General features: G+C 43.0%; 98 protein-coding genes and 2 pseudogenes (1 of these 100 running past the window's edge). 18 read left to right on the top strand and 82 right to left on the bottom strand.

Translation table 11 applies throughout. The features are described from left to right. Positions 1–60: 60 nt before the first annotated feature. The 12 genes from ADH27_RS06150 to ADH27_RS06095 form a co-directional block, all read right to left on the bottom strand. Positions 61–507 (bottom strand): hypothetical protein, encoded by a 447-nt coding sequence (locus ADH27_RS06150; RefSeq protein ID WP_048716587.1) that lies wholly within the window; start codon positions 505–507, stop codon positions 61–63. Between the two features lie 6 nt (positions 508–513). Beyond that, on the bottom strand, positions 514–1,824 hold the full coding sequence (der, locus tag ADH27_RS06145; protein WP_048716584.1) for a ribosome biogenesis GTPase Der: 1,311 nt from the start codon (positions 1,822–1,824) through the stop codon (positions 514–516). Between the two features lie 16 nt (positions 1,825–1,840). Next, the gene (locus ADH27_RS06140; protein ID WP_048716582.1) at positions 1,841–2,557 is read right to left on the bottom strand and encodes an NADPH-dependent oxidoreductase; all 717 of its coding nucleotides are present in this window, start codon (positions 2,555–2,557) and stop codon (positions 1,841–1,843) included. After that, the gene (gene dnaI / locus ADH27_RS06135; RefSeq protein ID WP_048716579.1) at positions 2,554–3,453 is read right to left on the bottom strand and encodes a primosomal protein DnaI; all 900 of its coding nucleotides are present in this window, start codon (positions 3,451–3,453) and stop codon (positions 2,554–2,556) included. The genes ADH27_RS06140 and dnaI overlap by 4 nt, the downstream gene beginning before the upstream one ends. Beyond that, a complete protein-coding gene (locus tag ADH27_RS06130) occupies positions 3,454–4,626 on the bottom strand; it encodes a DnaD domain protein (RefSeq protein ID WP_048716577.1) in 1,173 nt (390 codons plus the stop codon). Continuing rightward, positions 4,627–5,100, bottom strand: a complete 474-nt coding sequence (gene nrdR, locus ADH27_RS06125; protein WP_006595763.1) for a transcriptional regulator NrdR — start codon at positions 5,098–5,100, stop codon at positions 4,627–4,629. 113 nt (positions 5,101–5,213) lie between these two features. Further along, positions 5,214–6,029 (bottom strand): endonuclease/exonuclease/phosphatase family protein, encoded by an 816-nt coding sequence (locus ADH27_RS06120; RefSeq protein WP_048716574.1) that lies wholly within the window; start codon positions 6,027–6,029, stop codon positions 5,214–5,216. Between the two features lie 63 nt (positions 6,030–6,092). After that, a complete protein-coding gene (locus tag ADH27_RS06115) occupies positions 6,093–8,282 on the bottom strand; it encodes a PTS transporter subunit IIBC (protein WP_048716571.1) in 2,190 nt (729 codons plus the stop codon). A gap of 276 nt (positions 8,283–8,558) precedes the next feature. Continuing rightward, complete coding sequence (locus ADH27_RS06110; protein ID WP_048716568.1) at positions 8,559–9,248, bottom strand: response regulator transcription factor; 690 nt, start codon at positions 9,246–9,248, stop codon at positions 8,559–8,561. 9 nt (positions 9,249–9,257) lie between these two features. Then, on the bottom strand, positions 9,258–10,682 hold the full coding sequence (gndA, locus tag ADH27_RS06105; RefSeq protein ID WP_048716565.1) for an NADP-dependent phosphogluconate dehydrogenase: 1,425 nt from the start codon (positions 10,680–10,682) through the stop codon (positions 9,258–9,260). A gap of 169 nt (positions 10,683–10,851) precedes the next feature. Next, positions 10,852–12,330, bottom strand: coding sequence for a flotillin family protein (locus ADH27_RS06100; protein ID WP_003005145.1), 1,479 nt, complete (start codon positions 12,328–12,330; stop codon positions 10,852–10,854). Positions 12,331–12,453: 123 nt separating this feature from the next. After that, complete coding sequence (locus ADH27_RS06095) at positions 12,454–12,993, bottom strand: DUF177 domain-containing protein (RefSeq protein WP_048716562.1); 540 nt, start codon at positions 12,991–12,993, stop codon at positions 12,454–12,456. Between the two features lie 206 nt (positions 12,994–13,199). Here ADH27_RS06095 and ADH27_RS06090 point away from each other — a divergent pair, with 206 nt between their 5' ends. Both ADH27_RS06090 and ADH27_RS06080 read left to right on the top strand, forming a co-directional pair. Next, on the top strand, positions 13,200–14,060 hold the full coding sequence (locus tag ADH27_RS06090; protein WP_048716560.1) for a helix-turn-helix domain-containing protein: 861 nt from the start codon (positions 13,200–13,202) through the stop codon (positions 14,058–14,060). 437 nt (positions 14,061–14,497) lie between these two features. Beyond that, a complete protein-coding gene (locus ADH27_RS06080; protein ID WP_048716554.1) occupies positions 14,498–15,715 on the top strand; it encodes a transporter in 1,218 nt (405 codons plus the stop codon). Positions 15,716–15,988: 273 nt separating this feature from the next. On the opposite strand, the gene htpX is transcribed toward ADH27_RS06080, so the two are convergent. Both htpX and ADH27_RS06070 read right to left on the bottom strand, forming a co-directional pair. After that, the gene (htpX, locus tag ADH27_RS06075; protein WP_048716550.1) at positions 15,989–16,885 is read right to left on the bottom strand and encodes a zinc metalloprotease HtpX; all 897 of its coding nucleotides are present in this window, start codon (positions 16,883–16,885) and stop codon (positions 15,989–15,991) included. Between the two features lies 1 nt (position 16,886). Next, the gene (locus ADH27_RS06070; RefSeq protein WP_003013312.1) at positions 16,887–17,447 is read right to left on the bottom strand and encodes a LemA family protein; all 561 of its coding nucleotides are present in this window, start codon (positions 17,445–17,447) and stop codon (positions 16,887–16,889) included. Positions 17,448–17,518: 71 nt separating this feature from the next. Here ADH27_RS06070 and rsmG point away from each other — a divergent pair, with 71 nt between their 5' ends. Continuing rightward, positions 17,519–18,232 carry a 16S rRNA (guanine(527)-N(7))-methyltransferase RsmG gene (gene rsmG / locus ADH27_RS06065; RefSeq protein WP_048716547.1) on the top strand — a complete coding sequence of 238 codons (714 nt, stop codon included), beginning with the start codon at positions 17,519–17,521 and terminating at the stop codon, positions 18,230–18,232. Between the two features lie 29 nt (positions 18,233–18,261). Here rsmG and ADH27_RS06060 read toward each other — a convergent pair whose 3' ends face one another. The 6 genes and pseudogenes from ADH27_RS06060 to ADH27_RS06040 form a co-directional block, all read right to left on the bottom strand. Next, positions 18,262–19,182, bottom strand: a complete 921-nt coding sequence (locus ADH27_RS06060; protein WP_048716544.1) for a carbohydrate kinase family protein — start codon at positions 19,180–19,182, stop codon at positions 18,262–18,264. A gap of 70 nt (positions 19,183–19,252) precedes the next feature. Further along, positions 19,253–20,008 carry an SDR family oxidoreductase gene (locus ADH27_RS06055; protein WP_048716541.1) on the bottom strand — a complete coding sequence of 252 codons (756 nt, stop codon included), beginning with the start codon at positions 20,006–20,008 and terminating at the stop codon, positions 19,253–19,255. A 4-nt stretch (positions 20,009–20,012) separates the two neighbouring features. Beyond that, positions 20,013–20,843: an energy-coupling factor transporter transmembrane component T family protein gene (locus ADH27_RS06050; protein ID WP_048716539.1), complete on the bottom strand. Its 831-nt coding sequence runs from the start codon at positions 20,841–20,843 to the stop codon at positions 20,013–20,015. After that, positions 20,836–21,639, bottom strand: a pseudogene (locus ADH27_RS10550) (energy-coupling factor ABC transporter ATP-binding protein); the annotation flags it as partial. The gene ADH27_RS06050 and the pseudogene ADH27_RS10550, both read right to left, overlap by 8 nt. 27 nt (positions 21,640–21,666) lie before the next feature. Further along, positions 21,667–22,518 (bottom strand): annotated as a pseudogene (locus ADH27_RS10545) (DUF3744 domain-containing protein); the annotation flags it as partial. After that, positions 22,519–23,292: a nucleoside phosphorylase gene (locus ADH27_RS06040; protein WP_048716533.1), complete on the bottom strand. Its 774-nt coding sequence runs from the start codon at positions 23,290–23,292 to the stop codon at positions 22,519–22,521. Between the two features lie 449 nt (positions 23,293–23,741). Between ADH27_RS06040 and ADH27_RS06035 the strand changes: the two genes are divergently transcribed. Next, on the top strand, positions 23,742–25,022 hold the full coding sequence (locus ADH27_RS06035) for a uracil-xanthine permease family protein (RefSeq protein ID WP_048716531.1): 1,281 nt from the start codon (positions 23,742–23,744) through the stop codon (positions 25,020–25,022). Positions 25,023–25,056: 34 nt separating this feature from the next. On the opposite strand, the gene ADH27_RS06030 is transcribed toward ADH27_RS06035, so the two are convergent. The 27 genes from ADH27_RS06030 to ADH27_RS05900 form a co-directional block, all read right to left on the bottom strand. Next, positions 25,057–25,953, bottom strand: a complete 897-nt coding sequence (locus ADH27_RS06030) for a DUF4299 family protein (RefSeq protein WP_048716528.1) — start codon at positions 25,951–25,953, stop codon at positions 25,057–25,059. 360 nt (positions 25,954–26,313) lie between these two features. Continuing rightward, a complete protein-coding gene (locus ADH27_RS06025; protein ID WP_048716527.1) occupies positions 26,314–27,297 on the bottom strand; it encodes a rhodanese-related sulfurtransferase in 984 nt (327 codons plus the stop codon). A gap of 150 nt (positions 27,298–27,447) precedes the next feature. Then, a complete protein-coding gene (locus ADH27_RS06020; RefSeq protein WP_048716525.1) occupies positions 27,448–27,939 on the bottom strand; it encodes a DUF6773 family protein in 492 nt (163 codons plus the stop codon). Further along, entirely contained in the window at positions 27,940–28,419 is a 480-nt protein-coding gene (locus ADH27_RS06015; protein ID WP_048716523.1) for a DUF6773 family protein, read from the bottom strand. It lies immediately after the preceding gene. 28 nt (positions 28,420–28,447) lie between these two features. Beyond that, a complete protein-coding gene (locus ADH27_RS06010) occupies positions 28,448–28,642 on the bottom strand; it encodes a helix-turn-helix transcriptional regulator (protein WP_048716521.1) in 195 nt (64 codons plus the stop codon). A 139-nt stretch (positions 28,643–28,781) separates the two neighbouring features. Beyond that, positions 28,782–29,333: an ECF-type riboflavin transporter substrate-binding protein gene (locus ADH27_RS06005; protein WP_048691672.1), complete on the bottom strand. Its 552-nt coding sequence runs from the start codon at positions 29,331–29,333 to the stop codon at positions 28,782–28,784. Between the two features lie 13 nt (positions 29,334–29,346). Then, the gene (locus ADH27_RS06000) at positions 29,347–30,195 is read right to left on the bottom strand and encodes an SAM hydrolase/SAM-dependent halogenase family protein (RefSeq protein WP_006595737.1); all 849 of its coding nucleotides are present in this window, start codon (positions 30,193–30,195) and stop codon (positions 29,347–29,349) included. A 17-nt stretch (positions 30,196–30,212) separates the two neighbouring features. Next, positions 30,213–30,791 carry an MptD family putative ECF transporter S component gene (locus tag ADH27_RS05995; RefSeq protein WP_048716519.1) on the bottom strand — a complete coding sequence of 193 codons (579 nt, stop codon included), beginning with the start codon at positions 30,789–30,791 and terminating at the stop codon, positions 30,213–30,215. A 15-nt stretch (positions 30,792–30,806) separates the two neighbouring features. Then, on the bottom strand, positions 30,807–31,499 hold the full coding sequence (locus tag ADH27_RS05990) for a methionine ABC transporter permease (RefSeq protein ID WP_006595735.1): 693 nt from the start codon (positions 31,497–31,499) through the stop codon (positions 30,807–30,809). Beyond that, the gene (locus tag ADH27_RS05985; RefSeq protein WP_048716517.1) at positions 31,496–32,563 is read right to left on the bottom strand and encodes a methionine ABC transporter ATP-binding protein; all 1,068 of its coding nucleotides are present in this window, start codon (positions 32,561–32,563) and stop codon (positions 31,496–31,498) included. The genes ADH27_RS05990 and ADH27_RS05985 overlap by 4 nt, the downstream gene beginning before the upstream one ends. Continuing rightward, positions 32,556–33,929 carry a M20/M25/M40 family metallo-hydrolase gene (locus ADH27_RS05980; RefSeq protein ID WP_048716514.1) on the bottom strand — a complete coding sequence of 458 codons (1,374 nt, stop codon included), beginning with the start codon at positions 33,927–33,929 and terminating at the stop codon, positions 32,556–32,558. The genes ADH27_RS05985 and ADH27_RS05980 overlap by 8 nt, the downstream gene beginning before the upstream one ends. A 68-nt stretch (positions 33,930–33,997) precedes the next feature. Then, positions 33,998–34,870: a MetQ/NlpA family ABC transporter substrate-binding protein gene (locus tag ADH27_RS05975; RefSeq protein ID WP_023024186.1), complete on the bottom strand. Its 873-nt coding sequence runs from the start codon at positions 34,868–34,870 to the stop codon at positions 33,998–34,000. Between the two features lie 32 nt (positions 34,871–34,902). After that, complete coding sequence (locus ADH27_RS05970) at positions 34,903–35,730, bottom strand: amino acid ABC transporter substrate-binding protein (RefSeq protein ID WP_048716597.1); 828 nt, start codon at positions 35,728–35,730, stop codon at positions 34,903–34,905. 127 nt (positions 35,731–35,857) lie between these two features. Further along, positions 35,858–37,000: an amidohydrolase gene (locus ADH27_RS05965; RefSeq protein ID WP_048716511.1), complete on the bottom strand. Its 1,143-nt coding sequence runs from the start codon at positions 36,998–37,000 to the stop codon at positions 35,858–35,860. Between the two features lie 188 nt (positions 37,001–37,188). After that, a complete protein-coding gene (locus tag ADH27_RS05960) occupies positions 37,189–37,905 on the bottom strand; it encodes a YebC/PmpR family DNA-binding transcriptional regulator (RefSeq protein ID WP_006146163.1) in 717 nt (238 codons plus the stop codon). A 173-nt stretch (positions 37,906–38,078) separates the two neighbouring features. Beyond that, positions 38,079–38,333 carry a Txe/YoeB family addiction module toxin gene (locus ADH27_RS05955; RefSeq protein ID WP_048716507.1) on the bottom strand — a complete coding sequence of 85 codons (255 nt, stop codon included), beginning with the start codon at positions 38,331–38,333 and terminating at the stop codon, positions 38,079–38,081. A gap of 3 nt (positions 38,334–38,336) precedes the next feature. Beyond that, positions 38,337–38,591 (bottom strand): type II toxin-antitoxin system Phd/YefM family antitoxin, encoded by a 255-nt coding sequence (locus ADH27_RS05950; RefSeq protein ID WP_173018610.1) that lies wholly within the window; start codon positions 38,589–38,591, stop codon positions 38,337–38,339. 239 nt (positions 38,592–38,830) lie between these two features. Continuing rightward, entirely contained in the window at positions 38,831–39,925 is a 1,095-nt protein-coding gene (locus ADH27_RS05945; RefSeq protein WP_048716501.1) for a nucleotidyltransferase, read from the bottom strand. A gap of 21 nt (positions 39,926–39,946) precedes the next feature. Then, positions 39,947–41,710, bottom strand: coding sequence for an ATP-dependent nuclease (locus tag ADH27_RS05940; protein WP_048716498.1), 1,764 nt, complete (start codon positions 41,708–41,710; stop codon positions 39,947–39,949). A gap of 33 nt (positions 41,711–41,743) precedes the next feature. Further along, positions 41,744–42,484 (bottom strand): class I SAM-dependent methyltransferase, encoded by a 741-nt coding sequence (locus tag ADH27_RS05935; RefSeq protein WP_342622109.1) that lies wholly within the window; start codon positions 42,482–42,484, stop codon positions 41,744–41,746. A 284-nt stretch (positions 42,485–42,768) separates the two neighbouring features. Next, positions 42,769–43,122 (bottom strand): ribosome silencing factor, encoded by a 354-nt coding sequence (gene rsfS / locus ADH27_RS05930; RefSeq protein WP_048691704.1) that lies wholly within the window; start codon positions 43,120–43,122, stop codon positions 42,769–42,771. Between the two features lie 14 nt (positions 43,123–43,136). Beyond that, on the bottom strand, positions 43,137–43,637 hold the full coding sequence (locus ADH27_RS05925; RefSeq protein ID WP_048716492.1) for a cysteine hydrolase family protein: 501 nt from the start codon (positions 43,635–43,637) through the stop codon (positions 43,137–43,139). Continuing rightward, complete coding sequence (yqeK, locus tag ADH27_RS05920; protein ID WP_048716488.1) at positions 43,638–44,234, bottom strand: bis(5'-nucleosyl)-tetraphosphatase (symmetrical) YqeK; 597 nt, start codon at positions 44,232–44,234, stop codon at positions 43,638–43,640. Next, on the bottom strand, positions 44,231–44,863 hold the full coding sequence (locus tag ADH27_RS05915) for a nicotinate-nucleotide adenylyltransferase (RefSeq protein WP_048691710.1): 633 nt from the start codon (positions 44,861–44,863) through the stop codon (positions 44,231–44,233). The genes yqeK and ADH27_RS05915 overlap by 4 nt, the downstream gene beginning before the upstream one ends. A 21-nt stretch (positions 44,864–44,884) precedes the next feature. Further along, positions 44,885–45,196, bottom strand: coding sequence for a ribosome assembly RNA-binding protein YhbY (yhbY, locus tag ADH27_RS05910; RefSeq protein WP_006595720.1), 312 nt, complete (start codon positions 45,194–45,196; stop codon positions 44,885–44,887). Positions 45,197–45,420: 224 nt separating this feature from the next. Next, positions 45,421–46,527, bottom strand: a complete 1,107-nt coding sequence (gene yqeH / locus ADH27_RS05905) for a ribosome biogenesis GTPase YqeH (RefSeq protein WP_048691712.1) — start codon at positions 46,525–46,527, stop codon at positions 45,421–45,423. Between the two features lie 2 nt (positions 46,528–46,529). Then, on the bottom strand, positions 46,530–47,057 hold the full coding sequence (locus ADH27_RS05900; protein ID WP_125329136.1) for a YqeG family HAD IIIA-type phosphatase: 528 nt from the start codon (positions 47,055–47,057) through the stop codon (positions 46,530–46,532). A 183-nt stretch (positions 47,058–47,240) separates the two neighbouring features. On the opposite strand from ADH27_RS05900, the gene ADH27_RS05895 reads away from it, so the two are divergent. Next, positions 47,241–47,861, top strand: a complete 621-nt coding sequence (locus ADH27_RS05895) for a TVP38/TMEM64 family protein (RefSeq protein WP_048691717.1) — start codon at positions 47,241–47,243, stop codon at positions 47,859–47,861. 32 nt (positions 47,862–47,893) lie between these two features. Here ADH27_RS05895 and ADH27_RS05890 read toward each other — a convergent pair whose 3' ends face one another. From ADH27_RS05890 to ADH27_RS05845, 10 genes are all read right to left on the bottom strand, one after another. Continuing rightward, a complete protein-coding gene (locus ADH27_RS05890; protein WP_048691720.1) occupies positions 47,894–48,805 on the bottom strand; it encodes a DMT family transporter in 912 nt (303 codons plus the stop codon). Positions 48,806–48,891: 86 nt separating this feature from the next. After that, complete coding sequence (locus ADH27_RS05885) at positions 48,892–49,932, bottom strand: 2,3-butanediol dehydrogenase (protein WP_048691722.1); 1,041 nt, start codon at positions 49,930–49,932, stop codon at positions 48,892–48,894. A 108-nt stretch (positions 49,933–50,040) separates the two neighbouring features. After that, positions 50,041–50,421 (bottom strand): hypothetical protein, encoded by a 381-nt coding sequence (locus ADH27_RS05880; protein WP_048716485.1) that lies wholly within the window; start codon positions 50,419–50,421, stop codon positions 50,041–50,043. Further along, a complete protein-coding gene (locus tag ADH27_RS05875) occupies positions 50,418–51,059 on the bottom strand; it encodes a TetR/AcrR family transcriptional regulator (RefSeq protein WP_048716482.1) in 642 nt (213 codons plus the stop codon). Before ADH27_RS05875 ends, ADH27_RS05880 begins: the two co-directional genes overlap by 4 nt. Positions 51,060–51,393: 334 nt before the next feature. Next, complete coding sequence (gene gatB, locus ADH27_RS05870; RefSeq protein ID WP_048716479.1) at positions 51,394–52,839, bottom strand: Asp-tRNA(Asn)/Glu-tRNA(Gln) amidotransferase subunit GatB; 1,446 nt, start codon at positions 52,837–52,839, stop codon at positions 51,394–51,396. Beyond that, the gene (gatA, locus tag ADH27_RS05865; RefSeq protein WP_048716477.1) at positions 52,839–54,305 is read right to left on the bottom strand and encodes an Asp-tRNA(Asn)/Glu-tRNA(Gln) amidotransferase subunit GatA; all 1,467 of its coding nucleotides are present in this window, start codon (positions 54,303–54,305) and stop codon (positions 52,839–52,841) included. The genes gatB and gatA overlap by 1 nt, the downstream gene beginning before the upstream one ends. Continuing rightward, positions 54,305–54,607, bottom strand: coding sequence for an Asp-tRNA(Asn)/Glu-tRNA(Gln) amidotransferase subunit GatC (gene gatC, locus ADH27_RS05860; RefSeq protein ID WP_048716473.1), 303 nt, complete (start codon positions 54,605–54,607; stop codon positions 54,305–54,307). Before gatC ends, gatA begins: the two co-directional genes overlap by 1 nt. A 136-nt stretch (positions 54,608–54,743) precedes the next feature. After that, complete coding sequence (locus ADH27_RS05855; RefSeq protein ID WP_048716471.1) at positions 54,744–55,313, bottom strand: cysteine hydrolase family protein; 570 nt, start codon at positions 55,311–55,313, stop codon at positions 54,744–54,746. Beyond that, the gene (codY, locus tag ADH27_RS05850) at positions 55,313–56,101 is read right to left on the bottom strand and encodes a GTP-sensing pleiotropic transcriptional regulator CodY (protein WP_048691732.1); all 789 of its coding nucleotides are present in this window, start codon (positions 56,099–56,101) and stop codon (positions 55,313–55,315) included. Before codY ends, ADH27_RS05855 begins: the two co-directional genes overlap by 1 nt. 185 nt (positions 56,102–56,286) lie before the next feature. Then, positions 56,287–57,501 carry a pyridoxal phosphate-dependent aminotransferase gene (locus ADH27_RS05845; RefSeq protein ID WP_023024219.1) on the bottom strand — a complete coding sequence of 405 codons (1,215 nt, stop codon included), beginning with the start codon at positions 57,499–57,501 and terminating at the stop codon, positions 56,287–56,289. A 211-nt stretch (positions 57,502–57,712) separates the two neighbouring features. Between ADH27_RS05845 and ADH27_RS05840 the strand changes: the two genes are divergently transcribed. Then, positions 57,713–58,165: a universal stress protein gene (locus tag ADH27_RS05840; RefSeq protein WP_048716469.1), complete on the top strand. Its 453-nt coding sequence runs from the start codon at positions 57,713–57,715 to the stop codon at positions 58,163–58,165. 41 nt (positions 58,166–58,206) lie between these two features. Here ADH27_RS05840 and ADH27_RS05835 read toward each other — a convergent pair whose 3' ends face one another. Continuing rightward, positions 58,207–59,619 (bottom strand): Cof-type HAD-IIB family hydrolase, encoded by a 1,413-nt coding sequence (locus tag ADH27_RS05835; protein WP_048716465.1) that lies wholly within the window; start codon positions 59,617–59,619, stop codon positions 58,207–58,209. A 64-nt stretch (positions 59,620–59,683) separates the two neighbouring features. On the opposite strand from ADH27_RS05835, the gene ADH27_RS05830 reads away from it, so the two are divergent. Beyond that, positions 59,684–60,646 (top strand): asparaginase, encoded by a 963-nt coding sequence (locus ADH27_RS05830; protein ID WP_048716462.1) that lies wholly within the window; start codon positions 59,684–59,686, stop codon positions 60,644–60,646. 359 nt (positions 60,647–61,005) lie between these two features. On the opposite strand, the gene recG is transcribed toward ADH27_RS05830, so the two are convergent. From recG to manA, 8 genes are all read right to left on the bottom strand, one after another. Next, entirely contained in the window at positions 61,006–63,021 is a 2,016-nt protein-coding gene (recG, locus tag ADH27_RS05825) for an ATP-dependent DNA helicase RecG (protein ID WP_048716459.1), read from the bottom strand. A gap of 97 nt (positions 63,022–63,118) precedes the next feature. Continuing rightward, the gene (alr, locus tag ADH27_RS05820) at positions 63,119–64,246 is read right to left on the bottom strand and encodes an alanine racemase (RefSeq protein ID WP_048716456.1); all 1,128 of its coding nucleotides are present in this window, start codon (positions 64,244–64,246) and stop codon (positions 63,119–63,121) included. After that, complete coding sequence (gene acpS, locus ADH27_RS05815) at positions 64,236–64,598, bottom strand: holo-ACP synthase (protein ID WP_048716453.1); 363 nt, start codon at positions 64,596–64,598, stop codon at positions 64,236–64,238. The genes alr and acpS overlap by 11 nt, the downstream gene beginning before the upstream one ends. 83 nt (positions 64,599–64,681) lie before the next feature. Then, positions 64,682–65,713 carry a 3-deoxy-7-phosphoheptulonate synthase gene (locus ADH27_RS05810; protein ID WP_048716451.1) on the bottom strand — a complete coding sequence of 344 codons (1,032 nt, stop codon included), beginning with the start codon at positions 65,711–65,713 and terminating at the stop codon, positions 64,682–64,684. Between the two features lie 20 nt (positions 65,714–65,733). Then, complete coding sequence (secA, locus tag ADH27_RS05805) at positions 65,734–68,253, bottom strand: preprotein translocase subunit SecA (RefSeq protein ID WP_048716449.1); 2,520 nt, start codon at positions 68,251–68,253, stop codon at positions 65,734–65,736. 605 nt (positions 68,254–68,858) lie between these two features. Then, positions 68,859–70,703 carry an APC family permease gene (locus ADH27_RS05800; protein ID WP_048716446.1) on the bottom strand — a complete coding sequence of 615 codons (1,845 nt, stop codon included), beginning with the start codon at positions 70,701–70,703 and terminating at the stop codon, positions 68,859–68,861. A gap of 375 nt (positions 70,704–71,078) precedes the next feature. Next, positions 71,079–71,819: a MerR family transcriptional regulator gene (locus ADH27_RS05795; protein WP_048716443.1), complete on the bottom strand. Its 741-nt coding sequence runs from the start codon at positions 71,817–71,819 to the stop codon at positions 71,079–71,081. Between the two features lie 233 nt (positions 71,820–72,052). Then, positions 72,053–72,997, bottom strand: coding sequence for a mannose-6-phosphate isomerase, class I (gene manA / locus ADH27_RS05790; protein WP_048716441.1), 945 nt, complete (start codon positions 72,995–72,997; stop codon positions 72,053–72,055). Between the two features lie 143 nt (positions 72,998–73,140). On the opposite strand from manA, the gene queG reads away from it, so the two are divergent. Further along, entirely contained in the window at positions 73,141–74,274 is a 1,134-nt protein-coding gene (queG, locus tag ADH27_RS05785) for a tRNA epoxyqueuosine(34) reductase QueG (protein ID WP_048716439.1), read from the top strand. 61 nt (positions 74,275–74,335) lie between these two features. On the opposite strand, the gene ADH27_RS05780 is transcribed toward queG, so the two are convergent. The 4 genes from ADH27_RS05780 to ADH27_RS05765 form a co-directional block, all read right to left on the bottom strand. Continuing rightward, positions 74,336–74,851, bottom strand: coding sequence for a phosphatase PAP2 family protein (locus ADH27_RS05780; RefSeq protein WP_048691120.1), 516 nt, complete (start codon positions 74,849–74,851; stop codon positions 74,336–74,338). 45 nt (positions 74,852–74,896) lie between these two features. Beyond that, entirely contained in the window at positions 74,897–75,307 is a 411-nt protein-coding gene (locus ADH27_RS05775) for a peptide deformylase (protein WP_048691122.1), read from the bottom strand. Positions 75,308–75,414: 107 nt separating this feature from the next. Then, a complete protein-coding gene (gene scrK / locus ADH27_RS05770) occupies positions 75,415–76,308 on the bottom strand; it encodes a fructokinase ScrK (protein ID WP_048691124.1) in 894 nt (297 codons plus the stop codon). 199 nt (positions 76,309–76,507) lie between these two features. Continuing rightward, the gene (locus ADH27_RS05765) at positions 76,508–78,397 is read right to left on the bottom strand and encodes a sucrose-specific PTS transporter subunit IIBC (RefSeq protein ID WP_048716436.1); all 1,890 of its coding nucleotides are present in this window, start codon (positions 78,395–78,397) and stop codon (positions 76,508–76,510) included. Positions 78,398–78,777: 380 nt separating this feature from the next. Here ADH27_RS05765 and ADH27_RS05760 point away from each other — a divergent pair, with 380 nt between their 5' ends. After that, positions 78,778–80,232, top strand: coding sequence for a sucrose-6-phosphate hydrolase (locus ADH27_RS05760; RefSeq protein WP_048716434.1), 1,455 nt, complete (start codon positions 78,778–78,780; stop codon positions 80,230–80,232). Continuing rightward, positions 80,213–81,178 (top strand): LacI family DNA-binding transcriptional regulator, encoded by a 966-nt coding sequence (locus tag ADH27_RS05755; RefSeq protein WP_048716431.1) that lies wholly within the window; start codon positions 80,213–80,215, stop codon positions 81,176–81,178. The genes ADH27_RS05760 and ADH27_RS05755 overlap by 20 nt, the downstream gene beginning before the upstream one ends. Before the next feature lie 248 nt (positions 81,179–81,426). On the opposite strand, the gene nusB is transcribed toward ADH27_RS05755, so the two are convergent. The 5 genes from nusB to uvrA form a co-directional block, all read right to left on the bottom strand. Further along, on the bottom strand, positions 81,427–81,855 hold the full coding sequence (gene nusB / locus ADH27_RS05750; RefSeq protein ID WP_048716428.1) for a transcription antitermination factor NusB: 429 nt from the start codon (positions 81,853–81,855) through the stop codon (positions 81,427–81,429). Then, on the bottom strand, positions 81,848–82,237 hold the full coding sequence (locus tag ADH27_RS05745) for an Asp23/Gls24 family envelope stress response protein (protein ID WP_006595687.1): 390 nt from the start codon (positions 82,235–82,237) through the stop codon (positions 81,848–81,850). The genes nusB and ADH27_RS05745 overlap by 8 nt, the downstream gene beginning before the upstream one ends. Before the next feature lie 36 nt (positions 82,238–82,273). Further along, the gene (efp, locus tag ADH27_RS05740; RefSeq protein WP_048716425.1) at positions 82,274–82,834 is read right to left on the bottom strand and encodes an elongation factor P; all 561 of its coding nucleotides are present in this window, start codon (positions 82,832–82,834) and stop codon (positions 82,274–82,276) included. An 85-nt stretch (positions 82,835–82,919) separates the two neighbouring features. Continuing rightward, positions 82,920–83,987: a M24 family metallopeptidase gene (locus tag ADH27_RS05735; protein WP_048716421.1), complete on the bottom strand. Its 1,068-nt coding sequence runs from the start codon at positions 83,985–83,987 to the stop codon at positions 82,920–82,922. Next, the gene (gene uvrA, locus ADH27_RS05730) at positions 83,984–86,809 is read right to left on the bottom strand and encodes an excinuclease ABC subunit UvrA (protein WP_048716417.1); all 2,826 of its coding nucleotides are present in this window, start codon (positions 86,807–86,809) and stop codon (positions 83,984–83,986) included. Before uvrA ends, ADH27_RS05735 begins: the two co-directional genes overlap by 4 nt. A gap of 121 nt (positions 86,810–86,930) precedes the next feature. Between uvrA and ADH27_RS05725 the strand changes: the two genes are divergently transcribed. Then, complete coding sequence (locus ADH27_RS05725; RefSeq protein ID WP_006597173.1) at positions 86,931–87,875, top strand: magnesium transporter CorA family protein; 945 nt, start codon at positions 86,931–86,933, stop codon at positions 87,873–87,875. 28 nt (positions 87,876–87,903) lie between these two features. Next, positions 87,904–88,578 carry a DUF1129 family protein gene (locus tag ADH27_RS05720; RefSeq protein WP_048716414.1) on the top strand — a complete coding sequence of 225 codons (675 nt, stop codon included), beginning with the start codon at positions 87,904–87,906 and terminating at the stop codon, positions 88,576–88,578. 34 nt (positions 88,579–88,612) lie between these two features. Here ADH27_RS05720 and ADH27_RS05715 read toward each other — a convergent pair whose 3' ends face one another. The 4 genes from ADH27_RS05715 to rpsF form a co-directional block, all read right to left on the bottom strand. Continuing rightward, on the bottom strand, positions 88,613–89,134 hold the full coding sequence (locus ADH27_RS05715) for a GNAT family N-acetyltransferase (RefSeq protein ID WP_048716413.1): 522 nt from the start codon (positions 89,132–89,134) through the stop codon (positions 88,613–88,615). Between the two features lie 281 nt (positions 89,135–89,415). Further along, positions 89,416–89,655, bottom strand: coding sequence for a 30S ribosomal protein S18 (gene rpsR, locus ADH27_RS05710; protein WP_000068664.1), 240 nt, complete (start codon positions 89,653–89,655; stop codon positions 89,416–89,418). A gap of 41 nt (positions 89,656–89,696) precedes the next feature. Beyond that, positions 89,697–90,191, bottom strand: coding sequence for a single-stranded DNA-binding protein (locus ADH27_RS05705; RefSeq protein ID WP_006595680.1), 495 nt, complete (start codon positions 90,189–90,191; stop codon positions 89,697–89,699). Positions 90,192–90,217: 26 nt separating this feature from the next. Beyond that, positions 90,218–90,508 carry a 30S ribosomal protein S6 gene (rpsF, locus tag ADH27_RS05700; RefSeq protein ID WP_006595679.1) on the bottom strand — a complete coding sequence of 97 codons (291 nt, stop codon included), beginning with the start codon at positions 90,506–90,508 and terminating at the stop codon, positions 90,218–90,220. 277 nt (positions 90,509–90,785) lie between these two features. Here rpsF and ADH27_RS05695 point away from each other — a divergent pair, with 277 nt between their 5' ends. Genes ADH27_RS05695 through ADH27_RS05685 form a run of 3 tightly spaced genes read left to right on the top strand, consistent with a single transcriptional unit; the run spans position 90,786 to position 93,115 of the window. Then, positions 90,786–91,838 (top strand): bifunctional glycosyltransferase family 2/GtrA family protein, encoded by a 1,053-nt coding sequence (locus ADH27_RS05695; RefSeq protein WP_048716408.1) that lies wholly within the window; start codon positions 90,786–90,788, stop codon positions 91,836–91,838. Then, the gene (locus ADH27_RS05690) at positions 91,825–92,727 is read left to right on the top strand and encodes a phosphodiester glycosidase family protein (RefSeq protein ID WP_048716406.1); all 903 of its coding nucleotides are present in this window, start codon (positions 91,825–91,827) and stop codon (positions 92,725–92,727) included. Before ADH27_RS05695 ends, ADH27_RS05690 begins: the two co-directional genes overlap by 14 nt. Continuing rightward, positions 92,708–93,115 carry a hypothetical protein gene (locus ADH27_RS05685; protein ID WP_048716595.1) on the top strand — a complete coding sequence of 136 codons (408 nt, stop codon included), beginning with the start codon at positions 92,708–92,710 and terminating at the stop codon, positions 93,113–93,115. The genes ADH27_RS05690 and ADH27_RS05685 overlap by 20 nt, the downstream gene beginning before the upstream one ends. Positions 93,116–93,182: 67 nt before the next feature. On the opposite strand, the gene ADH27_RS05680 is transcribed toward ADH27_RS05685, so the two are convergent. Both ADH27_RS05680 and ADH27_RS05675 read right to left on the bottom strand, forming a co-directional pair. Beyond that, entirely contained in the window at positions 93,183–97,649 is a 4,467-nt protein-coding gene (locus tag ADH27_RS05680) for an SGO_0316/SGO_0317 family LPXTG-anchored serine peptidase (RefSeq protein WP_048716404.1), read from the bottom strand. Positions 97,650–97,895: 246 nt separating this feature from the next. Next, on the bottom strand, positions 97,896–100,280 hold the full coding sequence (locus tag ADH27_RS05675) for a phosphoketolase family protein (RefSeq protein ID WP_048716402.1): 2,385 nt from the start codon (positions 100,278–100,280) through the stop codon (positions 97,896–97,898). A 361-nt stretch (positions 100,281–100,641) separates the two neighbouring features. Here ADH27_RS05675 and ADH27_RS05670 point away from each other — a divergent pair, with 361 nt between their 5' ends. Then, positions 100,642–101,613 (top strand): hypothetical protein, encoded by a 972-nt coding sequence (locus ADH27_RS05670; protein WP_048716400.1) that lies wholly within the window; start codon positions 100,642–100,644, stop codon positions 101,611–101,613. 109 nt (positions 101,614–101,722) lie between these two features. On the opposite strand, the gene hutI is transcribed toward ADH27_RS05670, so the two are convergent. Then, the gene (gene hutI / locus ADH27_RS05665; RefSeq protein ID WP_048716397.1) at positions 101,723–102,970 is read right to left on the bottom strand and encodes an imidazolonepropionase; all 1,248 of its coding nucleotides are present in this window, start codon (positions 102,968–102,970) and stop codon (positions 101,723–101,725) included. Positions 102,971–103,170: 200 nt separating this feature from the next. Between hutI and ADH27_RS05660 the strand changes: the two genes are divergently transcribed. Together ADH27_RS05660 and ftcD are read left to right on the top strand one after the other, a co-directional pair. Next, positions 103,171–105,201: a urocanate hydratase gene (locus tag ADH27_RS05660; protein ID WP_048716395.1), complete on the top strand. Its 2,031-nt coding sequence runs from the start codon at positions 103,171–103,173 to the stop codon at positions 105,199–105,201. An 82-nt stretch (positions 105,202–105,283) separates the two neighbouring features. Further along, on the top strand, positions 105,284–105,931 hold the 5' portion of the coding sequence (gene ftcD, locus ADH27_RS05655) for a glutamate formimidoyltransferase (RefSeq protein WP_023027213.1). It continues 252 nt past the right edge of the window; 648 of the gene's 900 nt are visible here — the first part of the coding sequence; it begins with the start codon at positions 105,284–105,286; the stop codon falls past the right edge of the window.

Below are 105,931 nucleotides of genomic sequence, written 5' to 3'. Positions count from 1 at the left end.
GCGGAGGTGGGACGACGAAATCGAATTCTAACGAATTACCGATTTCTGTCCCACTCTCTTTTATTTTACTCTCTTATAACCTTCTTTTTTGAAATTTTTGATATGTTCTGAATAGTTGGCCAGTTCTCCAAACGTTTTTTTCTCATCGTTGGCTTTATTTAAGGCTTCAATATCTAAGTCTTGGTAGACGATCTTGGTATGAATCATCAGTCCACCCTCTTTCGTCCGACTCACATCTGTTGTATAGCCCGAAATTCCTTTTTTAGGTTCAACAATTTCTTTTTTAATATATTCGAACTCAGAGTCATCTTCAATATTTACATTAAAATTATCAGCCCAAAACTCTTCAGAGATCATTTGATTGGCTCTATGTCGAATCGTCACTCGAAGAAGAATGTCTTTATCTTTTTTCTCATAGGTTTCTTCTCTTTCAATGCTACAAGCTGTTAGTCCTAGAAACACAATGAATGGGACAGCCAACATGAGTCCTTGTTTCAAAATTTTCATAAATACCTACTTCCGTTTCCGAGCAATCAAATGGATTGGGGTTCCTTCAAAGACAAAGGCTTTCCGAATTTGATTTTCCAAGAAACGAAGATAAGAGAAGTGCATGAGCTCTTCTTCATTGACAAAGACCACAAAGGTTGGTGGTTTGGTAGCAACCTGAGTCGCATAGAAGATTTTTAGACGTTTTCCTTTATCTGTCGGTGTCGGATTAATGGCAATGGCATCCATGATGACATCGTTCAAGACAGCTGAAGGAATCCGTGTATTTTGGCTCTCACTGATCTGCTTGATCATATCTGGTAGCTTGTGCAAGCGTTGCTTGGTCAAAGCAGAGACAAAGATAATAGGTGCATAAGATAAGTATTGGAATTGATCTCGAATATCATCTTCCCATTGCTTCATGGTGTGGTTATCCTTTTCAAGAGTATCCCACTTATTGACCACGATGATCATCCCTTTTCCAGCTTCATGGGCAAATCCGGCAATCCGCTTATCGTACTCGCGGATTCCTTCTTCTGCGTTCAAGACCATCAAGACCACATCCGAGCGATCGATAGCCCGCATAGCCCGCATGACAGAATATTTCTCTGTATTTTCATAGACCTTACCAGATTTTCGCATTCCGGCTGTATCAATCATGGTGTACTCTTGGCCTTCTGCATCGGTGAAATGGGTGTCAATCGCATCCCGCGTAGTCCCTGCTACAGGACTGGCAATGACGCGGTCTTCACCAAGGATGGCATTGATCAGACTAGATTTTCCGACATTAGGGCGGCCAATCAAGCTGAACTTGATAACATCTGGATTTTCTGGCTCCCGATCCGTCGGAAGGTTTTCAACAATAGCATCCAAGACATCCCCTGTACCAATCCCGTGCACAGATGACACTGGCAAGGGGTCGCCTAGACCAAGAGCGTAGAAATCATAGATGTCAGTTCGCATCTCTGGATTATCCACTTTATTGACCGCTAAAATGACTGGTTTGTGGGTCTTGTAGAGCATCCGAGCGACATACTCATCTGCATCGGTAATCCCTTCTTTTCCAGATACGACAAAGACAATGACGTCTGCTTCATCCATGGCAATCTCAGCTTGGTGCTTGATTTGCTCCATGAAAGGTGCGTCCACGTCATCAATCCCGCCAGTATCAATAATACTAAATTGGTGGTTGAGCCACTCAGCCGTTGCATAAATACGGTCCCGAGTAACCCCTTCGACATCCTCGACAATGGAAATCCGCTCACCGGCAATCCGGTTAAAGAGCGTTGACTTCCCGACATTTGGACGTCCTACAATGGCAACAGTAGGTAAAGCCATGGTGTCCTCTTTTCTCTTATTTTTCTAGTTGGTGTTTCTTTAATAATTCTGCCGTAGCAGCTGGTTCTTCCTGTCCAAATTGGGCAGCCAAGCGTTGGCTCCAAGTATCCGTTGCCCGTGCTCCAGCATAGGCAGTCTGTACTCGATCAAAGGCTTCAATCACTTCAGGAGTCTGCTCCTGGTAACTTTCTTCGAAGACAACAGCTTCCAAAGGAAGGCGGGGCTTCACAGGATGGTTCTGATTTGGCACTCCTAAAGCCATCCCAAAGACAGGATAGGTGTAGTCTGGTAAGTTAAATAGTTTCGCCACTTCAGCCGCTTCATACCGAACCAAGCCAATAATGACTCCTCCGTAGCCTAGACTTTCAGCAGCCAGCAAGGTATTCTGACCTGCCAAGGCCGCATCTACAGAAGTAATCAATAAATTATCTGGTCCTTCTGGATGGAATTGATCCGTATGCATCCGAACCCCTTTTTCAGCTCGGTTGAGGTCCCCTACAAACAGTAAGAAAACAGAGCATTGACGAATCGCTTCCTGAGGGACGAATTGATAGAGCGCCTCTTTCTTTTCCTGGCTTCTAACTAAGATAATGGAATAAGACTGGAAGTTCTTCCAAGAGGAAGCCATCTGTCCTGCTGTTAGGATTGCTTGAAGGTCTTCCTCTTTGATATCCTCCTCCTTAAAGCGACGGACAGAGGAATGAGATTTCATCAAATCAATAACAGGATTCATCGGCGATTTTCTCCTTCTAGGCGGACTTCTTTAGCCAGGAACTTGATTCGCTCCATGACACGTTTGGCTTGCCAAGTCTCATCTCCATTCCGAGATGTAGCAAAATGACGTTCCAAATCTTCAAAGTTGAAATTCGAAGTAAAGAAGGTTGGAAGAATCTCCTGCATCCGATGTTGCAAAATCACTTGCAAGACTTCATCCCGGACCCAAGGCGACATTTGCTCTGCCCCAATATCATCAAGAATCAAAATTTCAGCCTTCTTAACCTGATCCAGCATCTCTTTAACCTGACCTGTATTAATGGCATTTTTAACATCGATGACAAAGCTTGGGAAATGCAAGAGAGTTGAAGATGCTTGCCGTTTTTCAGACAAGTCATGAGCAAGAGCTGCCATCATATAGCTTTTCCCAACTCCGAAATCTCCGTATAGAAAAATTCCTTTACGAGCTTGAGGATAGGAAGCAACAAAATTGGCCAACTCTTCAAAGGCTCCAAAACGTCCCCGATCATCCAAGTCGACTTTCGCTAAGGAAGCTTCCTTCAAGGTACTTGGCAAGTTGATCAGCTGCAAGCGTTTATTGATAGCGGCTTGTTTTTGTGCCTCAATCAACTCAGGTGTCTCTTCATAGGAAACATCCGCATAGCCCTCATTCATGACCAATACAGGCTTATACCCTCTTGCAATATAATCTGCATCCCCGAGGACAAAACGATTCCGTTCACTGATGTATTGGTTAAATTTGGAAATGCTGCGACGGATTTCTGCTTCCGACAAGGCTTCCTTTTGAATAAAGTTTGCAATCTCAGGTTCGGCGAGAATTTGAGCTACCAATTCTTCATAATTGAACTGCTGTGATCGATTCATCTGGGACATGGTTTTCCCTACGCTCTCCATTTACTCCCCTCCTTGATTTAATTTCTCGAGCAAGGCTCGTTTTTGTTGTTCTAGATTAGCCTGTTCTTCCTGGCTGGTCTGATTGGTATAGTTAGGCTGACTCCACTTAGGAACATTGGTTTTTCCAGTCGCTTGTCCACTCTTAGTTGCTTTCTCTTTTGCTTTTTGTGCATGGGAGTCTTGGCGCTGGCGGATCTTCAGGACAGCCTCTTCAGCCGTTTTAATTCCCTCATACGCAAAATCATTCCCAACTTTTAAGGCATATTTTTCATTGAGATTAGCAGAAGCAACCTTATTAAAGGTCAACAACAAGATCACGTTTATGACTTCATCTAATAGGCCTAACTGGGCCAAATCAGAAATCGCTTGACGCTCAGATTGGGTCACGACAGCCTTACGTGCTTTTTTAATTCCTGCTAAAAATTGACGACTGGTCTTGTTTTTTGCTTCCCGGATAATGGCTCTTTCCTGCGGAGTAAACTCATCCTTGCCGTTTTCCTGTGGTTGTTGGGTTAGTTTCTGTCTCATCCGCTTGGTCGAAATGATCAAATTGGCCGCTGTCTCCTTGGCCAAGAGATAGGTCTCATACCAAGTCCAATTCTTCTCTTCAGTGATGGCATAGAGAACTAAGAGGTCCTCTTGTTCGTTCTCAAAACGAAGGCCATCCCGCGCCATTAATTGTTTAAAGTGCTCCAAACTGAAGGAAGATGTTTTTCTCTGAGGGGTCGAAACTCCATCAATCCCAAAGACAGAGGCAAAGTTCACCTTCCGTTTTTCGCCCTCTGGTTTTTCAGGAAGCAAGTCACGAACTGCCGCTTCTCCTATTTTTTTCTCCAGCAATTTCTGATAAGCAACATTGGCAAAAAATTGATCTGCTTCTAGCGGAGGCACAAATCGGAACTGAAGTCCTTCTTCTGTTTCATAAACCTCTAATAAATTCATGGCAATCAAGCGGTCTAGACTTTCGAGAAAATGAGCGAAACCTAAATCCAGATGATTTAAAATGACAGCAATCAGCCGTTTTTCTTTCCCCTGATTATAGAGACTCAGCAGAAAAGTATATAATTGACTTGCTTGAACACCTAATATTGGTCCATACAGATGCGTAAAGGAGGCTCCTGTAGGCGCCAAATAATTATTCTTCAAGAAAGAAAATGAAGTATTGGGCTTCATCTATTTTTCCTTTTTCTTCTTCGTTCCTTTGGTAATCTGTTTTAAGAGACTTTCCAATTCGCCAACATCCTTGAAACTACGATAGACACTTGCAAAGCGGACATAGGTAATTTCGTCCAACTCTGCTAACTCGTCCATGACCAGTGATCCGATGTAGTCACTCTGGATCTCATTTTCACTCTGGCTTCGAATCTTTTGTTCGATGCGCCCCACAATTTCCTCAATTTCGTCACTCGATACGGGACGTTTCTGAGCAGATCGAATAATCCCATTAAATATTTTATCTCTAGAAAACTGTTCCCGGGTGCCATCTTTTTTCACCACAACAAGAGTCCGCTCTTCTACTCGTTCATAAGTGGTGAAGCGATGATGACATTCATCACATTCTCTTCTTCTACGAATCGTTTTCCCATCTTCTGCCTGGCGACTATCTACAACACTAGACTTGTTTCCGCCACATTTTGGACACCGCATGGACACCCTCCTTATCGTTTCTTAATACTTTATTCTATCATATTTAGGGCTAAAGTGAAAGCAAGCGAAACAAAGAAAATCCCTAGCCTCCTAAAGGCATAGGGATTTGAATCTTATGGTAAATACAAGTCAGCTGACAAACCATAATGGTCGCTGATGAGAGGTTGGTTGGAACCATCAAACACAACTTCTAGTCGTTCGATAACCCATTCTTTTGAAGTGAAAACATAATCAATCCGCAAAGGTACCTGATTATCATCCCATCCATCAATTCCAGGACCTACTGTGTAAGTCCCCTTGGTCTGACGGGCTTCAATAAAGCTATCTTGAAGAGCTAGCGGACTCGCTAAAATGGCCTCATACCCCTCTTGACCAGCTGGATTATTAAAATCTCCTGCTAAGATCAAGGGTTTCTGCAATTGGCTAAAACGCTCTTCTAAACGTGCCCACTCTTGTTGGAAACCTTTATCCCACCAGGAAAGGTGGACACTGGCAACCGCAATTTCTTTCCCATCAACTTGGGTTTCGGCAATGGCAATCCGTCGTGTATGATAATCTGTTGGATCATTCACATCTGAAACCAAGAGTTCGCTTGCCTGGATTGGGGTACGTGATAGAACTGCTACCCCTTCATGATAACGGTCATAGCCGATATGGTTGTAAGCCCAGGTCCAGTGATAGCTCAATCCTTCTTCTTCTAATTTTTCAACTAAACAACGAACATAGTGATCCTGATGGATCGGCTCCGCAGAAGGAGTTGGATGATACAAGTCATTAACTGGAACAACTGGACTTTCGATGGCCTGATTGATTTCTTGGAAACAAATCAGATCGTATTGCTTTTCAATAATGTCTGTTACTAAGTCCTCAAATTTTTGTTGGGGATTTTCTTCCATCCAACTATGAGTGTTTAAAGTTAAAAATTTCATGATCCTACTCTCCTAATAGAGAATTCCCTGTATCCGATGGATACAAGGAATGACTCTCATAGATTATAATTCAACTTTGGCAACCACAGCATCTGCTGGAAGTTGACCAGTTTGTGTAAGAGTGACAGATTGAATAGCTGCAGCATTTGTGAAGACTACAACTGTTGTAGTTGCACGTCCAGCTTCACGAATAGCATCCAAATCTGCTTCTACCAATAAATCTCCCGCTGCCACTGTTTGGCCTTCTTCTACCTTCACTGTGAAAGGTTTGCCTTCCAAACTTACAGTATCAAGACCGATATGAACGAGAACTTCAAGACCTGATTCTGTTACCAAACCAAGGGCATGTTTGGTAGGGAAGACGCTGGTTACTTTACCAGCTACTGGTGAAACAATCTGACCATTTGCTGGTTCAACTGCAAATCCGTCACCCATCATTTTTTGTGAGAAGACTGGATCTTGAACTTTTTCTAATTCAATGACTTGTCCTTCAGCAACTGAGTGAACTTCTTCTGTCACCCCTTTAAAGGCAACTTCCGCTTGTTGAGCCGCTGTCTGCTGACTTGGAAGAGTTTCAGGAATCACTTCACCTGAATCTAACAAATCTTGGATATCTGATTTCAATACGTCAGCTTTTGGACCGTAAATCGCTTGGACCCCTTGTCCTTTCATGACAAGTCCCATTGCTCCTTCAGCTTTCCATTGTTCTTCTGTTCCAACTTTTTCAGCATCTTTAACAGTCACACGAAGACGAGTCATACATGCGTCCACATCGACGATGTTAGCACGTCCACCAAGAAGGTTGATGATGTTAACTGCTTGAGAAGCAACAGCTACTTTACCTGAACCTGAAGTTTCAGACTCAGCTGATCCACCTTCAGCTTGTTCGTAGTTTCCGTTACGTCCAGGAGTTGCGTAGTTAAATTTCTTGATCATGAAGTTTGCAATGAAGTACATGATCACGGCAAAGAGAACAGTTACCCAGATAAAGTTAAGGATATCTCCACCGAGCCCAGCTTTAATGGTCATTGGTGTACGAGTCAAGAACTCAATAGATCCGAATGAATGGACACGAAGATTGACGATATCGGCCATCGCGAAGGCTGCACCTTGTACCACTGCATAAACGAGGTAAAGAGGCATAGCCACGAACATAAACATGTACTCGATTGGTTCTGTAACCCCTGTAAGGAAGGTTGCAAGAGCAGTCGCAATCATCATCCCTTTGTATTTGTGTTTCTTATCAGGGTCTACATTACGGTAAATGGCAAGGGCAACCCCCATCAAGATACCGAATGAACCAATCATTTGTCCCACTTTGAAACGAGCAGGTGTGACGGTATCCAACAAGTGTTGGTAAGTAGCAGGGTCAGTTCCTTTAGTATTTCCTAAGTCTGTAATCCAAGCTAACCAAAGTGGATCTTGACCTAATACAGTTGTTCCTTTTGAGATACCTGAAATAACTTCATAGGTACCACCCAATTGTGTATAGTTGATTGGGATGGTCAACATGTGGTGAAGACCGAATGGAAGCAAGAGACGTTCCAAGGTACCAAAAGCAAATGGTGCTAAGATTGGAGCAGTTTCTTTTGAGTTAGCAATCCAAATACCAAAGTTGTTAATTCCTGTTTGGACTACTGGCCATAAGAATGACAAGACAAGAGCCACAATGACAGAACGAAGGATAACGACAAAAGGAACAAACCGTTTCCCGTTAAAGAATGATAGGGCATCTGGTAACTTGCGGTAGTTGTAGTATTTATTAAAGGCTGTCGCCCCTACAAAACCGGCAATAATCCCAACGAAAACTCCCATATTCAAGGCAGGTGATTCTAAAACACTCGTAAAATAATCAGCAACCTTGATAGATCCACCAAGAAGAGTATGAACTTGTGCTTTTGGATCTTTGAGCATATCTCCTGTTACACCGAACATCACACCAGTGATCCGGTTGATCAAGATAAAGGATAGACCTGCCGCAAAGGCACCACCAGCACGTTCTTTTGCCCAGCTACCACCGATAGCCAATGCAAAGAGAATATGAAGATTCCCAATGACTCCCCAACCGATTTGTTCAAGAACACCACCGGTCGTCACCAAGAAACCAAGTTCTGGATTAATCATTGCAACAGTTTTACCAAGACTGATCATCAGACCTGCCGCAGGCATAACTGCAACGACCACCATCAATGCTTTACCGAATTTTTGCCAAAATTCAAAGCTAAATAGACTTTTGAATGATTGTTTATTCATCATTCGACCTCCTTATAAATTTGAAATGCCCGTAATATAAGAAAACGTTTGCATATTTCACTTACTATTATACCACTTTTTTTCTATTTGTAAAGCCCTTACATCTATATTTTTAATTCACAAACTTTATACATAAAGGCCTTGAAAAGCCTATCTTTTAAGCAAACGTTTGCTTCTTTCACAATTTTTTTAAAAAAATTTTTTTAAAAATTTTTTCTTTCTTCCTTTTTGATAAACAAAAAATCCCTTTGAGATTTCTCATCAAAGGGAATGTTCTTATTCTTGCATTTGGTAGCCGACACCTCGGACAGTTTTGATATAGCTCTTTTGTCCTGGGAGATCTATTTTTCCACGAAGATAGCGAATATAGACATCAACGATATTGGTTTCTGCTGTACTCTCATACTTCCAGACACGCTCCAGCAATTGCTCGCGACTGAGGACATGCTTACTCCCCATCAAAGTCGCTAACAAATCATACTCACGACGTGTCAGGTCAATCACTTCCTCTCCCCGATACACCATATGATTCTCGACATCAATTCGTAAATTCCGATAGGAAGTAGGAACTTTCATCTGATTACAATGTTGATCAATAAAATCACGGCCTCTAAAAATAGCAATGATTCTCTCAACCAAATCACTGATCACGAATGGTTTGATGACATAAGACACTGCAAATCGTTGGATACTCTCCATATGCTCAGAAATTTTCTCACGACTATCTAAGACAATCAAGACTGCTGCAGGACGAATCTTGCTCAGGCGTTGGGCAAAATCTTCCCCACTCATATCTTCTAGTTCGTAATTGAGAAGAATTAAATCATATTCTGTAGCCTGCAGGAGTTTCAAGGCGATTTCCCCTTGTTCTACCAAATCAACTACATAGCCTGCTTTTTGAAGTTCTAAATCAATAAAGCGCGCTAAATTCTTTTCATTCTCTACTAGTAATATCCGCTTTGTCATAACCTACAATTATTTTTCGTCGTACCAAGAATAGTGGAAGGTACCTTCTTTGTCCTTACGTTGGTATGTGTGAGCACCAAAGTAGTCGCGTTGCGCTTGGATCAAGTTCGCTGGAAGGTCAGCTGAACGGTAGCTATCAAAGTAAGTGATGGCTGCTGAGAAGGTTGGTACTGGTACACCTGCTTGTACAGCAAGAGCTACAATGTCACGAACAGATTGTTGGTACTTAGCTGTTACATCCAAGAAGTACTCATCCAAAAGAAGGTTAGCAAGATCTGCATCACGGTTGTAAGCATCTGTGATCTTTTGCAAGAAACGTGAACGGATGATACATCCATCGCGCCAGATAGAGGCGATGTCTGCAAATGGCAAGTTCCAGTTGTTTTCTTTAGAAGCTACACGCAATTGTGCAAAACCTTGTGCATATGAGATGATTTTTGAGAAGTAAAGGGCTTGGCGGATCTTTTCGATCAACTCAGCCTTGTCTCCTTCAAATTTAAAAGTAGCTGGTTTTGGAAGCACCTTGCTAGCGTGTACACGTTCTTCTTTGTAAGTGGAGATGTAACGTGCAAATACTGACTCAGTGATGAGTGACAATGGCACACCAAGGTCAAGCGCTGATTGGCTAGTCCATTTACCAGTTCCCTTGTTTCCTGCAGCATCCAAGATGTAGTCTACGATTGGTCCATCTTGACCTTCATCGTCTTTGCGTCCAAGGATATCCGCAGTGATTTCGATCAAGTAGCTGTCCAATTCGCCCTTGTTCCACTCCGTAAAGATTTCAGCCATGTCTTCTGCAGAAAGGCCAAGCAAGTGTTGCATCAAGTCATAGCTTTCTGCAATCAATTGCATATCGCCATACTCGATACCGTTGTGGACCATTTTCACGTAGTGACCTGCTCCATCAGGACCGATGTAAGTCACACATGGTTTTCCATCTTCTGGTGCTTTTGCAGAGATTTCTTCAAGAACAGCAGCTACCAATTCATAAGCTTCTTTTTGTCCACCAGGCATGATAGAAGGACCTTCAAGGGCACCTTTTTCACCACCAGATACACCAGTACCGATGAAGTTGATCCCTGAGTTTGCCAACTCTTCGTTACGACGGATAGTATCTTTGTAGAACGTGTTTCCTCCGTCGATCAAGATATCGCCTTTATCCAAGTGTGGAAGAAGGGCTTGGATGGTCGCATCTGTACCAGGTCCTGCTTGAACCATGAGCATGATCCGACGTGGTTTTTCGATTGAGTTTACGAAGCTTTCGATATCATAGCTTGGCACGAAGTTCTTTTCAGGATGGCAAGCAACAACATCTTCTGTTTTTTCTTTACTACGGTTATAGATAGCAACTGTGTATCCACGAGATTCAATATTAAGGGCAAGGTTACGACCCATTACGGCCATACCAACAACACCAAAGTTTGCTTTTGTCATGTGACACTCCTCTTTATAGTTTGCCTTTATTCTACCATTTTTTGACATCAAATGAAAGTAGAAAATCATCCCCTGCCCCTTCATGTAGAAAGATAGCTCCTATCTACTTTGAAGCAAAAAACAAAAAGTGCCTGAGTTACAGTCCTCAGACACTTTCTAATGAATGACATTAATCTTCTTTTGAAGCTAACTCTTCTGCTTCAATGACCGGTTGTTCTCCTTCTTTGAGTTTGTTGACCGTCATATTAACTCCAAGAGCTCCTGCTAGCAATTGACGAATATCAAATCCAGCTCCTTGAGAGACTTGGTCGATACTTTGCATAATATCGCCCACCATCTTAGAAGCATTGCCTTCCCCGTACATGGTGATCTTATCCACCTTGGTTAATGGTTCTGCGACAGCACGCGCAATTTCAGGCAACTTGTCAACGACCATTTCAGTAATGGCTGCTTCTTGCATTTTCTTCATTGCTTCGGCCTTTTGGTCCAAACCTTTGGCTTCCGCTTCCAGTTTCAAGCGAATGGCTTCGGCCTCGGCGCGACCTTTGGCTTCAATAGCTTCGGCCTCTTGCAATTGGGCGAATTTCTCAGCTTCGGCTTGGGCTTTCCGAGCTTCGGCTTCTTTTTGTGTTTCGAAGAGTTCTGCTTCCGCCTTGCGTTGGCGTTCGATCAATTCTGCTTCTGCAGCTTGTTGACGCGCATATTTTTCAGCTTCAGCTTGTTTGCGGATGTTGGCATCCAATTCTTGCTCACGAACCTTAACTTCGCGCTCTTTGACTTCCGCTTCTTTTTCCTGTTTCATGATATTGGCTTCGGCTGCCACGCGCTCTTGTTCACGACGTTGCACTTCTGCCTCAATCCCTTTAGCGGCATCTGCTTTTGCTTGGGCAATATCTGCTTCTTGCTTGAGGGCTGCTTGTTTGAGTTTTAATTCGTTTTGTTTTTGCGCGATTTCAAGATCGGCAGCGACGCGTTTGTCGTTGGCCAATTTATCTTGTTCTGCTTCGACTTCCTTGCGTTCGCGTTCCGCTTTGGCTTTGGCAATCAAGGCATCTTTCTTGATGGTTTCAACATTTTCAATCCCGAGGTTATCGATGACTCCCCCTTCATCAGAGAAGGATTGAACCGTAAAAGCGATGACTTCCAGACCCATTTTGGCCAAGTCTGGTGCTACGTTGTCCTGCACTTTTGAGGCAAACTCTTGACGGTCATTGACCATCTTACGGAGCTCCATCTGACCGATCACTTCCCGCAAGTTTCCTTCCAAGACATCTTGGACAGAATTGGAAATATCTGTCGTATTCCAGTTCAAGAAGTTTTCTGCAGCCCGGGCAATCATTTCATCGGTTGTACCAATTTTTAATTTAACAGCTGCATCGGCACGGACGTTAATGAAGTCCAGTGTTGGGACTGCTTCTGACGTCCGAACATCTGTCGAGAATTGCTCAATATCAAGATAAGAGCGTTGTTCGACAAAGGGAATCATAAAGCCAGCTTTCCCACGCAAGTGACGTTGTTTCCGAAGACCTGTAATGACCACGACTTCGTTGGGTTTAGCGTTCACATAACCTTTAACAAGCAAAATCAAAATAATAACTGCGACTATTAGGCCGGTAATCAACCAACCTGGAATAAATAAAGTATCCATACTTTTTCTCCTTTTTAGAGGTCTACCCTCTGTTGTTTATTAATCCTAGTATATCAAAAGAAGGCCTTTCCTCAAAGAAAAGACCTGTATTTATGTCTAAATTTATCAAATGCAATCTCTAGCTTATTCTTCGTCAAACAAGCCATTTAGACCAGCGAAAGGACTGTTTTCTTCTTTCTTGATCGCTTGAGCAGCTTGGTATTCTTCTTCGGATAGGATTTTCCAATCATTGCCCTCGATAAAACCTTCTCCAGCCTCCTCTTCTGGAGTGAGAACCTTGAGAGGAATATTGAGCAGAATATTATCCGCTACACTCTCACTCAGGTCAATCTTCCCACCTTCGATTGGAAGGATCAAGTCTTCCTCAAGAGCTTCGATATCTGCCTCTGACTGTACATCCTCCGCAAATACCTCTGTTACAGGATAGCTCTCTTGAATCTCGACAGGCTCCATGCTTCGGCTAGAGGCCAAAACGATAGTGTAGCTCAACTGGTAATCCAGGACATAGAGACCTGTATCATAGGCTACTCCCCCTGTCGCTGTCACATTCTTCAAATCAAGAATTTCTGGATTACGCTTTTGCAGATCCTTTAACAAATCCAACTCTTGATTAAATGCCAGTCCTTCAGGATTTTTACGGATTTCTTGTGTAAATAAGTTCATTCTTTTGTCCTCAAATCTTCTAGATACTACTAGTATATCATGAAGCTGTCCCTTCAACCAAGATGTCTCCTCAAAAATTTGTTATAATCATGAAAAAAGATACAGAGACTAGGCAAATTGGTGTTGTACACAAGGGTCCCACCATTTCTTGGACAAAAGAGGTTCACTTGCTAGGGCATTGAGCAATGTTAGATAGAGGAGAATTCATGAAAGAAATCGGAGCAGTTTTTCGGCAAATACGTGAAAGTCGCCACATCTCTTTAGAGGAGGCTACAGGTGGCGAATTTTCGCGCTCCATGTTATCTCGATTTGAAAGAGGAGAAAATGACCTGACGACGCAACGGTTTTTTCAGGCCCTTCAACAGATCAAAACCAGCCTCAGTGAGTTTTCAAATCTAGCTGGTATCGATCAGCACTCCTTTATTCCCAAATTGTTGAAAGAACACTATGAAAACATGAGCTTGGAACACGACCAAGCCTTGTACCAAAGCTACCAACTAGCCTATCAGAAAGATCACAAAAAAGAAGACTTCTTAGCCAGCATTATTCTCAAGGCCAAAATACTTGGCTTATATCCTGAGGTAGAGTTGGCTGCTAGCCAAGAGGAACTAGATTTCCTCTATGACTACCTCTTCTCTGTCATGGTCTGGGGAAATTTTGAGTTAAGCCTATTTTCACTGACCTCTCCTCTTTTCTCTAGTCAGCTCTATCGACAATACACAGAGGAGTTGGTCCAACGTGAGGATTTCAAGCTTCTCCTAGATTCCTCTCGTCCTGCCATCAATTCTATTTTCCTTAATGGCTTTTTTCTGGCCATTAATTCAAATGAATTTGAAGATGCAACCTATTTTGATCACCTGATTAACAACCACTTTTACTCTGAGAACGAAGCCTACCTTCGGACGGTTTATCTCTACGCCAAAGGAGAATTTCTTTATCGGAAGGGTGAAAAAGAAGCTGGTCTTGAAAAGATGGAGCAGGCCATCCAGGTTCTCTCTATTCTGGATTGTAAGGACAGTGCCAACTACTACAAACAGGGCCTGCAAGAACTGATCAAGGAATCCTGAAAAGAGAGTGGGACAGAAATTGGTAATTCGTTAGAATTCGATTTCGTCGTCCCACCTCCGCACAGTTGAGTAGGGATGTAAAAGCTGATAAAATCAGCGTAGTAGAGCCCACTCAACCACTGCGTCTTGCTCGACAATCCAAAGATAATTGAGAGGCTAGGACTTTTGTCCCAGCCTCTTTTTGTTGAAAATATGCAACATTTTGTTTTTCTTATTTTTGAGGTCTACAATAGGATCATCAAGCAAAGAAAGAAGGTCCCTTCCATGATGATCAAACTAAAAAGATATTTCCTTCATTTGTTTCTCAAACATACTAGCGTCTACCTAAAAGATCAGAAACTTCTTCTCTCTGAAGAGGAGAAATTGGAGGTCTTTAAACAGATCAGTCGATCCATCAAACAAGTCCTAGCAACTGTTCACACGAAGGAGGAAGGTTTATGAAACTCTTAGCTCGTAATAAAATTTTTGCCTTACTCAGTCTTTCTCGCTTTTTGAATACCCTTGGTGCTGCCATCTACAATCTGGTCTTTGTGGTCTTTGCTGCCAGCATGCCTCAACCGAGTCTAGCAGTTGGCATTGCCAATCTCATTGTATTTATTCCTAGCCTCTTTAGCATTTTTGTTGGGATGAAGGCTGACCATACGAAGAAAAAAGCTAACTGGTTGATACGCATCGGCTATCTCCAAGCCATCCTCTTCATCCTTATTGCGCTCATAACCAAGATTCCAGGTTACTTTGCTTTTTCCTTTATCTGTTTGTTAAACATTGTTTCAGATTGTTTGAGCGATTATCGCGGGGGGCTACAACTCCCCATCATGAAAAAGAACATCTCTAGCGAGGATTTGATGGAGGCCTATTCCTTCAATCAACTACTTAGTATGGTCTGTTCGATTTCTGGACAAGCTCTAGGAGTTTGGCTGCTAGCCATCAGCCATCAACATTTTGCTCTGGTCGCCTCGATCAATGCCGTGACTTTTCTCCTGTCTTCCACCTGTCTCCTGATGAGAAAAAATCAGCTGACACATGACCCCGTCATTGAGCCCCAAAATAAGAATTCTTTGCTCCACGAATGCCAAGAGATGTATTCCAATGCCAAAAATATTTTTGCAGATGAGGACGTCCACCACTTTGGTAAGTTGCTCTTCTCATTGGTTCTCATCAATGCCCTAGGGGGATCCATCTCTGGCATCTACAATCTTCAACTGCTTCAATCCCCCTTCTTTCAGTTGAGCTTTAGCCAATCCCTCTTGATCTTAGAGGCTGTGACTATTTTAAGCATGGTCTGGGCTAGTCTGACACCCCACGATTATTTTTCAAAGCAAACCCTCCACCATATCCTCCTATGGATCGCAGGTGGGCTGACTATGCTTGGGCTGACAAATATTCTGGTGCACTGGGATTTCCTTTCCCTTCTACTCATCACTTTCCTTGGTTATCTTGTAGCAAAAATCAACCCAAAAGTTTCCAGTCTTTTAATGAGTAAATTACCCGCTGAAAAATTAGCTTCTACCTCTAGCTTTTTGGGACTGATGGTCAGCTTTGCCATGCCACTTGGGACAGCTCTCTTTTCTAGTCTAGCTATCTGGAGCCTTCCCCTAGCGTGGGGGACCTTTGCTATCCTTGGTTTCACTACCCTCCTCTTAACAACTAAATAAAAAACCCACCATTGGGTGGATTGAGCTTAAAGACAAAGTTATCTTTTATACAATTCTATTAACTTCTATAAAGATAAATACTTTTTATTCTTTAGAGTTATTCAATCATCTACTGAAACTTTCCGCCGTGAGAAAAGTGCTAGAAACAAGGTTGTTTCTAGCACTCGGGAGTTTTGGAACCTCATAGAAGTTCGCTGACGTCCGTACTCACCTAAGGAAAGGTTCTAAGATGATTGTGTCTTCAATCTGAATCCACTGTTTGGTGGATCTTTTTTACATGTTTCTTAATCTTTCAACCCGCTCAGCAATGGGTGGGTGGGTATAAAAGAGCTTTTGAAAGCCGGATTCTTTTTTAGGATCGTTGATAAAGAGAGCACTACTTGCACTATCAACTTCTCGTTGCATAGGCACACTGTTATCCAGCTTCAAAAGAGCATTAATCATCCCTTGAGGATTCCGTGTCAATTCAACACTGGAGGCATCCGCTAGGAACTCCCGTTGACGAGAAATGGCTAACTGAACCAAAGTCGCCGCTAATGGAGCTAATACGATGGCAATCAAGGAAAGGATCAGAATAATAATTTCTAAACCACTGCCTCCTTCTCGATCATCATCCCGTCTACGACCACCGCCCCACCACATCATCCGTCCTCCAATACTAGAGAGCATGGTGATGGCACTGGCAAGGGCAACCGCAATCGTGGAGATGCGGATATCGTAATTGCGAATATGGCTGACTTCGTGTCCGATGACTCCCTCCAATTCCTCACGGTTCATCACAGCCAGAAGACCTGTCGTTGCTGCAACAGCAGCATTTTGAGGATTGGACCCTGTCGCAAATGCATTCATGGACGGATCATCTACAATATAAACCCGAGGCATAGGGATTTGAGCTACCATGGCCATATCTTGGACAATATGGTAGAGTTGAGGGGCTTGCTCTTCCGTCACCTCACGCGCCCCGTTCATCCGCATGACAACTTCGGTTGATTGGAAAATCATGCTAAAGGCATAAATCCCACCAATAATCAAAGCTAGGATGACGCCTCCAAGTGAGGATCCTAACCAGAGGTAGCCAACGGCTGCTCCGATGAGAGCCAAGAGTATGAAAAAAGCAATAAGGAGAATCCAGGTTCTCCTTTTATTGCTTGCAATTTGGTCAAAGAGCATATTAGTCTCCTAATCCGCTAAAGTCCACCTTTGGTACTGCTTTTTCTTCTTCAGGCACTTGAAGGAATTCGGCTTGTTTGAAGCCAAACATTCCAGCAATCACATTTGTTGGGAAAGTTTCCAACTTGACATTGTAGTTGCTTGTGACACTGTTGTACAATTGACGAGCATAAGAAATTTTGTTTTCTGTGTTAGTCAATTCTTCTTGCAATTGCATAAAGTTGGTGTTGGCTTTCAAGTCTGGGTAGTTTTCAGCCACCGCAAAGATACCTGCCACTTGACGTGAAAGAGCATCACTGGCTGCCATTGCTTCTGCAGGTGAAGATGCTTGCGCTACTTGTTGGCGAAGTTGAGTTACTTTTGCTAGTGTATCTCCTTCGTACTTAGCATACCCTTTAACCGTTTCGATCAAGTTTGGAATCAAGTCATTCCGACGTTTCAATTGCACATCGATTTGACTCCAAGCTTCGCGAGTCTGCATCCGACTTTTCACTAAACCGTTGTAAACTCCTACTACCATCAACACAAGGACCACTAGGACCCCAAGAATAATCCAAATCATTTTATTGAATTCCTTTCATTTCTTTAGTACCAGTATATCAAATTTCCCTTATTTTGTGGTAAAATTATCTTATGAAACCAGAAGAATTTTATGACCGTTTAGCCGACCTCGGCTTCCCACTAACTGATCGACAAAAAGAGCAATACGAACGCTATTTCGAGCTCCTCGTGGAATGGAATGAGAAAATTAATCTCACCGCTATCACCGATAAAGATGAAGTCTATCTCAAGCATTTTTATGATTCTATCGCACCCATTTTACAAGGTTTGATTGAAAACCAACCCATCCGTCTCTTGGATATCGGCGCTGGTGCTGGCTTTCCGAGTCTACCAATGAAGATCCTATTCCCTGAGCTAGATGTGACCATTATTGATTCCCTCAATAAGCGAATCAATTTCCTTCATTTACTAGCTGAAGAGTTAGGCTTGAGCGGAGTTCATTTCTACCATGGACGAGCTGAGGACTTTGCACAAGACAAGGCCTTTCGTGCCCAATTTGATATCGTAACTGCCCGCGCCGTTGCCCGCATGCAGGTCTTGTCTGAACTGACCATTCCCTATCTGAAAGTAGGGGGACAGCTTCTTGCTCTCAAGGCTAGCAATGCTCCAGAAGAGTTGGAAGAAGCTAAAAACGCCCTCAATCTGCTCTTTAGCAAGGTTGAAGACAATCTACAGTATGAATTGCCTAATGGGGATCCACGCTATATCACTCTTGTAGAAAAGAAAAAAGAAACCCCTAATAAATACCCAAGAAAAGCGGGCATGCCAAATAAGCGTCCGTTATAAGATGATACTAAAAAGAAGCTGACAGTTTGTCAGCTTCTTTTTGAATAAACTAATTTTTTTAACTCTTGCTCTAGGGTATGGTAGTGATGGCGCTCTAAATGAACTCCCTTGGTCGCCACAACCATACTTGCAAAACGGTTAGCAAAGGTTAAGGCATCCTCCACATCTAGCCCTTGCAAAGATGCCGCTATAAAGGCTCCCAGATGACTATCTCCTGCTCCTACAGTATCAACGACTTCTGTCGGAAATCCGGCCACCTCGTAGAACCTACCATCGTATGCGATCGCTCCTTTTTCTCCCAAGGTGACGATGACTAACTGCCCCGTTCTTTGGTAGAGCTTCTTAGCTGCGTCAGCAATCTCTTCACAAGCCGAAAAAGCCTTGGCTTCTGCCTCATTGACATGGAGAATGGGGTGGAGATCATAGATGGCTTCCAAACGCTCCTCGGGAATCAAGAGTCCTCGAGGTCCTGGTGCAAAGATGACTTGACCTTTGATTTTTGACACAGATTGAATCAGTTCCAATCCAGTCGGCTCTTCTACTTCAAGGCCACAGAGATAAATAAAATCGTAGCTTTCCTGCTCCAGAGACTGGAGCCATTCCTTCTGAAAACTATATTCTACTCCATGATCTGATAAAAAGGACCTCTCACCATCCGACTCGATAAAGCAATAACAACAACCATTTGCCCCGGTTACTGAGATTGGAGTCTGGATACCCAGCCTCTCGAGTTCTGCCTTGACAAAGTCCCCGTAGACACCCGTCCCCACTGGCGAGATGAAGTCAACATTTTGACCCAAAGCATGAAGTACGGAGACGACATTAAAGGCACACCCTCCAAGAGACCAAGTCTGCTCATGGATATGGGCGTCTCCTTCCCGACTCGGTAGTCGATCCAGATAGACCATAACATCACAAACAGTAGAACCAATCACTAAAGCTTTTGACATGGGTTTCCCCCTCCTATTCTCTATTCTCAACATGGAAAAATAACCAGCAACGGATCGTGCTGGTTAGCAACTAGTCACCCCGATAGACCGGTTGTGGTCCAAAGGTTTGAGAAACCGGCATGATTTCAATGCGGTTGACATTGACATGCTTGGGCTGTTGGATGAGCCAAGCTACGGTATTGGCAATGTCTTCTGGCTGAATGGCATGGGCATCTCGATAGAGAGCCTCTACCCGTTTTTCATCTCCTTTAAAGCGAACCGTCGAAAATTCGGTCCCTTCACAGAGACCTGGCTCAATATTGGTCACCCGAATCTGTTTTCCAGCCAAGTCTGCACGCAGATTTAATGAAAACTGTTTAACGAAGGCCTTGGAAGCACCATACACATTGGCACCTGGATAAGGCACCGTCCCTGCAGTTGACCCCATATTGATGACATAACCATCATTTCGTTCCACCATTTGGGGGAGGATTTTCCGGGTCAAATAGGTCAGACCGATAATATTGGTCTGGATCATGGTCAGCCAATCTGCAAGCTCTGCTTCATGAGCTGGAGCGAGGCCTAGGGCCAAGCCAGCATTATTGACCAAAACATCCACTCTCTCCCAAGCTTTTGGCAAACTGGCAAGTGCATGATCCACCTGAGAAAAATCCGTCACATCCATTTGAAGGGGATAAAAAGCTTCTCCTAGCTCCTCTTGAAGAGCCTGTAATTTTTCAATGCGTCTAGCAGCGCCAATCACTCGATGCCCATCGGCAACTAAGCGGTGACAAATGGCTTGGCCAAAGCCAGCAGATGCTCCCGTTACTAAAATTGTTTCTGCCATTTTCTTACCTCCAAGGATTATAGAAGCGACCTTTGTTTACCCAAATCAGGACGATACTCAAGACCACCATGAAGATTGATCCTAGGATAATCAAGCGATCACGAGTGGTCATCTCCTGATAGGTGTACCAAGTTCGTTTTTTATTTTTTCCAAAGCGACGCAGTTCCATGGCCGTAGAGATCGTTTCAATCCGCTCCAAAGAACTAAAAATCAAGGGAGAAATCATCTGAAGATTTCCCTTCACCCGCTGGACAAAGTTGGCCTTTTTGGACAACTCCAAGCCTCTTGCTTCTTGCGAGAGCTTGATAATCTGGTATTCCTCCTGCACATCTGGAATATAGCGCAAGGTCAAGCTGACTGAGTAAGCAATTTTGTAGGACACCCCAATCTGGTTGAGACTCGAAGCAAACTGACTGGGATGAGTGGTCATCAAGAAAATGAGAGCTAAAGGAATGGTACACACATACTTCAAAGTGAGGTTGAAGAGATAAAATAACTCTTGGGCTGTAATACTATATGCCCCTAAACCATCTAGAAGAACTGTCTTTGCTCCATAGATTTCTACCCCATATTGAGGGGCAAAAAGATAGACCATCAAGACATTGAGAAGGGCAAAAGCTAAGGCAAAACTCAGAACAAAGGAGATGTCTTTCAAACGAATGCCTGAGGTTGCAAATAAGGCGAGGGCACCCAGACCAATGACCAACAATAAGCGAGTATCGTAACTCAACATGGCAGCTAATGATACCAAGAGTAAGAAAAGAAGCTTGCTAGCGCCTGAAAGGCGATGCAGAAAACTGGTTCCGGCATGGTAGCCGACTAAGCGATTATTCATGACCTTCCCCCTTCTGATTCATATAAAACTGGGTCAAGGCAAGAGGATCGACACCAAGTCGATTTGCCAAGGCGAAAATAGAGGTTTCTTTCAAATTAGCCCGTCTCAAAATTTCTGGTTGAGTCAAGAGCTCTGCTGGTGTCAAATCAGCCAAAACCTGCCCATCCATGACCACGACTGCCCGGTCCGAATAATCCAGCATGAGCTGCATATCATGGGTAATCATGACAATGGTATGCCCTTTTTGATGGAGTTCATCAAGGAAATCCATAATTTCCGTATAGTTTCGTTGGTCCTGACCAGCCGTCGGCTCATCCAAGACCAGAACATCTGGTCCCAAGACAAGGATAGAGGCGATAGTCACTCGCTTTTTCTGGCCATAAGATAGGGCAGAGATCGGCCACTTACGAAATTCGTAGAGACCACAGGTTTTCAAGGCTTGATGGACACGACTTTCAATCTGGTCCTCTGGAACATTTCTTAAGCGAAGACCCAGGGCCACCTCATCAAAAATCATGTTGGTCGAGATCATCTGGTTGGGGTTTTGCAGGACATAGCCCACGCGCTCTGCCCGCTCCTTGACACTATCACCCTTGATATCCTCTCCCTTTGAGAAATAGGTTCCTTCCGTCTGGATGAAGCCACAAATCGCCTTAGCAAGGGTTGATTTTCCAGCCCCATTTTTACCAACAATAGCCAACCGTTGGCCTTTTGGAATGGTTAGAGAAAGGTCTTTTAGAATGGGCTGGCCTTCTCGATAGGCAAAGTTCAAATGACCAAGTTCTAGGATTGTCTCTGCCTCTGCCGCTTTTTCAAAATGAGGAGTTGGGATATCCACTGATACATCCTCAAGTGGTAATTTTTCTACCTTGTCCAAGTGCGGTAGCTTGCTGATATCCTGGCCTAACTGGCGAAGAGTCGTTAAATAGAGGGGTTCACGAATCCCATTTTCAGCCAGCAGTGTCGTCCTCAACAACTCATCTGGGCTCCCATTAAAGAGGACTTGCCCTTGATTGATCAAGATGACCCGATCGATGGGACGGTAGAGTACATCCTCCAAACGGTGTTCAATGATAATGGTTGTCGTTCCCTGCTCTTCATGAATCTGATCAATCAGATCTATGATATCCTGACCCGATTTGGGATCTAGATTAGCCAGCGGCTCATCAAAGAGCAGGATCGGACTTTCGTCAATCAGGACACCCGCCAAGCTGACCCGTTGTTTTTGCCCGCCGGATAAATCTTGAGGGCGATGGTCCAAGAGCTTGCTTAAGTCTAAGCGCTCCGCCCAGGTATGGACCCGGGATTTCATTCTTTCCAGCTCCACCATATCGTTTTCAAGGGCAAAAGCTAAGTCTTCTGAAACACTGAGACCGATAAACTGACCATCCGTATCCTGTAAGACCGTACTGACCAAATGAGACTTCTCATAAATACTGAGATCAAAGGCTTCTTTCCCCTGAATGAGGAATTGGCCACTACTGGTTCCCTTATAGATATTAGGGATAATCCCATTTAAGCACTGGCCAATGGTTGACTTACCAGAGCCAGATGGCCCGACAATCAGGACCTTTTCCCCCTTATAAATGGTTAAGTTGATATTTTTCAAAGTTGGCTCAGACTGTGCCTTGTATTGGAAGGAAAAATCCTTCAGTTCAATCATTGCTTCTTTCATTTAGTTCGCCTTTTCCCATAAGAGCGCAAATTGGATGGCCAAATCCGCGATTCGATCCTTGCTATCTAAATCCTCATGACTGGATAAGGTTCGGATATCCCATTTTTCTTCCGAGAGGTGGTCTGCAGCGTAGAAGAAATGGCAGAGCTCAAAGCCCCGAAAAGCTGCTAAAGCTGCCACTGCCGAACATTCCATATCTACACAAATGGCTCCTGCTTCCATTCGTCGCTTCATCTTGTCGATGGTTTCCCGGTAGGGAGCATCTGTCGTCCACACTTTTCCTGACTGATAAGAAACCCTGTGGCTGTCCAGAAAGGCTTGGAAGAGAGGAAGGCTTTCCTTATTTACTTCCACTTCTTCACTAGCCGGAAGATAGTGGTAACTGGTCCCCTCGTCGCGAAGAGCTGCCGTTGGAATGATGATGGAGGTCGCCTCAATATCTCGATCTAAAACCCCACAGGTTCCAAAGAGCACCAGTTTTTCCATCCCAAATTGAATCAAATCCTCTATAATCCCCACACAGGAAGCAGCCCCAACTGGTGCATTAAAGACAGCAAGCTGTTGGTCTTCAATCGTAATCCCATAGACAATGACTTCAAAGTTGGCCATGGAGGTTCTTGCAAGCACCTCATGTTCATAATTTTCAAGGAGGCGCGCAAAAGTTACTCTTGAAAAGCAAGAGATGACTACTTTGGGAAATCCTTCAATGGGACCATGTAGGTCTTGTGGATTGATAATCGCCTGTCGATTGGCATCAAATTCTTCTAACAGCATTTCGTGCACCTCTTTCATTCTACTTCTAGTCCCCTATTATACCACAAAATCGGCCTCTTTCCTTCTAACAAAGGGGAAAGCAGCCCCACTTGTTCGCCTTTTGTGGTAGAAAATGATACCGAATCTCTCAAAAAGTAAAAGAAAATGGACCACTAAACCACTGCGTCTATCATTGAACTCTTTCCTGATGAAAATAGATAACTCCTACCTCGCTTTCTCGTTTTCGGGCTCGGGAAAAATTCGTTTACAAAACGAACCTCGCTCTCTCGTTTCTTGGCTCGGGAAAAATTCGTTTACAAAACGAATTTTTTCTGCTATACTTCTTAGAAGCAAAGGTTTTTAATGTCATCCTGTGAGGTGACAAAGACACAGAATATGAATAATCTGAGGGCCCTTGCTATGCAAAAATATTCATGGGCTCTTTTTTGGTGCCCAAAAGTGAGGTTATTATGAAAGAAGAATCAACTGTTGATTTGCTCCTGGATGTCGACCAAAGTCCGGCACCACTTAAAGGAATCTTATTAAGTTTCCAACACGTTTTTGCCATGTTTGGGGCTACCATTTTGGTACCACTCATCTTGGGCATGCCCGTATCCGTTGCCCTCTTTGCATCAGGTGTTGGGACACTGATCTATATGACTTGTACCGGCTTTAAAGTCCCTGTCTACCTCGGATCTTCCTTCGCCTTCATCACAGCCATGGCTTTGGCGATGAAAGAAATGGGTGGAAAAGTCGATGCAGCCCAAACTGGGGTTATCCTGACTGGTCTGATCTACGTGCTTGTCGCTGCAGGGGTTAAAGTAGCAGGCACTCGCTGGATTGACAAATTGCTTCCTGCCGTTGTCATTGGACCTATGATCATCGTCATTGGTCTAGGGCTTGCAGGATCAGCTGTTAAGAACGCCGGTTTTGTTGAAGGAGGAGATTGGAAAAATGCCCTTGTCGCTGTCGTGACCTTCCTGATCGCCGCCTTCATCAACACCAAAGGAAAAGGTTTCTTCAAAATCATTCCTTTCCTCTTTGCCATTATCGGTGGTTATGTCTTCGCAGTCTGCTTAGGCTTGGTTGACTTCGATCCCGTCCTCAAGGCTAACTGGTTTGAAATCCCTGGTTTCTATCTTCCTTTCAATACGGGTGGGGCCTTCAAACAATACAACTTATATTTCGGTCCTGAAACCATCGCCATCTTGCCAATCGCTATCGTAACTATTTCAGAACATATCGGTGACCATACCGTGCTTAGTCAAATCTGTGGCCGTCAATTCTTGAAACAACCGGGACTTCATCGTACCCTTCTTGGTGACGGGATTGCAACATCTGTATCAGCCTTCCTTGGTGGTCCAGCCAATACCACTTACGGTGAAAATACAGGCGTTATTGGGATGACTCGCATCGCTTCTGTTTCCGTTATCCGAAATGCAGCCTTGATTGCTATTTCCTTGAGCTTCCTTGGTAAATTTACTGCTCTCATTTCTACCATTCCAAACTCTGTTCTCGGTGGGATGTCCATCTTGCTCTATGGGGTAATCGCAAGTAATGGTTTGAAAGTCTTGATCAAAGAACGCGTTGACTTCAGCTTGATGCGCAACTTGATTATTGCAAGTGCCATGTTGGTTCTTGGACTTGGTGGAGCAATTCTGAAACTCGGTCCAGTGACCCTTTCAGGAACAGCCCTCTCAGCTATGACAGGAATCATCCTTAACTTGATCTTGCCACATGAATCAAACTAAAAGAAAAAGTTCTCAACACTGAGAACTTTTTCTATTAGAGTTGGGCTAATTGCAACAAGCGTTCTTTGGACAATTTTTTGATTTCAATTTGATTGGCATCCAACAAGTCAAATTCACTCGAATCCAAAGCATTCAGTAGGGCTTCTAAATTCACAGCCCCCACCGGCTTATAACTCTCTGGCATATCGGGATTTCCAGTGATTTCCACTAAGTTCACTTTCCAGTCGATGACTTCATCCATATTGACCTTCTCTACAAACTCTGCTGGAACAAAAGGCACTCGTGGCAAGACAGTATCCGTATCTTCTGTTAGACTGTAACTGCCAATAATGCCTCCCGTTTCGTTCTGACGGTAGAAACGAACTTGACTAAAGAAGGCGGAGCTGTATTGAACCTTTTTAACCACTTGACTGAACTCCTCTAAAGGTTGAGCGGAGTCTAAAATTTTACGAAGGAGCTCACGATCCAAAATTACAGGATGAGCAAATCCCTGAAGTTGATATTGATGAAGGTCTGGATCTTTTTCTAGATTCTGTAGATTCTTCAGCAAATAGTTCTCATAGTCAAAAGAGAAAATAGAATCTGCGTCATAGCTGGTTCCTAAATTATCGTGAATCTCATTCCCCAACTGACGAGCTAGGGCACTGAGCCATTCCAAGATGAGTCGCCAATCTTCAAGGGTGGCAAAATCTGCAAGGATGAACTGATAAGCATGCTCTTGATCCAGATAACGAAGGATGATCGGCAAGCAACTCTTGCCATAGCGGATACACATCATGGCTGGAAAATCTTTGAGAGAGCGGCCAAGCATGGCTTCCTCAAAACTGTAGGTAAGAACTCCTTCCACCAAATTCAATACATCTTTAGCTGGCATCACTTTTTGATAGCCAAACATACTCTTTTTATTTCGAATTGAAAACACAACTGACATTTGTTTTCTCCTTTTTGTAATCGCTTACCAAATTATAGCACAAATTTTCATGACTTTCCATAGAAAAAACAGCCGAAAGGCTGTTTTTGAATGTAGACAAACTATTGTACTACATTAAACAGCTAGATGACTTTCAAAACATGACTTATATTTTTTTGTCATTAAAGAAGATGAAAAACTTTCCGCTGTGAGAAAAAGTGCTTGAACCACTGTGGTTCAAGCACTCGGGAGTTTTGAACCTTAGGTTCAAAACTAAGTCATGGAACTTCGTAGAAGTTCGCTGACGTCCGTGCTCACCTAAGGGAAGTTTTTCAAAAGACTTTGTCTTCAATCTGAAACAGCCAAAAGGCTGTTTTTAGCTTATGCAAGAGTTCCATCAAGCGTCTCACCGATAACAGCCAAACGCTCAGCAACCTCTTCTTGTGACAAGTTGTGTTCTTCTACATAGCGATTGCGTGGATGAACACGGCACTCATGTGAGCAACCACGGAGGTACTTGTCTTCATTTTCTTCTGAAGTCAAGATGCGACGGTTACAGAAAGGATTTCCACAGTTGACATAGCGTTCACATGGTGTTCCATCAAACCAGTCTTTTCCGACAACGCTTGGATCGACATGGTTGACATCGACTGCGATCCGCTCGTCAAAGACGTACATCTTCCCATCCCATAGTTCTCCTTGAACTTCTGGGTCTTTTCCGTAGGTTGCAATTCCGCCGTGCAATTGACCGACATCTTTGTAGCCTTCACGCACCATCCAGCCTGAGAATTTCTCACAACGAACGCCACCTGTACAGTAAACTACGACACGTTTGTCCATGAATTTTTCTTTGTTATCACGGACCCATTGTGGCAACTCACGGAAATTGCGGATATCTGGACGAATAGCGCCACGGAAATGGCCAAGGTCGTACTCGTAGTCGTTACGAGTATCAAGGACAACTGTATCCTCGTCTAGAAGAGCTTCTTTAAATTCTTTTGGAGACAAGTAAGCACCTGTCGTTTCAAGGGGATTGATATCGTTATCGAAGTTATCATCCTCTAATCCAAGGTGGACAATCTCTTTCTTATAACGCACAAACATCTTCTTGAAAGCTTGCTCTTCTTCCTCATCAATCTTGAACCAGAGGTCTTCCATACCAGGAAGGCTATGAACATAGTCCATGTATTTTTGTGTTGTTTCGTAGTCACCAGAAACGGTTCCGTTGATCCCTTCGTCAGCGACTAGGATACGGCCCTTGAGGCCGATTGACTTACAGAAAGCCAAGTGGTCAGCCGCAAATTGTTCTGCGTTTTCGATGGGAACATATTTATAGTAAAGTAAAACACGAATAGGTTTTGCCATAAGATTCTCTTTTCTAAGATTAAATTATCAGAATTTTTCATTCAACTATACCAGTATACTCTCCCGAGAAAACGAATGCAATTTATTTGACTGAAAAATAAAAGTCTGGGGTTCCAGACTTTTACACGACGAAAATAAGGTTCCAACTACCTACTCTTCCTTTTCCAACTGGTCTAAATAGGCTTCATAGCGTTTTTTCTCTACTTTTGCTAGGAGCATCACAAGGGAATTCATCCCCCATACAATCGGAAGATTCAGGAGAAATGTGATAGGAAGCACCAGCAAAAATTTTGAATGAAAGGGATTATTGTGATAGATTGCTTGGTTTAATTGAAAATTTTGAGCCCAGATGAATAAGGAGAGAACACAAGTTACAGTAATAATCCCCATTAGATTGAGGTAGCTATAGCTGATAAACCTTACACCCAATCGTTGACAACGAACCGTATAATACAATCCTGAAATAATGAGTAAGGTTACGACCATGATTGGACTCAGTCCAGGATTGGTAGTAAACATAGATCCTACACTAAAAACCGCTAAGGCAAGGAACAGAAAACTAGCCGTTTCAGCACCAGCCTTATTGGCCAGTCCTTCTTCTCGTTCATCTATGATTTGTTTGTTCATCAATTGTAATCTCATTTATTCCTCCTCTAACTCTGCCTCAATCTTCTTTTGTTTTTTCCGATTGATAAGAGCAAGTGGTTTCTCTAACAGATAAGTCAAAATAGCAAAGACCAAAATGGCAAGAACGATTTTGAGCAGATATTTGGGGCTGAACATAAAGCTCATCGTTTCGCGCTTCCCAATCACATCCGTTGCGATCACAAATAAGGAAAATAAGACGCCTGCCCCGATGCGGCTGAACCAGCTATCTTTTTCTAACATATCTCGAATGTCGATCCCTGAGCTGATCCTTCTCACAAAGGCATAAACTCCCATGACAATCAAGAGAATAAGTTCGGGCATATAGGCTACTAGGGCTAAGTCCAAGATACTAGCTTTCACAAAGGCAGATAGGGCAATAAATAATGTCATTCCTAAAACAAGTTCCCCTGCAATTTTTCCATCAAGTAGCATGGTCCGTTCATCTTTTACAATTGGTTCTTTCTTTTGTTTCATATACTTCCTCTTTCTATTGTTAAAACTGTTACTCCCAGAACAGTTGATCCAGCGTCTTATCCAAGGTCTTACAAATGGCTAGGCAGAGGCTGAGGGTTGGATTGTACTTCCCTGCCTCGATCAGGCCAATGGTCTGACGTGTCACCCCGATGGCATCTGCAAGATCCCCCTGGGTCATATCATGCTCGACCCGGGCCATTTTTAATTTGAGATTTTTCTCCACAGGCTTTTCCTTTCTTGTTTTTATAACTCTATTATACACTATATTTTCTATTTTGCAACATATATTTTACATTTTGTAAAAAATATTTTTTGTAAACAAAAAAAGCCTGGTTTCCCAGACTTTATCTTCTTATTTATGATTAGTCTTTAGACAAACTTCCATCTTTTGTTTGAGTCCGTGCATAAGCAATCAAGAGAAGAGAACCTGCAATAGCTACCACTAAAGCATTGACAGAACCTGCTACAACACCTTGTAGGAATACCTTGTTTGCACTTTCTTTGTAGATCATCACATCCCCAATCGGAGCAATCAATCCCCAAATAAGCAAGTTGGCAATGACTTGTACGACGTTAAAGACGATCAATTCTTTCTTGGTCACTTCTCCTTTTAGGTTACCGATTTGCTTGCGGAAGATACCAACAAAGAGTCCAAACAAGCCACTAGAAATGATCCAAGTCCACCAGAGGCCATAAGTCATCGCATCTTTAATGGCATGTCCGATAAAGCCCATTAAGAAACCAACAATCGGACCAAAGATCACACTAAAGAGGGCTTGAAGAGCGTATTGCAACTGAATGTTGGTATTTGGAGCTGGCGCTGGAATTGGGATCATCGCAATGACCACAAAGAGGGCCGCTCCAACCCCGATGGCTACAACATCCTTAATTGTAAAAGCTTGTTTTTGTTTCATATTTTATCTCCTATTAATTTTCCATTTTTCTAATTTCGATATGCCAAGAAGCCCCAACTCCTACATTATAGGCCTTGGCAAAGGATCCCTGGTTGATAGCAAGACCAACACGGTAGAGGGAATTGATATAAAGGATCGGCTGTCCAATCCGCACGTCGGCGAAAGACTTGCCGTAGGTTACTTGGTTTTGGTAAACCAGCATGTCATTGTTATAGATGGTCACTTCAAAGCGTTCCCCAAATTCAGGTTCCAAATGATTGAACTCTTCTCGGGTAATCGAAGTCCAGAGAGAACCAAAGCGTACATCCAAGATGTCAACTGCTCCTTTGACAAGATTGTCCTCCATAACAGTTTCCACCACAGGGATTTCTACAATGTGTTCAACACTGAGTTCTGGTCCCACTTCCTCAAAGCTGATATGGCCACTGGCTAACTTAGCTCCTGTATAGGCATAGACATCACGCCCATGGAAGGTATAAGAAAACTCTGTATTGGCCCGGCGGTTCTTCACCTCTGAAATCTCACGGATAGCAACAATCCCTACATGTTTTTTGATGAAAGAGAGGGTTCCATTATCTGGAGTAACAATGTATTGATTCTTCGCCGTTTTAGCTACCACACTCTTTCGTTTGGATCCAACACCTGGATCGACGACCGAAACAAAGGTTGTCCCTTCTGGCCAGTAGTCTACCGTCTGAAAGAGGCGGTAACTTCCTTCAAAGATATTGTAAGGGGTAATGTCATGGGTCAAGTGGTGAATCTTAAGGGTGGGTGATTCCTCTAAGGCAACCCCAATCATAGCAGAGACAGCCCCATCTACCAGACCAAAGTCTGACTGAAGGACTAGTAAATTATTGTGCATGTTTCTTCTCCATCATGTTATTTTCTATTTAGTTTTTGACAGACCAAGTATCCAAGAAGATAACCTAGCAGAGCTCCAAGAAGAAGGGTCAGTAAAAACCAGCTCACCGTCTCCATATTTGACGGTACCATAACGCGTTCAATATAATCCATCGATTTCCCACGGGCTAGTAAAGAAGCACGGTAACTAGCTGGTTGGAACCACATCATAAGGATAGGCCCTGTCGTCGTAAAGGAAAAGAGGAGGAAAGACACCGCATTGCCTAACTTCGACTGGTAGTGGCCACGGCCTGCGACCAATTCGGCTAAAAGCCCACCAACAAGAGCAGGAAGAAAGGCTCCAGCTCCATGACGAGTGAAAAGGAAAAAAGCACCAATCACAAGAGCAACTACTAGAATAGCTCCTGTCCGTTGAATTTTCTCAACATAGACTCGATAGATCCCTCCACCAACTAGGGCAGAGAAGGCTGGAGCATAAAACATATTTCCTCGATGGTCAACCAGACTTCCAAGCAGGACGCCTAAACCAATAGCAAGAAAATACAAGCCTGCAAAGGCTGCAACCTGCTTAAAATGATGTTTCTGTATCATGTTCATGTACCTAACCCATCCTTACCGGTGACTAATTTTCTTGGTCAAGAAATCACCGATAAACTGAATAAAGAAGATCAAAAGCAGAATCAAGAAGGTTGCTAGCAAGGTGACATCATTATTAAAGCGTTGGTAACCATAGGAAATAGCCACGTTTCCGAGACCACCGGCTCCAATCGCACCCGCCATGGCTGTTTCACCAACCAAGGAAATAAGGGTAACAGTTGTAACACGAATCAAATCTGGAAGACCTTCACGAAGATAGACACCAACAATATCCCAAAATGTTGCCCCACTGGCTTGGGCTGCTTCAATTACACCTCGGTCAAGCTCAGACAAAACGACTTGAACTTGGCGAGCAAAGAACGGAAAGACAGCTAAGGATAGGGGAACTAAGGCTGCTGTAGGACCAATCCCAGTTCCGACAATCATACGAGTGAAGGGATTAATTAAGGCTAGCAAGATGATAAATGGAATCGCACGGAAGATGGAAGTGATTTTATCCAAGATATGGAAAACCAATTTATTCTCGATAATCCCACCTGGTGCTGTCAAGACTAATAATAATCCTGCAATGAGTCCCAATAAACCACCAATCACAAAAGAGATAAAGGTCATGTAAAGGGTCAGATAAATCGCTGTTCCCCATCCAGCTTGGCCACTCCAGCCCATCCGGTAAACATTTGGTAGATAGGTTTGAATAAAGTCAATCATGCATTACTCCCTTCTTTTAAGACACGAACAGAAACACCTGCCGCTTGTAGATCCCGTTGCGCTGCAGATAGGTTGGATGCTTCTCCAGTCAGGATAACAACCAACTCTCCAACAGGGGTATGATCCAAAATTTCAATATTTCCGTGTAGAATATTTGCAGACACTTGGTACTGTTTATAAATATCGTTGATAATCGCTGTGTCTGTCACCGAACCAGAATATTTCAAATGGGCTAAAACAGAATCCGCTGGCAATTGCTTAACAATTTGTTGCTGGTTGATTTTCACCATAGCTTCATCAATTCCTGTTGCTGTTGTGATGAAGTCTTGCGTCAATTCATTCTTAGGATTTGAGAAGATATCTAAAACAGAACCTTCTTCAATCAATTCACCATTTTGCATAACAGCCACCCGATTGGCAATATCTTTAACGATCTGCATTTCGTGGGTAATCAAGACCACTGTCAAGCCCAACTTCTGATTCAACTCTTGCAGAAGAGCAAGGATTTGTTTGGTCGTTTTTGGATCTAGGGCAGATGTTGATTCGTCAGAAATCAAAATCTTTGGATCGTTGGCGAGCGCACGCGCAATCGCCACCCGTTGTTTTTGTCCACCCGACAATTGAGCAGGATAGTTGTCTGCCCGATCTGACAGTCCAACTAGTTCCAACAACTTGGCTACTTTTTCAGCCTTTTGCTCTTTAGACAAATTTGAATGCTTAAGGGCAAAGGCCACATTTTCAGCAGCGGTCATTTGGGCCATTAGATTGAAGTGTTGGAAAATCATACCAATGTCTCGGCGTTTTTGGCGTAAAGCCGCAGCATTCAAGGTCACCCGATCTTGATAGATGACATCACCATCTACGGTGATAGTACCTGCTGACGGTACTTGCAAGAGATTGATGACCCGTACAAGAGTTGACTTCCCTGCACCAGAATACCCAACAATCCCGTAAATATCCCCTTCATTGATGTGAATGGTCACATCCTTCACGGCTGCAATTTCACGTTTTTTCTGATGAAAGGTAACATCGATATGGTCCAGTTTGATAATTTCTTTACTCATAACTTGTGATTAACTCCTTAATTAATTCAATATGGGTATAGTAGTCTGCAATTTTCACATTCTCATCCCCACCATGATCTCGACTATTGGCATTTCCGATACCAAAGGCAGCCATTGGAACTTGCAAGGCCTCAAAGACCGTATACATGGGACCAGTACCTGCAGTTGTCGGAAGGACACAGACCCCTTCTGGATAAAAGCGTTTGGCCAAATCTATCACGTTGAGAATGGACGGTGCACTCATATCACTCCGATAGCTCATTTCCCCTAGTGTGAAAACAAGTTCAATCTTCTCAAAGCCATTCTGATTCAATTGTTTACGAATCAACTCCAAGACTTGTTTAGGCTCCAAGCCTGGCACCAACCGAACTTCCATCTTGGCTCGAGCTTCTGCAGGCAGAATCGTCTTGACTCCTTGACCCTGATACCCTGTTCCCAAGCCTTCAATGTTCATAGCTGGCTCAAAATAAAAACGTTTTAAGAACTCACTTCGTTCCTCTTTCAAGATAGGCAATTGGAGATTGTAGATTTCTGTCACATCGTCTGCCGTTTTATTGGCATACCGATCAATCAGGGCCAGTTCCCGCTCGTTAGGTTCCTCAATCAAGTCATAGAGGCCATCCACCAGGATACGACCGTCTTTATCTCGAAGACTGGACAAACCATTGAGTAGATACCAAGATGCTGATTCCACCACTCCACCATAGCTGGAATGGATATCCACATCTGCACTTTTGACCACCATGTCAAAGGTAACAATCCCCTTGTTGCCACCGGAGATTTCCAGTTCCCCTTGTTGGTTACGAGTCCCTTGTTCCCAGACTAAGAGATCTGCCCCACGCAAGTGTTTTTTGTGTTTGGCTAGATACTTATCCAGGTCGGTCGAAGCAGATTCTTCTGCTCCTTCGATGATAAAGGTAATGTTGACTGGCAGGTCGCCATTCTCACGGATATATTTGCGAATAGCCGTTAACCGTGCTGTAATATGCCCCTTGTCATCATCTACCCCTCGACCATACATGGTCCCGTAATGGACCGACAGCGTAAAGGGATCACTCGTCCAAGGTTGGTCGCCATCTGCTGGAACAGTATCGTAATGGTTGTAGAAAATGATGGTCTTCGCGTCCGGATTGGGTGAAACAAATTTAGCAATGACAAATGGCGCTGTGTAACTGTCATCCACAGTTACCTTAGCTCCTGCAGCTGTGAAAATTTCTCCCAAATAGGTCGCCACTTCCTTTAAGCCAATCTGCTGGGCAAAAATGGAGCGCTTGGAAATGAGGGTCCTCAGGACTTCAAAATAATGCTGAGCCACCTCATCATTTTCAAATTTGCGTATTTGTTCTGTCTCTCTTGGATTGGACATCATTTCCTCCTACTATACACGATAAGAGGTAGAGAAAACCTTCTCCACCTCTCTATTCATCCTCTCAATTACCAAACTGGTTGGTCCATACCGTCTGAAGATTCTTCGATGACTTTCTTCACGTTGTCAGTATGGTAGGCTTTAATAATGGCTTCGATTGCTTTGGCTTTATCAGATGATTTCCAATCTTTCTTAGCTGCAATCAAGTTGTACCATTGTTTAGAGTTGCTGTTTGCTTTTTCTACAAAGAGAGCTTTCTTGTAATCAATACCTGCTTCACGAACAAAGGTGTTGTTAATGATTGCTGCATCAACTGATGGAAGTGAAGAAGCTGTTTGAGAAGCGTCCAACTCAGAAATTGTCAAGTTCTTTGGATTGTCTTTGATGTTGCTGATGGTAGCCAATTCCCCATCTTTTGTATCCAACTTGATCAAACCAGCTGATTCCAATACATACAAAGCACGGCTTTCGTTTGTTGGGTCGTTTGGTACTGCAATGGTTCCTTTTTCAGGAATGTCTTTCACATCAGTGTATTTATTTTTCCCATCTTTTGTACCAGAGTAAAGACGGATTGGCGCAATGTAAGTATCTGCCACAGAAACTAGGTCTGCGCTGTTTTCTTTGTTCCAGTTTTCAAGGTAGTTGTAATGTTGGAAAGCGTTGATATCCACATCACCATCACGAACAGCTTGGTTTGGTTGTGAGTAGTCTGTAAACTGAGTGAATTCCAATTTGATGTTTGCTTTTGCATCATCTAAGTTCTTTTGCACTTCTTTCCAACGTGCTTCTTCTGTATCACTTAAGTTCATCACCCCAACTTTAACAGTTGTCACACCATCTTTATCAGATGATTTAGATGATTTTGAAGACCCACATGCTGCTAAGGCAAAGGTTGCAACGGTAGCAAGAGCTGCTACACCAAAAAGTTTTGTTAATTTCATATTCTTTCTCCTTATGATGTTTTTAAATAACCTTATTTAATATCAGAAGCTTCTGGAAGGTAGGTTCCACCAAAGTACTTCTTAGACAACTTTTCAAGTGTCCCGTCTTCGTACAACTCTTTGATCCGTTTGTTGACGAAGGTTTCCAATTCTTTCTCACCTTTGGCAAGGATTGGGTAAACGTATGGTTGTTGATCACTTGGAAGTTCAATCACTTCCAAATTATCCAACCCTTGGTCCTTGATTAAGGCTTCAACTGTCAAACGTTCAAAAATCTTATAATCTGAACGGCCATCGCTCAAATTAGCAAGAATAGATTGAATCGTTCCATCTGTATATTTGAGCTCTGTTGGATTATCCTTGTGCTCTTCATTGTATGCTTCCAATTGTTTCGCTGTAGAAGTTCCTTGGATGACCTCTGTAGACTTGCCACCAATATCGTCCAGTGACTTGATCCCTGAATCTTTGCGAACCACTAAGACCACTGGGTTCTTAGCGTAAGGATTTGGGTACAAGTATTTTTCCGCACGTTTTTTATCGTAGCTAAGGTTGCTGACACCGATCTGGTAACGATCACCGTCTAAGCCCGCAAAGATAGAAGACCACTCTGTCTTATTAAAGTTGACTTCATACTTATCTGAACCTTTGAAGATTTCACGCATGACTTCGATTTCATAACCAGTCAATTCCCCGTCCTTATCATAGGTGAAGGGTTTGGTTGTTCCAACTGTTGCAACTTCAATGGTCCGTTTTCCACTTGATTTACTTGATGACTTGGATGAGCAGGCTACCAAAGTCCCAACTGCTGCTAAGCCCACAAGGCTTAAACCAAGATATTTGATGAATTTATTCAATTTCATTTGTTCTCCTTTTTCACTAAAATTGTTTGTTCCTCTTAAAAAAACAGCTTTTTCCATCATATCAAAATTCCTGACTCTTGGGTATTATATTTTCTTTATGGCGGTGATAGGTTTTATCTATCACGTCTCATTTGGTTGAAAATTTTTCCAGTAAAGCGAGGGCATTTTCTACGTAATATGGAACTGATACTGCAAAAGCTGCATCATCTATGACCATGCTATCATGGTGGAGATCCGGTGCATCCGCTGCACCATTCGATCCGATAAAAGCAAAGACTCCTGGGATTTTCTCTTGATAGAAAGCAAAATCTTCACCCGCTGTCGATGGCTGGGCCTCAACAACTTCTGCAAAAGACTTGGACCAGCGAAAGACTTTTTTAGCCAAGGCCTTATCATTATAGGTAACAGGTGGTGTCTTGCCCCAAGCAAATTGGACCATGACTCCGGTACTGTTGGAGATCTGTTCGATCACGCGAATGAAATCCGCCTTGAGCCGTCTCTGGAGATCCGGATTAAAGGTTCGAATGGTTCCTTCAAAGTAACCAGACTTGGGAAGAACATTCCAGGTTGAACCAGCTTCGATATGGGTCACCGATAGGACAGCTGTCTCAAATGGCGAAACCGTACGGGAGACCAAGGTCTGCAACTGCTGGACCATACTAGTAATCGCTACAACCGTATCCAAACCGAGATCCGGTCGAGCCGCATGACTGCTCACCCCAGTGACAGTCACCTTGAACTTTTCAACTCCCGCCATCATGGCACCTGGACGCAGGGCCAACTGACCCGCAGGCAATGACGGCATGTTGTGAAATCCAAGGATGGCCTGTACATCCTCTAGGAGCCCGGTCGCTAATACCGCAGATGCTCCTTCAGAAGTCTCCTCAGCCGGCTGAAAAATCAACCGAATCGTCCCCTTTAAGTCTGCTTCCATAGCTTTTAGGACTTCTGCAGCCCCTAATAGGCTGACCTGATGGAAATCATGGCCACAGGCATGCATGACACCAGGGTTTTGACTTTGGTAGTCAAGACCCGTGTTCTCCTGAATTGGAAGGGCATCAATATCTGCGCGAAGGGCAATGACTGGTTTACCGCTTCCGATTTCAGCAATCAGACCGGTCTTTAATCCACTGTTTAAAATGCGTACACCTAGCTTTTCCAAATAGGCTTTGAGATAAGCTGTGGTTTGGTATTCTTGTCCAGATAACTCCGGATGCTGATGCACATAATGCCGAATGGGCACTAGATGTTCATAGGAAAATGATACCATTTCTCGTCCCCTTTCTAGCATAGTTCTATTCTATCACTGGCTCCACTATTCGTCTAATTCCTATTTTTTTCTCTCAGTTATAGCCAGGGACTATATCATTATTGTTGTGACCTCTGCTTTCTTTCCTAAAAATGCCAAACCTCAAGAAAAAAACCTTTGAAGAAATTATCTTCAAAGGTCTATTTCTATTAGAATCCATCTACGTTAGTGTAGATCTTTTGCACGTCCTCATCATCTTCAAGGACGCTGTAGAGTTTTTCAAAGGTTTCCAAATCTTCACCTGACAACTCAACTTCTGATTGAGGAATCATTTCCAATTCGGTTACTTGGAATTCTTCGATACCAGATTCACGCAAAGCAACAATCGCTTTGTGAAGGTCAGTTGGAGCAGTGTAAACAGTGATTGTTCCTTCTTCTGCTTCTACATCGTCTACATCGACATCTGCTTCCAGCAAAAGCTCAAAGATGGCATCCGCATCATCACCTGCAAAGACGATAACCCCCTTGTTGTCAAAGAGGTAAGATACAGAACCAGAAGCTCCCATGTTTCCGCCGTTTTTACCAAAGGCAGCACGGACATTGGCAGCTGTACGGTTAACATTTGAAGTCAAGGTATCAACGATCAACATGGAACCATTTGGTCCAAATCCTTCATAACGTCCTTCTGTAAAGGTTTCGTCTGTGTTTCCTTTTGCCTTATCGATCGCTTTATCAATTACGTGTTTCGGCACTTGTGCTTGTTTAGCACGGTCGATAACGAATTTCAAAGCAGTATTCAATTCTGGATCTGGCTCACCTTTTTTAGCGGCTACATAGATTTCTACTCCGAATTTCGCATATACTTTTGAGTTAGCACCATCTTTGGCAGTTTTCTTGGCTACAATATTGGCCCATTTACGTCCCATGAGGATTCTCCTTGTGTTTGATTCATATTATTTTCAATCTTTAACATTATATCACAAATCGCTGAACTTGGACTAGAATTTTCTATTTTTAAAGGGGGATTTTATGGGAACTTTCTATGAGTTGGAAACTTAAATAGCTAGTTTAACTATAAAAAAGCCTCTCTGTTAGAGACTTAGTAATGATCTTTAAATGACAGAAAGGCAACTCCTGACTCATCTAGCATATAAATCAGGCGATTTTCTGCATCAATCCGTCTTGACCATGCTCCTTGAAAGTCATATTTCAAGGGCTCAGGCTTACCAATCCCAGTAAATGGATCCCTTTGAATCTCCTTAATCAGGCTATTAATCCGCTTCAGTGTTTTTTTGTCCTGACTTTGCCAGTAACAATAATCCTTCCAAGCATCTTCTGTAAACTTGAGTAACATCTGTTACCACTCAATCTCATGGAGTTGAACCTGACCAGCTCGGACTTCTGCCATGCCCCGTAGGACCTTATCCGACAATTCCTTGTTCTGAGCTAGTCTCAGGGTTTCTTGTAGGCTGTCCCACTCGCTCTTAGAGATGACCACAATATCTTCTTCTGGATTCTTATTCACGACTGTCAAAGGCTCAAACTCATCATTCACCTTCTTCATATAATCCTTCAAATGATTGCGGAATGTTGAATAAACGACTGCTTCCATGACCATACCTCATTCTACCTCTTTTCTATTATTATACATGAAAAAGAAAAACTTGTCAGGAACTTGTACAAGTTTTTCCCTCTCCACTTAATTATTCGTAAAAAAGCTTCTAAATTTGGTAAAAACAAAAAAATCCATTGACTAAAAAAATTTTTAGTCAATGGATAAACACTGTTTCCGTGCATCATAACGTTCTTGCCTTACGTGAATGTGGGCAGAAAAAATTTACGTGAAACTTTCTATTCTTCCACTCTCACTGGCACCCGTCCCCAGATTTGTTCAGGCAATTGGGGGTGACCTAGCTGATACACCTGATCCGCTTGCTGGGTCAAACTATCCCAAGGTTCCTTACCGATTCGGGTCACGATTTCTACTGATTTTTTCAAGCCTTTGAGGTGAGTTTGTCCCTTTGCGGAAAATCCTAAGACATGAATGGCATCGGGAAGAGCTTGATCCATCACCCCTACCAAGATGTAGGTCAAAATGCGGCGCACGCGCGCCTTGGTATAGCGCTTGGTTGCGACTTTCTCCACCAGATCTTCCACAGAGTTAGCACTTCGAACCGCATCCTTTATCCGATTGGCCAGTTCTTCATTGACTTGAAAAATCTGTGTCAAATCCGGATGGGTTAGGATTTGATAACGGAGCAGTTGGTCATAATTCTCCCAAGACACCTGCGGAGCCGACTGAAAGAGCTGGCTATTGGGCATGAATTTAGCGACAAAGTCCTGATCTTCCTTGTGCAGGCGTAGACTAGTCGCAGAAGCATAGTCCCCTTCTTTTTCTTCTGAATGGTAGCCTGCTCCCTGGCGTTGAATAGGCTTGAGTGCAATCCCCTTTCCAGCACAAGCCTTGGCATAAGCCAGCCCTAGAATATGGTTGGGAGTATCCCCTGTGAACTCCACTCCAGCAAAGGTTTCCCACATTTTTTGGGTCTTTTGTGGATAGGATAAGTCTTCTGGAAGGCTTCGCAAGAAAGCTTCCATTTCCGATGATTTCTCAGAATAAACTGTCGCAATCGCTTGGTAATCTATGACTTCTTCTGTCCCAAAGATCAATTGGTCGATTCCCAGACGGGACAAGATCTCTACCGCTCCCTTGGCAAAATGGTCGGCCGACTGAACAGCCACGAGAAAGGGGAGCTCGACCACCAAATCCGCTCCATTTTCCAAAGCCATCTGGGCCCGTGTCCATTTGTCTACAATGGCAGGTTCACCACGTTGGACAAAATTCCCAGACATGGCGACGATTTTCACCCCTTCTGCCTGTTCCAGCAGGTACTTGTGCCCATTGTGAAAAGGATTGAATTCTGCAATAATACCTGTGATCATCATGAGATCCTCCTACTATTACACCTATATTTCTATACCATCAATAATGTCTAAAAATAGACTCTCAATATCCTTATGTATTTCCTCTCTATTTATTTCTTTAAGTATAATTCTATCTGTGCAATTTTGATGATACTCTTTATTAATAAATTTATAAATTTTACTTTTTAAATCTTTACCATTAATCATCGACATTTTATTTTCTAGATTAACTTTCCATCGATTATCAAACAATTCTTGGCATTTAGAATAAATCGTTGATGGTTCCCACTTAGAATTTAATTCTTTTCCATCTCCCGTTCCATAAGAAACCATCTTATCAAAAAACTTTCGGAATGTCTCTTCTCGAAAAGTTTCACAAATATCTTCTAATTCAAAATAAAACTTATCTCTATCTTGTCCTTTTGATATTCTAAATAAAACCTCCGGAACCAAAAGATAATTTTCTATTTCTTTTTTTGCCCAAATATGTAACTTTAGACGCTCATTAACTTCTGCATCCTGTTTTATTGAATTCAAGAACGAATCTGGATAATAATCTCTATCTAAAACTCCAATTATACTTAACTTCCTATCAATATTCTTAAAAAAATCGGCTACTTCAAAATATTTTTTTAAGTTCGAAAAACCTTTTATTTTTATAGAAAATATATGATCAATCGAAAAATCACTCTCAGGATATAACTTATCAAAAAAACCCTTCAAATACCACATGTCGTCACCTTCAAGAAATATTAATTTCTTATACGTAAACAAACGTATCAAAGACATATTTTGAATACTTCCGATTTCATCTACCACTTTTTGAACAGCGAGTAACTCATTTGTATACTTCAAATTTTTCTTTTTATTACTAACATTCAAAATATTCTCTGAATCTACCTCAGAAATAATTTCTATAGAATGAGTCGCAATTATAACCTGTTGAAAATTTCTACGAACATATTTCAATAATTTTCGTTGTAAATCAGGATGCATATAAACATCTGGTTCATCTAGAATAACCGTCGTTATACCTTGATTTTTTGATTTAGTAACAAACCACATCATTTGCAACCACATTTGAAGTCCATTACCAACATATCCTAATTCTGTCATAAACTCATTCTCTCCTACAACCAGAGAAACCATAGTATCATCTGAAGAGAATTCAAGTTTTGGAGGATTTATGTACAGATTTTTCCATGTTTGCTTTATTAACGAAGAAAATTCATTAAATACATTTTCATCATTACTCATTTCTAAATAAATTTCATTTCTGAAGTGTAAAGATGATAAATATGTATCTTTATCTTTTCTTACTGTTTCTTTTGATAAGTATTTTTCAATTTTTCTTAGCGGGCCTATTTGAGGTAAAATATTTAACTTTGGGAATCCAGAATCATTAAAAGCAGTTTTATTAGTAATAATTTTACCATTTGAATCATAAATAAGTGCAAATATTAAGTCATCATGGAAATGAACTATAATTTTATATCCTCCATGAAAACCAGCAGTGAGTTTTGGTTTAGCATCTTCTTCATATTTATGTGGAATCGTACTTGTATTAATTTTTAACATTTTACCGTTGACATTAATACATTTAGCTTTTCTAGAGAAATTGCGAGCCAAACTTTCAGGAATATTTCTAAAAATTGGTTTAGATAAGGCATAAGAAATTATTCTTAATGCTTCAATAATAGTTGATTTTCCTGCATTATTTTTTCCAACTGCAATTGTTAAATCTTTAAACTCCAGTTTTGTATCTTTAAAGCAACGATAATCTTCCAGATGTAAAAATTTAAGCATCTAATTAGCATCTCCCTTTTCAAATTATTAAAATTATTTATTACATACGAAGAACCAACGTTTGCTGGTCTTTGTTGGCTCCTTATCTTCAAAGTCCGCATAGAGTTTAAAGGACTTAAAGCCAGCCTGCTCCAATAAGATGTCATAGGTTAAAACTTCATAGGTGCGCTCTTCATGGATTTCATCGTGGCGACTAAAGCTGCCATCCTCTTCTTGGACAAAGAAGGTCAGCTCATGGACGATCGAGTGGGGAGCTGCATCCTCGTAAGTATCCCAGAGCATGGCAAAATCTTCCGCATTTTCGTGGTAAGAATAGCCTGGGAAGACCTCATCTGTCTGGTAGGTCGAATGGACATCAAAGATAAAGACTCCGTCCTCATTGAGGGCATTATAGACTTCTCTGAAGACATCCCCTACTTCTACCTCGTCCTGCATATAGCAGATAGAATCCGAGTAGCAGGTCACGAAATCATAAGTGCCTGCTTGCGACAGGTCCAGCATATTGCCCTCGATAAAATCAATCTTCTGCTTGGCTGAAGTAGCCCTTTTTTCAGCAATTTTCAGCATGTCAGCACTCAGGTCTAATCCTGTCACATCAAACCCAGCTTGAGAAAAGCGAACAGATTGAATCCCTGTCCCACAAGCCAATTCCAGCAATTTTTTCCGATCCTTGCTTTTAGGGAGATGCCGGATGGAAAAATCCGTCCACAAATCATACAGACCGTCATCCATGACCGCATCATAGACCGCCGCAAACGTTTCATAAGTCGCCATATTCATGATACCAAGTCCGCCCGTAATCCGATAGAAAATTAGGAGCACGACGATGGAGCTAAGCTCCAAGGAGAGCTATCTATTTTCCGAGGAGTACAGGACGGGTTCAAATCCTTTCTAAGATACAAAGAGCCTTAAAAGCAAAGAGAAAATTTTTCTTTTTCTCACAGCTTTTAGCTCGTGTTCAGTTAGAAACCTAACCAAGCACAAGGCTCCATCCTTTCTTTCCATAGAATTTCAATTTAACCAACAAAACTCAGTTGATACCAACTGAGTTTACCTGCTTATGCTAGGGCTGCTGAAAGATCGACAACACTTGCTTCGTGCCATAGCTTTTCTAGGTTATAGTGGGTACGCATTTCTTCTGAGAAGACATGGACTACTACACCACCTAAGTCAAGAAGGACCCAACCTCCAGCTGAGTCACCTTCGACGTGACTGGCATTGCCACCAGCTTCAACGACTTTCTCACGAATATTCTCTGCGATAGCTTCCAACTGACGGCTATTCATAGAGCTTGCGATGACAAAGTAATCTGTCACGCTGGTCAAGCTTTGAACATCCAAAGCCACAATGTCTTCCGCGCGCTTTTCATCGGCAGCTTTAACAACAAGTTCAAGTAGTTCTTTTTCTTTCATGTAATCCTCTTTCCTTAAAAAATTGATTTGTAATCTAAGACATCCGCAAAACGTCCTGCCCAAATATTTTCATAAAATTCATTAAGCGTTTCTGCTGGAATATCCTCTCCATCAAAGGTTGTGACAGCTCCTTCTGGAATGACCAGCTTGTAGCCGTATTCAAAGCCCACTTTGACGGATGTATCGACACAATATTCTGTCTGCATGCCACATAGGACCAGTTGTTCAATCCCTTGTTGATCCAAATATTCTTTTAATCCTGTCTCTTTAAACATGCTATTGTATCGCTTCTGAAATACCTTTTCATTCTCCTGTCTTTTCAACAGAGGAGATAATTGCCAATCTTCCGAGGTTAAAGCCTCTGGCGTTTCAATATGCTGAATGTAGATGATTTCAATCTGCTGTTTTCTTGCCTGATCTTGTAAATAAGCAATCTTCTCTAACAGCTTTTCTGTCTCAAAACCTGTCTCCACGAGGATATTTTGTACATCAATAATGATAAAAGCTGTTTTCACTCACTGCTCCTCTTTCAAATACTTCACAAAGGCGTTATAGGTTTCAAGGGTTTGGGGATAAATGGGCAATCCTTGGTGGGCCAGGTGTTCGACTGTGCGAGCTGTCTCATAGGCCACCGCTTGATCCAAGGAGATTTGGGCGATGTCACGAGCTTGATCTACCCCTGGAAAGGCCCGGTTGTGTTCAATATAATCTGCCACATAGACAATCTTGTCTAAGGTTGACATCTGACTACTCCCCACTGTATGAATCTCAATACTCCGAAGAATGGCTGGATCTGTCAGTCCGAGGTCTTCTTGGATCTTATAAATCCCGACCATTCCATGCCAGACGTTATTTCCCCAGTTTTTTAATTCTGGATCAAGACTATAGCGATCAATCAAGTCTAGAAATTCCTGATCCGATAATTTCTTGGCATAGTCATGCAAGAGACCTGCTAGTCCAGCCTGTTCTTCATCTGCTTCATAGCGTTTGGCCAAGTCACGCGCAGCTTTCTCAACCCCTAAACAGTGGGTTAGGCGTTTTTCTGGCAAGATTTGACCCATTTTTTCAAGCAAGACTTCACGAGAAAAGCCGAGATAGTTTTCATAGGTCATTGATACAAACCTTCTTTCTTGATGTAGTCCAAGACTGGCTTTGGCAACATAAAATTCGGCGTCCGACCTTGGGCGATAAACTCTCGCACCATGCTAGAAGAGATGTCCATAAGAGGAACATCAACCCAAATCACAGGATAGGAGGTTCCTGCCTTGTAACGGGGACGTTGAACACCGACAAACTGCACCATCTCCACTAATTCGTCAATCCGATACCATTTTGGCAGGTAGTCTACCATATCCGCTCCAATGATGAAGTAATAGTCTGTATCTGGGTCTCGCTCATTGAGCAACTTCATCGTATCGTAGGTATAGGAAATCCCTTTACGCTCTAGCTCAATCGTCTCGATTTCCAGACCTTCAATGCCCTCAATGGCTAGTTCCAGCATTTTCAAGCGATGGCCTTCATCAATGGTTTCTTTTTTATCCACATGCGGAGGCTCATATTCTGGCATGAGAAGGACCTTATCCAAGCCTAGTTGCTGGCGGACTTGATCTGCAACTACAAGATGGGCATTATGGACGGGATTAAAATTCCCTCCGAGGATTCCAACTTGTTTGCGTTTCTTATCTTTGATCTCTGGCTCTAACTCCACCTTGGTAAAGGGGGTTAATAGTTCAATGGCCATATACCTGCTCTCCTGTGTCTCTTAGATTTCTTTTACTTTGACTGAAATCTTCCGGTTTTCTTTTTTGCTTGATTGTTTGTATAAGATGAGGATGCGTCCAATTTTTTGAACTGTATCCACACCGATTTCTTCTTCTAAGATTTCCGCTACTTCATGGATATTCTCATCCGTATTTTGAAGAAGGGTCACCTTGATCAGTTCGCGTGCATCTAGCGCTTGGCGCACACTGGTTTTGATTTGGTCATTGAGCCCGTTTTTCCCGATTTGGATAATGGGTTTGAGGCTGTGGGCTTGGCTGTTGAGGAAAGCCCGTTGTTTAGATGTTAATGTCATATTTTTACTTCCTTTTTTTTGATCGTTATTTTAAGTGGTGGGGACGGCCGGAACTAATTTTTCAAAGATCTCATCTTTGAAAAATGGATTTCCTCACCTCAAAATGGAGCCTTGGTCTCCATTTTGCCCTTGCCAATCTCACGATTGGCAACTACACCACGGCAATAACGATCTCTTTATGAGCTCACTTTGTTCGCTCTTTAGATATATTTTTTCCTGTTTTTTTAAATAATAGCTTTGCGGGTGACGACGGCAACGCCTTCTGGTGCCCAGACGGCTACTTTGGCTTCCCCATTGACGCGGATCCAGCCGAGTCCAGAGATGACGAGGTCTGTCTTGTCCTTGATGGTAAACTCATGAGAAACCAAGGGTGGGAACTCTTCTTTTTCTTTGCTATTAGGTGGAGTTAGCAAGCCACCAACATGCTTGTCATAAAAAGCGGTCGCTCCTTCTAGCTTGGTTCGATGAAGCTTGAGTTCGTTATCAAAGAAGGCAGTAAAACCTTGCTTTTCCCCCTTGATAAAGTCAAAGCGTCCCAAGCCACCCAAGAAGAGAGTCTGCTCTGGATTGAGCTGATAAGTCTTGGGTTTGATTTCCTTTTTAGGGCTGACATACTTGAGGTTTTTCGCAGTCAAGTAGTGAGCCATCTGGTGGCGATGAATAATCCCCGGTGTATCGTAGATGTAGGATCCATCGTCCAATGGGATTTCAATCTTGTCCAGTGTCGTTCCTGGGAAGCGAGAGGTCGTGATGATATCCTTGTCACCAGTGATTTCCTGGATAATCGCATTGATGAGGGTCGATTTCCCTACATTGGTTACCCCCACCACATAGACATCACGACCCTTACGGTACTGTTCAATCTTTTCCATCAAATCCTTGATGGCACTCTTGTTTTGGGCAGAGGTGAGGACCACATCGACAGGACGCATGCCTTCTTCGTGGGCCCGCTCCATCAACCAATGCGTCACTTTGCTATCCTTGACAGACTTGGGCAAGATGTCTTTTTTATTTCCGACCAAGAGGACATCATTACCTGCTACAAAGCGCGGTAAGCCAGGAATGACAGAGCCATTAAAGTCAAAAATATCGACTACATTGACCACGAGAGCATCACTATCTCCTACTTCGTGAAGGAGTTTTAGGAAATCATCATCTGTCAGATGCACATCTGTGATTTCATTGTAGTGACGTAGACGGAAACAGCGTTGGCAATAGACTTCGCCTATTTCCAAGCCCTTTTCAAGAGCTGATTGGGGAGTATAGCCTATCCCCTCTTTGGTTTCTGTCTGAATGGGCGCTCCACAGCCAATACAGAATAATTCTTCCATTCTTAAATTCCTTTTTTGTATACAATCGGACCATATTTTTCGGCCATTTGCTTCATGACACGGCGTTCACGCGCCCGGTTGATCTTGGTCTTGATGGAGTCATGCTCAACCAAAGGCTTGACCAAAATCGAGCGAATGCCTGCACGATGGGCAGCCCGGATATCCGTCATCAGTTGATCCCCGACCATGACCACTTCATTTTTCTCATAGTGGAAACGTTTAAGGGCCCGATCAATCCCAAAAGTAAAGGGCTTGAGCGACCAAGCTTCATAGTCAATATCAAATTTCTCAACAGCGCGCTTGACCCGTTTGGGGCTATTATTGGACACCACGATAACCCGAATTCCGCCATCACGAAGGTCGTGCAACCACTGGCGCATCTCAGGAGTACCATCCGGATTATTCCAAGCAATCAAGGTGTTATCCAAATCCACAAGGACCGCCTTAATGCCTTGTTTTTTCAAGTCTGCAACGGTGAGATCATAGGCTGCTTCCACCGCAAAATCTGGTTTGTAATTTTCGATTGACACGTTTTTCTCCATTTTTTATATTCTCTTCATTGTAGCATAAATAGACGCATTTTGCACTTGCTTCGTTGTCTCCCCTTTGTAAGAGGATCCATTCTATCTCTTTGATATTCCCTAAAATAGACAAAAACGTTACAAAGTTCCAAAAACGTGGTATAGTAGAAGAAAAAAATACGCGGAAGAGTTATGATAACAAAAGAAAAAAAATTGAGGGAGGTCTCCCCTCTCCTCCAAAAAATCATTAATTGGTCCTCCATCATTGGGGCCCTGGCAACCCTTGCTTTCTGTATCTGGGCCTACTTTGCTGGCATCCTCCAATCCAAGGAAACCTTGTCGGCTTTTATTCTCCAAGCAGGTATCTTCGGTCCACCTCTCTTTATCTTTCTTCAGATCCTTCAAACAGTGGTGCCTATTATCCCCGGTGCCTTAACATCTGTCGCTGGTGTCTTTATCTATGGCCACATCATTGGGACCATCTACAACTACATCGGCATCGTCATTGGCTGTGCCATCATCTTCCACCTCGCAAGAATGTACGGGCCTAAATTTGTCCAGTCTATGGTTAGCCAGAAGACTTACGACAAGTATATTAACTGGCTCAACGAAGGTAAGCGGTTTGATCGTTTCTTTATCTTCATGATGATCTGGCCCATCAGTCCAGCGGACTTTCTCTGCATGCTAGCTGGATTAACCAATATGACCTTTAAGCGCTATATGACCATTATTATTCTCTGTAAACCGATTACTCTGGTCATCTACACTTATGGTCTCACCTATATCATCGACTATTTCTGGCAAATGATGTAAAAAAGATGTTGGGAAAACACCCAGCATCTTTTTTATAGAATTCCTTTTTCTTTTTGAATAATGAAGTCCTTTAGAGTGATCAGGAGGACCGCTAACAGAATCATGCCCATACCCAAGAAGTCAATCATAAAGAAATGCTCCTTCATAATGATAAAGGCAAAGAAAACTGCCGAAATTGGCTCAATAGAGGCTAATAAGCTTCCCTTTACAGCTCCGACCAAAGAGGTCCCTTTAAGAAAGGCTGTGTAGGCAAAAATCGTTCCAATAACAACCAAACCAAAAAAAGCCATCAAGGTATCCAGTCTGTAGTTTCCAGAAAAAGAAAGAAGACCACTAAAAGGAATCATCAGAATTCCTGGAATGACCATCCCAACTCCAATCACCAGCATACTTCCCCATTTTTTAATTAAATTAAGAGGAAGGACAATATACAGAGCATAAGCAAAGGCTGAAACCACTCCCCAAGCCAGACCTTTTGGATTAATGGCCAGTTGGTTGACTTGACCGTGTGTTGCAATTAAGAATGTGCCACCAATCGCTAACAGCATGGAAGCTACTTCCGCAAGAGTAGGAGCTACTCTATCCTTGATACAGGTATAGGATAAAATCCCCACTGGACAGAGATACTGCAAAACGGTGGCAGTCCCAGCATTGGTTTCTGCAATCGCCTCTAAATAGGTCAATTGAGTTAGTAACAATCCTAAAAATGAAAAAACGAGAAGGGGAAGGTAGGAAGATTTATCTTTAGCAAAGGCTAATACCTTCTCTTTATCCGCTACGTAAGATAATATAATAAGGACAATGCCTGAAAAAAGTAGACGAAAATTAGTTAACCCTATAGCTGAAAAACCATGTGCCATCAAATATTGCCCGCTAACACCAGAAAGCCCCCAAGCAATTCCAGCAATCACAGTCATCAAGGTTCCTTTGAAAGATGTAGACATGTTGCCTCCACAAATATTATTTACATCCTAATTGTAACATAAAAACCAGTCCAAATGGACTGGTTTTATTCATAAAATATACTAATTTACGGCTCAACCAAAATCTTGATTTGAGATTTATCTTGCGTTAATTCGATAAAGCCATCTTGAACAATGTTTTCCAATTTGATTTTCTTGGTAACCAATTTTTCAGCAGAGAAGTAGCCTTGTTCCATCAATTCCAATACTTTAGGGAAGATGTGGCGATAAGCGATAATCCCTTTAAGGGTCTTTTCTTGAATGGCGAATTCATTTGGATTGATGCTCGCTTCGCGTTCCCAAATAGAAACAACCATACATTCACCAGCCTTATGGACAGCTGCCAAAGCTTGTCCAAGAACAACAGGAACCCCTGTTACTTCATAAGACACATCCGCTCCACCATCCGTCAAACGATGAATGGCTTCAACGATTGATTCACCTTCTTCTGGACGAACAACAATGGCACCCAACTCTTCTGCTTTGGCTTGACGTTCTGCAGACAATTCAACCGCATAGATTTTTGAAGCACCAGCCGCACGAAGGGCTTCCACGATCAAGAGACCAATAGGCCCCAAACCAAAGATAACAGCTGTATCTCCTGCCTTAATAGCAGATTGACGAACTGCATAAACGGCTACAGCAGCAGGTTCTGTAAGCGCTGCTTGCTCATAGCTCAAGCTATCTGGAATCACATGGACTAAATCTCCATCTAGGACACAGTATTTAGCAAACCCACCATCTGCCGCAAGGCCGACGAAGTTCAAGTTTGGATCAAGGTTATAGTCACCAATTAAGTTGTGTTTTGCCAAAATTGGCTCAATTGTCACACGATCACCGACTTTGACCCGAGTCACATCGCTTCCAACCTCAACAATTTCTCCAGCAAACTCGTGACCGAGGGTAACGGGTGCTTTTTGACCAGAATAAACATGCTCTTCTGTTGGAATGAAAATTGGTCCATCCAAGTATTCATGCAAGTCTGTCCCACAGATTCCTGTGAATTTGACCGCAACCTTTACTTGATGAGGTTGTACTTTAGGGACTTCTACTTCTTCGATACGAACGTCCTTCTTACCATGCCAGCGGGCAGCTTTCATTGTTTCCATATGATTCTCCTATTTTTCCATGAATTGCAATTCCCTTTCAGGAAACCCGATAACCATATTGTAAACCCTTTCACAAACTTTGTCAAGAAGAAACAGACGGTTAATATCTTAATTATCGGCCCGAGATGACTCTAGTTTCCAACCGACAATCCAGCCCAGAACAAGAAGATAATTTTCAAAAGCTCCAATAGCATTTACTGGCAAATGATAGTTGAGATAAGCAAATAAATGATTGGTCCCAATTCCAATGCCACCAACAATCAAGGCCAATAAAACCGTACGAAGATAAAACCAATCATATTTGAGATTAACAGCAATGAGAATCACAAGAACTGCCACATTCCAAATCCCAATCTCCCGTTGCCAACCGATAGAAACACCATATCCTGAATGACTTCCCATATAAGATGGAAAGAATAGCTGGAAGATAATCGCTCCAGACATGGCGGTGATAAGTAAAATAAATAAGAATCTTAACAACCGATTCATCTTCTTCCTCCTTTAAGAAGAAACTTATTAATCTCTTGACACTTTTTTTCTGTTAAAACAGGAACACCACTACTGTTTAAATAATATGCAATATAGTCTAATTTTTGTGAGAATGATATCATTTCTTCACCTGATATAGTTGGATCAAGCCACACATCAATTAATAGAGATAGTGTTGTAGCTGTCTCTAAAGGATATTTACAAGAAAATTCGCCCTTCTCATTTCCTTGATGGATGATTATTCCTACATATTTGGAAAGAATATTTACCGTATTTTTTAAAGAAAACAACAAACCAAACGGTATCTTTTGTGCCCAGTCTATACCAGTAAGCTGTTTCATATTCTCATTGCCTATTAAATAATCAACTAATTGTAATAGACGATCTGTTGATGAAACTCCTTCGTTTTTTGACAATTCTTCTAGAAAAGTTGAGAGGGAGTTCGTTTCTTTCTCCATTAAGAGCTGTAGAATCTCTTCTTTACTTTTAAAGTGATGGTAAACAGCCCCTTTTGACAATCCTGTCACTGTTACTAAATTAGCCATCGTTGTTTCTTTATAGCCTTTATTTGAAAACAAGGACAAGGCTGCTTGAATAATTTGATCTTTACTTCTTTTTGATTTCATTTCTTGTTTCAAGTAATTCTCCTCCAAAAACAGACCACCAGTTTGTTTTTTATTGTATTAAATCCAGAAGACTTTGTCAATTAAAATCCATTTTTTATTTCTTTTAAAAAAGTAAAAACAGACACTAAAAGGTGCCTGTTAGAATGTAAACATATATTGAAACTTTCCGCTGTGAGAAAAGTGCTAAAAACACGATTGTTTCTAGCACTCGGAATTATTGAGACCCTAGGCTCAATAATTAGTCATGGAACTTCTTCGAAGTTCGCTGACGTCCGTACTCACCTAAGGAAAGTTTCTAAGATGTCTTTGTCATGAATCTGAAAGATACCTTTGGGGCCTGTTATTATTATTCACTATCTCTCAACTTAGCCAATTCTTGGGCAAGTAGTTTAAGAGCTACTTGTGGGTTGGCTTGGCCTTTGGTTGCTTTCATAAGGAAGCCTGTGAAGGCCTTGTCCGCATTCCGCTTCCCTGATTTGAAGTCAGCTACGGCTGCTTCATTGTCTGCAAAGACTTGGTGGATGATTGGAATCAAGACTTCAGGATCTGAAATCTGTACCAAACCAGCTTTTTCAACGTATTCACGCGCACCGCCACCGTTTTTCGCCAAGTGAACAAAGACTTTCTTGGCAATCTTAGAAGAAATGGTTCCATCTTCGATGATGGCAATCATTTCGACCAAATTTTCTGGTGTCAATTGGATTTCTTCCAGCGTTTTGCCTTCTGCATTCAAGAATTGTGCGACTTCCCCTTGGAGCCAGTTAGACACTTGTTTGGCATCGCCACCAAGGGCTACAGCTGCTTCAAAGAAGTCAGAAGTGACTTTCGTCGCTGTCAATTGGTTGGCATCATAGTCAGACAAGCCAAGCTCTGCCACATATCGAGCACGACGGTCTTTTGGAAACTCTGGCAACTCCGTACGCATTTCCTCGATCCACTCATCTGAGATTTCAAAGAGAGGTAGGTCTGGTTCTGGGAAGTAACGGTAATCCGCAGCTCCTTCTTTGACACGCATAAGGATCGTGCTCTTATTGGCTTCATCATAACGGCGTGTTTCTTGACGAATAATCCCGCCTGAACGCAAGATTTTCGCTTGGCGCTCAACTTCGTATTCAAGACCTTTACGGACGTTTGAGAAAGAGTTCAAGTTTTTCAACTCCGTCTTGGTACCAAATTCCTCTTGACCGTATGGGCGAAGGGAAATGTTGGCATCAACCCGCATCGATCCTTCTTCCATCTTGACGTCTGAAATGCCAGTGTACTGGATGACTTCTTTGAGGGCTGTCAAATAAGCATAGGCTTCTTCAGGAGAACGCATGTCTGCTTCAGATACGATTTCGATCAATGGCACCCCTTGACGGTTGAGATCCACATAAGAGAAGCCATCCGTTCCGTGGGTGTTCTTACCGGCATCTTCTTCCAAGTGAGCCCGTTCAATCCCGATTTTCTTAGTTGAGCCGTCTTCCAATTGCACTTCAATCCAACCGTTGTATCCGATTGGCTCGTCAAATTGCGAAATTTGATAGGCCTTTGGATTATCAGGGTAAAAATAGTTCTTACGGTCAAAGTGCATGTGCTGGTGGATATCCATATTCAGCGCCAAAGCAGCCTTGATCCCAGCGTCCACAACACCCTTATTCAAGACAGGAAGCACCCCTGGGAAAGACCAGTCAATCACATTAGTATTGGCATTTTGCTCGTTCCCAAAGTGAGCAGAGGTTGGTGAGAAAATTTTTGAGTTTGTATTCAATTCAACGTGGACTTCAAGTCCGATGACTGTTTCAAAGTTCATTAATTGTCACCTCCGAAAATAAGGGGTTGTTGCTTGTGGTAATCCGTCGTTGCTTCAAAGGCCGCTGCAGCTTGGTAGATGGTTTCTTCAGAATACTTGGGACCAATCAACTGCAAACCAACTGGAAGACCTTGCGCAAAACCTGCAGGAATCGAAATCCCTGGAAGACCTGCCAAGTTAACTGGAATGGTCAAGAGGTCAGCCAAGTACATGGCAACCGGGTCGTGGTTGAGCGAATCCAAATCAAAGGCTACACTTGGAGCGGTTGGACCAAGGATAAGGTCATAATCTGCAAAGACTTTTTCGAAGTCTTGGATAATGAGGGTACGAACTTGGCCAGCTTTCTTGTAGTAGGCATCGTAGTAACCAGATGACAAACTAAAGGTACCAAGCATGATCCGACGTTTGACTTCGTCACCAAAGCCTTGACTACGAGTATTCACGTAGATGTCATCCAAGTTTTTAGCATCTTCTGCACGGAAACCATAGCGAATACCGTCGAAACGTTGCAAGTTTGAAGAAGCTTCAGATGAAGCGATGATGTAGTAAACGGCAACCCCGTATTTAGAATGAGGCAAGCTGACTTCTTCGACAGTTGCTCCCAATTTTTCAAAGTGTTTAGCCGCATTGAGGATGGTTTCTTTGACTTCTGGGTCAATCCCTTCCCCAAGGTATTCCTTAGGAAGGGCAATCTTCATGCCTTTGATGTCTTGACCAATCTTAGAAGTAAAGTCTGCTACACGTACAGGGGCAGATGTCGAATCCTTGGCATCTTCGCTGGCAATGACATTGAGCAAGAGGGCATTTTCCTTGACCGTTGGTGCAAATGGTCCAATTTGGTCGAGTGAGCTACCAAAGGCAATGAGACCAAAACGTGAAACTGTTCCATAAGTTGGTTTGAGACCAACAATCCCGTTGAAGGCAGCTGGTTGGCGGATAGAACCACCAGTATCTGAACCAAGGGACAAACGGACTTGACCTGAAGCTACAGCAGCTGCTGAACCACTAGAAGATCCACCAGGCACCTTGCTGTGGTCCCATGCATTCTTGGTTGGTCCATAATATGAAGTTTCACCAGATCCACCCATGGCAAATTCATCCATGTTGGTCTTCCCGATGACAATCATATCTTTAGCTTTGGCATTGGCAACAGCTGTCGCATCAAAGATTGGCTCGTAGTTATAGAGCATTTTTGATGCAGCAGTCGTCAAGATACCATCTGTTGAGATATTGTCTTTGACCGCAATCGGAATCCCTGATAGGAGGTTGTCTGCATCGATTCCTTTTTCATCAATAGCCTTGGCTTGTGCAAGGGCAGCTTCTTCGGCCACCGTTACAAAGGCATTGATTGCTTCTTCACGCGCCTTGATATCATCAAGCGTCGCTTGGGTCAATTCGGTTGCTGAAATTTCCTTAGAGACAAGGAGGTCGTGCAACTCTTCAATGGTTTTATGGTTGAATGACATTAGGCATCTCCTCCATCTTCTAGGATAGCTGGTACCTTGATGTAGTAATTATCTTTTTCAGGTACATTTTTAAACAAGCGGTCACGGTTTGTCCCTTTTTCAGCAACATCCGGACGCAATACGGTCTTACGATCCGCCATGGTTGTTGTTGGAGCCACACCGGTTGTGTCCACTTCTTCCAACAATTCCACCATGTCGACAATTTTAGACAAGGTTGTCGCAAACTCAGCTGTCTCTTCTGGAGAGAATTTCAATTTTGAAAGATTGGCAACGTGGGTTACCTCTTCTTGCGTAATTTTCATCTTGCTTCCTTTCGTGAAATGATGATTTTTCAATACCCTCTATTTTACCATATTTTTAGTATTTATGCGGTAGTTTGGCAAGAAAATAGAGTCCGAGGAAGGCTAGGCATTAGGCCATTCTCCTCGAACTCTAATCTTACAATTCTTCTAATTGTTCATTCACCACTTTTGCTCCCAAAACATGTTTGAAATGATTTAAAGCAAACTGGTGATTTTCAGGAGTGAGCGACGCCACTGCAGGCGCGACCACTTCAATCTGATAGCCCAGATTATAGGCATCTACTGCTGTATGAAGGACACAAATGTCCGTTAAGACTCCCGTCAAAATAACCGTATCTACGCCACGTTCTCGGAGGCGGATATCCAAGTCAGTTCCTGAAAAAGCAGAATAATGACGCTTGTCCATCCAAAAAACACGCGGATCCGCTTTGTGCTCCCGATAAAAATCAGCTAAGGGACCATACAAATCCCGTCCACTAGTCCCAATGATATTATGAGGTGGGAAGAGCTTGCTTTCTGGATGAAAGGGATCGTCTACTTCATGAGCATCAATCGCAAAAAAGACATAGGCCCCTTGGTCAAAGGCTAGCTGGGTCACCTGGGCAATGCTCTCAGAAATAGCTTGTGCAGGAGCTCCTGCCGTTAGCTTACCTTCATCCGCTACAAAATCAACGGTGTAGTCAATCGAAATTAACGCTTTAGTCATTAGTAGTCTCTTTTCTTTATTTCTTCAAAAATATCTGGGATCAAGACTTTGAGGTAGGTTCCCTTCATCCCAAGAGAGCGGCTTTCAATAATACCGGCTGACTCCAGTTTCCGCAGTGCATTGACAATCACAGAGCGGGTAATACCAATCCGATCCGCAATCACGGAAGCAGTTAACTGCCCTTCATTTCCCTTCAATTCACTAAGGATAGCGGAAACTGCCCGCAATTCTGAATAGGACAAGGTATTGACAGCCATATTGACCGCAGTCCGGCGACGAATATTTTTCTCATCTTCCTCTCGTTGGAAGTTCAACATTTGAATTCCAACTACGGTACTAGCAATCTCAACCAAAATCAAATCATCATCCGCAAATTCCTTATCATTGCGCCAAATAATCAAAGACCCCAAACGAATCCCAGATACATGGATGGGAGCAATCGTTGTCAACCCATCAGGAAAATCAGACTTTGTCTCTACTGGAAAGATACTTAAATCGTGATCTACATCTAAATTCGCCTCTGTATCATAGACTAAACTGGCCGCTTTCGCATAATCTTCAGGTAATTTTTTATTGTCAAAAAAAGCCTCAACCCGGTCATTATTGGTTTTGTAGCGCATGAAATAACCTAGAAGAGTTCCCTTGCTATTAATAATACAAGCGTTACAATGAATGATATCAGCCAGTTGACGGGCAATTGCATTATAAGGCATTTCATCTTGCAACTGTTCTTCAGAACGCTTCAAGATAGATGTAATTTTTCTCGTTTTTTCTAATAATTTAGCCATAATAAACCTCGCATATAGTCAGCTAAAGTATATCATATAAGTGAGGGAATTTCAATCAAATTATCTGAAAATTATTTATTTTTTCTACAATTCTATTCAATTCAGAAAAATTAGCCTTATGTAACAAAATATTCGCTGGATTCATTCAAAAAAAAGAAACCGCCTATTAGCGATTTCTCTTACACTTATCGTTTGTATTGTTTTAAGAAACGAGTCATCTTCTCTTGAATTTGAGCCAATTCTTCTACTCGAGGAAGGTAAACAATCCGGAAATGATCCGGCTCTTTCCAGTTGAATCCACGTCCGTGAACCAAGAGAACCTTTTCTTGTTTTAAGAAATTCAAGACAAACTGCTCATCATCATCCACTCGGTACATTTCACGATCAATCTTAGGGAAGATATAGAGACCAGCTTTTGGTTTGACAGCTGAGAGTCCTGGAATATCATTGATAGCCTTGTAGATAAAGTTCCGTTGCTCGTAGATTCGACCGCCTGGAAGCAAGAGTTCGTCCACTGACTGGTAGCCTCCCAAAGAAGTCTGGACCACTTGTTGAGCCAAGACGTTTGAACACAGACGCATATTGGAGAGCATATTCAAACCTTCGATATAGCCCTTCACGTGGTGTTTTGGTCCAGACAAGACCATCCAGCCCACACGGAAGCCCGCGATGCGGTGTGATTTGGACAAACCGTTCATGCTGACACAGAACAAATCTGGCGCGAGACTAGCAATGGCTGTGTGTTTGGCACCATCCATGACCAAGCGATCATAAATTTCATCTGCAAAGATAATCAAACCATGTTGACGAGCAATTTCGACAATTTCCAACAAAATCTCATCTGGATAGAGAGCTCCGGTCGGGTTATTTGGGTTAATCACGACGATAGCCTTGGTGTTTGAAGTGATTTTCGACTTGATATCATCAATATCAGGATACCACTCAGCCTCTTCATCACAGACATAGTGTACTGCATTTCCACCTGCTAGGCTGACCGCTGCTGTCCAAAGAGGATAGTCTGGCATTGGCACAAGTACTTCATCGCCATTATCCAGCAAGCCTTGCATGGACATCACGATCAACTCACTGACACCATTTCCGATATAGATATCATCAATCTCAACATTCGGGATCTTTTTCAATTGGCTATACTGCATAATGGCCTTACGGGCAGAAAAAATTCCTTTTGAATCCGAATACCCTTCACTATCCCGAGCATTCATAATCAAATCATGAATGACTTCGTCGGGAGCCGTGAACCCAAATTCAGCCGGATTTCCTGTATTTAAGCGAAGGATTTTCTCCCCGTTGGCCCGCATGCGCATCGCTTCTTCTAAGACTGGACCACGAATATCGTAAGCAACGTGCTCTAGCTTGACGGACTTATTGTATTCTTTCATGATTTTTTCCTCACTTTATCAAACTGCTTCCATTATACCACTAGTTAATCTGGAGTACAACTGAGCAACCTCTTTCATTCTCAATGAAATCCTATAGATATCTGATTTGACCTTTACTTTCTATGGTAAAAGGTTTAAAATATAATTATAGGTAACATAAATGGGTTCTTCCATTTTTTTCACGTTTTCAAGCAGTAAAGGAGGACGGAACATGTCTCAAAAATACGAAAACATCATGGTTGCAGTTGATGGATCTCGCGAAGCTGAACTTGCTTTTGAGAAAGGGGTCAATGTTGCGTTGCGAAACGGATCTAAACTTACCCTTGCTCATGTCGTTGATACACGTGCCTTACAAAGTGTCTCTAGTTTTGATGCTGAGGTGTATGAAGGATTCCAAACAGAAGCTAATGAACTATTAGAAGGGTATATCAAACGTGCAAAAGAAGCCGGAGTCCAAAACATTGCTTCGGTGATTGAAATGGGGAATCCAAAAGTCCTCTTAGCGACTGATATACCAGAAGAAGAGGGAGTTGACCTCATCATGGTTGGAGCGACTGGTCTAAATGCTTTTGAACGTTTACTAGTCGGGTCTTCATCTGAATACATCCTCCGCCATGCCAAAGTCGATTTGTTAGTGGTTCGTGAGACAGAAAAGACCTTATAAACTTTATAAAAACCAAAAGGTGTGAAGGAAAACGAATTTCCTCACACCTTTTTATTTTCTTCCGATTCTGCTGTTTTTTCAGAGCAGTGTTTTTGATAAGCTTTGATTTGCCGTTCCAACTCTTTTTGAATGGCTGGCTCAGGGGCATACTTTTCTTCCCAGTCGTCCGGTTTTAAAATTTTATGCGTGACTTCATCAAAGTGAGCCTGACCATCTGGGAAAATCTTCCCCATGTTTGCGCGGTGTACAATCTCAAAGACCTCTTCAGGATCGACCCCCATTAGAACAAAACTACCATAAGTCAGATACAAGGTATCAATCAAGGCATCGACCTGCCCCACCATGGAGATCTCAGCTGGATGTTTGCTACGAACTTTATTGGCTGCCTCATCTAGGGCTTGATGCAAGCTTTCGATTGAACGATCAAAGGTTGTTTCATCCTTGCTCGCTGCTCGAATAAATTCAACCAATTCCTCCTGCTTAAACATGGTTCGGTAAAGAGCCTCTTGATTGTCCCAGGCCTTTGGTTCTTCCTGAGTTTGACCATCCATGAGTTGATGGAAGGCTTTGACCTTATTAAAGTGATCGTCGCGACTAACAAACAGTGACTGATCCGTGATAATGCCAAAATGTTCCAGCGCTTTTTGGATCCCGTCTTTGGTATTACTGGTCGTCGTATGCTGAGCTACTTCTTTGACCCTGCTGGTTCCATTGCCCATCGCAATCGATAAGCCAACACCCGAGAGCATTTCCAAGTCATTATCTGAATCTCCAAAGGCCATCACCTGGTCCATTGAAAATCCAAATTCTTCTCCTACGATCCGAATCCCTTCCAATTTTGAGTTGTCTGGATTGATAACGTCCGCCGCAAAGGGGCTGGAACGAGTAAATTTTAATTCAGGAAAAGCTTGCTCAACTTTTTGAGTGTCTTTAGGACTAGCTAATAAGAGAACCTGATAAACTGGTCCCTGGGCAATTTGTTGCAGTTGCTTTTGATCCTGAGGGACAGCCTTGCTGACTATTTTGTTAAAACCTTGACTAACTGCCTTCGAAAAGCCTTTTGGTACAAAACGAGCAGACCATTGAGAAACAGGGCTCAGACCAAAACTCATAATGCGAGAGCCTTCAACTCCATCTTCTGTTCCTAAGGCGATCTCAATGCGATGGTTTTTTGCGTAGTCAATCAAGTCATGCAGATTCTTCTTATCAATTGGAGAAGCAGATAAGACCTTGTCCTTGGTAAAAATATACTGACCATTATAGGTGACCGCAAAATCAAAGTCATAGCGCTCGATAAAAGGACGGACAAAGAAGGGTCCTCGCCCTGTTGCCAAACCAACAAAAATTCCTTGTTCCTTTAAGGCGCGAATGGCTTTTTCAGTTGACTTCAAGACCATTCGACTATCATTGACCAAGGTTCCGTCAATGTCAAAAAAGACCGCTTTTATTTCCATGATGACTGCTTTCTTTCCGTTTTATGATACAATAAATTATAACACACATTCCAAGGAGACACACATGATTAAGAAAATTTTGGCCCTTCATACAGGAGGGACCATCTCCATGCAGGCGGATGACTCTGGAGCTGTCGTGACCAATTCATCCAACCCCATGAACCATATTGATCTGTCACTGGCAGGGGTTGAGCTTACTTCAGAAGATTTTTTAAATTTACCCAGCCCTCATGTAACTCCTCAGCACATGTTACAACTCTATCATAAGATTCAGAAAGAGGCTTCCCAGTATGATGGGATTGTCATTACCCATGGTACCGATACTCTTGAAGAAACAGCCTACTTCTTAGATACCATGGACTTGCCAACTATTTCAGTAGTCTTAACAGGAGCCATGAGAAGCTCCAATGAATTAGGAAGCGACGGCGTCTATAACTATCTGACTGCCATCCGAGTTGCAGCAGATCCCAAATCACAAGACAAGGGTGTCTTGGTCGTGATGAATGATGAAGTCCATGCAGCCAAGTACGTGACCAAAACACATACCACCAATGTCAGCACCTTCCAGACCCCCACACATGGCCCTCTAGGCTTGGTCATGAAAAAAGAAGTTCTTTTCTTCAAAACAGCAGAACCCCGTGTGCGTTTTGATTTGCAAGAAATCAAGGGAGTTGTCCCCATCATTTCAGCCTATGCTGGCATGAAAACAGAAGTCCTTGACCTACTAGATGTCCAGCAAATGGATGGTTTGATCATTGAAGCCTTTGGAGCTGGGAATCTTCCAAAGGAAGTGGCTGAGAAACTCTTTGAATTTCAAGAGGCTGGCCTTCCTATTGCCTTGGTGTCCCGTTGCTTCAATGGAATTGCGGAACCTGTCTATGCTTACGATGGGGGCGGAGTCAACCTTCACGAGCACGGCATCTTCTTTGTCAAAGAGCTCAATGCAGCTAAGGCCCGGCTGAAACTATTGATTGCTCTCAATGCCGGATTAAAAGGCGATGAATTGAGAGACTATATAGAAGGTTAAAATATAGATAGAAGGCACGATGATGGATACATCCGCCTTTTGTATTTAAAAATAGCTCTGATGGACTGAGATAATGATTGACAAGATGAATTTTAACATGGTTCGCACAGCTAAGACCTCTTTTCTATTTTTTACGATTATAGGTCCACTAACTTAAAATAAGATAAAAAGAGAGTGGGACAGAAATCGGTAATTCGTTAGAATTCGATTTCGTCGTCCCACCTCCGCACAGTTGAGTAGGGGTGTAAAAGCTGATAAAATCAGCGAAGTAGAGCCCACTCAACCACTGCGTCTTGCTCGATAATCCAAAGACAATTGAGAGGCTTGGACTTTTGTCCCAGTCTCTTTCTTATTCCTTCTTAATCCAGGTGTTCTTTCTGCTCCAAATGCAGAGACAGACAGTGCCAGTCTGAGTGTTCACGCCAATTAGGAGTCGTGACCACCTGAACAGCTACCTTTCGCGCTTCCTCTAAAATCGGATAATCTTCAATGAGGTTGGCTACTTGAAATTCTGGTATACCTGATTGACGCGTTCCAAAGATTTCCCCAGAGCCTCGTAGCTTGAGGTCTTCTTCTGCCAAGACAAACCCATTGGTGGTTTCGGTCATGATTTTCATCCGACGCTTACCAGATTCTGTTTTGGGATTGGCAACTAATACTGCGTAAGACTGCTTATCACCACGCCCTACCCGACCTCTCAACTGGTGCAATTGGCTCAAACCAAAGCGGTCTGCATCCATAATAATCATGACGGTAGCATTGGGAACATTGACGCCGACCTCGATTACAGTTGTAGAAACTAGTAAGTCAATTCCTCCCTGCTTAAAGGCCTGCATAATGGCCTCTTTTTCTTCCCCCTTCATCTTACCATGAAGGAGAGCAATACGGGCTCGGTCTCCAAAATAAGCAATCAATTCTCCCTCTAAGGCAATAGCATTTTTGAGGTCCAAGGCTTCAGATTCTTCAATCAAGGGTGAAATAACGTAGGCTTGGGAACCTTTTTGGATTTCTTTGACCAGCCAATCCAAGACTAAATTTAACTGTTGATGCTTGACCCAGCGGGTGATAATCTCTTTTCGACCTGCTGGCATTTGGTCGATAATCGAAACATCCATATCTCCAAAAGCAGTGATTGCTAGAGTCCGGGGAATTGGGGTCGCTGTCATCATCAAGACATCCGGATTTTGGCCCTTTTCACGCAGGATCCGTCTTTGGGCCACGCCGAAACGGTGCTGCTCATCAATAATGACCAATCCGAGATCATGAAAATGAACCCCCTCCTGAATCAAGGCATGAGTTCCCACAATAAGGTCCACTTGCCCTGTCTGAATCAATTCCAAGCGTTCTCTTCTCTCCACAGCTTTTAGACTGCCTGTTAAAAGAAGAATTCTAAGACTAGGAAAGAGAGAGGTCAAACTTTGTAAATGTTGCTCAGCTAGGATTTCAGTTGGGACCATCAAGGCTGCTTGCTTGCCAGCAGTTACAGCAGCATACATGGCCAGTCCAGCAACGACGGTCTTCCCGCTTCCGACATCTCCTTGCAAGAGACGATTCATGTGGTAAGGAGAGCGCATATCTGCTAGAATTTCGTTCAGACTTCGCTCCTGAGCTTCTGTCAACGTAAAAGGAAGCTTAGCTTGAAGATCTTTTAGCTTCTTCTTATCCCAATCCAGGACGATTCCCTGTCCGACGGAACGATTTTCTTCCTTCAAGACCTGCAGTTGCAATTGGAAAAAGAGCAATTCTTCAAATTTCACTCGTCTCAAGGCCTGCTTATATTCCTCAAGATCCTTGGGAAAATGCATAGCCCTGACTGCTTGTCTGCGAGAAAGCAAGTGGTACTTATCCATTAAAATCTGGGGTAAATTTTCTTCCAACAAGTTGTCTAAACCTGCTTCAAAAGCCGTCTTGATAACCTTTACTAGAGCTGACTGGCTCACCCCTTGAGATAAGCGATAGACCGGTTGGAGGTCATCTTCGACTTGGGCTAACAGCTTCATCCCTGTCAAAGCTCCCTTGGCCTTATCCCATTTACCAAAGACAGCCACTGTTTGCCCTAGTTCAATCTTGTCCGCTAGATAGGGCTGGTTAAAGAAACTAACTGCTAGGACCAGCTCCCCTTGTTTAATGGTAAAGCGAAGCCGGTTACGCTTGTAACCATAATACTGGACATTAGCTGGAGTGGCAACAATTCCAGAAACAACTGCTTTTTCTCCATCTTCCAGGTCTAAAACATTTTTTGTTTTAAAATCTTCATACCGAAATGGGAAGTAGAGCAAGAGGTCCTCAACCGTTTCGATTCCCAATTTTTTGTATTTCTCTGCTGATTTCGGTCCAATTCCTGGCAGGACAGAAAGTGGTTGGTGTAAGTTCATTCTTTCCTCCTAGATAAGAAAGGAGGCTGGGACCTCCGTCATCAACCTCTTTCATCTCGAACTTTTTATAAAAGGAAGCTGGGAAAAGACAAACAACTTACTTCCCACTGTCTTCCTTTGTTGGACGATAAACTCTTGGTACGCGATCGCTCAGGACACAAACAACCTCATAGTTGATGGTACCTCGATAGACTGCTACATCCGTTGTCGTTATAGCTAGATCACCATCCCTTCCGATCAATACTACCTTAGTCCCAATCGGGTAGGCCTTCGGTAGGCGAATGGTGATTTGGTCCATGGATACGCGACCGACAATCGGACAGAATTCCCCATCAACAAGGACATGAAAACCTTGCATATCTCTGGTCCAGCCATCTGCATAGCCAATTGGAATGGTCCCAATCCACTCTTCCTCACTAGTCTGATAGGTCGCTCCATAGCCAACTGTCTGCCCCACTTCTAGTGGTTTGATATGGACCAATTCTGTTTCCAGACTCAAAGCAGGACGGATACTATAGGGAAGCTCTAACTCTCTTCCACTTGGATTGAGCCCATACATGACATCGCCCAGTCGGACAGCATTAAAAATAGTATCAGCATGCCATAAAGTCGTTGCTGAATTGCTGGCATGAACGATTTTCGGAGTATAGGGCAAGAGTTCCAACAAGCTCTTAAATCGTTGCAATTGGCCTTGGAAATGCCGGTCATCTTTCTCATCAGCTGTAGCAAAATGAGTAAAGATCCCTTCCACTTCTGCTCCATGGTCTCTTAATAAGATCATAGCTTCCTGCAAGTCTTCTGCCGAACGAAAACCAATTCGTCCCATTCCTGAATCCACTTTAATATGAACCTTCAACCCAGTCAAATCAGACTTTTCAGCCAACAATGCTTTCAACCACTCGAGACTAGCTACTGTATAACGAATTTCCTCTTTGATGGCAATCGCAACGTGTTCTACTGGTGCAACGCCCAAAATTAAAATCGGCTTTTCACCTGCTACTTGGCGAACTTCCAAGGCTTCATCTAAGTTGGAGACACAAAAAGCATCTACTAGTGGCAATAAGCGTTCTACCACTGGCTCAACCCCATGGCCGTATGCATTTGCCTTGACAACTGCAAAGGTCAAGGTCTCTTTCGGAATATGGGCTTGTATTTGTTGAACATTATAGGCAATAGCCTCTACATCCACATATGCTCGCGTTGGTCTATGTATACTAGCTTTCATTTCTTTCCTCCAAAATGACACTGGTCGAAACTAAATCGCCTGAGTGACTAATCGATACCCAAATCTTTCCACTAAAAGGAGCTTTTGAAAAATAGGGAGCTCCTTTTTGATTGGTTAGAATTTCCAGATCCTGAAATCCTACTGGACCAATTCCTGTTCCCCAAGCCTTGGAAAAGGCTTCTTTGGCAGACCATCGACCTGCCAGGTATTCCATTTTCCTTTTCCCAGATAATTGGTCGAACCGTTTTCGCTCCGTCTCTGTCAACACCTTGGAAGCAAATCTCGGATGTCTCTGGTAGGCTTGTTCAATGGATTGGATCGATTCGATATCTATCCCATGTCCAACAATCATATTTTTTCCTCTTTAATGATTCTCTATCAGCCACTCTATTTAAGAAGGAAAGGGCTGAGAATGTTTTCTCCAGCCCTCTCCTCTTATTCAGCTACATACTGATAAATTTCTCGTACTAAGCTTTCTGTCTTTTCCCAACCCAAGCATGGGTCTGTGATCGATTGACCAAATACTTCTGGTTGATCTTGACGACCGTCCTCTAGATAAGATTCAATCATAAATCCACGGACTACATCATGGATAATTGGATTCCAGCTACGATTTGTAAGGGTTTCTCTGACAATGCGAATCTGCTCAGCAAATTTTTTCCCAGAATTATCATGATTGGTATCAACCAGGATAAATGGATGTTGCAAGCCCAAGGCTTGGTAGCGATGCGCAGCTTCTAGCAGATCTTCATAGTGGTAGTTCGGAATATTTTTCCCATTCGCGTCTAAGGCTCCACGCAGAATAGCATGTCCGAATGGATTTCCACTTGTCTCCACAGAACGACCGTTATAGAAGAAATGATGCCCATGTTGTGCAGCATAAATTGCATTAAACATGACCGATAGATTTCCAGAAGTTGGATTTTTCAATCCAGTTGGGACTGAGATGCCACTTGCTACAAATCGATGGCCTTGATCTTCTACAGAACGTGCCCCAATAGCAACATAGGAAAGTAAATCCTCAACAAATGGGTAGGTCTCTGGATACAACAATTCGTCTGCTGTTGTCAAACCAGTTTCGGTAATCACTCGATGATGTAGGCGACGAACAGCCTTTAAACCAGCTACAAAGCTAGGTTCTGAAGCGGTATCCGGTTGATGCATCAATCCTTTATAGCCATCTCCATTGGTCCGAGGTTTGGCAGTGTAGACTCGCATCACAATGAAGACCCGATCTTTAACTTCTTCTTGAAGGGCTGCAAGGCGACGAGCATATTCCATCACTGCTTCCTCATTATCTGATGAACATGGTCCCATCACAAGCAAAATCCGCTTGTCTTCCCCTTTCAAAATAGAGGCTAATTCACGGTCACGCGCTTCTTTGCGAGCCAAATGTTTACCTTCTAAGCGATAAAGAGAGGTTACTGCTGTTTCATCAATGATTGGGCTAGTAGCTGTAAAAGACATAGGCTGATCCTTTCATACGATTAGAGTTTTTTACCGTGGCAGTTTTTAAATTTCTTACCAGATCCACATGGACAAATGTCATTGCGTTTGATTTGACTCAAATCAAGATCTTCTGGTAAATCAGTTTTTTGAGCGGCAATATTACGAGTCGCTGTCGTTGAAATACTGTGTTCTGTACGTGGACGCTCTTGTTCGTGGATTTGAGCTTTCATCATCAAACGAGTCACATCAAACTCGATGGAGCCAATCATATCGTTGAACATACGGAATCCTTCTGATTGGTATTCAACCACAGGATTGTTTTGTGCATAACCACGGAGGCCGACAGCATTACGCAATTGATCCAAGGCATCGATGTGATCAGTCCATTTGCTATCCACAACACGAAGAATCAAGACTTTTTGGAATTCTCTTACTGCTTCTTCATCGCGTAATTTCGCTACTTGGTTTTCATAAACCTCTTCAGCACGTTTAAACAAGTAATCAATCACTTCTTTATCAGATTTGCCTTCAATATCACTCTCTGAAATCGTATCTTCAGGGACCAAATTGTATTTGGCAAAATTCAAGATAGCTTCGATTCGTTCTTCCTTGCTTGAGTGGCTCGCTCCTTCAACGATCCGTTTAATCGTCCGCTTGATCATGGCCTTGATTTCTGGCGCCAAGTCACGATCCGCTGTAATAACATCATAGCGTTGAGAGTAGATAATCTCACGTTGTTCCCGCATGACATCGTCATACTGAAGGACTTGCTTACGAGTGTCATAGTTGTTCCCTTCCACTCGTTTTTGAGCTGCTTCGACTTGGCGTGTAAACATGTTAGATCTGATGACAGATTCTTCTTCGCTTAGTTTGAAGCGGTCCAACAAGGCTTTGATGCGCTCTGAACCGAAACGACGCATCAACTCATCTTCAAGAGAAAGGTAGAATTGAGATTCACCTGGGTCTCCTTGACGTCCAGAACGTCCACGCAACTGGTTATCAATACGACGGCTTTCATGACGCTCTGTACCAATCACACAAAGTCCACCGAGTTCACGAACCCCTTCGCCGAGCTTGATATCGGTACCACGTCCGGCCATGTTGGTCGCGATGGTAACGGCACCACGTTGACCAGCGTTCATGATGATTTGCGCTTCTTTGTAGTGGTTTTTCGCATTCAAGACTTCGTGAGGAACGCCCGCTTCAACCAAGAGACTAGATAGGTAGTCACTGGTTTCAACGGCAACGGTACCCACCAAGACTGGTTGTCCTTTTTCATAGCGAGCTTTTACATCTTCTACTACAGCTTTAAACTTCGATTTCAAGCTTGGGTAGAGAAGGTCTGGATGGTCGATACGAGCAATCGGACGGTTGGTTGGAATTGGAATAACGCGAATGTTGTAGATTTCACGGAATTCTTCTTCTTCTGTTTTACCAGTACCTGTCATACCTGAAAGTTTCTTGTACATCCGGAACAAGTTTTGGTAAGTAATAGAAGCGGATGTTTTGGTTTCTTCTTGGACTGGTACACCTTCTTTAGCCTCAATCGCTTGGTGCAAGCCATCTGAATAACGACGACCTTCCATGGTACGACCTGTAAATTGGTCGACGATCAAGATTTCTTGATCCTCACTGACCACATAGTCGATATCCAAAATCATGATGTAGTTGGCACGGAGTGCATTGTCAATGTAGTGCGTCAAAGCAACATTTTCAATGTCATACAAGTTTTCAAGCTTAAAGTAGCTTTCAGCCTTATCAATCCCAGAATCTGACAAACCAATGGTTTTTGAAGGGACATCAATAATGTAGTCTTCTTCCTCCAAAGATTTCACAAAGGCATCCGCCATGTGATAAAGTTGGCTAGTTTCTGTAGAAGTCTGACCTGAGACAATCAATGGCGTACGGGCTTCATCGATTAAGATAGAGTCTACCTCATCGACCAAGGCATAGTTCAAAGGACGTTGTACCATGTTTTCGGCACGAACAACCATGTTATCACGAAGATAGTCAAATCCAATCTCTGAGTTAGTCGAGTAGGTAATATCACAGAGATAAGCTTCTTTTTTCTCAGATGGAGATTTTGCTGCTAGGTTAATCCCTACTGAAAGACCAAGCCATGAGTACAATTCCCCCATCTCTGTCGCATCCCGTTCTGTCAGGTATTCGTTGACAGTGACAACGTGTACTCCTTTACCAGATAGGGCATTCAAATATACCGGCATGGTCGCAGTCAAGGTTTTCCCTTCCCCTGTACGCATTTCTGGAACGTCACCATGGTGAAGAACAATCCCACCCATGACCTGTACTTTATATGGGAACAAGCCCAAGACACGCTTGGCACCTTCGCGAACTACCGCAAAAGCTTCATAGAGGAGATCATCCAATGATTCGCCATCTTGGTAGCGTTGCTTGAACTCTTCTGTTTTCGCTTTCAGTTCATCATCTGACAAGGCAGCCATTTGATCTTCGTATGAGAAGACCTTGTCTGCCATCTTTTCCAATCGTCTTAATTCACCTTTATCATTTTCGATAATCGTTTTTAATAAATTAGCCATTAGTTTCCTTACTTTTCAAATTTCTTAAATTTTAAACGTTCTTTTTATTATAGCATTTTTTAAACATTTTTTCAAGATAAAGGCTGTATCTTACAAGACTTTCGAGTGGGTTTTTCGTGTGAGAAAATTCAAAAAGATGCCTGCTCAAGCAGACATCTGAAAGTGGAGACAAACTGTTCATTTATACAAATCTAATAAATTCTATAAAAATTATACTCGTTAGAATCATTCAATCATCTACTAAAACTTTCTGCTGTGAGAAAAGTGCCTGAAACAATTGTATTTCAGGCACTCGGAATTATTGAGAGTAAAACAGTTCGGTGAACTGTTTTAGCCTGAGCCTGAAAACCAAAAAGCGAAGGGGCTCAATACAAATTGAACACGGGCTACGGATTGTGTCAAAAAGATAAGTTTTCCTAGAATCAAAAGATTCTGCGTCAAACTTCCTATTTTGACTTTATCCGCAGACGCCCTTTGTATCTTGATTTAGTCTTGGAACTTCGAAGAAGTTCGCTGACGTCCGCACTCACATTAGGAAAGTTTTAGGCAACTTTGTTTTTAATCCGAATCACCTCTATAGCAGACATCTCTTCTTTATACGATAGTTATTCAGACAAATGGTAAGAATAGCTTGCCACAACCACTTCTTCATGCCAACGAAGTGCATACTTTAATTTCAAACTCATTTGGTTGTGGAGAATATTTTGCCAATGTTTTTTAGGGATGAATTGAGGAACTAAGACTGTGACGGTGTTCCCTTTTTCCTTGGCCTCCTCAGCTACTTTTGAGACAAATTCAACTGTTGGTTGGATAATGTCCCGGTAACTTGTCATAACATTTTCAAAGCGAATATGAGGGAAATAATGCTTAAATTCTTCTGCTACCTCAGCATCTTTGACCTTGGTTTCTTCCGTTGATACGTGCATCGCTACAACATCGTTTCCTAGGCTATTTGCATAACTCATAGCTCCCACACTTACCTGAGTGACATTCCCAACAAGGACAATGACAGTATTGCCCGCGTAATTTGTCTTTTCGATCTTCCTTCCCAAACGCAATTGAGACGCAACTTTATCATAGTGATTACGGATGCTCAAGAACATCCAAAGTAAAAGACCGATTATAGGGAAGAAAGGCCAGATCTCACTCAGACGGAACAACAAGAGGATCAAGACAATCCCATAACAGATAGCAGCCCCGAGGATATTAGCCAGCGAATACTTAAGAAATCCTTTTTGATATTGGCGTTTCCAATGAATGACCATCCCTGTTTGAGAAAGGGCAAAAGGAATGAAGACCCCAATGGTATAAAGCGGAATCAAGCTTTCTGTTTGTCCATCAAAGATCAAGAGCAAGACGATGGCACCAATCGCCAAGGTCAAAATCCCATTGGAATAGCCCAGACGATCTCCTTTTTCCATATACATGTGTGGCATGTATTTGTTTTTAGCCATGTTAAAGGCCAACATTGGAAAGGCTGAGAAACCAGTATTCGCCGCTACTGCCAGGATCAAGGCTGTTGATAATTGAAAGACGTAAAAGAAGGCTTGACCGACTGGGGAATTCCCTAAGATGGCTTGGGCCATTTGGGCTAGAGTTGTTACCCCTTTTGCCGGAACAACACCCACCCAGTAATTAAGGAAGGTAATCCCTGCAAACATGATCCCCAAAATCAAAGCCATAATGGTCAAAGTAGAGGCAGCATTCTTTGCTTTTGGTTTCTTAAAGAAGGGAACCGAATTGGAGATGGCTTCAACCCCTGTTAGGGAAGCCGATCCACTCGTAAAGGCCCGCAACAAGAGAATAATGCTAACCCCTGAAATAGTTTGGCCAACATGCGCAGTCGCGTTATAGGCCAAATGCCCTGTCAAAATTTGGATCACGCCATAGCCGATTAAGGCAATGGTACTGACGATGAACAGGTAGACCGGAATCATCAAGGATGTGGCCGATTCGCGCAGTCCCCGAAGGTTCATCAGCATCAAAAGCAAGACCAACAAAATGGAAATGTGAAGATTATAAGGATGAAGAGAGGGAATCGCTGACGTGATAGCATCTGCACCGGAAGAAACAGATACCGCTACTGTCAGCATATAGTCAACCAAAAGACTTCCACCAGCGATCAACCCCGCTTTGGGAGACAGGTTCTCCGAAGTCACCATATAGGCTCCTCCCCCTTGAGGGTAGGCATGAATGACCTGACGATAAGAAATCGTTAAACTGGCTAGGAGAACCAGGACCACAATCCCAATTGGAATGGACCACCAAATGGCTCCTGCTGATACGGTCATCAAGACCAGGATAACTTGCTCTGGACCATAGGCAATAGAAGAAAGTGCGTCACTAGAGAGCATAGCCAAGGCCTGCATTTTCCCTAGCAATCCTCCTTCACCTTCTGCACCAGATTTCAACGGACGGCCAATAAACCATTTTTTCAATGTTGAAAACATAAAAAACTCCTTGAAAAAAGATCATGAGGCCGGGAATTCCCTGCCTCTTTTTCATAAAACAGGGGTTATTCTACTCCTTTTTTTCAAGACTGTCAACTTAAATTATGAAATTTTCATAAAGTTTTCATTGTCTTCATTCATTCAAGCTCTCTTAGATCTGCCAGCTTCTTTTCAAATTTATCCAAGCGAAAAACGAGGCCGGGAAAAAAATCCTAGCCTCTCAATTATTTTTGGATTGTCGAGCAAGACGCAGTGGTTGAGTGGGCCCTACTACGCTTATTTCATCAGCTTTTACAGCCCTACTCAACTGTGCGGAGGTGGGACGATGAAATCGAATTCTAACGAATTACCGATTTCTGTCCCACTCTCACTTTTTTATTTTGCTTGATTTTCGACATAAAAGGCAATGACATCCGAAGTGTACTGGGCTGTACCAGCTCCAAACTTGTCGATGTTTTCCTTGAATTCTGGATTATAGACATAGCCTTTGCCGATATGGCTAAAAACCTCTATAGAGCAGTCAAATCCATACGTTCGAATCGTGTCTAAAAGTTTGGCTGCTTCTTCTTGATTTTCCGATGCTGTTACTGGCAAACCAGCCTGGAAGTTTTTCGCCAAGACTTGGAAGACTTGATTAAAGGCTCTTGTCGCCTCCTCTTCTCGACCTTTTTGACGTTCAAGCGCTTGGTCCATGACTTCTTGACCGTACTTATCTACCGCCTCTTGCTGGTATTTTTGAGTATCTTGGTAGCTAAATCCAGTGAATTTTTCCTCAATGGTCATTTTTCTTTCTCCTTTTTGTTCTTGAATGGTTTTTTGCAAGGTAGAAATCAAGGTATCCAGACGTTGTCTTTCTTGAGTCAAATAGTCCAACTGTTTGGTCAAATGGGGCAATAAGTTAGATTTTTCTTCAGCTAAGAGTTCTGCTATTTGGTCTAAGGAAAATCCTAGATACTTGTAGTAGAGAATCACCTGTAGTCGTTCTAAATTTTCTTGACTGTATGTCCGATAGCCATTTTCAGATTTCACAGGGACGAGAAGTCCTATCTTGTCATAGTGGTGCAAGGTCTTGACAGAGACACCTGACAGCTCTGCAGCTTCTTTGATATGGTACATGATTTCCTCCTTATACTCAATGAAAATCAAAGAGCAAACTAGGAAGCTAGCCACAGGCTGTACATGAGTACGGTAAGGCGATGCTGACGTGGTTTGAATTTGATTTTCGAAGAGTATTACAAAGATAGTATAATCTCTCCCCTTAGGTCAGAGTCAAGACTTAACATAAAAATAGTTTTCAGATAAAAAAGGGTTGAGTTGTTCCACAGCTTTTAACTCAAACCCTTTCTTTTTTATGGATGACTCACGATCAATTCTAAATCTTGCCCTTCCAAAGTCCAAGATTCAACTTCACTCGTTAAGATAAAGTGGTCTCCTTTTCCAATCGGATAATCTACCCCATCTACCTGAAGACTTCCTTGCCCTGAGAGAACGCTCACCAAGCTATAATCATGGGTCTTTTCAAATCGGACTTCCCCATTGACTACCCACTTGTGAACACCAAAGAAATCATTGGCCACTAACAAAGTCGATGACAAGTGATCGACTTTTTCCTCAACTGGTCGGCTATTCGCTGGAGCCCCTAAGTTCAGCACATCAATGGACTGTTTAATGTGCAACTCACGTAAATTTCCTTGATTATCTTTGCGATCAAAGTCGTAAACTCGATAAGTTGTATCGCTCGATTGCTGGGTTTCCAAGATTAAGATACCCGAACCGATGGCATGCATGGTACCACTTGGCACATAGAAGAAATCTCCCGCTTTCACAGGAACCCGTGCTAACAGATCATCCCATTCTTTGGCTTCAATCATTTGACGCAATTCTTCCTTAGACTGAGCGTGGTGACCATAGATAATCTCTGCCCCTTCATCAGCGGCAATAATGTACCAGCACTCAGTTTTCCCAAGTTCTCCTTCATGCTCCATTCCATAGGCATCATCTGGGTGAACCTGAACACTGAGCCAGTCATTAGCATCTAGAATCTTTGTCAACAAAGGAAAGACCGGTTCTGGTCGATTCCCAAACAATTCGCGATGCTCAGCATATAGTTGGTCTAAGCCCATTCCAGCATAAGGTCCGTTCTTAACAACAGAAACACCATGTGGATGGGCCGAAATAGCCCAGTATTCACCTACATGATCGCTCGGGATTTCATAGCCAAACTCATCTCGTAATCTAGTTCCACCCCAAATCTTTTCCTGCATAACTGATTGTAAAAATAGCGGTTGTGACATACCTGCCTCCATATATCCTTGTATTCAATACCTTATTATACCAAATTTCACTCGTTTTTGAAAGCCTTGCCAAATTCTTTAGCCCCTTTTTAATTTTTTGCACGTTTTTCGCATTTTTACCGGCTTTCCGCTATAATAGGAATATGAACCTCAAAGAATCCATTATCGAATTGGCTCACTCCATTGGTATTTCAAAAATCGGCTTTACCACTGCGGATGATTTTTCCTATTTAGAAAAATCCCTCCGCCTAGCTGTGGAAGAAGGCCGGAATTCTGGTTTTGAGCACAAAAATATTGAAGAACGAATCCAACCACGCTTAAGTTTAGCTTCTGCTAAAACGATTATCTCCATTGCCGTTGCCTATCCTCACAAGTTAAAACAACAACCTCAGAAGACAGCCTATAAACGCGGAAAATTCACCCCCAATAGTTGGGGCCTTGATTATCACTATGTCTTGCAGGATAAATTAGACCGCCTAGCACGAGGGATTGAAGAATTAACCGCCGACTTCGAATACAAGGGCATGGTGGATACCGGTGCCTTAGTGGATACCGCGGTTGCTCAACGAGCAGGGATTGGCTTTATCGGAAAGAACGGCCTCGTCATCTCAAAAGAATACGGTTCTTATATGTTTTTAGGGGAGCTTATCACCAACCTAGAGATTGAACCCAATCAAGCCGTTGACTATGGTTGCGGAGATTGTAACCGCTGTGTAGAAGCCTGCCCGACTTCTTGCTTAATCGGGGATGGCACCATGAATGCCCGACGTTGCCTATCCTTTCAGACTCAAGACAAAGGGATGATGGATCTGGAATTCCGTAAAAAGATTAAAACGGTCATCTACGGTTGTGATATCTGTCAAATCTGTTGCCCCTACAATCGTGGTCTGGACAATCCATTAGCCACTGATATCGATCCTGAACTAGCTCATCCAGAATTAATCCCCTTTATTGAGTTATCCAATGGACAATTCAAGGAAAAATTTGGAATGGTCGCTGGTAGTTGGCGGGGAAAGAATATTCTCCAGCGCAATGCTATCATTGCTTTGGCCAATGCTAATGACCGGTCTGCTATTCCTAAACTGTTAGAAATCATCGAAACCTCGCAAAACCAGATTCATATTGCAACAGCCATTTGGTCACTGGGAGAGCTGATTCGAGAAGTCACACCTGACTTGGTTGATTTGTTAACTTCCCTCAAAAACCCTAGTCCTGCGATTATAGAAGAACGTGAACGGTTCTTCCAAAAATTCCAACACCAAATCTCACATAATTAAAAACTGCCTAACTAAGTTAGGCAGTTTTTAATCATTTCTTTCTTCTCTCATACAGCCTCTATCAGAAAATTCCTAATAGAGAAAAACTGACGATCCCCCATAGGAGTGCAACGACAAATCCGACTACGACATCACGGACAAAATGGAGTCCCGCCAGAACACGAACTCCTGCCAATAGCAGAGCCAAGAAGAGACCTAGGCTCGATAGAAGAGGATTCACACCCCAAGCTACCGTCGAAATGATTGCCGCCGAAAAAACATGCCGACTTGGCATGGAACTCCCCTTGCCTTCTCTCTCTAAGAGAGGTGGAAATGCGCCAAGCTCATAGGGACGGGGCCAATTGATTGCTTTTCGAATGACACTCAATAAAATAAAGCCAGAGGCTGGAACCAACAGATAGGCAAGAACAACCCAAAGCTCGGAAGCTTTCAGATAGGCTGCCCAAAGAACATAAAAGTAAAGGAGTGGCATCAGGAGGGTGACGAGGCGGTTAGCCCACTTTAATAAAGAAAGATAATAGGGATGGGACACAAAAAATGGTCTAACCCGTTCATAGAACAAATATTCTTTTTTCATCAACAATTTCTCTTCGATCGATTCCTTAATAAGCAGCAACTGGACCTAGATCAAAATCCCTTCCAGGTGATCTAGCTCATGCTGGCAGATCTGAGCCGCAAAACCTTCTAAGCTTATGAGCTGAGGCTTCCAATTCATGTCGCGATAGGAGACCTGAATCTTTTCAAAGCGGCTCGTTTTTCGGCTCCCTGCCAAAGAAAGGCACCCCTCTTCTGTCTCATAAACTCCTTCTTTCTTGACTAGAACAGGGTTAAAGAGAACCAAGGGCATCAAACCAAATTGGATAATGATCACTCGCTTGCGTACACCAATCATATTGGCCGCCATGCCAACACAGGAATCCTGGTGAGCTCGTAAGGTATCTTGTAAATCTTGCGCCAGATACAAATCCTCTTTTGTCGCTTCTTCAGACACTTGACTCAAAAAGAAGGGATCCTTCATAATGGCTTTTTCCATCTTCTCTCCTCTCTTGCTTAAAAAAGAGAAGGTCATTCATCCATCTTACCGACGAAGAACTCCCTCCCCTAGCATTTCATGCTTTTTGTTGATTCAGCCTTACCTGATTAGTCTTTTTTGCTGACTTGTTTTGCTAAGACAAAGTTACCCAAGGTTGCTGAACCATTTCCAGCTACCGCAGGAGTCACGATGTAGTCACGAACATCTGGAACTGGTAAGTAGCCGTTCAATAATACTGTGAATTTTTCACGAACGCGATCCAACATATGCTGTTGTGCCATCACTCCTCCGCCAAATACAATCACATTTGGTCGGAAGGTTACAGTAGCATTGACAGCAGCTTGAGCAATATAGTAGGCCTGGATATCCCATACAGAGCTATTGAGTTCGATATTTTCCCCACGAATACCAGTACGAGCTTCCAGACTTGGACCAGCCGCAAGACCCTCTAAACAGCCTCTGTGGAATGGGCACACACCATTAAATTCTTTTTCAACATCCATTGGGTGTTTAGCAACATAGTAATGGCCCATTTCAGGATGTCCCACTCCACCAATGAATTCACCACGCTGGATGACACCTGCACCAATACCTGTACCAATTGTATAGTAGACTAGGTTTTCAATCCGTGCACCCGCATTATTACGAGCGACAACTTCACCATATGCCGAGCTATTTACGTCCGTTGTAAAGTAAATCGGTACATTTAATGCACGACGGAAAGCCCCTACCACATCAATATTCGCCCAATGGGGTTTGGGAGTTGTTGTAATAAAACCATATGTTTTTGAATTTTTATCAATGTCAATCGGTCCAAATGAACCAATCGCTAAACCAGCAAGATTATCAAATTTAGAGAAAAACTCAATACATTTATCAAGGGTTTCAATAGGGGTTGTTGTTGGAAACTGTGTCTTTTCAATGACGTTATTATTTTCGTCACCTACAGCACAAACAAACTTTGTTCCACCAGCTTCAAGACTTCCATATAATTTAGTCATATCAATCCTCTTCTTCAATTCTCTTTTTTTCTATTATATCATAAAGGAAAACGGTTCACTTCTATTCCTTATAGAAAAAACTACTCTTATTTATGTTTCAACATTAGGTGAGAAACTTTTTTATTCCAAACCTCATCTCCAAACAAAATTCAAGGACTGGAGGATACCCTAACCAGTCCTTGAGCAATCATATTTTAAATTATGCTTTTACTTCAATAATCGCATCGCCTTTAGCAACTGCACCAGTAGCTACTGGAGTTACTGAAGCATAGTCAGCTGTGTTTGTGACGATGACCATTGTTGTATCATCAAGACTAGCTGCTGCAATTTTAGCAGAATCAAATGTTCCAAGAACATCACCAGCTTTAACCTTGTCACCTTGTGCAACTTTTTGCTCAAAACCGTCACCATTCATTGAAACAGTGTCAATCCCAACGTGGATCAAGATTTCAGCACCATTCGCTGTCTTCAAACCAAAGGCATGTCCAGTTGCAAAAGCAATCGTTACTTCAGCATCTGCAGGAGCATAAACGACACCTTCAGATGGCTTCACTGCAATCCCTTGACCCATAGCACCGCTTGAGAAGACAGGGTCATTCACATTTTCTAAAGCAACAGCTTGCCCAACGATTGGTGAAATAATGGTTTCATCTTGAAGAGTTGCAGGAACGGTTCCAGTCACAGCTTCCTCAACAAAACGATCTGTTGTAGCACTTTCAGTTACAGTTTCAGGTTCTTCATCCTCAAAACCAAACATGTAAGTAAGAGCAAAACCAAGAGCAAATGATACTGCTACCATAAGGAAGTATTGTGGGAGTTGACCATTTACATAAAGCACTGTACCTGGAATGATTGTGATTCCACTACCAGTACCAGCAAGACCAAGAAGTGAAGCCAATCCACCACCGATAGCACCTGCAATCAATGAAAGGAAGAATGGTTTACGGAAACGCAAGTTAACCCCAAAAATCGCAGGCTCAGTAATACCTAAGAAGGCAGAAAGAGCAGCTGGGAAAGCAAGAGTTTTCAATTTAGGATTTTTAGTTTTCACACCAACCGCTACAGTAGCAGCTCCTTGAGCAGTCATAGCAGCTGTGATGATAGCATTAAATGGGTTGGCATGGTCAGCAGCAAGCAATTGAATTTCAAGCAAGTTGAAGATGTGGTGAACACCTGATACGACAATAATTTGGTGTACCCCACCAATCAACAACCCACCAAGACCAAATGGTAAGCTAAGAACAGCTTTTGTTCCAAGAAGAATGTAGTTTTCAACAACGTGGAATACTGGTCCAATAAGGAATAGACCAAGAATTGACATTACGAAAAGAGTAACAAATGGTGTCACTAAGAGATCAAGGACATCTGGAACTACTTTACGAACAGCTTTTTCAAACTTAGCTCCAACAACCCCGATAATAAAGGCTGGAAGAACAGATCCTTGCAACCCTACGACAGGAATAAAGCCGAAGAATTTCATAGCAGTCACCTCACCACCAGAAGCAACAGCCCAGGCATTTGGAAGTGAACCAGAAACAAGCATCATACCAAGAACAATACCAACCGCTGGGTTCCCACCAAAGACACGGAAGGTTGACCAAACGACAAGACCTGGCAAGATGATAAAGGCCGTATCTGTCAAGATTTGAGTATAAGTCGTAACATCTTCTGGAAGAGTCACACCAAGGGCATTCAAGAGTCCACGGACACCCATGAAGAGACCTGTCGCAACAATAACTGGGATGATTGGTACAAAGACATCACCAAAAGTACGGATAGCCCGTTGGAACCAATTTCCTTGCTTAGCGGCTTCTGCTTTCATCTCAGCCTTAGTTGAAGTTGGCAATCCAAGAGCGACAACTTCATCATAGATCTTATTTACAGTTCCAGTACCAAAAATAATTTGGTATTGACCTGAGTTAAAGAAAACTCCTTGAACTTTTTCAATATTTTCGACAGCATTTTTGTCGACTTTCGCTTCATCTTTCACCATCACACGAAGACGAGTCGCACAGTGAGCAACACTGTTGACGTTCTCAACTCCACCGATCGCATCGATGACTTTTTTTGCAATTTCTGTATTTGACATTTGCAAAAATCTCCTTATTTTTTATTGTTTTGAAAACGGTTCACCCGTCTCTACGCATTTAATTGTACCACGTATTAAAAATATGTCAACCGTTTTGCAGAAAGTTTTTGATAACATTTTGCGATTTTTGATTGTTTGAAACAATTGTTTTTCATTTTCATTCACATTAATGCCCAATCTATCTATCCTATTAGAAGCTTTGTATCAGCTTGTTTTCAAAAACTTTCATTCTTTCATTTGTTTTCATAAACCAAATCTAGTTCCTCCTACTAAATTTTATGATAAACGTTTGACATTTTTTCTCAATTCTTTGGCCAAAGTCTTGCTTTTTTTTATAGAAATCGGTACTATGGAAGTAAGAAAAATTTTGGAGGAGTCAAATGGAATGGACAACAGAACTTCGGTACAAACGGTATGAAGACTGGACCGAAGAAGAAAAGAAACAAATTAAAGAAAACATGGCTAATTCTCCTTGGCATACTCATTACCATGTCGAACCCAAAACTGGACTTTTAAATGACCCGAATGGTTTCTCCTATTTTAATGGTAAATGGATTCTCTTTTACCAGAATTTTCCCTTTGGAGCCGCTCACGGATTGAAGTCTTGGGTACAACTGGAAAGTGATGATTTAGTTCATTTTAAAGAAACTGGTCTTAAAGTCTTACCAGACACACCTTTGGATAGCCACGGAGCCTATTCTGGTTCGGCTATGCAATTCGATGATAAACTTTTCTTATTCTATACAGGAAATGTACGAGACGAGAAGTGGATCCGTCATCCCTACCAAATTGGGGCCCTCTTAGATCAGGATGGAAATCTTGAAAAAATCGACCAAATCCTCATTGATCAGCCAGAGGATGCTACCGATCATTTCCGCGACCCACAGATTTTTAAATTCAAAGATCAATACTATGCTATCGTCGGTGGTCAAGACCTTGAGAAAAAAGGATTCGTTCGCCTTTACAAAGCGGTGAATAACGATTATACCAACTGGGTTGAAGTAGGCGATCTTGATTTCAACAATGATCGTACAGCTTATATGATGGAATGTCCTAACTTGGTCTTCATCGGCGAGCAAGCAGTTCTTCTGTATTGTCCTCAAGGCTTGGACAAAGCAGTCCTCGATTACGATAACATCTACCCAAATATGTATAAGATTGGGGCTTCTTTTGATCCTGAACAAGCTCGTCTCGTTGACGTATCTGAATTACACAACTTGGACTACGGCTTCGAAGCCTATGCAACTCAAGGCTTCAACACTCCTGATGGAAGAGCCTTAACGGTTAGCTGGTTAGGTCTACCAGATGTCGCATACCCATCCGATCGCTATGACCACCAAGGAGCCTTCTCTTTGGTCAAAGAGTTAACTATTCAGGACGGTAAACTTTATCAATATCCGGTCGAAGCAGTAAAAGAGCTCCGCTCCACTTCTTCCGAATTTACAAACAAGGAAACAACCAATAATTGCTACGAGTTAGAATTAGCCTTTGAAGCCAATAGCAAAAGTGAGATTATTCTCCTAGCCGATAAAGAAGGCAAAGGACTTTCTATTACTTTTGATATTGCAAATGGTCAAGTCATTGTCGACCGTAGCCAAGCTGGCGAACAGTATGCCCAAGAGTTTGGAACTACTCGTACTTGCCCGATCGAAAATCAAGCGACAACAGCTACAATTTTCATCGATAACTCGGTTTTTGAAATCTTTATCAACAAAGGAGAAAAGGTATTCTCTGGTCGTGTCTTCCCGCATGCTGATCAAACTGGTATCTTGATCAAATCCGGAACACCTACTGGAACATACTACGAACTAGACTATGGTCGCAAAGCTCACTGATGTCGCCAAATTAGCTGGCGTCAGCCCCACGACAGTTTCACGAGTCATTAACAAAAAGGGCTATTTATCTGAAAAAACTGTCTCAAAAGTTAAAGAGGCCATGAGAGAATTGGGCTACAAGCCCAATACGATCGCTCGGAGCCTACAAGGAAAATCAGCCAAGTTAATTGGCTTAATCTTCCCAAAAATCAGCCATGTCTTCTATGCAGAATTAATCGATAAACTGGAAGAAGAACTATTTAAACATGGGTACAAAACCATTATTTGTAATAGCGAGCATGATTCGGAAAAAGAACGTGAATACATCGAAATGCTAGAAGCCAATCAAGTAGATGGGATTATTTCTGGTAGTCATAATCTGGGAATTGAAGATTATAACCGAGTCACAGCTCCTATCATCGCCTTTGACCGGAACCTCTCCCCTGAGATTCCTGTCGTCTCGTCGGATAACTACGCTGGGGGCGTTCTCGCTGCGGAAACCCTTGCCAAGACGGGGGCAAAAAAGATTATCATGCTCACAGGGAATGATAACTCCAATTCCCCTACTGGCCTCCGGCATGCTGGCTTTGCTTCCGTCCTACCAGAAGCACAAATTATCAATGTTTCCAGTGATTATTCACCCATTCGCAAAGAAATGGAAATCAAGTCCATCTTGACCCAGCAAAAACCGGATGCCATCTTTGCGTCTGACGATCTAACGGCTATTTTGGTGATGAAAATCGCTGACGAACTCGGCATTGCCATTCCAGAAGACCTGAAGATCATTGGCTATGACGGGACCTACTTTATCGAAAATTATTTCCCCCGTCTCACCACCATCAAGCAACCCTTACAAGAGATTGCTCGCCTGACAGTCGACCTTCTTCTTCAAAAAATCGAAGGAAAAGACGTAAAAACAACAGGCTATTTTCTCCCTGTTAGTGTTTTACCTGGAAAAAGTGTTTAAAAGAGAGTGGGACAGAAATCGGTAATTCGTTAGAATTCGATTTCGTCGTCCCACCTCCGCACAGTTGAGTAGGGCTGTAAAAGCTGATAAAATCAGCGCAGTAGAGCCCACTCAACCACTGCGTCTTGTTAGACAATCCAAAATCAATTGAGAGGCAAGACTTTTGTACCAGTCTTTTTCCTTATCATGATCAAGCGAAGCTCTATACTCAAAAAGAAACCACCCTCGGAGGTGGTTTCTTTTCTATCTTATTCTGCTTCCGTTACGAATTGACTTAAGACACCATTCACAAACCGAGCAGACTTTTCATCTGAAAATGTTTTAGCTAATTCAATCGCTTCATTCACTGCAACCAACTGAGGGGTATCAAATGAAGTGATTTCAAACACACCCAAACGAAGAATGTTTTTCTCCACTAGAGTCAAGCGTTCGACGGTCCATCCAGTTTTCAAGTGTTGGGCAATCTGTTGATCCAATTCATCCTTTGATTGACGAACACCAGATACCAAATTGAGTAGAAAAGCTGGAATTTCCACTTCCTGGTCTGTTTCCTCTTTGTCATGAGTAAAAGCAAATCGACAGGCTTCTACAACATCCCCTTCATACTCTAAACTCATTAGAGCTTGAAAGGCACGCTCCCGTAGATCACGACGTGATTCAAATAAAATATCAGTCATTGAGGAAATCCTCATTAAACAAATCTTTCAAATCAGGTTTCGCTGCTTTTTCAGTCACGATTCCAACCACATGGATATTGACATCATCCAAGGTCACATCTGCCATATTGTAGACAGCAGTTTTTACTGCTTTTTGGATCGCAACCGCTACTTTAGGGACTGCTACACCATACTCTAGATAGAGGTAAATGTCAACAGAGATTTGACCATCTTCTTGTGTACGAAGGTAAACCCCACGTCCAAGAGCACGTTTTGAAAGGCTATCCGATACACTCTTGTTTTCAAGAGAATGAACACCATCTACTTTTGCAGTCGCAATCGCAATAATTTTTTCTAGCACACGAGGTGCAATGACGATTTCGCCGTATTGTTCAGTTGCCATAGAAGTTCCTTTCTATCAGACCTATTTTAGAGCTGATTAGGCACGAGAAACGTAAGTTCCTTCAGCTGTATTGATAATCAATTTTTGTCCTACTTCGATGAAGTCTGGAACGTTTACCACAAGACCTGTTTCCATTGTAGCTGGTTTACCAGAACCTGTCACTGTAGCACCTTTAATAGATGGTTGAGTTTCAGCAACTGTCAATTCAACAGTTGTAGGAACAGTCACCCCAATCACTTCACTTCCGTAGAATTGAATTTTCACTTCTGAGTTTTCAAGGATGTAAAGCAATTCGTTCTCAACATTGACAACAGGAATTTCATATTGGTCATATGTTTCAGTATTCATGAAGTAAGCTGTATCATCCATTTTATACAAGTATTGAGCCGGTACAGTTTCAATAATAGCTTGCTCAAATTTTTCTTCTGGACGGTAGCTTGTATCAAAAGTTGAACCAGTACGTACATCACGCAATTTCATACGCATGATGGTGTTTCCTTTACCTGGTTTGTGGTGGCTAGCTTCCAAAACGCGGATCAATTTTCCATCAGCTGTTTCAAAGGTCATACCAGCTTTCAACTTACTTGCTTCAATCATGTTTTCATACCTCTTTTTAAAAATATATTACTCTTTATTTTATCACAAATGCTCAGATTTCTCAAATCTGTCTCTGCAAATTTCCTTAGATCACAATCAATTCTTTCGGTGCCAAGGTCAAGACTTCACAGCCAGTTTCCGTAATCAGGAGATCATCTTCAATCCGGACACCAGATAAGCCTTCAATGTAGATCCCTGGCTCATCTGTCAAAACCATCCCCGCCTTGATAACTTCTTTTGAAGTTTGACTGAAATAAGGCTCTTCATGGATGTCCAAGCCAATTCCATGGCCAATTCCATGAGTAAAGTACTGACCGTATCCTGCAGCCTCAATAATATCCCGAGGAATTTTATCAAAATCACGGAAACCGAGTCCAGCCTTGGCTTCAGAAATGAGAGCTTGGTTGGCTTTCAAGACCGTTTCGTAAATTTCTCTTTCCTTGTCGCTGACATGACCTGCATAAATGGTCCGGGTCATATCACTGACGTAATGGTTGTAGAGACAGCCAAAGTCCAAGGTCAAGGCATCCCCAGCAGAGATGATGCGATCACTTGGAGTCGCATGGGGCATAGCAGAGCGCTCTCCCGCAGCGGAGATGATATCAAAGGATACACCTGACGCTCCCAATTCCCGCATTCTGAAATCCAGGAAAGTTGCCGCTTCTAACTCTGTTGTTCGACCAACCTTGATAAACTCCAGCACATCTAGGAAGGCTTGATCTGAAATACTGCAGGCCTTGCGGATGGTTGCCACTTCTGTCTCATCCTTAATCAAACGAAACTCCATCACAAAATCAGACAAGGCTCTTAGAGAGACTCCTGAGAAAACTGTCGCCAGACGAGTATGATAGGCAACTGTGATCTCATCCTCAAAGCCAAGTTCTTGGATCGCTGCGTCTTTGACAATTTTTGCCGCTTCTTCCAATTCATTGCGGGTTTCAACAATCTCAACAAAGGGGAAACAAGTCGCATGGGCATGAATGGTATAGCGCGAATCGGTGAAGAGGACCACGCGCTCTTCTGTCACCAAAACAGTCCCATTTGATCCCCAGAAACCTGTCAAATAGTAGACATTTTTCAAGTTGTTAATGAGGACAGCTTTTAAATCCTGTGCCTTCATTTTAGTTCGTAGATTTGTAATTCGTTGGTTCATTGTAATTTCCCTTTCAAATACTGTCCTGTAAAGCTAGCTGGGTTGCTGGCTACTTCTTCTGGTGTTCCTGTCGCAATAATGGTACCACCACCGACACCACCTTCTGGTCCTAAGTCGATGATATGGTCCGCTGTCTTAATGACATCTAAGTTGTGCTCAATAACCAAAACGGTATTGCCATCATCCACAAACCGTTCCAAAACCTTGAGCAAACGAGAGATATCCTCTGTATGAAGTCCTGTTGTCGGCTCATCCAAAATATAAAAAGACTTACCTGTCGAACGCTTATGAAGCTCAGAAGCCAACTTCATCCGCTGGGCTTCTCCTCCTGAAAGTGTCGTTGCCGGCTGTCCCAGGGTCACATAGCCCAAGCCGACATCCTTGATCGTCTGCAACTTGCGATTAATCTTTGGAATATGTTTAAAGAAATCCACTGCATCATTGACAGTCATGTCCAAAATCTGGGAGATGTTATTTTCTTTATAGTGAACTTCTAGGGTTTCACTGTTGTAGCGTCGCCCATGGCAGACTTCACACGGTACATAGACGTCCGGTAGGAAATGCATCTCAATCTTAATGATGCCATCTCCCGAACAAGCCTCACACCGGCCCCCCTTGACGTTGAAACTAAAGCGGCCTTTTTTGTAGCCTCTAATCTTGGCTTCATTGGTTTGGGCAAAGAGATCGCGAATGTCGTCAAATACACCTGTATAGGTAGCTGGATTGGAGCGTGGAGTGCGGCCAATCGGACTTTGATCAATATCAATCAGTCGATCAATGTGCTCAACTCCTGAAATAGTCTTGTATTTTCCTGGTTTCTCTGAATTACGATTCAATTTTTGAGCCAGCGTTTTTTTCAAAATACTGTTGACCAAGGTGGACTTCCCTGAGCCAGAAACACCTGTTACAGCAATGAACTTGCCCAGCGGGAAGCGTGCTGTCACCTCTTTTAAGTTGTTTTCAGCGGCCCCTGTTAGCTCGATAAAGCGACCGTTACCTACCCGCCGTTCCGTTGGTACGGGGATAGCCCGTTTTCCAGAGAGGTACTGACCGGTGATGGATTTGCTATTGCGAGCTACCTGCTTAGGTGTTCCAGCCGCAACAATCTCGCCACCAAAGACACCGGCTCCTGGACCGACGTCGATCAGGTAATCAGCCTCTCTCATGGTATCCTCATCGTGTTCGACGACAATCAAGGTATTGCCCAAATCGCGCATCTTCTTAAGACTGGCAATCAAACGGTCATTGTCCCGCTGATGAAGGCCAATCGAAGGCTCATCCAGGATATAGAGGACACCTGAGAGGTTGGATCCGATCTGGGTCGCCAAGCGAATCCGCTGACTCTCTCCCCCAGATAGAGTCCCGGCCGAGCGAGACAGGGTCAGATAGCTCAAGCCAACATTGTTCAAGAAGGTCAAACGATCCTTGACTTCTTTGAGAATCGGTCGAGCAATGGTCTCCTCATTCTTGGTTAATTTGAGATCAGCTACCACCTTAAGATGGTCCTCAATGGACAAGTCCGAGATTTGCCCAATATGTAGCCCCTTCTCTCCTCCTACTCGGACAGACAAGGCCTGGTCATTCAAGCGATACCCATGGCAGGTAGCACAAGTCAATTCATTCATGTAGGACAACATCTGATTGCGAGTAAAGTCGCTAGACGTTTCGTGGTAACGGCGATTAATATTGGTAACGACCCCTTCAAAAGGAATGTCAATATCGCGAACCCCACCAAATTCATTCTCATAATGGAAATGGAATTCCTTGCCCTCAGAACCATAGAAAACCAAGTGTCGCTCTTCTGGAGACAAGTCTTCAAATGGCTTGTCCATATCAATCCCAAACTGGATCATGGCCTGCTCCAACATCTGAGGATAGTAGTTAGAAGAAATCGGATTCCATGGTGCCAGAGCTCCTTCACGGAGAGTCTTGCTAGCATCTGGAACAACCAAATCCAAGTCAACCTCTAGCTTGATTCCTAGTCCATCACAATCTGGACAAGAGCCAAAGGGGGCATTAAATGAAAAGAGACGAGGTTCCAACTCAGGGACGGTAAAGCCACAAACCGGGCAAGCGTAGTGCTCTGAAAAGAGCAGTTCATTTTCATCCATGGTATCGATGACCACATAGCCATCTGCGATCCGAAGCGCCGCTTCGACCGAATCAAAGAGACGGGACCGAATGCCATCTTTGATGACAATCCGGTCTACGACAACCTCAATTGTGTGCTGTTGGCTTTTGGATAATTCTGGGACCTCTGTCACATCAAAGATTTCGCCATCCACACGCACCCGGACATAGCCGTCTTTTTGCACCTTTTCGATGATATTCTTATGCTGGCCTTTTTTCTTACGAACAATGGGCGCTAAGATTTGCAGGCGTTGGCGCTCCGGCAATTCCAAAACTTGGTCAACGATCTGCTCGACCGAAGAAGCCGTAATCGCTCCATGGCCATTGATACAGTAAGGAGTCCCCACACGAGCATATAGAAGGCGTAAGTAATCGTTGATTTCTGTTGTCGTTCCAACCGTTGACCGCGGATTTTTGCTGGTTGTTTTTTGGTCAATGGAAATGGCTGGACTTAGGCCATCAATCGAGTCCACATCGGGTTTTTCCATATTTCCTAAAAACTGACGAGCATAGGCTGACAGGCTCTCTACATAACGTCTTTGTCCTTCTGCATAGAGAGTGTCAAAGGCTAAGCTCGATTTCCCAGAACCTGATAGACCAGTGACCACAACCAGCTTATCTCGAGGGATTTCAACATCAATATTTTTTAAATTATGAGCACGCGCTCCATGAATGACAATTTTATCGAGCATTTCTTCCACTTTTCATCAATTTATTTATCCTTCATTATATCAAATTTTTCAGCATTCTTTTATCCAAAAGCGTGCTTTTTCTGTTATAATGTTAAGGTGTAAAAAAACAAGGGGAGGCACCATGAAACAGGTCTTTTTATCGACAACGACTGAATTTAAAGAAATAGAGACACTGGAACCCGGTAGCTGGATCAACCTTGTCAATCCTTCCCAAAGTGAATCGATGGAAATCGCCTCTGCTTTTAACATCGATATTGCCGACTTACGGGCACCGCTCGATGCGGAAGAAATGTCCCGTATGACCATCGAAGATGAATATACCTTGATCATCGTAGACGTTCCCATCAAGGAAGAGCGGAACAATCAGACCTACTATGTCACCATCCCTTTGGGAATTATCCTAACAGAAGAGGCTATCATCACCACTTGCTTGGAAGAGTTGCCTCTCCTAGACACCTTTATCAATCGTCGCTTGCGGAATTTCTATACCTTCATGCGATCCCGCTTCATCTTCCAGATCCTTTATCGCAATGCGGAGCTCTACTTGACCGCACTTCGTACCCTGGATCGTAAGAGTGAACAGATTGAAAGTCAACTGCACAAATCAACGCGTAATGAAGAGCTGATTGAGCTGATGGAATTAGAAAAAACCATCGTCTACTTTAAGGCCTCTCTGAAAACCAATGAGCGCGTAATCAAGAAATTGACCAGTGCCACCAGCAACATCAAGAAATACCTGGAAGACGAGGATCTGTTGGAAGATACCTTGATCGAGACTCAACAGGCCATTGAGATGGCAGATATTTATGGAAACATTCTCCACTCTATGACCGATACCTTCGCATCGATCATCTCCAACAACCAGAACAATATCATGAAAACCTTGGCCATGGTGACCATCGTCATGTCCATCCCAACCATGATCTTCTCAGCCTATGGCATGAACTTTAAAAACAATGATCTCCCCCTCAACGGAGAACCTAATGCTTTCTGGCTCATTATCTTTATTGCCTTTGCCATGACCGGATCGCTCGTTGTCTACCTCATCCATAAAAAATGGTTCTAACACCTACTAATAACACTAAGGAGTATTTATGTCTCAATTTGATTTGACCCAATTAAGTAAAAAAAATCAAGAATTCGTTCGCATCGCTAAACACCAATTGATTGAAAACGGCAAAACAGAAGAAGAGGCTACTAGCCTGATTGAAGAAATTCTTCCAGCTATCTTTGAAAACCAACCAAAAGGAGTAACAGCGCGAACTCTCTTTGGAGCGCCAACTGCTTGGGCCAATGCTTTTAGTGATAAAGAACGCTACGAAAAAGAGCATCCAAAAGAGAATGATGCTCCTCATCTCATGATCACAGATTCTTTCCTTCTTGTCTTTGGTCTCTTTGCTGCCATTTCAGCCTTCATGAACTTATTTGCTCCTCAGGGAACCACTTATGGACTCCTCACATTGACTCTTGGTAGCTTGGCTGGTGGGGTTGTGCTCTATTTGATGTATTACTACTTCTACCAATACTACGAAGTTTCTAAACGTGGAATGAAACGGCCTGCTTTAACCAAGTCACTTCCTATCCTAATGTTGGCGATGATCCTTTGGGTTGTGATTCTCATGGTCACTGCTTTGCTCCCACAATTCCTCAATCCGCGTGTACCAAACTGGTTCATGCTCTTACTCGGTGGTGGTGCTCTTCTCCTCCGCTACTATTTGAAGAAAAAATACAATATCAAGAGCGCCAATACAGCACCTCAACGACGCTAAAAAGAAACGGATGAAGTTTTCATCCGTTTTTGTTTTACTGTATTTCCCTGTTCAATCTTTTTGAAAAATAGAGGACTAAGTCATCATTGTTTTCACAAGAACTGTAAGGGTCCAAGGGCTGATCCCTAAACCAAACTCCAGATCCATCTGGGATATAGTCCCGTTTGACATACAGTCTTTGAGCTGGGCCATAACCCGAGTGTAAACCAACCCCTAAAGTGACAATCTCTGATAGTAGCCGGACTCTTTTTTCCGCCTCTTCTAAGAGTTGATTCCCAATTCCTCGATTTCTAAATGGCTCAAAAACATTAAAATCAGATAGTTCAGGATAGACTCCCACGAAAGGGCCGTGCTTGGCAGCAGGCAATATAGTGATATAGCCTGCCACAAATCCATCCGACTCAGCTACTAATATGTCTCTCTTTCCGTTCTCCTGATCCTGAAAATAGCTGGCCAAGATATCCTCTCTACCCGGCCACCCTTGGTGGATAAAGGCTTGAGAGATGTGCTCAATATCTGCCTTTATCATCCTCCTGATGATTACACCTTCCTTCATGTTGCGCTCCTTGATACCTTTCTCCCCATCATTATAGCATAATTAGAGCTTGGGAAAGGTCAAAGAGCTTCACACGGACCTAACTCACTATCACATTTCTATGCTAGCAAAAAAAATCCAAAAGGGTCTGAAAAAGAGGTCCACTGGACCTGAAAAAAAGACCCGTAAGGGTCTTAATTCGCTTTCTTGTTTTCAAGCTCATGAAAAAGAGGTCCACCCGGACCTCAACTCGCTATCCAATTTCCAGGCTCGTGAAAAAAAGACCCGTAAGGGTCTTTTCTTTAATCTTCGTTTACGAAAGGCATCAAAGCCATTACGCGAGCGCGTTTGATAGCTGTTGTTACTTTACGTTGGTTCTTCGCTGAAGTTCCAGTTACACGACGAGGAAGGATTTTCCCACGTTCTGAAACGAAACGGCTAAGAAGCTCAGTATCTTTGTAATCAACATATTCAATTTTGTTTGCTGCGATGTAATCAACTTTTTTACGGCGTTTGAATCCGCCACGACGTTGTTGAGCCATGTTTATTTCTCCTTTATAGTTTTAATTCGTTAAACCCATTCTTAGAATGGTAGATCGTCATCCGAGATGTCCATTGGATTAGCTCCGAATGGATTGTCATCACGTCCAAAGTTTGGTGTTGCGTTTGATGGTTCAGATCCTCCAAAGCTTGGAGCTGCATTTCCTGCAAATCCTCCAGCTGAAGCATAACCACCACCTGCTTGTCCTTCACGATTCGCGCGGCTTTCCAACAATTGGAAGCTGTCCGCTACGACTTCAGTGACATAAACACGTTGACCTTGCTGATTCTCATAATTACGAGTCTGGATACGACCTGTAATCCCAACTAAGGCACCCTTTTTAGCCCAATTCGCTAAATTTTCAGCTTGTTGACGCCAAATCACACAGTTGATAAAGTCCGCATCTCGTTCACCATTTTGGTTTTTAAAATTACGGTTAACCGCGAGTGAGAATGTCGCAACAGCCTGATTTTGAGGGGTATAACGAAGCTCAGCATCTCGAGTCATACGACCTACAAGTACAACATTGTTAATCATTAGTCACCTTCTTTATTCGTTAGGGCTTACGCGTCAACTTTTACGATCATGTGACGAAGAATGTCACCGTTGATTTTTGAAAGACGGTCGAACTCGTTAAGAGCTGCATCGTCGTTCGCTTCAACGTTTACGATGTGGTAAAGTCCTTCACGGAAATCTTGGATTTCGTATGCAAGACGACGTTTTTCCCAATCTTTTGATTCAACAACAGTTGCACCGTTGTCAGTCAAGATAGAGTCAAAGCGTGCTACCAAAGCGTTTTTAGCTTCTTCTTCAATGTTTGGACGAATAATATAAAGAATTTCGTATTTAGCCATTGATATGTTCCTCCTTTTGGTCTAATGACCCCAAGTCTTTGCAAGGGGTAAGTGAGGTTTGCTCACAAGAAACTATTATACCAGACTTTGGGATAGAAGGCAAGTAAAAATACCTTCTCTACATTCTTTTCGAAAAGTTTTATTTTTCTTCTATTATTTTCTCTCCTTTTTTACAACAAGGAAATCTCTCCCTTTCCTTAAAGAAAACTGATATCAGTTAGCTTTAAGAAAGGGCCGTTATACTACCTTCATCACAAACAAGAAACGAGGAACGCTTATGAATTATTTAGTCATCCCCGCTTATCAACCCGATCAAAAACTTCTCAAACTGGTAAATAAACTGAGAGAAAAATGTAACTTCTCCATTATCGTTGTGGACGATGGTAGTTCTGAGGACTGCCAAGCGATTTTTGAAAAATTAGACGGACTAGCTACAGTCCTTCACCACGAAACCAACCTTGGAAAAGGAGGGGCGCTCAAAACAGCTTACACCTACATTCAAGAGCAAGGGCAATATGGAACAGTCATCACCGCTGATGCTGATGGTCAACATAAGGTTTGGGACGTCTTCCGCGTAGCCAATCAATCACAAGAAAATCCGAACCAATTGGTTCTAGGGGCACGCGCCTTTTCAGGCAAGGTTCCTTTGCGTTCTGCTTTTGGAAATAAATTGACCCGCTTCTTGTTCAAGCAACAAACAGGGGTCTCTGTGACAGATACGCAGACTGGCCTTCGAGCCTTTACAACCAACATGATCCCCTTTATGTTAGATATCGAGGGACAACGGTATGAGTACGAAATGAATGTGCTCCTCGCAGCTAGCAAGGCCTTTCCCATCTTGGAAGTTCCGATTGAAACAGTCTATATCAATGACAATGAAGGGTCCCACTTCCGTCCTATTCGCGACGGCCTCATGATCTACAAGGACATGTTCAAGTTTGCCCTCTCTTCCCTGAGTAGCTTTATCGTGGATTACCTGGTCTATGCCTTCTTCCTTTTCGTGATGATGGCTGTGCCGATTAGTCTTCGGATCCTCCTTGCCAACGGGATCGCTCGTGTGGCCAGCTCCATCTTTAACTACTCGACCAACAAACGTCTAGTCTTTAAGAACAAAGACAGTGTCGCTAAAACCGGAAGTGGTTACTTGGGACTTGCGATTGGACTCTTTATTCTCGATACCCTCTTGATTCGACTCTTCTATACAAGCTTTGGTCTCCATTTGCTCCTCAGCAAAGTGATCGTCGGACTCTTGCTCTTCGTCGTCTCATGGTTGATTCAGAAAAAAATCATTTTCAAGGAAAGGACTGCACCTACTCATGAAATTCTTTAAAAAATCGTATACCTATGCTACTTGTTTCGGCATCCTGCTAACAAGCTCCTTCAGCTATTCTATGCTCAAGACCTTTGTCTTATCCGATGCTATCCAAACAGTCAAAGCTACGACCACTGATACCAAGGCAGCTGAACAAGCTGCAGCTTCTGCGACAACGACCGATACCAGTTACTCCGATGACAATATCCAGGTGAGCCTGACAGAAAAAACAGTTGAAAACACCCAAGTTTACATTGCAGATATTACGCTTAGCTCCTCAGACTATCTCAAGACGGCTCTAGCCCAAAATACCTATGGAACAAACGTGACGGCTAAGACTTCCGTCACTGCAGCTGAGAACAATGCTATTCTAGCCGTCAACGGAGACTACTATGGAGCTAATAGCACCGGCTATGTCATCCGAAATGGAGTGGTCTACCGCGATACGGTTCGCGAAGACTCTAGCAATGGCGACTTAGCGATTTATAAAGATGGTTCCTTCAAGGTTATCTACGAAGATGAAATCTCTGCGGATCAGTTGGTCAAAGACGGGGTTGTTAATCTCCTTGTCTTCGGACCTTCCTTGGTTGAAGATGGAGAAATTACTGTCGATACGAACTCAGAGGTGGGACAATCCATGGCGTCTAATCCACGTACTGCGATTGGGATCATCGATGAAAACCACTACATCATTGTCGTATCGGACGGCCGGACTTCAGAGAGTGAAGGTCTTTCTCTCTACCAATTAGCGGAAGTGATGAAATCGTATGGCGTCAAAACAGCCTACAACCTAGACGGGGGTGGATCTTCTACACTTTACTTCAATGGCCAAGTTATTAACAAACCAACAACAAATGGTACTATCTCAGAAAGGGCGGTGAGTGACATTGTCTACATCGGTTACTAATCCTATCAAACAACGGTTGAAAAAGACCATCCTCTGGTACAGTCTGATTTCAGCTTTCTTCTTCGTCGGTAGTCGCATCTACGAACACTTTAGTTTTGGCGAAACCTCTGCCTTCATGCACTACCTTTTCTTGATTCCTTTGATCGGCGGCATCCTGCTAGTGGCTCTGCAACTAGTGGTAAAAGGCCTTTCTCGACTCACTCTCAATCTTTGGAACTCAGCAGTTGCTACGGCAACTGCGGGGGCCCTCTACCGAGGTATTGTTAACCTCTCTGGTCGTTCAACAACTCTCGACCAACCCTACTATTATGTTGCAGGGATCTTCCTAGCCCTCGCCCTCATCAGCCTCTTCTTTATCCGCAGTGTTTGGATGGAGAAAACAGCTTAAAACATTCAAAACGTCCGTTTCTAAAATTAAACGGACGTTTTTTTGATTAACCTAATACATGAACGACTTAATCTTGCCGTTTTTTACTTGCTACAAAACCTGCCAAAGCTAGTGAGGTCATGCCAAAGAGGCTAAGGACTGTTGAAGCCAATTCATCTTGACCTGTTTTTGGAAGACCAGTTGCTGATGTAGCAGCTACTTCTGCTTGACCACCTGTATGATAGGTAACAGCGACTGGTTTGTTTGTTGCAACTTCTTTCGTTTCAGGTGTAGTTGGTTGAGCTAGGGTAACTGGGCCTTTGGATACCGCTGGTTGGACAGGCGTCACTGGAGTTTCCGGTATCTCTAGTGTCGGATTTTCTGGTTGAATCCATGGTTCCACAATCGCTCCACTATGCACCTCTGGGTTTGGCTTGATAACGTCTTTGACCAAAGAAAGAAGGTGGAAATTGATTTGATTGCTCACTTCATAAAGGAAATCATTTTCCGATGCACGATAACCTGCTGGGAGATCTACATGGACACGATAGGAGCCGTTCATCAACATAGTCTCAAAGCGTTTCAAATCATAGATACTTTGTGGGAGAAGGCGACTGATACCATCATTCCCCACCACTTTTATGACTGTTCCTGTCGGAACCGGCTGATCAAATCCAATAGTGAGTTTGTTTTCATCTAAATAATGGAAGGCAAAGGTCACTTTCGGATGTGGATTTTCGGCTGAAACCGTCACCTTCTTCACTAGTTCTGTTCCCCAATCATAATGGTAATCAGACAAGGTGATTTTCACTGTATAAGTGCCAAAAGGTAATTCTGGGAAGGTGCCAGCATTGTAGGACGCATTGAACTCTCCTTCTACTACACGGCCTTGGTCATCCACTACTTGGTAACGAACGACGGATGGATAATACGAAATGACTTCTCCACTGCTATCCGTGAAGAGCACCTCCAAGGTGCCCTTTTCAGCCCTTGGTTTTCCAGATTCTGTCTCACTTGGTTGTTTATCTGAACCGGTTTCATTCGTCGGAGTCGTTGCCTCTACTTTCTTTCCTTCGATGTCCATCTCAGTGGTATTGTAGACCTTATCCCAGATGGTATATCGAACAGTAGAAGGGTCCACCCCTTCCGGAAGCAGATAGCTACCGTCTTCTTGGGGTTCCAAAGCCACTGTTTCCCCATCTTTGACGTAGGACAGATAAGTCCCTGCTAGTCCACTACCAGTTTCGATCACCTTACCTGGTCGGAAAATCCGTGTTGCTGGATCGTACTGAGCACTTCCAGACTCGATGCTTGGAGTCGTATTGTCAATCTTAACCTTGAAGTTAAGCTCTTGTTGCTTGGCCCCTGAAGCAGTTGGACGGTAGGTAATCACAAATTGGTATTCTCCATCTGGTAATTGCTTGCCGTCTTTGTCCAAACCTTCCCAAGAGATTTCATAAAACTCTTCGCTACGATTCCCAATCCGGTAACTCCAGTCTGTCTTACGGTGGACTTCATTTCCGACCTCGTAAATCGGGTTAGTACGAGCTGTGTCCTCCTTCTTGTAAACTGATAGGTGGACATTTTCAACATTGCGAAGCATGACGGCTTTAACCTTGATGCTATCAAAGCTGGAATCACTGTTTGGAGAGAAGTAAAGTTGGTCCCCATCAAAGCGATCCCCATCCTGGCCAAGAGTTTTGGCTACGGATTCCCCATTTTCATAGACATAACTAATCAAAGAGGTAAAGTGATTGTCTGGATGACGCTCTGGCGTTTCTGGGACCTTTTCATCTGGATAATCGGTCTTGTCCTTGTAGTAGTAAAACGGCTTGTCGCTGCCTGTGTATTCGTAGATTGGCTTTTCAATGCCCCGCAGATTTTGGTACTCTCCATGGAAGCCAACATAAGGGAGGCTGACCAGATGTTTTTGGTTGCTGGCATCTTTGACCAGTACAAACCCTTCTAAGAAATAACCATTTGGCATTTGCTTGCTGAGCTCTTCCTTGTACTTGCTCGCATCAACCGTTATATGGATGGTCCGCTGACCATTGGCTGGAACAGTAATGGTTTCCTTGCCATCTATGGTTTCTAATAGACGAGGATGGAGGGTGAATTTGCCATCTTGAACTTGATCTGTCTGAAGGGTCGTTTCATAACGAACAGACTTCTCTTGATTGGAAAGATTGTGGATGGTCACGTCAAACTCAAAAGTATCTGTGACATTACCTAGTGTCAGACTACTTTTAGCATCTTTCGCCGTTACATAGAGATCACCTAGAGCTGCAGCTGTGACATCCATGACCCCTGCTCCTTGCTGACGAACAGAGGAATAGGCATGTGTTTCCTCATCCACATGCGGGACAGCTGTACTCATGGTCATCTGTTTGACAAGAACTTGTAACTGTTCTGGACTGAGATGAGGGAAGCGCTCCTTCAGGGCTTGTTTCACCAGTGCAGTGGCACCTGCCGCGTGAGGAGATGCCATACTGGTCCCCCTATCCATATAGTACTCTCCATTATTAACAGATGAGTAGATCATCCCTCCTGGAAGAGTGACATCCGGTTTGAGGTCGCCATCAGCTGACAGCCCCCAAGAGGAGAAGTCGGATAATTGATTGGCTGCGTCGTACGGCACCCGTTTGAATTTGTTGGCAATATGGAGCTGGTAGTCCTGGGCATGTTGTGCTAGGACACTTCCAGCATCGTGGCCAATAACCCCAACTGGGAATCGTTCCCCCAGCCCTTCTAAGTCAAAGCTTACAGGATTATTGCCCTGCTCCTTAGTCTGGTAGAAGATCACCCCTGTAGCACCAGCTCTTTTGAGCTCTTTGACCTTATCCACATCCGAAACTTCGCCACCTCGCTCCGTAAGGACTAAGTGCCCATTGATACTATCAGCTTGGTAGTGGTCGATCCCTCCCTTTTCCACATGGAGATAGCTTTGAGGGATGGTCGTCCGAAAGGCATCGCGTTCCACAAAGGAGTGCATCGGAATTTTGCCATCTGGGAAGTCTTTCGAACCTTTTAAGGCTTCTACGGTCAGGCTTGCTTCTGCCGACTCATGCTTGGTCAGACTATTAATCGAAGCGACTGAGATGACATTTGGGTTGACGGATGGGGTTCCTGTCATCCCATAATCCGGTGTGCTTGCAAGTGGTTTGCTGTGCCAGAAGCCATTGGTCGCCATATTGGTAGAGGCAACTGTAATGGTCACTCCCGCCTTTCTCGCTGCCTCAAAGGCCTGGCGCGTGATTTCTCCCACATCATAAATCGAGCCTGATGCGGTTCCCAAACTCATGTTGATGGAATCAGCCCCTAATTTGACGGCGTCTTCCACTGCCTTGGTATAGATGAAATTTTGCACCTGACCGCCCTTGGTGTCTGAGAAAACACGCAAAAACATAAGCTGGGCTTCGGGAGCGACACCTCGGATAATCTCACCATTTGGGGATGGTTGAGAGGCATTTCCCACAGCGGTTCCAGCTACGTGGGCACCGTGAGAGATTGGATCATCTTCTTTAACATTGTCATCCATATCACTATAGTTGTGAACGTAGACGACTTTATTGTTGTACCATTTACCGTAAGTGATGCCGGCCTTTTTCTTAGCCTCTTCAATTTCCGCTTCACTCTTGTACTTGGCCTTGCTGATATCTGTCAGACGGAAAATATCGTGGGCAGGGTCGACCCCCGAATCGATGACCGCTACAACCTGACCTTGACCCTTAATCCCCTTATCCCAGAGTGGCTGTAAATTGATCAGACTATTTTCTTCACTGACCTTGGTCGTAGTTGAAGTCGGTGATGCAGGAGCAGGCTGGTTTTCCTCCACTCTAGTCCGACCTAGTGGAGCATAATCTAGGGCATCTACACGCGCTAGTCCCCGAATCTTTTTAGCATCTCCATAAGTCGTCTCTAGAGCCAGTCCATTAAAGAGCAAATTAACGTCATACAATTTTTTGAACTGAATGGATTGCTTTTCGAGTTCTTTCAAAAATTGTTCATGGTCTTGGTTGGTTTGTTCGATACGTGCTTCTTTTGAGACTGGTGATGATTCTCCAACCCCATCAGAAACTTTTTCTTTCAGACGAACTAGGACCTCGACTGGACTTGAATCCTCTAGAGTTTCTTTCGTTACTTCCTTGGGAGTGTCCGTCGTAGCAAGCTCAGGATTAGCTGTTGGACTTGCCATAACAGAAGCTGATAAGGTCTTCTCTTCTTTTGGTTTCTCATTTGAAGGATCGCTAGTAGCTGAAGAGGTAGTTTGTGGTTGCTTGGTTTGGTCCTTACCATCAGTCTTGGCTTGCTCTTGTGAGGAAGACTCCTCTTTAACTGTATCAGTTGCATGAGCTCCGTCCGAGCCTTTGTCCTGTCCGACTGTCGGACTCACCTCTTGACTTCCTTCTTTCACTACAAGAGCGGGTGTATCTGCCTGCCCTTCCTGCTCCTGGGCTGAAACAGTCACCCCACAAAAAAAGCATCCGACAAGTACCGATACTAAGCCGACTGCATATTTTCGTAAAGAAAAACGTTGTTGTCTGTCGCTTCCCATAAACAGACCTCCTTTATATTTTGTAAGCGGTTTCCGCACCTATATTTTAGTCCTTATCTTATGCAAAGTCAATGCAATCTAGCAAAATCTAAAAAAATATACTATCTTATTGATTTTGTCAGATTTCTCTATCCATTATTGAAGAATCTTTTCTTGCCAAGGGGAATTCCTCAGACAAAGTTTCTTTCATTAAAAAGGTACAAAAAAAAGAAACCAGAATAACTTCTGATTTCTTTTGGAATAAACTTATTTATTTATGTTTTCCCATTTCCAGTTGTGTACTTCTGGAATATCATCACCATGTTCACGGATGTAAGCATTGTGGAAGGCAATTGTTTCGTCCATTTGAGCTGCGAATTCAGCTGCTTCTGCTCCAAGAGCTGCATTGGCTGCATCTTGTGCCAAGTGGAAGCGATCCAATTCAGACATGACACGCATATCGAATGGTGTTGTGATATCTCCGTTTTCACGGTAACCATGTACACGAAGGTTATGGTTGTGACGGTTGAAGAAGATGTCACGGATCATGCCTTCATAACCGTGGAAGGCAAAGATCACAGGTTTATCAGTTGTGAAGACTTTGTCGAACTCTTCATCTGAAAGTCCACGCGCATCGACGGATGGGTGACGCAATTTCAAGATATCTACCACATTGACAAAGCGGATCTTCAATTCTGGGAAGGCCTTGTGCAAGATTGTAATAGCTGCAAGAGCTTCAAGGTTTGGCTCTGTACCTGCAGCTGCAATGACAAGATCTGGATCTTCATCTGCTGAAACAGTTGATGCCCAATCGATCACCTTGTATCCTTCACGAACCAATTCCTCTGCTTCATCAGCTGAGTAGAATTGAGGACGTGGGTGTTTAGAAGAAACGATCAAGTTAATCATATCTTCTGCCTTGAAGGCTTGGTCCATCACCGCAAGCAACGTATTCGTATCTGCTGGCAAGTACTCACGGATATATTCTGGAGTTTTTTCTGCCAAGTGAGTCAAGATACCTGGATCTTGGTGAGTGTAGCCATTGTGATCTTGTTGGAAAACAGTTGAAGTCGCAATCAAGTTCAAGGCAGGGTAGTTTTTACGCCATGTCGTGTGAGTCTTCGATTTACGCAACCATTTGAAGTGTTGAGTAATCATAGAGTCCACGACACGAAGGAATGATTCGTAAGAAGCGAAGAATCCGTGACGACCTGTCAAGACATATCCTTCGAGCATACCTTCTGCTTGGTGCTCTGACAATTGAGAGTCAATAACACGTCCAGCAGGGCTCAAAGCTTCATCGTAGTCTGGTTTCGTACGTCCTAACCATTGACGGCTTGTACGAGTGAAGACTTCTTGAAGACGGTTTGATTTAGTTTCATCTGGTCCAAAGATACGGAAGTTATGTGGGTTCGCATCCACAAGATCTGCTGCATACTTACCAAACTCGATCATATCTTGGGCCATGATAGCCCCTGGTGTTTCAATCTTGAAGGCATGTTTCTTCCAATCAGCAGTGTCCATTGGTTCGATGACACCTGCGTTTGTGATTGGGTTCATAGCCATGCGACGGTCACCTTTTGGTGCAATTTCGGCAATTTCAGGAAGCAATTTACCAGTTTCGTCGAACAATTCAGCTGGACGGTAAGATTCCAACCATGAAAGAAGGGCATCTACATGCTCCATGTGGTGAGCATCTACTGGGATTGGAACTTGGTGCGCACGGAATCCACCCTCGATTGGTGTACCTTCCCAAGCTTTTGGTCCAGTCCAACCTTTAGGAATACGAGCAATCAAGACAGGATATACTGGTTGAGTTGCTTCTTCTGCAGAACCTTTACGAGCTTCTGATTGGACTTTCTTGATTTCTTCAATCGCTTCGTCTAATTTTTCTGCAAACAAAGCATGAGCTGCTTCGTGGTCGTCAGAAATAGCCGTTACGTCTGCAAAGATTGGTTTCCATCCAAGACCTTCAAAGAAGAGGGCCAATTCTTCGTCTGTTTTGCGTTCAAAGATCGTTGGGTTGTGAATCTTCCCACCGTTGAGGTAGAAGATTGGAAGAACAGCACCATCGTTAACTGGGTTCAAGAAGGTATTGGCCAACCAACCAGCCATCAATGGACCAGTTTCTCCTTCGCCATCACCGATTACGGTTGCAGCAATCACATCTGGATTGTCCAAAACAGCTCCAGCTGCGTGAGAAAGAGCATAACCAAGTTCTCCACCTTCGTGGATAGATCCTGGTGTTTCAGGCGCCGCGTGAGAGGCAATCCCTCCTGGGAATGAGAAGATTTTACATAGGTGTTTAAATCCTTCTTCATTTTGTGGGATATTTGGATTCAATTCTGTGTAAGAACCATCTAAGTAAGAGTTGGACACCATAACTTGTCCACCATGACCTGGTCCTTCAATGTAGAACATATCCAAGTCGTATTTGTTGATGGCACGGTTCAAGTGAGCATAGATAAAGTTTTGTCCTGGTACAGTTCCCCAGTGTCCGATTGGGTGAGCCTTCAAGTCGTTTTCAACCACTTCACGTTTCAATAATGGGTTGTCTTTCAAGTACATTTGAGCAGCCGAAATGTAGTTGGCTGCACGCCACCACGCATCCACTTTATCCAAGTAAGCTTTGCTGTTAAAATCAACAGTCATATTGTCTCCTCTCAAATTCTAGCTATGATTCTGATGAATTAGAATCCAGTGCAAGTATTTAGGTTATAAACATCCTGTTTCATTCATATGAAGACAGAACGAACGCGAACCAAATTTTAATTCAATTCTTTTCTATTCTATCAATAATTTAGCTTTTTGTATATAGAAAAAATTAAAAAAAATATAGTTTTTTATAAAAAGTTGCAAATCTCTTCTAAAATCAAAGCATTTTTCAATCATTTTACAAACAGCTTTCTGCTTAGACCACTTAAAAAGCCTTTGAAATCAGCTATCTATAAATCCCCTTGTCACATTAAATCTTTCATGATATACTTTAGATGTCAAACTAAAGGAGATCATTATGATGACGGAAAAACGCAATAAAGGATTTGTGTCAGGTCTAGTGCTTGCCCTTGTCTTTCTTGCATTCGCAGGATTAGTATTTTCATTATGGATGGGCCGCCAGAACCCTTCTACTAGCTTTGCGAAGGCAGAAAAGTCTGGGGACCCTGTAACGATGAAGGTCTATGATATTACACGAGAACCTGTCGGAACTGTGGACAACGGCCACGTCCTCTATATCGTCCAGTACGATAACCAAAACGATGGTAGGTTTGCAGGGATCGAAGCCAAAAAAGACGATGCGACGATTAAAGAGGTCATTGATAAGGCAAAAAATGGGGAACTGCAGACCGATCCTTATCAACTAAAGGGAACGCAATTAGCCCCTTTGGCAAAGGATAGCAAAAATACGTCTCGTAACGGTCGCCTTGTCGGTTATAGTGACTACATCCATTCCCTTCTCGACCCGACTTCTGTCGTGTCACTTAATATGACGACCAGCTATTACTTAAGCCTCACAGAGTACAACAAAGACTCCTTATTCCTCTTAATTGGTTCAGCTGCTCTTGCTGGACTTTCTATCATAATGGTCGTAGCCAGCTTCTCCGTTCGGAAACGGACCATTGCTTCCTATCAGGAACTCCACCAAAACTATCCCGAACTCCAAGGAGATCTGTCTCGCCTGTCTGATGAAGCCAGCTACTACAATCAAGACTTAAAAGTTATCTTGTACAAAAATCATTTGATTACCTATTTCAGAGGAACGCAAACGATTGATTTACGAGAGGTTCAACAACTATACTTACATGTCACTCGAGTTCGTCAATCAGGGATTGCTCGCTCAATCTTCCAATTGTGTTACATCCGCAAGGACAAACCAAAGAAACAGCACCGCCTAGCCATTAAGAATAAGAAGAACGCTGAAGAACAACTCTACACTCTTTTTGCACAGGTATCTGAGAGATTCCCAGATGTCAAGGTTGGAATTTAAAGATTTTCCAACTCCCTTTGGAAATACTGATCTAAGCACTAAATCCCCTCATCAGAATCAGTTGATGAGGGGATTTTTTTCTATTTAGGTCACATTTGAAACGAGAGGATTAAATCACTTTTTTACCATTTTTATAAACATCTGTCACTAGGTTGGTCGCAAAGAAATAGAAGAGATAATCTAGATTTGGTGCATCGTAAATAGTGATATCGGCCTGTTTTCCAGTATCAAAAGATCCAATGGTTTTGGCACGATCGACTGAATAAGCTGCATTAATAGTTACCGCATTGAGAATCTCAACTGGTGTCAAACGCATCATGAAGCAACCGAGGTGCATGGCAAACTGAAGATTGGCTGTCGGACAGGATCCTGGGTTACTGTCGGTTGTTAGAGTGATGGCCATCCCAGCATCCAGCATCTTACGAGCCGGTGCATAGGTATCTTCCATGAGGCTGAAGGTTGTAGCAGGCAACAGATTGCCGATAACTTTTGCTTTTGCTAGTTTTTGAATGCCTTCATCGGTAATCACCATCAGGTGTTCTGCGCTAGTAGATTCCAATTCAGCTGCAACATCCACACCACCGATAGACTCGATTTCATCCGCATGAATCCGCAGTTTGAAGCCCATTTCCTTGGCTTTTGACAGAAGATAGCGAGACTCATCTGCTGTAAAGACACCCTTTTCACAGAAGATATCACAGAATTCAGCTAACTTTTCTTCCTTCACTTTTGGAAGCATTTGCTCAATGATGAGATCTAAATACTCTTGAGAACGGCCCTTATACTCTGTCGGGATCGCATGAGCTGCCATAAAGGTCGAAACCAGATCAATTTCATGGTCACGGTCCAAGGCAGCTACTACATCTAGTTGGCGTTTTTCCGTTTCCCAATCCAAACCATAGCCACTCTTAGCTTCAACGGTGGTCACTCCATGACGCAACATATAGTCCAACAATCGTTTGGACTTGTTATAGAGATTGTCAAAAGATGCTTCACGAGTTGCCCGAACAGTGCTCAGAATTCCACCGCCTTGAGCGAGGATGTCTAAGTAAGAAACACCCGCTAACTTTTTCGCAAATTCATGTTCACGACTGCCTCCATAGACCAGGTGGGTATGACAGTCGATCAAACCAGGAGTCGCAACTTTCCCTTCACAAGATTTTACTTCCGTATGGTCATCGATCAGTTCTGGATCTGGTTGACCTGTTCCAACTGCAAGAATTTTTCCATCCTTAATAGCAATATAAGCATCGGATAGGATTCGCGCTTCTGCCATCTCTTTTCCATAGAGAGGATGGCCTAGATCATTTGGACAAAACAACTGGTTAAAGTGGGTTAAGATTACATCAGCAGACATATGAAAACATTCCTTTCTATTTCCATTGTTATTCATTTTACAATTCTACAGGAAAAGCGTCAAAAAAAAGTCAAAAAGTTTCTCCCTCATTATTTTTTGCTTTATTAAAAATTAAATTTATTTTTGACTCTTTATTGACGTTTCTTGGATACAATAAAGAAAATATAAATTCATAGTCTACACATAAGGAGGTTCCTACTATGTCATTTATAGACGATAAAGAAATTGCAGCTGCTATGTCTGTCAAACTTGACTTTGATGTCCTACCTGAAAAGGCAACTTTTCAAGAAGGCATCCGTCGTGCACCTGATAGAGGCTTCCGCTTAACGCAAGCTCAGACTGAGATTGCTCTTAAAAACGCTCTGCGTTACATCCCTAAAAAATTCCACCAAGAGTTGATCCCAGAATTTCTGGAAGAACTAAAAACTCGCGGTCGGATCTATGGCTATCGCTTCCGTCCAAAAGATCGGATCTATGGCAAACCAATTGATGAGTACAAAGGAAAATGCACTGCTGCTAAGGCTATGCAGGTTATGATTGACAACAACTTGAGCTTTGAAATCGCCCTTTATCCATATGAATTGGTCACTTACGGAGAAACAGGTTCTGTCTGTGCTAACTGGATGCAATACAACTTGATCAAGAAATACTTGGAAGTCATGACAGAAGACCAAACCTTGGTGGTTGAATCTGGTCACCCTCTCGGCCTCTTCAAGTCTAAACCAGAAGCTCCTCGCGTCATCATTACCAACGGTCTCTTGATCGGTGAGTATGACAATATGCGCGACTGGGAAATCGCTGAAGAAATGGGCGTTACCAACTACGGTCAGATGACGGCTGGTGGCTGGATGTACATTGGTCCTCAAGGGATCGTTCACGGTACCTTCAACACTCTCCTTAATGCTGGACGTCTTAAACTCGGTGTGCCTGATGATGGCGACTTAACTGGTAAACTCTTCATCTCGTCTGGTCTCGGTGGTATGAGTGGAGCTCAAGGGAAAGCAGCTGAAATTGCAAAAGCTGTTGCCATCGTTGCAGAAGTAGACCGCTCTCGGATCGAAACCCGTCACTCTCAAGGTTGGATTAGCCAAGTAACCGACAGTGCCGAAGAAGCTGTGAAATTGGCTCAAGCAGCACTGGAAGCTGGTGAATCAACTTCTATTGCCTACCATGGTAATATCGTAGACTTGCTCGAATATGTCAACGAACACCAAGTCCACGTTCACCTCTTGTCTGACCAAACCTCTTGCCACAACGTCTATGATGGTGGCTATTGCCCAGTTGGGATCAGCTTTGAAGAACGGACACGTTTGTTGGCAGAAGACAAAGAAACCTTCCATCGCTTGGTCGATGAAACCTTAGCTCGTCACTTTGCAGTGATTAAAGCTTTGACGGCTAAAGGTACCTACTTCTTCGACTACGGTAATGCCTTTATGAAATCTGTTTACGACTCTGGCATCAAGGAAATTTCTAAGAATGGTCTCGATGACAAGGACGGCTTCATTTGGCCATCTTATGTAGAAGATATCATGGGACCTATGCTCTTTGACTATGGTTATGGTCCATTCCGTTGGGTCTGCCTAAGCGGTAAACACGAAGACTTGATTGCAACTGACCACGCTGCTATGGAAGCGATCGATCCAACTCGTCGCTACCAAGACCGCGATAACTACAACTGGATTCGCGATGCTGAAAAGAACCAATTAGTCGTTGGTACACAGGCTCGTATCCTCTATCAAGATTGTATGGGACGTGTCAATATCGCTTTGAAATTTAATGAACTCATTCGCCAAGGCAAGATTGGACCGGTCATGATTGGACGTGACCACCATGACGTATCTGGTACAGATGCTCCATTCCGTGAAACCTCCAATATCAAAGATGGTTCAAACGTTACCTGCGATATGGCGGTTCAATGTTACGCCGGTAACGCCGCTCGCGGTATGAGTCTCGTGGCTCTCCACAATGGTGGTGGTACTGGTATCGGTAAGGCCATCAACGGAGGATTTGGTCTCGTTCTAGACGGTAGCCACCGGATCGACGAAATCATCAAATCTGCGATTGCATGGGATACCATGGGTGGGGTTGCTCGTCGGAACTGGGCAAGAAATAACCATGCCATCGAAACAGCCATCGAATACAACCGCCTCCATGCAGGAACAGACCACATCACCATTCCGTATCTGGCAGATGAAGATTTGGTCAAAGATGCGGTTCAAAAATTGTTTTAACATCAAAAAATAAAAATTGAGAAAGGGGAGGAAATACAAAGACTCCTCCTCCCCAACTTCTCCTATAAAAAGAGGTAATCATATGGCAAAAATTGTTGAGTGTATTCCAAACTTCTCTGAAGGACGCAATCAAGCTGTGATCGACGGATTAGCAGCCACAGCAAAAAGTATTCCAGGTGTTACGCTGCTGGACTACTCGTCTGACGCCAGTCACAACCGGAGCGTCTTTACACTCGTTGGGGATGAAGAAAGCATTCAAGAAGTTGCTTTCCAATTGGTAAAATACGCATCTGAAAACATCGATATGACCAAGCACGAAGGCGAACACCCTCGTATGGGGGCAACAGACGTTTGTCCTTTCGTTCCAGTCAAAGATATCACAACAGATGAATGTGTCGAAATCGCCAATAAAGTAGCCGAACGCATCAATCGTGAATTAGGTATTCCAATCTTCCTTTATGAAGATGCTGCAACTCGCCCAGAACGAAAAAACTTGGCGAAGGTTCGCAAAGGACAATTTGAAGGAATGCCAGAAAAACTGTTGGAAGAAGACTGGAAGCCAGACTACGGTGAACGCAAGATTCACCCAACTGCAGGGGTTACAGCCGTTGGTGTCCGTATGCCACTCGTTGCTTTCAATATCAACCTTGACACAGATGATCTAGAAATTGCCAACAACATTTCTAAAATCATTCGTGGATCTAGCGGTGGATACAAATACTGTAAAGCA

Source organism: Streptococcus sp. 343_SSPC (assembly GCF_001072385.1).
GTDB lineage: Bacteria > Bacillota > Bacilli > Lactobacillales > Streptococcaceae > Streptococcus.
Note: the sequence above shows the minus strand (reverse complement) of the source record. Positions and strands in the feature narration are given on the sequence as shown.

Coding starts and splice junctions, on each gene's coding strand:
- ADH27_RS06015 (WP_048716523.1), bottom strand. CDS start 28,419: ATGAAACAAAAGAAAGAACCAATTGTAAAAGATGAACGGACCATGCTA.
- efp (WP_048716425.1), bottom strand. CDS start 82,834: ATGATTGAAGCAAGTAAGTTGAAAGCTGGTATGACCTTTGAAACAGCT.
- hutI (WP_048716397.1), bottom strand. CDS start 102,970: ATGTCTGCTGATGTAATCTTAACCCACTTTAACCAGTTGTTTTGTCCA.
- ADH27_RS05780 (WP_048691120.1), bottom strand. CDS start 74,851: ATGAAAAAAGAATATTTGTTCTATGAACGGGTTAGACCATTTTTTGTG.
- ADH27_RS06115 (WP_048716571.1), bottom strand. CDS start 8,282: ATGAATAAACAATCATTCAAAAGTCTATTTAGCTTTGAATTTTGGCAA.
- ADH27_RS05695 (WP_048716408.1), top strand. CDS start 90,786: ATGAATTATTTAGTCATCCCCGCTTATCAACCCGATCAAAAACTTCTC.
- ADH27_RS05680 (WP_048716404.1), bottom strand. CDS start 97,649: ATGGGAAGCGACAGACAACAACGTTTTTCTTTACGAAAATATGCAGTC.
- yqeK (WP_048716488.1), bottom strand. CDS start 44,234: ATGACCTATGAAAACTATCTCGGCTTTTCTCGTGAAGTCTTGCTTGAA.
- ADH27_RS05775 (WP_048691122.1), bottom strand. CDS start 75,307: ATGGAAAAAGCCATTATGAAGGATCCCTTCTTTTTGAGTCAAGTGTCT.
- ADH27_RS05720 (WP_048716414.1), top strand. CDS start 87,904: ATGTCTCAATTTGATTTGACCCAATTAAGTAAAAAAAATCAAGAATTC.
- ADH27_RS05735 (WP_048716421.1), bottom strand. CDS start 83,987: ATGAACCAACGAATTACAAATCTACGAACTAAAATGAAGGCACAGGAT.
- yhbY (WP_006595720.1), bottom strand. CDS start 45,196: ATGACATTAACATCTAAACAACGGGCTTTCCTCAACAGCCAAGCCCAC.
- ADH27_RS05950 (WP_173018610.1), bottom strand. CDS start 38,591: ATGGAAGCAGTCGTTTATTCAACATTCCGCAATCATTTGAAGGATTAT.
- gndA (WP_048716565.1), bottom strand. CDS start 10,682: ATGACAAAAGCAAACTTTGGTGTTGTTGGTATGGCCGTAATGGGTCGT.
- manA (WP_048716441.1), bottom strand. CDS start 72,997: ATGTCACAACCGCTATTTTTACAATCAGTTATGCAGGAAAAGATTTGG.
- ADH27_RS05965 (WP_048716511.1), bottom strand. CDS start 37,000: ATGGTATCATTTTCCTATGAACATCTAGTGCCCATTCGGCATTATGTG.
- ADH27_RS06055 (WP_048716541.1), bottom strand. CDS start 20,008: ATGGCAGAAACAATTTTAGTAACGGGAGCATCTGCTGGCTTTGGCCAA.
- ADH27_RS05845 (WP_023024219.1), bottom strand. CDS start 57,501: ATGAAAGAATACAATAAGTCCGTCAAGCTAGAGCACGTTGCTTACGAT.
- ADH27_RS06060 (WP_048716544.1), bottom strand. CDS start 19,182: ATGTCAAAAGCTTTAGTGATTGGTTCTACTGTTTGTGATGTTATGGTC.
- ADH27_RS05690 (WP_048716406.1), top strand. CDS start 91,825: ATGAAATTCTTTAAAAAATCGTATACCTATGCTACTTGTTTCGGCATC.
- ADH27_RS05890 (WP_048691720.1), bottom strand. CDS start 48,805: ATGTCTACATCTTTCAAAGGAACCTTGATGACTGTGATTGCTGGAATT.
- ADH27_RS05755 (WP_048716431.1), top strand. CDS start 80,213: ATGGTCGCAAAGCTCACTGATGTCGCCAAATTAGCTGGCGTCAGCCCC.
- queG (WP_048716439.1), top strand. CDS start 73,141: ATGAACCTCAAAGAATCCATTATCGAATTGGCTCACTCCATTGGTATT.
- der (WP_048716584.1), bottom strand. CDS start 1,824: ATGGCTTTACCTACTGTTGCCATTGTAGGACGTCCAAATGTCGGGAAG.
- scrK (WP_048691124.1), bottom strand. CDS start 76,308: ATGACTAAATTATATGGAAGTCTTGAAGCTGGTGGAACAAAGTTTGTT.
- ADH27_RS05990 (WP_006595735.1), bottom strand. CDS start 31,499: ATGATTGACTTTATTCAAACCTATCTACCAAATGTTTACCGGATGGGC.
- alr (WP_048716456.1), bottom strand. CDS start 64,246: ATGAAAGCTAGTATACATAGACCAACGCGAGCATATGTGGATGTAGAG.
- dnaI (WP_048716579.1), bottom strand. CDS start 3,453: ATGGAGAGCGTAGGGAAAACCATGTCCCAGATGAATCGATCACAGCAG.
- ADH27_RS05670 (WP_048716400.1), top strand. CDS start 100,642: ATGATGACGGAAAAACGCAATAAAGGATTTGTGTCAGGTCTAGTGCTT.
- gatC (WP_048716473.1), bottom strand. CDS start 54,607: ATGAAAATTACGCAAGAAGAGGTAACCCACGTTGCCAATCTTTCAAAA.
- ADH27_RS06130 (WP_048716577.1), bottom strand. CDS start 4,626: ATGAAGCCCAATACTTCATTTTCTTTCTTGAAGAATAATTATTTGGCG.
- ADH27_RS05975 (WP_023024186.1), bottom strand. CDS start 34,870: ATGAAATTAACAAAACTTTTTGGTGTAGCAGCTCTTGCTACCGTTGCA.
- recG (WP_048716459.1), bottom strand. CDS start 63,021: ATGAACTTACACCAACCACTTTCTGTCCTGCCAGGAATTGGACCGAAA.
- ADH27_RS05970 (WP_048716597.1), bottom strand. CDS start 35,730: ATGAAATTGAATAAATTCATCAAATATCTTGGTTTAAGCCTTGTGGGC.
- ADH27_RS05725 (WP_006597173.1), top strand. CDS start 86,931: ATGAAACAGGTCTTTTTATCGACAACGACTGAATTTAAAGAAATAGAG.
- ADH27_RS05940 (WP_048716498.1), bottom strand. CDS start 41,710: ATGCTTAAATTTTTACATCTGGAAGATTATCGTTGCTTTAAAGATACA.
- ADH27_RS06040 (WP_048716533.1), bottom strand. CDS start 23,292: ATGCTGTTAGAAGAATTTGATGCCAATCGACAGGCGATTATCAATCCA.
- ADH27_RS05855 (WP_048716471.1), bottom strand. CDS start 55,313: ATGACTAAAGCGTTAATTTCGATTGACTACACCGTTGATTTTGTAGCG.
- secA (WP_048716449.1), bottom strand. CDS start 68,253: ATGGCTAATTTATTAAAAACGATTATCGAAAATGATAAAGGTGAATTA.
- rsmG (WP_048716547.1), top strand. CDS start 17,519: ATGAAACCAGAAGAATTTTATGACCGTTTAGCCGACCTCGGCTTCCCA.
- ADH27_RS06095 (WP_048716562.1), bottom strand. CDS start 12,993: ATGAACTTATTTACACAAGAAATCCGTAAAAATCCTGAAGGACTGGCA.
- rpsR (WP_000068664.1), bottom strand. CDS start 89,655: ATGGCTCAACAACGTCGTGGCGGATTCAAACGCCGTAAAAAAGTTGAT.
- gatA (WP_048716477.1), bottom strand. CDS start 54,305: ATGTCATTCAACCATAAAACCATTGAAGAGTTGCACGACCTCCTTGTC.
- ADH27_RS05995 (WP_048716519.1), bottom strand. CDS start 30,791: ATGAACATGATACAGAAACATCATTTTAAGCAGGTTGCAGCCTTTGCA.
- rsfS (WP_048691704.1), bottom strand. CDS start 43,122: ATGAAAGAAAAAGAACTACTTGAACTTGTTGTTAAAGCTGCCGATGAA.
- ADH27_RS05840 (WP_048716469.1), top strand. CDS start 57,713: ATGTCTCAAAAATACGAAAACATCATGGTTGCAGTTGATGGATCTCGC.
- ADH27_RS05885 (WP_048691722.1), bottom strand. CDS start 49,932: ATGGAAACAATGAAAGCTGCCCGCTGGCATGGTAAGAAGGACGTTCGT.
- codY (WP_048691732.1), bottom strand. CDS start 56,101: ATGGCTAAATTATTAGAAAAAACGAGAAAAATTACATCTATCTTGAAG.
- ADH27_RS06020 (WP_048716525.1), bottom strand. CDS start 27,939: ATGAGATTACAATTGATGAACAAACAAATCATAGATGAACGAGAAGAA.
- ADH27_RS05915 (WP_048691710.1), bottom strand. CDS start 44,863: ATGGCCATTGAACTATTAACCCCCTTTACCAAGGTGGAGTTAGAGCCA.
- ADH27_RS05675 (WP_048716402.1), bottom strand. CDS start 100,280: ATGACTGTTGATTTTAACAGCAAAGCTTACTTGGATAAAGTGGATGCG.
- ADH27_RS06140 (WP_048716582.1), bottom strand. CDS start 2,557: ATGAATCCTGTTATTGATTTGATGAAATCTCATTCCTCTGTCCGTCGC.
- ADH27_RS05765 (WP_048716436.1), bottom strand. CDS start 78,397: ATGTCAAATACAGAAATTGCAAAAAAAGTCATCGATGCGATCGGTGGA.
- yqeH (WP_048691712.1), bottom strand. CDS start 46,527: ATGGAAGAATTATTCTGTATTGGCTGTGGAGCGCCCATTCAGACAGAA.
- ADH27_RS05715 (WP_048716413.1), bottom strand. CDS start 89,134: ATGAAGGAAGGTGTAATCATCAGGAGGATGATAAAGGCAGATATTGAG.
- ADH27_RS05835 (WP_048716465.1), bottom strand. CDS start 59,619: ATGGAAATAAAAGCGGTCTTTTTTGACATTGACGGAACCTTGGTCAAT.
- ADH27_RS05745 (WP_006595687.1), bottom strand. CDS start 82,237: ATGGCAACTGAACAATACGGCGAAATCGTCATTGCACCTCGTGTGCTA.
- ADH27_RS06090 (WP_048716560.1), top strand. CDS start 13,200: ATGAAAGAAATCGGAGCAGTTTTTCGGCAAATACGTGAAAGTCGCCAC.
- ADH27_RS06005 (WP_048691672.1), bottom strand. CDS start 29,333: ATGAAACAAAAACAAGCTTTTACAATTAAGGATGTTGTAGCCATCGGG.
- ADH27_RS06110 (WP_048716568.1), bottom strand. CDS start 9,248: ATGACAAAGCGGATATTACTAGTAGAGAATGAAAAGAATTTAGCGCGC.
- acpS (WP_048716453.1), bottom strand. CDS start 64,598: ATGATTGTTGGACATGGGATAGATATCGAATCGATCCAATCCATTGAA.
- htpX (WP_048716550.1), bottom strand. CDS start 16,885: ATGCTCTTTGACCAAATTGCAAGCAATAAAAGGAGAACCTGGATTCTC.
- nusB (WP_048716428.1), bottom strand. CDS start 81,855: ATGACTGATATTTTATTTGAATCACGTCGTGATCTACGGGAGCGTGCC.
- ADH27_RS05810 (WP_048716451.1), bottom strand. CDS start 65,713: ATGTCTTTTACAGCTACTAGCCCAATCATTGATGAAACAGCAGTAACC.
- ADH27_RS06035 (WP_048716531.1), top strand. CDS start 23,742: ATGAAAGAAGAATCAACTGTTGATTTGCTCCTGGATGTCGACCAAAGT.
- ADH27_RS05945 (WP_048716501.1), bottom strand. CDS start 39,925: ATGATGATCACAGGTATTATTGCAGAATTCAATCCTTTTCACAATGGG.
- nrdR (WP_006595763.1), bottom strand. CDS start 5,100: ATGCGGTGTCCAAAATGTGGCGGAAACAAGTCTAGTGTTGTAGATAGT.
- ADH27_RS05705 (WP_006595680.1), bottom strand. CDS start 90,191: ATGATTAACAATGTTGTACTTGTAGGTCGTATGACTCGAGATGCTGAG.
- rpsF (WP_006595679.1), bottom strand. CDS start 90,508: ATGGCTAAATACGAAATTCTTTATATTATTCGTCCAAACATTGAAGAA.
- ADH27_RS05660 (WP_048716395.1), top strand. CDS start 103,171: ATGTCATTTATAGACGATAAAGAAATTGCAGCTGCTATGTCTGTCAAA.
- ADH27_RS05830 (WP_048716462.1), top strand. CDS start 59,684: ATGATTAAGAAAATTTTGGCCCTTCATACAGGAGGGACCATCTCCATG.
- ADH27_RS05880 (WP_048716485.1), bottom strand. CDS start 50,421: ATGAATCGGTTGTTAAGATTCTTATTTATTTTACTTATCACCGCCATG.
- ADH27_RS06050 (WP_048716539.1), bottom strand. CDS start 20,843: ATGAATAATCGCTTAGTCGGCTACCATGCCGGAACCAGTTTTCTGCAT.
- ADH27_RS06025 (WP_048716527.1), bottom strand. CDS start 27,297: ATGGCAAAACCTATTCGTGTTTTACTTTACTATAAATATGTTCCCATC.
- gatB (WP_048716479.1), bottom strand. CDS start 52,839: ATGAACTTTGAAACAGTCATCGGACTTGAAGTCCACGTTGAATTGAAT.
- uvrA (WP_048716417.1), bottom strand. CDS start 86,809: ATGCTCGATAAAATTGTCATTCATGGAGCGCGTGCTCATAATTTAAAA.
- ADH27_RS05960 (WP_006146163.1), bottom strand. CDS start 37,905: ATGGGACGTAAATGGGCCAATATTGTAGCCAAGAAAACTGCCAAAGAT.
- ADH27_RS05795 (WP_048716443.1), bottom strand. CDS start 71,819: ATGTACCATATCAAAGAAGCTGCAGAGCTGTCAGGTGTCTCTGTCAAG.
- ADH27_RS05985 (WP_048716517.1), bottom strand. CDS start 32,563: ATGAGTAAAGAAATTATCAAACTGGACCATATCGATGTTACCTTTCAT.
- ADH27_RS05895 (WP_048691717.1), top strand. CDS start 47,241: ATGATAACAAAAGAAAAAAAATTGAGGGAGGTCTCCCCTCTCCTCCAA.
- ADH27_RS05760 (WP_048716434.1), top strand. CDS start 78,778: ATGGAATGGACAACAGAACTTCGGTACAAACGGTATGAAGACTGGACC.
- ADH27_RS06070 (WP_003013312.1), bottom strand. CDS start 17,447: ATGATTTGGATTATTCTTGGGGTCCTAGTGGTCCTTGTGTTGATGGTA.
- ADH27_RS06000 (WP_006595737.1), bottom strand. CDS start 30,195: ATGCACAATAATTTACTAGTCCTTCAGTCAGACTTTGGTCTGGTAGAT.
- ADH27_RS06120 (WP_048716574.1), bottom strand. CDS start 6,029: ATGAAATTTTTAACTTTAAACACTCATAGTTGGATGGAAGAAAATCCC.
- ADH27_RS06150 (WP_048716587.1), bottom strand. CDS start 507: ATGAAAATTTTGAAACAAGGACTCATGTTGGCTGTCCCATTCATTGTG.
- ADH27_RS05935 (WP_342622109.1), bottom strand. CDS start 42,484: ATGGCGACTTATGAAACGTTTGCGGCGGTCTATGATGCGGTCATGGAT.
- ADH27_RS06030 (WP_048716528.1), bottom strand. CDS start 25,953: ATGTCAGTTGTGTTTTCAATTCGAAATAAAAAGAGTATGTTTGGCTAT.
- ADH27_RS06080 (WP_048716554.1), top strand. CDS start 14,498: ATGAAACTCTTAGCTCGTAATAAAATTTTTGCCTTACTCAGTCTTTCT.
- ADH27_RS06100 (WP_003005145.1), bottom strand. CDS start 12,330: ATGGATACTTTATTTATTCCAGGTTGGTTGATTACCGGCCTAATAGTC.
- ADH27_RS05955 (WP_048716507.1), bottom strand. CDS start 38,333: ATGTTACTCAAGTTTACAGAAGATGCTTGGAAGGATTATTGTTACTGG.
- ADH27_RS05800 (WP_048716446.1), bottom strand. CDS start 70,703: ATGTTTTCAACATTGAAAAAATGGTTTATTGGCCGTCCGTTGAAATCT.
- ADH27_RS05980 (WP_048716514.1), bottom strand. CDS start 33,929: ATGTCCAATCCAAGAGAGACAGAACAAATACGCAAATTTGAAAATGAT.